The following is an 89,826-nucleotide window of genomic DNA, read 5'->3' on the forward strand; positions in this document are numbered from 1 at the left end:
TGTTCGACAAAACCGGCACCATTACCCGAGGAGAACCCAACGTAACCGATGTGATCTCGCTTGGGACCGCGATGGAAAACGAGGTCTTGATGCTCGCCGCCGCCGTGGAGTCCGGTTCAGAACATCCGCTCGGCGCAGCGATAGTGCGCGCCGCACGGCATCGCGGCATCAGCCTGCCGAAGGCGACCGGCATCAGTGGGATCGCCGGTCACGGCATCGAAGGCAGTATCGACAGTCGCAAAATCTGGCTGGGCAACCGACGTTTGTTCGCCCGCCAAGGCATTTCGACCGAGGCTGCCGAGGAGCACCTCATCGGCCTGGAAGCCGATGGCAAGACCGCGATGCTGGTCGGGGTCGACGACCGCTTGCTCGGGCTAATTGCTGTGGCCGATACCATAAAACCTGAAGCGGCTGAAGCCGTTGCGGCATTGCAGGCCAGCGCCATCAAGGTCGTGCTACTGAGCGGCGACAACCACCGGACTGCCGAAGCGGTCGCGCGGCAGGTCGGCATCGAGCGAGTGATTGCCGAGGTCTTGCCCGACGACAAGGCCGCAATGATCCGTCAATTGCAAAGCGAAGGGCAGGTCGTGGCCATGGTTGGCGACGGTGTCAACGATGCACCTGCCCTGGCCACCGCTGACATCGGCATCGCCATCGGCTCGGGTTCCGATGTCGCCAAGGAAACTGGCGGCATCATCCTGCTCAAGAACGATGTACGCGACGTGGTCACCGCGATCAAGCTGTCGCGCGCAACCATGGTCAAGATTAAACAGAACCTGTTCTGGGCATTCATCTACAACAGTATCGGCATTCCAATTGCGGCCTTTGGCCTGCTTAATCCCATCATCGCTGCCGCCGCTATGGCGCTCAGTTCCTTGTCGGTAATCGCCAACTCCGCGCTGCTGAAACGTGCCCGTATTGGCTTGAGTCAGGAGGTTACATAATGAATCGCGAAGTTCTGATTATCTGCCTCCTGGTGAGTGTTGTGGGCATCGCCACCGTGCTTTACCTGCTGGGGTTGACCGGAAAATCGTTTGTCATAGCAGCGATTTTCCTGCTGTGCCCGGTCGTGGTCGGGGTGCAACTTTTCCGAGGTGTCCGCCAATTCGACAAGGACATGGCCGGGGCCAATCGGCAACTGAAAAGGAAGAATCTGCCTTGATACTTTATGCGACTCACCACCCTGAATTTCCGACGCATTGGACACGTAAACCGATGCTCTGGCTCGCTATGCTCACACCTACGATAGCGCTTCAGCAAAATTGGAAGTGGCCTTGCGTCATGACCCTCTCTCCCGTTCCCTGCAAGGAGTGCCATCATGAATCAACATAACTTGCCCCAGCACCGCGCAAGGGGCACCCACTGGTACTTTTTAGGCTTCCTGGCCATCGCCGGCTATTTCCTGTTTGCCGAGCACAGGGCTCACGTCCTTCCCTATCTGCCATTCCTACTGTTACTGGCCTGTCCACTGATGCATTTTTTCATGCATCGTGGGCATGGCGGACATAAACACGGTGAGAGTAATGAACATGCCAATTGCTGTGGACATCAGCACACCAGCGCTCGCAATGGCCAAGAGGCGCACGATGGTCTACCCGATAATCAGACGAAATATCCCGATCGCCCTGCATGACGATTCAACGTCTGTGCGTAATGCCATGAAGCCAGGTGCGCAGAGCCAGGGCGTCGGCTTGAACGCCTGGTTAGATGCACAATACGAGGCGTGTCCACAGTTCGAAGATCGATTGATGACCAAGCCCGAACGTTTTAGATAACTGCGAGCACCCCACGAAACGCTTCGGCCTCCATCTCCACGAGACTGGAAGATGTACTGCCCTCATGCTCCAGCAGGAATCGTTTGACGAGATGAAATCCAAGAGAATAGCCCAACCATCTTGGGAGGTCAGATGCACCGAAGAACCACGCGTCGTGGCCATAATCCTTGCGACTCCAGTCGCTTGCCGCCATTGCGACATGGCGTCGAATGTCAGACACATCGAGGCGCTCCCATGGTTCAGGTAAACCACCACAGACTTCCTGTGCAAAGGCGCCCGCCAGTCCCTCCGAAACAAGCGCTTCACCTAAAGACGATCCATAACCTGGCCCATCCCATCGGGCGGCATGGTGAAGCTCATGTGCAAACATTCGTTCGAACGACGCTTCCTGGTTGGCTCTGAAAATGTCACTTGCAGGATCTACGGTCAAAAAGATAAGGCCTGGTTCCGGCGCATATCCCAGATGCCCCTTTTCTGGAATGACATGAGTGCCAGCTTTCACGATCACATCAAGTGGGCGCAACGGCATCAACGCACTTGCCTTTGCGTAGGTTGCTAACAGGCGGGTGTGAAGCCAATCACGGTGATCGATAAGCGCGCCGCGCGCGTCGATGAAATGGAAATTTATGGATGTCATTATCATGCCTCCTTGCATAAAGCCTTGGGTAACGCGATAAGTCGTCAACTAGATTGCGCTGATCAGCCCTGTTCCGACCGACCGAGTTGAGTTCGTTTATTGATCAGTACGAAAATGCGTGACCGTTCCAAACATTAACACTTAGCACCCTTCGCTTCTGCCTACGTTTTGCGCCGGAGAAACTTCATGACTATCGACTGGCTCAACTTCACCCCCTGGTCATCCCTCGCGGGCGGCGCTTTGATCGGCTTGGCGGCCAGTCTGTTCGTGGTCGCCAACGGGCGTATTGCAGGCATCAGCGGTCTGATCGGCAGTCTTTTACAGCGTAGATGCGAGGGGGTGAGTGAGAAAGCACTGTTTCTCCTGGGCCTGCTCATCGCGCCGCTGCTATGGGGCTTGTTCGCCACGCTGCCGCGAATTGAGTTTCACAGCGGCTGGTTCGGACTGATTGTTGCCGGTGCATTGGTGGGCATCGGCACACGGTACGGTTCCGGTTGCACCAGTGGCCATGGAGTGTGCGGCATATCGCGCCTGTCGCGGCGATCGATGGTTGCCACTGCGTGCTTCATGTTCAGTGGTTTCGCCACGGTGTATGTCTTGCGTCATCTGCTGGGGGGCTGAACATGATCAAACTGAGCGCATTCATTGCCGGCTTGCTGTTCGGCTTCGGCCTTCTGTTGGCAGGCATGGCCAACCCGGGAAAAGTATTGGCTTTCCTGGATCTGACCGGTGCCTGGGATCCTTCCCTGGCGCTGGTCATGGTTGGCGCGATTGGCGTCGCCGTTGCCCCCCTGACCTGGGCACGCCGACAATCCAGCTCGCTGCTGGGACGGCCAATGCAGCTACCGGTCAAGCGTGAACTGGACCCACGCCTGATTGGCGGCAGCCTGTTATTCGGCATTGGTTGGGGAATCGCCGGGATCTGTCCAGGTCCTGCTGTAGTCATACTGCTGACCGGGCACTGGCAAGCCATCGTATTCATGTTAGCCATGCTGGCTGGCATGCTGTTGTTCACTGCGCTGGAATCCCGGCGCAGCCATTGATCGGTTGGCTGCCATGAACGGGCGGTGGCGCGACCACTGCTGCAGCGTTGGCCGGCGGGAAGATGCGTTCGCCATAGAACCCCTTCGGTATCTGATAAATATCAAGGTTGTTTTTGACAGCCCTGTTAACTAGCGAAGGGTCACAGGCGATCGTCATGCTGAAATCCGTCATGTTGGCGAATGCGGGCTAACGCAAATTCCGCAATCGGTTAACTCAGAATTGGGTTCAGCTCACCCCCACCCAAGGCAGCTAAACATGAAAAATAGCAAACTGGCCGTGCTTTTCTTCGTCACATCCCTAACCCCCGCATGGGCCCTCGCAGCCGAGCCATCTCAACCGACCCAGACGCAGCAACAAACGCCAAATGTTGCCGAGTTCGATAAACAGATGGCTCAGGCGCAAGACACCTTCAAGAAGATGCAGGCACAGATGGAGAAAATCCAGCAAACCCAGGATCCCCAGCAACGGCAAAAGCTCCTTCAGGAGCATTGGGAAACGATGCAACATGGGATGAGCATGATGAATGGCATGTGGGGGCCGGGAATGATGGGCAAAAAACACATGATGGGTGGCGACCACATGATGGGTGCTGGCCACACGATGGGCTGGCACGACTACTCAAACCTGACCCCGGAGCAAAAGAGTCAACGCCAGTACATGATGGAAAGGTACACCGGGATGCAACAGATGATGATGGATCACATGATGTGGCATCAAAACTACATGCAGGGGCAGCCGCCAGCCAAGCCCGGCCAATAAGAACAGCGCAATTACCGCTGTACCGTCGAACCACTGCATCTCGGTTACCTCGGCCCTGAGCGGTTCGACGGCAGCAACCTCTGGGGTTACGACAAAGCGGGCAGGACGACTGGGCGTGAACAGGCAGTTGCCCTTCCCGTCTTTCGCCGGACTGTCGAAAAAGCAACATGAAGTGAATCTAAACGTCGATCAAGCGAGGTGCCTGGTGCGAATCGATGATTGGAATCATGCCAGATGCCTGATTGTCCGCGATCCACTTCCTGGCCAGCTCCACGTCAAAGTGCCAGCCGTGGGCTTTTATCAGCACAAGCGCCGCACCGGTGATTCGATAATGCCCGCACTTCGGACAGGCCCTCTCCAGATAATCTTCATCAGCATCAATTGCCGTTGCAGGCCCGTTGCAAATCAAGCAAGTCATGAGCTTCACCTGTTTGGCTGATTGCTCAAATGTAGCTGAACTCAACACCTGATCCTCACGGCGTCTGTAGTTCATTTTAGGCTACGCCTTGCGTTCAAATGTTCGCCTTGGGGACTGGCTGATGGATGAATGAGTTCCAGGCCTCACAAACATCGCGATGCCTCTGAACGGCCAGATCCCAATCGACTCCCGCCGTGTCTCGTGATGAAACCAGCAGCATCATGCTTGTAGTTGAAGCATCCAACTCAAGCAGCAGCTCCGCTCAACTTGCTCTGGCTCAGCTACAAGGAGCCGTAAATTCAGGCAACCTTTAATGAGTCGACATGCACTCTCCCATAAGCCATCAGCTGAAGATACTCTCGCCATTTTTGGAAGGCTTGCTGCTGCCTGGTGGAGGCCGCGATCCACTCTGCGCCACCGATTAGCTCGACCGAGATGGCCATCATCTGCTCAATAGCAAGATCAAGTTCATTTGCGAGCTCACGCCCATTCGGCAAATCGAGGATTAGCGGTCGCATAAGGAACCTTTCTTTTTTTGGGCTACTTAATCGACTTGCCAATTGGCTGATCGTGCGTGAGCCCTGACGAACGGTTAACTCCCCCCTGTTCAACCCAATGCCGACCGCCGTGCGCGGCGTGGAGCATTCAATGAAAAAGAACTCATTAAGATGGCTCGAGGGCTGTCTCGGAAGAACTTGGCAGGGGTCAGCAGTCGAACTTACGTTTCAAAACTGGAACGGGGTCAAAGAGCCCGACTTGACTTGCCTAGTTCCAGCCAAGCCAGGCCCTTAGGTGGCCGGGATAGCTCCGTGCAGGGTCGCAGCTGTCGGCCAAAAGGGGCCAAAAGTGACCTTTTAAAATCAAGTCGACAAGGCAACCCGCCCTATCCCGGCAAACTCGACTTCCACTTGCACCCCGGCCGATGCCCAGTAAATACCGGTCCAGCTACCACAAGCCACCAGGTCACCGGCTCGCAAAGGGTTGCCCAATGCCGCAGCGTGACGCGCCAACCACGGCAGCGAACTCAGCGGCTCACCGAATGGATGGCTGCCAACGCCGACGAACTCAGGCTTCCCGTCTACCCGCAACACCGCCTGTTGTCTTGACCAATCCGGCATTTCCCCCAGCGTTTGCGGTGCACCGAGTACCAGCGCGCGGTTGAGTTGCTGGTCGGCCAGCCGAAGCAGTGGCGCGGCCTGAGCGCCCTGCAGCCAGCGCGTACCACACAGTTCGATGCCCGGCATCCAGACATCGACCGCCGCACGTGCCATGGCCAGATCCGTGTGCTGGTCGAGGTCGCGCAACAGGCGCACGATCAGCTCTCCCTCGATCCCGAAACCAAAGGCATCGCCCGGCGGAACCTGCCAACCGCAGGGGTGTATCGCCATTGCCGGTACCCCGGCGGCGCTGATCAGCCATCCCGGTGCGCCGCCCAGTTTCCAGGCCGCTGGCGGCCCGTCGGCGAACCAGCCGAGGGCATCCGCGACCTGATGCTGCACGGCATAGGCTTGGGCTTCGTTAGCCAGTTCCATGGTTGGCAACGGTTGCTGGCGCCCCTCACGCCAACCACGAATCAGGGTGGCGGCGACCTGCGCGACCGCACTCACAATGGCAACTCAGTCTTGCGACGGCGCACTTGCGCCGGCGCCGGGCGCTCGCACGGCAGAAACCGGCCCCGACCCGCCTCACCGCGTGGCTCGCCGTCCCAGACCACCTCACCGCGAGACAGGGTCATGGCCGGCCAGGCGCTCAGCGTCATGCCGGCGTAAGGCGTGTAATCGACGTTGTGGTGCAGCATTTCGTTGCACAGGTGCACCGACTCTCCTTCGTTCCAGATCACCAGGTCGGCATCGGCACCGATAGCGATGCTGCCCTTGCGTGGATACAACCCATACATCTTGGCGGCATTAGTGGAGGTCAGCGCAACAAAGCTTTGCGGGGTAATGCGCCCACTGCGCACGCCTTCGGACCAGAGCAATGCCATGCGGGTTTCGACACCGGGAATGCCGTTGGCGATCTGGTCGAACGACACTTCTTCACCGTGAGCCTTCTTGCCATCAGGGCCATCGAAGCGAAAGGGTGCGTGGTCTGACGAGAAAATCTCGAACGAACCGTTCTCCAGGCCATCCCAGATCACCTGCTGGTTGGCGGCATCGCGCGGCGGCGGGCTGCAGACGCACTTGGCACCTTCGAAGCTGTCGTCACACCCCAGCGAGGCGGCGGTCAGGAACAGGTACTGCGGGCAGGTTTCGGCGTACACCTTCAACCCCTGACTCTGGGCCCAGCGAATCTGCTCCACGGCCTCGCGACCCGACACATGCACGATCAGGATCGGCACATCCACCAGCTCGGCAAGGGCGATGGCGCGATGGGTCGCTTCGCGCTCCACCAGCATCGGCCGCGACGCGGCGTGATAGCGCGGCGCAGTCAGCCCGGCCGCCAGTAGCCGCTCGGTCAGCCAGGCGATGCAATCGCTGTTCTCGGCGTGGAGCATCACCATGGCGCCCTCGCGGCGCGCGACCGACAACGTCTCGAGAATCTCCCGGTCGCCCAGTTTCAGCGCATCATAGGTCATGTAGATCTTGAACGATGTATAGCCCTCAGCAATCAAGGCCGGCAGTTCTTCACGCAGCACCTGCGGGGTGGGATCGGTGACGATCAGGTGGAAGGCATAATCGATCACCGGCTTGTTCCCCGCCCGACGATGGTAGTCATCGACGGCAGAACGCAAGCTTTCGCCCTTCTGCTGACAGGCGAACGGGATGACGGTGGTGGTGCCACCGCAGGCCGCCGAGACCGTGCCGCTGAAAAAGTCGTCGGCCATCACCGAGCCGTCGCCGGTCGGCTGGTCGAGGTGCACGTGGCTGTCGATGCCACCGGGGGTGACATGCCGGCCTGCCGCGTCGATTTCCTGGTGACCTGGCGGCAGGTCCAGGCCAAGGGAGACGATGCGCCCATCCCGAATGCCGATATCGCTGGTAAACGTGTCCGCGGCGGTTACCACGCGGGCGTTGCGAATCACCGTATCGAAAAATTGCATATCAGGCCGCCTTGAAATGACTGTGGTTGAGCGAGCGTGATTGACACGCAATCAACCGCGCTCAAGCCAGGCACGGGCGATCTCTTCCCGCGTGGCAAACCAGACACCACCGTGTTGCCTGGCATACTCGATGAATTGCTTGATCGCCCTTACCCGCCCGGGACGGCCTACCATGCGCGGGTGCAGCCCGATCGACATCATCCGTGGCCCTTCAGCGGATTCCTCATACAGGACTTCAAAGCTTTCTTTCATGTACTCGAAAAAGTCCGATGCCTGGGAAAGCCCTGGAGAATTCCAGTAGCGGAAATCGTTCACATCAGCGGTGTAAGGCACCACGAGGTGCCGCTTGCCCTCGACCTCGACGAAGTAGGGAACATCGTCGTTGTAGGCATCGGAATCGTAAAGAAAACCGCCCTCCTCGGCGACCAGGCGCCGTGTGTTGACGCTGGCGCCATAGCGGCAATACCAACCAACAGGACGCTTGCCACAGGTGCGCTCGAAGGACTCGATGGCCAAGCGCATGTGTTCACGTTCCTGCTCTTCAGTCAGGCGAAACACCTCTTCCCAGCGATACCCGTGACTGCAAATTTCGTGACCACCGGCCACTGCAGCGCGAGCAACATCGGGATTCTGCTCAAAGGCGACAGCGCAGGCATGAAACGTTGCTCTTACCGATTGCTGATCGAGAATATCCAGAATCCGCCAGATCCCCACGCGCGAGCCGTACTCATACATGGACTCCATCGCCAGATTGCGTGTGCCGTCGGGTATTGAATAGCTACCCCATTCGGTCATGGACTCCTGGTCCGGGTCGCCCATGGCGAGCGAGCGTTCGGAGCCTTCTTCGTAGTTGATCACCAGGCTGATGGCCAATCGTGCGCCATTCGGCCAGGTGCCTTGCGGGCGTTTTCTACCGTAACCCACTAAATCGCGTGCAGGTGAAACCATCGGGATCGTCTCCTGAAGTGACTGGTTAAAAAGTACGTAGCGAAGGTAGCGACTTAGCAGTCGATCTCTTTCAGTCGGTCATGACTGAAAGTGCTATCCGATTGCCACTCGCTAAAGGCCAGCCCCATGGCCAGGGATTGCGCAATACAGAACGACGCGGTAAGCGAACGAAAGCCCAGCAGTTCAGCGTCGTTAACCTCAATCACGGTATCGGCCATCTGCCCGATGGGGCTCAGAACGCTGTCAGTGATCGCCACCAGCGTCACGCCAGCCTGGCGCGCCTGGCGACAAGCCTCAATGGTGTCATTGGCGTACGGCGGAAAGCTCACAGCTATCAATAAATCATCATCGGCAATGGCGCTGACCTGCTCAGGCAAGGTGCCGCCAGCACCGCTGATGTGCACGGTTCTACGGCCCACACGACTCAATGCGTAGCTCAGATATGCCGCCACCGGAAAGGCGCGACGCATGCCGATAACGAAGGTGGTTCGCGCCACTTGCAGATGAGCGATGGCCGCTTCGATATTCGCCTGCTCCCCCCCTTCAGCCAGGTGTTCCAGGGAAACGATATTGGCCTGACTGAATTCGCGCAAAATCGCGCCGACGTCACTCGGGTCCTCCAGCAACGTCTCACCGCCGTAGTGTCGAATGCGCTCACTGCGTTCGCTTTGGGAGTCGGCAGCCTGTTGCAGCGGTGCACGGAACAGCCGCTGCAAATCCTTGAAACCTGCAAAGCCAAGGGCCTGAGCCAGCCGGATATAAGCGGTGGGCGCGATACTCGAACGCTTACCCAGTTCGGCTACCGTGTTGAGTGCGATCTCATGCGGGTTGTCGATCAGGAATCGGGCAGCATCGCGCAAGCGACCGGTCAGGTGTTCGTGCTGTGCCGCTATACAGTCACGCAGCTCTGCAAGGGTTTCAGGTAAGGCCATGATGAAGGCTCGTCAAATTAGAAGGGTGTAGGCCTGTCAACGCAACGCATCGATTGCTTGATCCAGCGCAGTGATGAGACGGTCGACTTCTTCCAGCGTGTTGTAATGCGCCAACGACACACGCACTACCCCGCCAAACCGATCAAGCCTAAGGGCTTCGATAAGCCGTCGCGCATAGAAGTCACCAAAGCGAATGCCGATCCGGTGCTCATCGACCCTGCGCACAATGGCCTCCGACTGACCCCCCTCAACCACGAAACTGATCGTAGGTACCCGATTGCGGATATGTGCCTTGCCAATAATGCGAACGCCCTCGCGCTGGCGCAAAAACGCTAGCAAGCGCTCGGCAAGCAAATCTTCCTGCACCTCGAAGGCATCGAACGCTGCCTGCATGCACTTGCGCTCGCTGCCTTGGGCGCCAAGACGGGTGCTGATGTCGAGCAGGTAGTCGGTGATACCGATGCAACCGAATGACAACTCGTAGTTGACGTTGCCCGGCTGCAATTTGTAAGGCACCACGTCCTGGCCGATGAAAAAGTGGTTCAGGCTCGGCAGCTCAAGCAACAAATGACGACGCCCCCAGAGCACGGCAAAGTGCGGGCCGAACGTTTTATAGAAGCTGTAGACGTAGAAATCGGCACCGCTGGCCTGCACATCCACCAGTCGGTGTGGCGCATAAGCGACGGCGTCCACGCACAACCTGGCGCCCACTGCATGGACACGCCGCGCCACTTCGGCAACCGGATTGACTGAACCAAGAATATTCGAGGTGTGGGTCATCGCCACATAGCGGGTGTTGTCATTCAACAAAACCTGCAGGTCATCCAGCTCGAGTTCACAACTGTCGGGATTGACTTGCCACACACGCAAGGTCGCGCCACGGCTTTCGCACAACTTGACCCATGGACCGATGTTCGCTTCGTGATCGCAATTGGTGACGATGATTTCATCGCCTGGGACGATTGACGGGGCGATGGCGCGACACAGGATTTGCAACAAGTGGGTGGTCGATCCGCCCATGATCACTTCTTCGGGATGCTCGGCGTTGATCAATTGCATGACCGAGTGACGTGCCTGCATCACTCGCTCGCCAGCGTCGACGGAAGCCTGGTAGGACGCGCCCAATTGCACACTGTTGTTGAGCAGGTAATCGCTGACCCTTTGCGCCACGGAGCTCAGCACCATCGAACCACCGGCGTTATCCATGTAGGCAAAGCCACCGGCCAGACCTGGAAATTGCTTGCGAACGTAATCGATATCGAGAGGATTCACTCTACTTTCTCCAGCCGGATTCAGTGATGCAGGATGGCCTGCAGGAACGCTTGTGTGCGTGTTTCCTTAGGTGCGGTAAAAAACGGTTCAGGGATGTTCTGCTCAACAATGCGTCCGCTTTCCATGAAAATGACTCGATCGGCGACCCGACGGGCAAAGCCCATTTCATGAGTGACCACGACCATCGTGACACCGGAGCGAGCGAGGTTTTGCATGACATCGAGCACCTCGCCAACCATTTCCGGGTCCAGCGCAGAAGTCGGTTCATCGAACAGAATCGCCCGAGGTTCCATAGCCATGGTGCGGGCGATTGCCACACGCTGCTGTTGGCCGCCAGACAATTGGCTAGGGTATTTGTGCGCATGATCGGCCATGCCGACCTTGACCAATAATTCCTTGGCCCGGGCATGAGCATCACGCCGACTCAACCCCCGCACCCGAATCGGCGCCAGCGACACATTGTCGAGAACACTGAGGTGCGGATAGAGGTTGAAACTTTGAAACACCATGCCGACTTCGCTGCGGATGGCGGCCAGTCGGGGTCCGTTTTCGACCCGCTCACCTGCCACACGGATATGGCCTTGCTGATAGTCTTCAAGCAGATTGATGCAGCGGATCAAGGTCGATTTCCCCGAGCCGGACGGGCCAAGAATGACCACCACTTCACCTTCTTCAACCTGCAGGTTGATATCACTCAACGCTTTGAAGCTGCCGTAGTACTTGTCTAGCTTTTCGATGTCGATCAATGTGCTCATGCGGTTTTTCCTCCCGAGGCATTACGGCGCTCAACCCAGCTGACCATTTGCACCAACGGCAACAGCAGCAACAGGTACAGCAAGGCAGCCCCTACCAGCGGTGTCGGGTTGGCAGCCAACGCCTGCGCCTGGGTTGCCTGTTTCAACAAGTCAGGCATTGCGACCACCGAGGCAAGCGCCGTGTCTTTCATGACGTTGATGCAATTGCTCGTCATGGGCGGCATTACGATGCGTATGGCCTGGGGTAAAACGACGTCGCGCATGGTGTTGAAAAAGCTCATGCCTTGAGATGCCGAGGCTTCAAACTGGCCACGGGGAATGGCCTCGATACCCGACCGAAAAATCTCCGCGCTGTAAGCGCAGGACACAAGCGAGAGCGCACTGGCAGCGGCCGCAAAAGACGACAGTCGGATACCCACAAAAGGCAGTGCGTAATAGATCAGTACCAGCAAAACCAGCAATGGAATGGAGCGCATGATATCGATGTAGATACGTGCCAGCGCCCGAACGGGTGCGTAGGAATACAACCTCAACAGCGCCAGCAACAGCCCACCCACGAGGCCCAGGGCAATACTTACCACTCCAAGCAGAATTGTGACGCCCAGACCACGCATCATCAGCGGAAGTGACTCGATGAGCACATTCCAATTAAAAAATGTCTGCAAAAGATCCATGGGATACCTCGGTCAATACAAGTGGCGAACGGGCGTCGCCACTTTCATGCAACAGCAGCAAGGCTTACTTGAGAACAGCGGTCACTTGCAGAGTGCTCGAGTCTTTAGCCGCGTCGGTGCCGAACCATTCTTTGTGGATCTTTCCGAGTGTGCCGTCTTCTTTCATCTTGCTGATGATGTCGTTGACCTGATCGCTCATCGCCCAGCCTTTGGCGTGCATCAGCGAATAGCGCTCACCGGTGGGAATGCGAGCGACGATGGTGTATTGCGGCTTGTCCTTGATGTAATAGAGCACCGCGGGAATGTCGCTGAGGTAGCCATCGATGCGCCCGGAAGCCAAATCAAGCATGGCCGGCGATAGCCCCTCATAACGCGAGACGTCGGCGAACTTGTACTCGTCCATGTGTTGGCCAATCCACATGTCACCGGTCGAACCCGTATCGACGCCAACGACCTTATTGTTCATATCAGCCAGGCTCTTGACCTTGGACGTGGTCAGCGCAGTAAGGGACTGATCGCTGTCGAAATAAGGCTGTGCGAAGGCAACTGACTCGAGGCGTTTAGGGGTGATGGTGATGGAGGAGATAGCGATCTCGACACGCTTGGATTGCACGGCACTGAACAGGCCATTGAATGGAATATTGACGAACTCGACGCTTTTCCCGGCGCGCTTGGCCACCTCTTTTACAACATCGACCTCGAAGCCGACGAACTCCCCTTTGGCGTCCTGGAACTCCCAAGGCACGTTGCCAACGTTAGCTCCTACCGTCCAGTCAGCTGACCAGGCCGGCAGTGCAACGGCGGCGGTCATGAATAATCCCAACATCACTTTCGCTTTCATGTTTGCTCCCGATTGTTTGTTTTTTTAGGTGCTAACAGCGGTTGATCTCGTGCAACGTGGGATCGAGAGTAAATCAGTGGATTATTTATTTCAACAAATCGTTAATGTGAATTTTTTACTCCATCGCTGCCTTCAGTTTTCTCAAGCGTCACGTCCAAAGGGCCAGTTCGGTCAGAACCGACCAAGGTGGCCACGCTCACCAGACCTCGCGGAAGACAGAGGACTCCGGGCTCAGATTTCAACATCTGGCGGCAATCGCCTATCATCCAGCAAGGCCGTGGTCGCAATCACACCTGTACATCTGCTTCATTCCCCGACTAAGCCTGTCCAAGCGAGAGGGGTTGCTGTCGAAATCAACACTTCACGACTAAAAACAGTTGATAACAATTTGCTGAAATTATAGTTATTTCACAAACTAATACTTCCAAGCACAATTACAAAACATTCCAATCTGCGCGACACTCAAACTACAAAACCATTACTTCGAATCGCTATAGAAAATCCAACAATCCTTCACATCCCGCCTATCTACACTTACGCATACCCAAACTCGAAAACACTAAGAGCACCAACTTTACGCCATCAGCGAAAATTCTTGGCGACCCGATACCACCTATCGGTAAACGGGCAAGGGCATCCATTAACACATTGCGTACCAGTGATTTCCATACATAATCATCCAGCGACATGAAACACATCTAATCATGCATTTTCATATCAACCAGAAGGTGATCACATGGCACACTGGAAGCCGAGTGCAGCAAATGATCTGATGGCGTTCGCTGCAAACCATAACTTAAATGCAACTGTTGGAGCCTTTCAACTCACTGTGGATACATGGGCAGACAATCTCCCAGGATTCGCTCACCGCGTGTTTCCTTTCGGTCAATATCGAGCGGAGGTCACCGGGAACGCGGGTCAGGTCGATAAAATTGAATTTGATTTATAATTTTTAGATTTCCGACAACAATCGGTCGATGAACGAAGGATACGAGGTGATCACATGGCACACTGGACCCCCACTGCAGCTAATGATCTGATGGCGTTTGCCGCTAATCACGGCCTGACCCCCCTAGTAGGCGCCTTTCAAAACATGGTGGATAACTGGGCAAACGCGCTTCCCGGACATGCAAATGCCTCATTTCCATTTGGAAACTATCAAGCGGAGGTCGCTGGGGATACCGGGCAAGTACTCAGAATTCAATTTGATATGTAAATTTGTTTCTTCAGGAATGAAGGTTACGATTGATCCAGACGTCCAATCCGTAACCTTTCAAAGAAGACTCACATTACCCTGATTAAAAAATTCCTGCACATAATCGCCGGATGCAATGTCTTCCTCATGGATTTCCAGCAGGCGCAAGCCTCCAAAACTGACCGCTGTAATCTTCCTTTGTATCGCCCATGAAACCAGGGAAGAAAATATCAGGATTATTGTACGTATCCAGAATCTTCAAATCGCCAAGCGTTGCATTTGCAAGACGAAACCAGCCACTTTCATCGGTTTTTAGGCAACGCCACCAATAACTCTTCGCTACCGCCCCACCCGGCCCCTGCATCACGCGTTCCACTTGCGCCTTATTATCGAGTAAGAATATTGCCGGCTGGCCGGTATCGTTTCTTATGCGACTTTCAATACCCCACCAACCTTTTCCATATCGATGAAATCGCCATTGCTGGGACCCTGCTTCGTCATAATTGACCTGATCATTTTGTTGAGCACGGGGTTTCATGATGGTCTTGGCATTGTGTTGCGGGACCGTGGACACCTGCCCTGGACGTTGGGCCGTGAAAACATAGCCTTTGTCGGATAAAAACGAGTTGGTCATCAAGTACCATTTATTTTCATCGAGTGGACAATTTTCATAATAATTCGCCCCGGACAAATAGCTGTCCTGTGCAGGCATATCGGCAAGAAACTGGCGGGCACGCTGAGAGATCTCGTCCCAGGCATTGACGCCGACTTCGAGGTCCAGGTCGTACAATTGAGGAACTCCGGCGGTTCCCGCGGGCAAAGCAACGGTTTTGCGTAGATAAGCCAGATTCGAGGTCAACATATTCCACCGGCCTACCATTGTCCCCATTGCCAACCCCACATCCTCCATTTTGGGACCAATGTTTACCCAGCTTGAATCAGGCGGGTTGTTTTTCCTGTACTGGCCGATGACCGTATCGCTCGCATTTTTGAATGCCATTGACTGTTGATTCACCTGCTGGCTGAGTTCGTTCAAGGTGGTCAACTTTTTGCTCACATTATCGGCTGCCTGATCGAATTCGCTGCGCGCGGCACCGGTGTTACTCGACAGATTGGCAACCGCGGTTTGTAATCGCAACAGAAGCGGTTTCATTTCGCCCGAGGCCAGTTCCGTCGCCAACGCCTGCAACTTCGAAAAGGTCGTCGAGCCCCATACCTGGCAACGGGAACGAAGTTCGTTGTATCCCCCCAGTTGGCTCAGGCGATCATTGAGGGTCGCTTTTACCCCCGGCTCATCCAGGCACACCAGAAATGCAAATTGATTGATGTTCGACCACATTGCCACGGGCAGGGCGAACAGTTGACTGGCTTGCCCCGGGGAAAAATCAACGGCGGCGTTTTCCGCCGCTGCGTGGCGGGACACCTCCGATGCCAACCCCACAGTCACCAAGAGTGACAACATGATTGATCTGAGGGTCGAGTTGCGTCGATGCATGATAATTCTCCCGCTGAACCCGTGAATCGTCCTGGTAAACCAGGCGACTCACAGGCTCATGCCTTTACATGCAAGCCAAAGGATTGGCTGAGTCTTGACTATGTTTGCGGTAACTTCTGTTCTTCAAAATGCGCCACCAGGTACGAACTTTTGCTGACCTCGTAATAGTTCTGCCCATTGTGCGGCTTGGTTTCTCCGTCGATGCACCAGCCCGTATGCACATAGTTGCCATAACGTTCTGGCACGCTGACCCGCATTTTCTGCATGTCCTGGAAAACGCCAACGTAGTTACCAAGCCCACCGGAGCAATCACTCATGTCTTTGAGGTTGGTCGTGATTGGAATGGCCAGCGCTGGCAGGGTGCTCACACAGATGATTTTCTGGCCTTTCGGCACCTCGCCAGCCTCTGACGTAATCTGCAGCCGTATCTCCTCCAGCTCGATTCTGCATTCCGGTGGACTGATTTCGACGGTCAGTTCAAAGTCTGAAAACACACCTGGACGAAACTCCGAGAGCGTAATACCTGCACCGGCCGCATCACTGTTCAGAAACTGTGTCAACAGGTTCTCCTGCCTGTCCAGGGTGGGCTGCCACAAGGCCTTGCCCTGAAGAATGCCGATCTCGTTTGCGATCACCCAACCCTCATCGGCGGTCTGGCCCCCCCTCGTGTTGAAAACCACCCTGGATTGTTGTCCCCGATCCTCTTCACGACCGCCCTCGGGTTCAAAAGCAAACAATTTGCCCTGTGAGCGCACCACCGATTTGCCGCAGTGGCTGACCTTGAACGTGACAGAGTCGGGAAACGCCTTGCCCAGTTTCCTGCATTGGACCTTCACCACCTTGATGTTGCCGATACGTTGTTTCTCGCTGGTCTCATCGATCTGACGCAGCCGCGTCAGCGACAGTGGAATGGTGTTTTCGACAATAGATTCCCTGATTCTGCCGTTTAGCTCATGCAGCTGCTCCCTGGCTAACGTCACGATCTTCGGCGCTTCCTTCAACAGGCGTCCGGAACCTGAAGCTAATTGACTTGCCAGGCGTTTACCCATATCCCGCAAGGGTTTTTCGTACACAATCGTCAGGAGTTCAAAATCGTCCTGCGTCAGCATGCTGTCCTTGAAGGAGACGGGTTTGTTGAGCAGTGCCTGGAGTTTCTTTTGTTCATCCTCGCCGAGATTATCGATCCCGGTAATCTGGTCAGACGGTTCGAGCACATTCTGCAAACTCTCAAAGAGCTTCTGCGCCCCCTCATCCAGCTTGCCCCACGGCTCGACGGTGTAATATTCATAAGCCTTGACGACGTAGTAGAGGAACTGCATGAGGGTTTGATGCGCCTCGTGACTGATCGACTGCACGTAAGCGATCGCCGCGGGGTCCAGGGCATCCCGACTGCCGCCCAGCTGACTGCCGAGAACGTTGATCGCCAGCAGGTTGTTGGATATCTGATTGCTTTGTTGACCAAGACTGGTTTTCAGCGCCAGCAGTTGGGTAGCCAAAGCCGTTTTGCGCAGGTTCAGTACCGCCAATTGATTGGTGACGTCCTGAAACTCCTTGTCGTTGAGCATCAGTTTTGCCAGCGTTTTATCCCAGGCGCTGTTCAACTGTGATCGTGACACCATCAATTCGTTGACGGTTTTACCGATGGATTCCACGCCGGCAGCTATTTTTTTAACTTGTTCAATGCCCTTTTTCACTTTCGCGGCATTGTCCTTTTTCGCCTTCTCAACCAATACCTGCGACTCTTTCAGGGCGATCTCCTTTTTCTTGATGTCGCCCTCGACCCTGGTGACCTCACCGGACTGGCTGTTGTAATCAACCGTGTTTTTATCCAGCTCCTTCTTCTGCTGCTCCTCAAATGACTTGAAGCCTTTCAGAAGCTGCTCCTCTTCCTCCTTCTTGCGCTGTCCACGGCCGTACAACAACAGGTCACGTTTTTTATTCAGCAGCTCTTTTTCCTTTTTCACCAACTCGTCGTGTGCTTTCTTCTTCTCATCGTAGGCACCTTGCAAATCGTCTTTTTTCTTCGACGCAGCGTCGGCCTTGTCCTTCAGTTGATTGATGTCCTTTTTCGCATCCAGCAGGGCGTCATCCATCCCCTTTGCAGACTGCTCCACAAAATTGTCAGAGTTGGATGTCACGAAATCATTGACGCCGCTTTTCAGCTTGCCGAAGGCACTGTCCGTGAAGCCTCCCTCCTTGACGAAATCACCGGCCACATCGAAGACGGTTCCGACCGCGCCTGCAGCCATCTGATAGGGCTCGGGAAGCGGAATCGCTTTAGCCACCGCCGCGAAGATCTTGAAAGACGCCGAGATGATCGCCATCTTTTCGGCCTCACCCGTCAGGTAATCCGCGTCGTCGCGCAATCTTCTTTCTATTTGCTCCAGAGGCTTGAGGAGCTTTTCCTCTATCTCGACATTAAGTTGCCGCAATGCCTGGATGGTCGTGATGACATCCGCCCGAGTGGTGATCAACGCTTTCTGTGTGGTGTCTGTGTTCTTTGTCAGAAGCCCCAGAAGATTCTGCACGGCTGCCTGACGATCCTCCTTGGCCTGCCAGGCCTTTTGCAGGTAGTAGGCGGTGTAAATCTCCCCTATGGAGGACCTCAAGAGGCTCTGATAGATTTTCACCGCACTTTCCAGCGACAACATGGGCACCCAGCCTGGAGGATTGCCAAAGTAGTCGACATTTTGAATCGCCTGCTCCACCAGGCTCGACACTTCATCTTCCAATTGCAAAAAGGCATCGTCTTTGTCTGTTATTGGAAGCGCCTGCAGCACTTCCAGGTAAGGGCTGAGGAATTCGCGAGCCAGATCGGTATTGCCGCTGGCGAGCGCATTTTTGGCAAACTGCACGGCGGTTTTCAGGTTGATGGTCGTCAGCCAGGGACTTACCCGCGCCTGCTCGATCGCCGTGCAGCTACCGGCAGTGCCTGCTGGCTCCCGAGGTTCAGGACCAGCAGGGCCATCCGGGCCTGCTGTTGCCTGATGTTTTTCAATGGTCGGCACAAGCTCGACCTTGCCGTTTACTTCTTTGTTCTCAAAAAGAAACCAGTAGGCCGTGTCCGGAGTTCCTCCCCACCCGCCTTTGGTTGAGGTCATCCGGGTACCGGACATGCCTCCAGACAGATCGGTATAGGACGCCACTTGATCGGGCAGCGTGCTGCAAAGATTACCCCCGGCGCCTCCAGTGCCTGGTCTGCCCGGTATCGGTCCTTTACCGCCCATACCTGGGCCGTCCTTGGAGCCTGCACTGTCAATGAGTCGGCCATCGACTTTCAGCTCTGCGTAGACGATGCCCCGGGACTGATCGAGCGCTGTCGCCGGTTGATAGTCCTTGTATTGACTCCATTGCGGCGCCGCCACCGGCGAACCGCCTACCTTGCGATTGGTATAGCTGAACAGGCCATCCCACTGCTCCTTGGTGATACAAACCAGATGGCGTTGGGTGAAGGAAAACGCCAGATCGCCTTCATCGGGGTCCTGCCCCTTGCCTCCCACCGCACGCAAGTGCCTTGTCGATTCTTCCTCAGTGGTGGCGAAGCGTTGTACGTACAGAAAGATATCGCCGGCCTTGGCGCCATCCAGCCCGTCCTTGGAGAGTGTGCCTCGATACTCGGTCGCGACGGGCTCGGTATCGAGGCAGGCGTCAGCGCCCTCGAAGTAAAGCTCGCGGCAATAGATGAAAACATCGGTCTGGGGGAAATGAACCCTGGTTTTTATCACCAGCGTATCGGCATGAATACACAGCTCCTGAATGTCCTTCTGGCCAGCATAGGTTTTCAGGAACCCGCTGCGGTCCAACTCGTCCAGTTCGATTTCGACACCGGAAAGGGTGACGCGCCGCACCGGACGCGCCCACCCATTCAACGCCTTCACATCGATCGTTTGCGCACCGTGGCGAATGTATTTGATCTCTTGCGGTTTGGGAGGCTGCGTTTTGGTCTTGACGATTTCGTACGAAGGCGCCTGGTTTTTCAGATCAGTTGCGCGCCTGATTTCCTTCATCTTGCGCTGGCGCTCCTGCACCGAGGCCTGCCGATTGAGCAAGCGAGCGTAGGCTTGCGCACATTCCAGTCCCCCAGGGACGACCGCCGCAAGGCTTGCGGCCAGCGCCTTGCTCTCCTGTGCCAGGTCCTGCCACTCGGCGTTCTGCGGGGGCGAGTCCTTTGCACACCGCTGGATGAAATCGAGCATTGCATTGGCTTTCTCGCGCAGCACCGACGCTTGCTCCGGCGTGTATGAAAGGTTCAATGAGGGTGTGACAAGGACGGTGGCCATCTGAAATGCCGAAACGGCCATGAGCCAGAGCGGCGAGCCGTTTTCAAACCATTTACCCAGCAGGGCCGGGGGGACTACAACCTTGGTCTTTTGCGCCGCATGATCGTATTTGATCCAGACCCCGAGCGCCTTCCCAAGGGCAACAGGCACTTGCTCCGGCTTGCCCATCAGCGCCGCGACCTGGAAGTTTCCGGCCACCCGGGTGGCGAACAACAACAGACTTGCACCGAAGGCGCTGTTGAAATCCAGATGCAGCGTGGCCGGCTCAGGGACCTCGACCGTACGCGCCACGATGATCAGCGCTATGTTCTTCAAGGTCATGCTCAGCGTCTTGGGCACGTAGACCGTGTCGGCGAAGATGGAGATGGTCAATGGCTTGTTGTCGGCTGCCGCCAGTCTCTGTGCAACATCCGCTTGCAGGTCGATACACAGGTCCCTGAAGACCCATTTATCCGAGGATGTATTCACCTCCCGCGTGTAGCGGATGTTCTCTCTGCGAGCAGGGAAAATGCCTTTCCATGCGGGTGTGTTGCGCGCGTCATCAAACGCCGTTTGCCATACGTTCATTGCTGCGATTCCTGTCATGAAAACGCGGGAGAGCACGGGCAATCGTCTTAGCTTTGTGCATGACCGCCCTTCACCACAGAGGGGATCTGCTCAAGCCGTTTTTTCTTCCTGTGCGGGAGGGTCGATGAAAGCGTGGGCCTGATAGGAATCGGACTTGAGCTTGCACTCCTGCCACATAGCAATGGCATTCTCCACACCAAGGTCCTTCAGATCAGCTTCCTCCAGGATATCTTGCTTGATGATCTTGCCGATCTTGTTCAGATCACTTCCAATGGCGTTCCACACACCCTTGATTTTCTGAATACTGGGCAGTGCCGCCGCTATCTTGTCCTGGATATCAACCAACCCCTTGAGGGCGACGTTGAGCGTCCCCATCAGGGCTATCGCCCGCTGCTCTTCATCTTTGAGTTGCTTGATCCTGTCTTTCTTGACGTCTATTTCGTGCTTCAACTTGGCGGCCTTGTCGCCATAGATCGACGCGACAATCAGTGCCACCCAAAAAACTATCCAGGCATAAGTCGGTGTTGTCTCGGCCACGATGCACGCGTGTTCGTACTCTTTATTCTGCTGCTCAATCTTGGCAGCAAGGCTGTCCATCTCTTTTTTGTTGGCCGCTATAAGCGCACCGTGCTTGCCATACTTGGCCTCGTATTGCTGGAACAGGTTCTTGAGCAGTATCTCGTCGTCGCTGGTTTGCTGCGCAAACTCGCTAATGTCTTTGTAAACCTCAGTTGCGCGGTCTTCGTTATCCTTCGCTTCCTTGGCAAGCTTGGTACAAAGACTGGCAATCCTGTTTTTCGCAGCTTCATTACCAGGATCCAGGAAAAGTGTGTCAATGGGCGGGATCAACGCGCTGTAGTAAGTTCTTGCGCTAGTTGCATAGTTGGAAATATCCTGCGCCAGTTGGACTGTCCTTGGAAATATATTCTCTTTCCAGTTTTTGACGTGAGGGATGATGCGCTGATAACCCGTAAGCAGATCCTTGAATTCGTCGAACGGGCCAATGTAGGGAATTTTTTCAGCTGGCCCCGTGGCCAGGTCCTTGCGCATTTTTTTCTCATCATCGGGAAGCTGCAGCACACTCATCACATAGCGCTGGATGGCATACCACTCCTGCTGACTGAGGAGAAAGGGCGAGTCTTTTACCGCAGCCAGATCTTGCGGTCCGATGTTGGGTTTCCTATCTTCACTCATCACTGTCACCTTCCAGGTTATTGATGTGTAAGGATCAATCTGTGCGGTCAACTTTTCTTAATTTCAGGCAATAAAACCACAGCCCTATCTTCAAATCGCAACCCTCGAATTGATTCTGTAAATTTGCTGTTACAACGACACAGCCCGGAAGATCAGCCATTAAGCCACGCACGAAGAAGGCGTAGCGAATACGCCGGCAAATCGCGTTCGATCAATGCCACACCGAGTACCAGAGCTTTGGAATTCCACTAAAGGACTGAGTGGAAGCAAATTAATCCTAGACGATTTCAAGCAACGCAATGTCCGAATTGAGCGACAGATGCAACTAAATGGCAATTAGCGTTCGATTTGTTATTAGGTATCCATTCGAAAGCTTAAATACTCGGGCTCGCGATTTTGTGGTATCGCCCCTGAGCAGCTGCGATCAAACGCACCGGGAAGAATTGCAGGAGGCTGAAACTCTTTATGCGACATTGCTGACGCTCTGACTTGAAACCGGGGGAACGGCCTCGCCTCGCGGCTTTTTGAGGCCGTGGAGCCAGTCTTATGGGCTCTGCCTGGAGAGATGTGGCGGATACGTGGACTTTGATACCTGAAGAAGAAAAAGCTCCTCCCTTTAAAAGATGCAATCGTGCACGCCTCGCAACCCGATGCTATTGAACACCTCACCCAGGATTAACCTATGTTAATTCCAATCCCACCCCACCAGTGGATGATCAAAATCCTCAGTGGGGGCAAAAATCAGCTCCGCGAGAAAACGATCAGCCATAAAAAAATCCAGTCACCGCTAAGTGACTGGATTTCTTAAAGAATAAATGGTCGGGACGGAGTGATTCGAACACTCGACCCCTAGCACCCCATGCTGGGGACTGTAGCAACCTAAGCTATTGTTTTAAAAAGAATATGACCCATTTTAGGGGCGGCAAAAAACCCGCTTTTTTGTGGTTTTGCAAACGAAAACACGCGGCCTCCAGAGGAGGTTTTGCGCACACTTCTCCGGCGTTCTGCCGACATGAACTCCCCATCAAATGCGATGCTACGCTGACCTCATAACCGAGGATCCGCGATGCCAAATTCAGACCTGCTCCCTTCCCTGCTGTTCAAGCTCAACGAAAACCAACTCGCGCTCGAGGCCGCGATTATGGAATTGTCAGAGTGGGTCGAGAAACACGGCGGGACAGAGGTTGCCGACAACGTTCGTGGCGCCCTGGTCGCAATCGACCGCAACGAAGAATTCATCAAGATGACGCTCGCCGTGATGATGACGCCCGATTGACTACAATTGGAAAGCCATACAAAGGAAGAACCAAGTGATTACACATCGTTATCTTTTCGTACTTTCTTTCTTTTTCCTCGCGTCCTGCGGACAGGTCGTTGCGCAGTCGACCGCCGAATCTCGAGTGGATAAGCTTGAGGAAACCGTTCGCAGCCTGGAGCGTCGCGTAGCGACACTTGAGGATCAACTGCATCAGCGAAATGCTGCTGCCTCCATTCCACCAGACAAAGTTAATTGGCGAAGGCTTAAAAAGGGTCTATCGGAGGCAGACGTGGAAAGGTTGCTCGGTAGCCCTACAAAGGTAGAAGGCGGCCTCATCACGACTTGGCACTATGGTGAAGGTGATGGGCGCGGCGCGTCGGTGGAATTCTATGATGGCGCTGTCAGCGGCTGGAGCGAACCGTGAAGCACATCGCACGTCGGTAATGCATCAGTACTATCGGGAATGGCTTACACGCCTTCAATCTCGCGGGTATGCATCAGCAATTGTCTAAAACCCTAGCCCGATTTCAGCGCCTTTCGGGCTAATGAATCCGAGCAAGCCCGAGGTAGTTTTAGACAGGCTTCTCACCTTTCTCCCGGCGTTCTGCCGACCTCACACCATCCCCCTACCAATCGCTGGTCGCCTAACCCTCGCGGAAATATCACGCCTCGATTACTGTATATGCAAACAGTATTCAAAAGGCGTGACCGTGGATCCCTACGAAATCGAAGACACCAGTGAGTGGCTCGGCAGCCCGACCAGGCTAGAAACCGTAAAGCATTACGCAAGCATGCTTGAGGAAGACGTTCAGGATCTAAAGCGTCAGCTACAGGCGGCAAAGGAAAATATTTCCACCCTAGTGGAAATGAACGACCAGCTGTCGATCGAGCTTTCAAAGAAGCGGACATGGATGGCGAACCTGGAGGCGGAAACCACCGACCAGCTTTTCAAAATCCGAAGTCTGACGCTGGTCCTGGATCAAAAAGAAAGGGTCATTCTCGAGTTGCAAACTTTCAACCTGAGAGGTTGAGCATGTGCGCAATTAACGCGAGAGACCATCATAGGCCCGTTCACAGGTCACTCCCCTGGCTCTGGCTTGGTCAGCAGTTGCAGCCAGGTCGCCCGCTCTCTGGTCAGCGCGCTTGAGCACGTCGGCAAGCACCATTGCGGCGCGGGCAGTTGCCTTGCTTGCGGCGGCAGTGCAGGAATTGCCGCTGGCTTCACTGGCTGAGAGGCGACCGGCAAGGTCGTCGGCTGCCTCGCGCAGGCCGACAGCAGAAGCGCGAGCAGCGGCAGCATCAGCAATTGCTTGGTCGATCGTGCGTTGACCATCTTGAGTCGCCTTTTCAATTGAGCGTTGGTAGGCCTGTTCCCGTTTTCGGGCCGCAGCTTCATTTTCGGCCTTGGCCTCGGCGTCTCGCGTATCGCGATCGTTCCAGGCGGATTGCCATTCAGCTTCTTTCACCGATAGCCCATGGTGATAGGCGCCGAATAGCGCGCCGGTTACCAGCGCCACCGCTGCTACGTAAGGAAGGAGGCGGACCAGGAGCGGGTTCATGCCAGCACCTTCAGCGCGCGGAGGTAGAAGGCTTGGCGTTCGGCCAGGCCATTGATGCCGCCGTTGATCCGCTTGGTGATGAGAGTGAAGTCGCCCGCATCGGCAAGCGCGTTCAGGTTCCGTGAGTTCCAGAACCACGCCGCCGACTTGGCTGCCCACTCAGCCTGCTCGAGCAACTCAGGTGTGCGCAGCAATTTATCATCGCCGAATAGCGCCCTGCTGCAAGCCAGGTAGTTGTCGTGCCCGGTGATCTGGATCAAACCGCGCCCGCGGTACTTTTGTCCGTCGCCGTCAGCCTCTGGCGAATTGCCGAGACGCTTTGCCAGCGGCCCGGTGTCGTACTTGCTCAGGTACTGATCGCCGCCGAGCTCTTTCACGTAACGGAACTGGCCTGACTCATGACCCACCTGGGCGATGAAAGTAGCCACCCGTAGCCGGCTATTGATCTGGTACCGATCCATAGCCAGGTTGAGGGCAGATGCAAAAACGCCGGCTTGCGTGCCGGCGTTCGGGAGGATCTGCAGCAACTGCTGCGCGGTGATAGGCATGGCTCGCTCCAAACTATCGATAGAAAAGAAGACTGATATTGGATTTAATGGCGCGCTGCCAAACGGAAGCGCTGCCTGAAGGACACTCATGAAAAAATCACTGCCTGCACTCACATCATTGCGCTTCTTCGCAGCAGCAATGATCGTCATCCAGCACTCTGCGGGTTATTTTCATGTTGGTGAGACTTTAACTGCGAATTATAACCTTGCGCAGGGAGTGACATTCTTCTTTGTGTTGTCGGGCTTCATTCTTACTTATGCACACAAAGACCTGAGCGGCATCACCAATTCAATGAGGTTTATATGGGCGCGAATAGCCAGAGTTTGGCCAGCCCACCTATTTACAATGTTCTTGTTTTGGGTCTTGTGGATATATGCATTTAACACAGGACTTCAAACAACACCTATTCAGTTCTGGACGAGTTTCACGCTCACGCAAGCGTGGGCTCTTCTGCCCTCGACCTACTTCGCCTATAACGGCGTCGCCTGGACGTTGTCGGTGGAGATGTTTTTCTACGCCCTCTTCCCGCTCTTGATTCTTAACCTTTCCAAGACCTGGCATATCAAGCTGGTGCTGGCAGTGCTATTGGCTGCGGCATCAATCTACATCTCGATATCTACCGGAACCCCAGTTACTTCAACGGCAGATGAGGTAAGCAGTGCATCGTGGGTCTACATCTGGCCGCCAGCCAGGCTTTTCGAGTTCGTCGTCGGCATGGCTGCGGGTCAGGCGTTCCTGTCATTCGGGCATCGACTGGGGGCTGCCCGCGGACAAAGCACTATAGGCATCGCCGCAATCGCCATTCTGTTGCTTGGAGCGGTAGGCATGCCGGAGCTGTCCTTCAAACTGGAGTCGCTCGGCCTGATCGACGCGACCACAAGAGGCTGGGTCAGAGGTAGCGGTGCTGCGCCGTTCTTCGCGCTGGCATTATTTTTACTGGCTTCAACCGGCGGGCTTGTAACAAATGCTCTGTCGTGGCGACCATTGGTGTTGCTCGGAGAAGTGAGCTTTTCAATTTACCTCGTTCACCAAATCATAATTAGATCGATGATGATTAAACATCAAGTATTCGCAGAAGTACCCGTATGGATTCTGCTACCCATGTATTGGGCAGCAACAATATTGATTTCTTATATTCTTTGGCGAGCAGTGGAGCGACCTTGCCAGAGGCTGATGAACTCGTTTATTAAGCCGAAGCAGAGCAAGTATCAACCCCTAGCAAAGCAAAAGAGTGACACTTACTCATAGCATTGGTTATTGCGGAGCTACAGGCCAAACAGGGTTTTCCTGAGTAACGTCCACGGATTGCAGCGCGAGTGAATAGTGACGCCACGCCATAGCATCGGCGGACTCTTTTTCAGTCGCGTCACCAAGTTGGAGCGCCAAGAGTAACGGCGTCATCGACAAAGACGCCTCATTCAGAAGAACGACTTTCTTGGCTTCATTGTTACCAACCACGTCGACAACTGGCTGTGCCTCAGGAATGAATGAATTCCCATCGTAGGTCCATCGCTGTTCGGGTTGTGGAGAATGATCCGTGATATCTACACACTGAAGCACAAACTCAGTCGGATAGCAGGCTTCGAGCGGGTACTGCTCTCCATTCAAGTCTAGCGTTGGCGTGACAACCTCAGTCACCACACCACTATCAACTTTTGCATAGGTTTTCATTATGCATACTCCTCGATAACGATGATCCCAGCCTTTCCTACACCGCCAGCCAATACACCGCCTGCGGGAACAGTAGCCGCACCAGCCCCGCCCGATCCATAACCGATCCCCGTGTTGCCGACGTTCCCACTCACATTTGGAGGGCCACCAGGTCCAAAGAAAGAAGCTCCACCGCCACCTCCAAACAGAACGGCAGTAGTGAGCCCAAGTGCCAACGTGGCACCCGCGCCTATGGACGAATAGATGTTTCCGCCCGTTGGGGCGGCACTTACAGCCCCGTTGCCGTTGGCATTCGGTACTGCAGCGTTGTTGAACATATTTCCGCCACCGCCGCCAGGCGCCGTGATAAGTGCGCCAAGAGATGTGGTTGCTCCACCGCCGCCGTTCGCACTTACCCCCGCAGTACCGCCAATACCAATGGTCACCGCTTGCGACGCCCCGATTGCCGCTGCCAAAAACTTCCCTCTTGCGAAGGCTCCGGCATTACCACCCGCACCAATACTGGCATTACCAGCTGTCGGCACTGTGGTACCAGCACCGCCACCGCCACCTCCCTGCACAGTGACGATTGCAAACTTCATCCCCGGTGTCGGGGTATAGGTGCCCGAACTGGTGAACACCTGAGTATTGAGAAGCCGCCCCGTCGTGCTGGCTCGAATTGCATCGGCTAGATCGGCGGCGCGCCCTTTTGTCGGGGTCACTCCGCCGGCAAGAAGTACGGCCATGATATTTTCTTGTATGTCATTCATCCAGTCGTCAGTAACAACCGTGGCAGCAACGCCACCCACTGGATCACCTTCTGTGAAAAAGCCGCCTACGGCAGCACCAGGTCCGTCGATTCTATGCATGTCGTTTTTCCTAGGATTGAGTTAAGGCAATGAGGTCGGTATCACTGACGCGCCGCGGGTAATAACGCAGGCTACGCACTACACCGTTAAGCTGGCGTATCGTATTGGATGCCCCAACGGTTAAAACACCGGCACCCAAGGAGGCAACGTCCAGCACTGCCGGCACTGTGCGAACGACGCCGTTCAAGGCCACTGTCACATTTACACCATCAAATGCGACCGCTACTTTCCCTGCCGTTAGGTCGCTGCCGAATACAGACTGGGTAAAAATCCCGCCTGATGCAGTGCGGGTAACGGTCGCAACACCACCGCTTTGCAGATACACGAACAGCTGATCGTTACCGTTGATCAACGAGAGCAAATGCCGTCGGTCATTCGCAGCAGACGTCAATGGCCCCCGTGTTTCAATATCAACTACGAAGGTGCCGGCGCGCAGCCCAAACCACGACTGGGCCACGTTCACTGCGGCCAGATCAATCGCGCGGGTGATAGTCGCAGAGGTGGTCGGAATTGGTGAGCTCGGATAATCATTCGCCTCAAGTTGACCGTGCCAAATCAGAAGGCCCGATAGCCCATCACCTTGATTAGTGAATGACCCTGTCTCATCCATATTTACGATACTTAGCGTACTGCTTGTAGAGGTACCGTTTCGGACAGAAAGGATTGAGCACCTCCACCAACCATTACCTGCATTTTCCACACGCACATCAGCGCCAGCAGTGCCCGCGACTGTGTATTCTCCGCTCAACAAGTTCACTCGAAGCTCCGTTCGTATCGACTGCCCCGCGAAGTTAAGGCTTCGAATGGCAACATTCGTCAGCTCTGCTGCCTTTACATATACCCCCATCCAAAACGTTGTGTTGGGATCGGTTACTTTGGACTGTTGGACGTGGTGTTCAAGCAGCGAATTACTTGAAACCACTTTGAACGCGGAGTTGGTCCCGTCGGGCGCAATCCCGGCCGCGGGGATAACGGTAACATTGACCTTTCCCCAAATGGCGTTGGAGAAGTCACTGGAATAGGTGATCAGGTTTGTAGCAGGGGCCTCGACAACTAACCCTTCGCGAACACCAGTTACACTGGAATGGGTAAGCCTTGGCACATTTAATCCGAGTTGCTCGAAGTTCTTAGCTTGGTTTATGCGGCCACCGGCCGAGGCACGGCTGAAGTTGACGATGCTGGCAAGCAGCACACTCTGTTGCGCTACCAGGTAAGTATCCAGTGCAAAGTTCAGATCGAGAGACGAGTTGGCATAAGCAAAAATCGGGATGGTGTGAGCTGGTGCAAGCTGCCTGATCTTGCATTCAAGTGAACCAGTGCCCCACGAACGTAACGGCTCACCCACGGCCGAGAGCCCTACGCGGAAAGCTAGCAACGTGGTCTCAGGGCCGTTGATCTGCCAGGCGAACTGCCAATCGCCATTGGTCAGGGCATCGCCCACCACTGAGAATCCAACCCTGCAAGGCCTGAACTCCGTAATGGTGACTTCGTATCCAAGCGCTGCAGCGATGCTCACGAAGTAGGCAATCGACTGCCCACCCGTACTGGCAAGCTTGGCCAATAGTGCATTGCGGCGCCCTTGAATCGTTTCCTCCAACACTCCGGAACATCTGTCGGGCAAGCCCACGACCCGCTCCCAATCACCCAACAATTCATTGGACGTCGTGGGATTGGCTTCGAGCGGCAACGTGAAGCCCCGCTCATCGACTCGAGCAAGCTCTACTGACATGCCGTCGAGTAGATCATGGAGTGTGGTGCCTGGGTCGCGCGGGAAGGCTTGACCGGGAGGGAGCAGCTGTTTTAGCTGCTCTCTGTATTCGGCAGCTGTAGGCATTGGGCCCCCTAGAAGCTGGAAAAGGTAAGTGTCCCCAACGTAGCCATGTGCCCAGTTGCATGAGGCACGTCAGCTGTCGGTGTGACGATCGCGTTATCCGCTTCGCCCGCTGCCAGGGATACCGATTCCCGCAGCCGGCTGATCAGGGTCGGCGCTCCCGGTTTTGAGTCGCGAGCGATCAGATCCGCAAGCTCGGCGGTGACGGCTGCGCGGACGGCAGCAGTGTTCGGAAGCAGCTTGATGGTCACATTGAGCGGATCGGCTATAGGAGCGGCCACAAACACTTCGGCGGTGACCGGGCGTCGGGCATTAATGTAGGCCTGGGCCTCCGCCACTTTGGCCGGTGCTGGAATGATGTCTGGAAGGTCATCACAGACGAACAAGACCGTCACGGTACCGGCGCCCATCTGGCGCGGATACACCCACACCCGGGTTACACCGGCCACCTCCAAAGCCCACATCTGGTAATCAAAATCCGCGCCGCCGTGCGGAGGTTGCTGAATACGCGCCAGCAGCCTGGCCAACAGTCGTTGATCCGACTCCGTGTCAACGCCGCCTTCGATTGTGGTCGCCGTCGTCCCTGTCGACTGGACGCCAGCAATCGGGGATAAAAGGAATATCGGCAGTCCTATTCCAAAATTTCCGGCCTCCCCCGCCTCCAAGGCCAGCACGGGTACAGACAACGGACTGGCACCGAACATCGCATCGCCGAGTACCTTGTACTGAATACCATCCTGCCGCTGCACAATAGTGCCATCGACGATGGTTGAACCTGGGACACCGGAGAATGCAGCCTGGCCGCTGGCGAAATCGGCGGTTTTTCGGGTGATCTTCCAGATTGCGGCCCAGCGCTCGTGGTATTCTTTTTCGGCCGTGTCGATGATCGACTGCTTGGCGATCCAATCCAGAAAACCATAGAGCAGATGGACCGCGCCGGCCTCAGACTGGCCAATGATTCCGAGCAGTGAGCGCCGCAGCACCGCGCCGTCGACGCCCGTTACCCGGCTGCTGATGTCGGTAATGACGCGGTCGATCAGCTCGGTCAATGTTGGTCGAGCAAATGGCATCAGGCGGACCTCTTCGCGGCTTGAGCCGCCCATTCATAGTTGAAGCGATAGCGAACCGGAGAACCGGTTGGCCGGAAAATATCGACGAGGATCAACATCCAGCCTTGGGCGACGAACTCCGCAGCCACCTCAACGCGAGTCGCGACCAGGTCCTCCACCATCCAGGCCAGTGCCTCTCGGCAATACTGCTGAGCACGGCCAAGGACTTGTGGAAGTTGCTTTTCACGCGCCAGCAACCAAAGCAGCGATCCGGTCTGGTTAGAAGTCGTTGCATTGCTGATGTCACCCCAGTAGCCACGCAGATCATCCTGCGGTAGCTCAACAGGGATCTGTTCAGCGCTGGCACGGCGATCGGTGAAGAGGCTGATGATGACTGCCGTCTCCAGGCCGTCATCACGCGCCAAATCGAAACCCGACAACACCAACTCTCCGCCGTTTTCGGTCATTACCATTGCGGCATCAGCCATCAGATCGGCACTCCTGAGTTTCCACTGCCGGCAGTAACCCCGCCGTGTTTATGGGTGCTGCCGATGTCCTTGCCATTGTTCGTGACGGTGCCGGTGCTGGTGATGTCTCCGATCACTTCTAGGTTGCCCACCACCTTTATCGTCGGCGCCACCGCTTCAAGGTGCTGAACCGCCGTCACCTTCACCATCTCGCGTAGCAACTCGACCTTGTTGCCCAAGTCGTCGTAGATGGCCACCTCACCGGCAAGCAAGGGAATGCGGTACCGGCGGTCATCGACCACCAGGACAATTCCCTGCTCCCGGTTGCCACCCAGAAAAGCGACCGCAACATCACCGCCTTGCGGGTGACTGGTGAAGCCGTAGTTCTGCATGTGCTCAAGGCCATCGCGCAGTTCGTCCTTGAGCAGCTCAACCTGCACCTGTTGCCTTGGGCCGGAATCATTGACGCCCCGCAGCACGCCACGGGAAAACATCATCATTACGCGGCTGCCAATCTCGCGGAGCGCTTCCTTCATTTCGGTGGATCCTCTTCGCCAATGGCCTCGGCCCAGATATTCCGCTGGCCTTTTTTGCCGGCCTTCGTTTTTTTCGCTTTCTTACCGTCTGGGGGCTCAGGGTCGAAGGCCTGCGGGCTGACGATCTCAAGCTTGGCCGTGGTCCCGCCTTCGCCGCGCTCGTAAGTGACCTGGCGAATCAGCATCCACCCGTCCATGCGTAGCCAGGACGAACGGACATAGACCAGCATGCCGGGCTCCCACAGTGCTCCGCCCGGGCTTTGCCGCCACCCATAGACTGAGACGCTGGCAGCAGCGGATTTGCCAATTCGGCTGTTCGCCTCCCACGTGGCGCGATCCTGCAGGCTTGCTGTTGTGCCGCCGATCTCGGCGACCAGCAGCATTGGTCGATAACGTCTAATGCTGCTGTCGGTAACGCTGCCTTCGATGTGAGCCTCGGTTTCTCCGGTGCTGTCGGGGCTGTAACTTGCCTGACCCTTCACCTGGTAGTTGCTGAACCGCTGGCTGTGATCAATGGTGCCGCTGGCATTGAGGATGTTTTCACCCTGCACAAGCGCAGTTGTGGCGCGCCGAACGCCGGCGCGGGTAATCAACAACCCGCCAGCGCCGTCAGGCATTAACAGCGCCTTGCGCTGCCGGGCGTAGCGCTCGATCGCTTTGAAGGCTGTTTCACCCTGCTGAAGCTTGCAGACCTGAAATGGCTCACCAACGGCTATATCCGCCTTCACCGTCACGCCGAACGGAGCCGCGAGGATCTGCGCAAACTTGAGCAGATCGATGTTTTTCCATTCATCCGGGGCGTGCACGGCACTGCAATCCACCAGGTCGGCAACCTTATCCCGGCCCTGAACATTGATCGTGTGGTCGTTCGCGCTGTAGGACGGTTTGAAAATATCAACGTAGCCGATCACCATCGGAAACCCGGCTAGCCTGACCTCGCACGCATCACCCGGCAGAATCGGCCAGGGCTCCACCTGTGCCGGCGATCTGTTTCCCGCCTCCCATTTTTCCGTGAGCGTTGCCGTGAAGGCCGTGGTTGCCGCATCGATCGCACGGGTGACCCCAAGAGAAGTCCAGCCGGCGTATTTCATACCGTTGACCAGCAGCTCCAAGTCATCCATCTGCGAGTACCTCGAGCTGTTGTCCGCCCGTTAAAAACCCAGGATGTCGCGCTGAATTGCGCGTAGCGATGTCATCGGCGCGGCCGGCGTCGCCGTAGATCTGATAAGCCACCAGCAGGGAAGGCAACGTTTCTCGCGGTACGTATTGAACAATCCGGGCAAGGTTTTGCTCAGGATTTGGCACGGCCTGAACCACACTCGTACGCAAATCAGACAATGCGACGTACACCTCATCGTTCGGAGTGACCTCGCTTTCGGCATCTATACGGTCGACCAAATCCTCACGGACCTTGATTGCTGCCTGGTAGCTGTCGTAAACGGTTGGAACAGGGAGTGTTTGGGTAACACCGGGCGCCGTCTGAGCTGCTCCCGTCGTTGCCGGCGCTGCCCCCGGCGTCGACTGCGTGGTGCTCGTCGTTGTAACCACCGGGGTTTGCGTGACGACCGCCGCCTTGGCCGCCTCGGCTACAGCCACCTGGCGCACCAGTGCATTCATCGCAATTGCATTGGTGGCCTGCTGCTGGCGGCTTGGCGTCGCGGTACTGCCCGTATAGGTTGTCGGCGACCGGTCAAACAAACTGGTCAGCATGCTGAAAGCGTTTGTTCCAAAAGCTGAGCGGACCGAACCTATCAAGCCTGTGATACGGCTGACCATATTCAGTGGCTTCTGGACCAAACTTGAAGCGTCGGATGCAAGTCCGCGCGCTTGCAGGTAAAAGTCAGAGGCTGCCTTCAAGTCGCCGGAGAAGCTCAAGCCCGGCGCCGCCATGTACTCACCCAGGGCTGCCAGCCCGGACGCAGCAGATTCCGCCACGTAGGCGGGAAATCCAGTGGTCAGGAAGTCAGACACAAAGCTTTTTTCCGCTGCTGCGGTAACGGTGCTGCCTTTGGCGCTGATCGAATTGACGCTATCAACGCTTGCCGATGGGTAGGCCGCCTCCCCTGCCTCCAAAAACGTGAGTGCGATCGTGCACTTTCCGCCTTCAGCCGCGGTCTCGCTGATGTTCAGGCCACGACAAACAACGCTCATTTCCCCGCGATATGGGTGAACCAAAGCACCCGGGCCCGCGACCTCGCAGGCCTTGATCAGTTCGTCCCGGTTTAAATGGTAGTCCTTGCCGAGCAGGTAACCGATGACCGAAAACTCGCGGGACTTTCGACCCAGGTCTTCGGTGTACGGAGTGTCGCGCTGCGCAGTTTCGTGCACGGCTTGACGCCGACCGTGGCTGCTGTCCGCACTTTCCACAAAAAAGGCCACGCCGCGAAAAGTCGCGGCGCGGTAGGTGTCTCGCCAAGTCATGGAAAACTCCGGTTAGGGGGCCATCATTGAGTAACCGAGGTCGGTGTCGAACGTCGCACCCTGGCTGCCCTCGGTTTTGACCTTGGTGCCTGGCGGCAGGTTGTTCATGTCGACTTGCACCAGCACTTTCTGCGTTGGCTGTTCGACTGCCTGCGCAGCGGTTTGACCAACCTGAGCTGCGCGCTGGCCCAACTCACTGACAGAACGGCGAGGCCCAAGCGCTGCGTTTGGATCGGCGGCCAAGGCTGCGGCGATGTTGGAGGTTCCGGGATCATCACCCGTCGCGTCACCCATCGAGGCGCCGTCGATACCAAGCAGCTTTCTGGCCCAATCGGGCAGACCATTTTTTATCGCCGCGACGGCATCCGCGATTTTCGAACCGAGGATTGCTCCTAGGTCCCACCCGGTCAGATATTTGATCAGCCCCCCGAAGGACTCCTGCATCAAAGTGACCGGGTTGTTCTCGTTCCAAACCTGAACAATCGCGCTGAACTTTGCCCCAATGATTGCGCGGAGGTCCCAGCCAGTCAGGTATTGGACCAGCCCGTTGAAAGCCTCCATCATCAAGGTGACCGGGTTGTACTCAAGCCAAAGCTTCACAATGCCGTTGATGATGCCGTCACTGAACGCCGCTTTCACGCCAGTCCACTTCTCAGTGAAGAACGAGACGATGCTGTCCCAATTTCGGTAGATGACAAACGCCGCGGCACCGATCGCGACAACTGCGCCGAGGAACCAGCCGACAGGAGTTAGCGCAATTGCTACGCCCAGGCCCTTCAAGGCGAGCGCCAGATTCAGAACACTCATCACCAGCCCGCCGCCGATGTACAAACCGAGCGTCGCGAAGATCAGATTCGCACCACCGAAGACGTCACTCAGATCGCCCACGAGATTGATCAGTGGCCTAACCCCATCGTACAAATCACCAATAAAACCCGTGACTTTTTCGATATTGCCGGGGAGATTCTTCGCAAAACTGGTGGCAAACGCTTCGATTTGTGGCCGATACTTCACGATGGTTTCAATCAGCATCTTGGACATTTTGTCCAGCTGCGGAACGATGGCCGAAGCAATGGTGTTGCCCACACCTTTGAAGGCAAATTTCAATGTATCGAGCGTGTCCCCGAAGTCCTCGCCAGCCCCAACAGCCTCATCAGAAAGCACGATACCGAGCCGCCGAGCTTCGGTTGCCATCTGATCAAGACCATCTTTCCCGCCGCGAATCAGTGGCAACAGTTCTGTAGCGCTTTTGCCAAAAATCTTGATTGCGGCTTGGGCCTGAAGCGCCGGGTTCTTGATCTTGGAAATTCGGTCAACAAACATATCGAACTGCTCATCAGTACTTTTCAGGTTGCCAGATGAGTCCTTCAGTTTGATGCCGAGTCCCGAAAACATATCCTTGAACTCTTTCGACCCCTTGCTGGCATTACCCACCGCGAGATTCATTTTCGCCAACGCGCCAGCCAGCCCTTCTGCCGATGAACCGCTGAGCTGCGCAGCCAAACCAAGCTCTTGGAATCGCTTCCGGCTGATGCCTGTCCTGTTGGCAGTGTCACCAATGAACCCGGTGGCATCTACGTAACTATTCACGAAAACTCCGAACGCCGCCCCGGTGACGCCCAGGGCAGCCCCTAGTCCAAGAAGTTTGGACGTGCTTTGACCGACCGCACTGCCGACCCCGCCTATCGCCCCGCCAACATTTTTCAAGCTATTGGCGAAAACCGGCAGACCGGTACGATCAAGCGCCCCAGACACGCCCGCGCTGGCGGCACGAACCTTGGAGAATATGCCGCGCAATGGCGCAGTGAGCTTGTCGACGGCCTTGATGACGACGTCTAGGGAGTATCCGTTGTTTGCCATCCGACCCATTCCTCAGTGCGCTCAAGCCACCAGTCCAGCTGTTCGAAATCCATTTCCATGACTTCCGTGGGCTGAACGCCCATCACCTTGACGACGACAGTCACTCCTGACTCCCACCCCCGAGGTGCTTCAGTAAAAAATCTCGGGCTTCTTGAATCAGGATCGCCTGATCATCCTCGCTGAGTTCTTCGATCATGGCGGGTGGCTGGCCAACCATCTTGGCCGCCAGGTCAATCAGGGTGGCAAAGTCCATGTCGACGCCACCGCTGCCCTTGCCGTCCGAAGTAATGCGCAGCGCGTGGCCACGCAGGTACTTCAACTTCCGGGTGACGGTGACCTCGGTGAAGGATTGCTTGCCAAATTCGGCCGGCTCGACCAACTGGATAACTTTTTCCTTTGCCATTAGCGAACCTCCTCAGCCGACATGCCTTCGAGACGAAGAGCAATGTTGCCCTCTTCGGTGTTGCCGGTGCCCTCGCCGGCGTACCAGGCTTCACGGAGCATGATGACCTTGCCGTTCGCCAGTTCCAGCGTGGCAGTAGCGTCATCAAGGGTGACCAGGTCTTCCAGATTCAACTCATTGCGGTCGGTGATCTCGCCCTCAATGAAAGGCACCTGCGGCACTTCCTTGTAGCCGTGGACGCGATCGCTACCGACCACACCCTCCTTCTTCGGCTTGCCGAGGTTGTAGGTGAAGTTGCCCTTGGCGAAGTACATGTCGCCGTTGACCTTCAAGGCGATGATCCCGCCGATGCGGTTTTTGCCTGCCATGTTCTATTTCTCCTGGCTGCCGCCGTTACAGGCGGAACTGAATTTTGTTGGCGACGATCCGCAGTTGATTGACCAGGTCCGGCGGCAAGAGCACATCCATTCGGTTCGGATCACTGGCATTGCGCTCGGCAATGAGGTTGGCCTTGAAGTCGTCGATGTTCTCGACCAGACCCAAATCCTCCCACTCGCGGAACTTGGCGATGGCTTCCGCCTTCATCACGACCGGGGTGACTACTGCCTGTCCGATGCCGTAACGGGTTCCGTCGTCGGCGAGTTTGTGCCGCGGGTACTTGCGCAGGACGTAGTCGCGCCAGTCGTGGCGGATGTACATCAGGGTGAACAGCGTTTCGCTGTCCAGATAACTGATATCCGATGCGCCAGCTGCGTTGGTTTTGTAGGTGGTGATCAAGCGCTCGACGAGCATCACACCATCGGAGCTCACCTTCGTGGTCGCAATGCCGTCGAACAACAGCAGGTTTCGCTCCTGGTTGGTCAGCCGATTGGCGGCTGCCGGTGGCAGGCACCACACGTAAGGCAGGTTCTGAATCGGGCGAGCTGGATCAATGGCCGCGTAGTACGCAGCGATCGCCATCGTTTCAGCGGCCTTTTCGTAAGCCGGCATCGGCTCGTCGTTGGCCATCGCGATGACCAGGTGTTCATTGTTGTGGGTTCGCCCCAGAGCACTGAGCGTACCCTGCGTACCGCGTGCGGCCGTAAACGCATGCGCTTCAATTTCACGACCCCAGGCAAAGCGACTATCCAGCTCTACTTTGAGCTCGGCCAACGTAGCGGCATCGGAATACGCGACGCCCCAGGCGTGGAACCACTCATCACCGATAGCAGCCAGTGCCGTGGCCAGCGAAGGGTTACTGGTGCCACCGGCAAGCCCGGTAATGACAAGCGTCACCCCCGCAGGTAGAGCCTGGCCGGCGTAGTAGTTCACGCGGGCGTTGATGCTGTTGCCAGCCTCGCCTTTATGGCGACTGGTGAGCGTGACCGTGCTGGTAGCGGCCGCCGCAGTGACTGGCATGTCGGAGACGGCTGCAATCGCCGCGGCGACCGCAGTGGCAATGATCGCGGCGGTGTTGCCACTGATAACGCCAACGGAAACCCGGCGGCCGGCGATCATCAGCTCGATGGTGCCCGACGCTGTGGCGGTACCGGTGAACGCGAGGGTACCGGTCGCCGCGACGCCAGCGGCATTATCGGCCAACGGCATGACCTGCAGCTCGGTGTAGCTGTCCACAGCCAAAGCCGCACGGACCATGCCGGCCAGCATCGAACCCGCTCCGAACTGGGTGTCGGCTTGTGCAGCGCTGGTGATACGGATCAACGCGCCCGCAGGCGCGAGGCCGGCGACGAGCTTTTGCCCGATCAGCAGACGACGATAAGTCACGACCTGGGGGCCACTCACCGCCTGGCTGTTATCGATTTCGCTGTACACGCCAGGCTTGCGCAGGGCGCCAGGGCCCGGGATTGTGTTAAATCCGACGCTCATTGTTTGTCACCCTTGGTTTTCAGGTCCTGCGTGGCAGGCTCGACGATTTCAATGTCACCGGCCGCTGCTTTGCGCACCCAGTAACTGTTCATTTCAACCAGCTTGCCTTCCACCGGCAGGGCCTCATAAGTCACCGGGTCGCGCACCAGGCAGCCGACGGCGGGTTTAACGTGCTGTTGCGTTGTCATGGGTTCAGGTCCTCGATGATCGTTTTGGCACGATCCACCGGATTGGGTTGTGCGTTGTTCAGGCTGTACTCGGTCGTGACCGTGTTCAGGTCAGGCAGACTTTGGTTGAACAGGTCATCAGGGTGACGATCGAAGTATTTGGCCTCGAAGATCAGGCGGCAGGCGCCGGTGAGTTGCTCCGACTGATCGAGCAGCACCAAGCGCGAGCGCACGTATTGCAGATCATTTGCCGTGCCGCCGAGGGTGTCGTCCATGAGCAGGAGACGTTCGACCTGCCGAGCCAGCGTATCCAGGGTGTCGTCCAGCGCTGCATTGCCTTCAGCGTGGATTTCCACCACCAGCTCGACCTTGCGCAGGTACTCGCGCGGAGCCTGGTTAAAGATCTCTCCCGCTTCGTCCATCGTGTAAACGATGATTGCGGGGAGTTCGCTCTGCCATCCGTTGGAAATGAGCGGCCTCACACGGCTGGCATAAACGCTGGCCCCGGCATTGGTAGCGCCCAGCAGCACCGCAACGGCCTGCTTGCGGATCAATTCTCTTGGGTGCGCCATGGTCATACCTTCCGAAGAGTGATCGTCACGCCGGCCACGCCATCGAACTGCGGCTCATTGATCATGTACAACACACCGCGAGCTCGAACCCGGTCACGGTTAGTTGGGTTGTTTGGTAAATCGACCAGGCGAATGCCAAGGATTGGGTTCTGGCTCGACACCGGCGCACCTGTCTCCGGGTCAATGGAGATGTGTGCGGTATCGAACACGGCTTGGGCCAGAGGCACACCGGGCTCTACCCCACCAGTCAGCCAGTACACAGCGCCCTCAGGATCGAGGGTCGCTGATGGTTCGCTGAAGGTGCGGATCGAAACGCCGAGCATGCGCTGGGCCATTGAGGCCCAGCCCATTTACACAGGCGCCGGAGCAGATACGCCGTTGAGTCGGCAGGCACCGGTCGCGCTCGGGTTGGCCGCGATCTCGGTGGCCATGCCGACCAGCACCAGGCCGGTGGCAGACACGTTGGTCAGCACTCGGGTGGTGGTGTTCATGAACAGCAGGTCGCCCACTGCCCAGGCTTGGGCGCTGGTTTTGTTCAGGCCAAAAACACCGTCGAGCTTGAGCACCACAGGCGCGCCTGCAACTTCGGTGGTGGCTGCCACGCCGATCAAACCACCAACTTTGTACAGCTCGCCCGAGGTGGTGCCGCCGGCCGGTGCAGGAACGGTGATGCAGTCACCGTTCTGGATGAAAGTCTTCATGCAAGGTCCCCTTCAGAGACTGAAACTGGAAAACGAAAAAGGCGCCACGCGGCGCCCTTTGGGGTTCAGGTCGAACTGGAGAGTTACGCGCCCGGGTTTTTGTATGCGCCGCGGTAATCGATGTTGGCCGCGCCAAAGACCAGACGGGCCTTGATTTCCATCCCGTCGACCTCGAAGCCTTCGCGAGTTTCAGTGAACACGCCCTGCTCGCCTTCGAGGTAGGCGTATTCGAAGGTATCGACTGCGCCGGGAGCGGCGTACAGGTACCACTGGTTGCCGGTGATGCGAGCATCCACGATCACGTTTAACGAGGCGTTGCGGACATCGTTGATGTCGGCGTTCTTCGCGGGCACGTATACCGAGCTGGTGAACTGGTAGGCCTCCAGCTCTTTATCCGGACCGACAACCAGATACTCTGGCGCCAGGTTGAGGAACTCGCCTGCCTTGCTCTTCTGCTTGCGCATCGCGGCGCGGGCGGCAGCCAGGGTGGTAGTGTTGATCGCGCCGCCAGACGCAGCCAGGTTGCCGTGGTCAGCGTGGAAAAATGGAGTGCCATCGGTGAAGTTGGGGTTGCCGAGCAGAAGCGCCCAAACCACGTTGGACTCGGTCGCCGCAGCGGCATTACCAAGGGCTGCCGGGATGCGGGTGAGCGCACCGAGGTCATCGTTCACAATGGTTTCCCAAGTGAGGGCGATGATCTTACCGAACTTGGCGACCTTGATCGGTGCACCGTCTTCGGACAGCGTGCCGTACTTGTATTCGCCATGCTCCTTGACCTGTTCCAGCGCAGCGATGTCGCCCAGCGCGGCGCGGGTCACGGCGCGGAAGTCCGGCACGGTGGTCTGGCGGCCCAGCGGACGCCAGGTTTGCGGAGCGTTGGTGTAGGCATCACGCAGGGTGCGGTTGACGGTGCTGCCCAGAAGCAGCGGGAAGTCGCTGGTGCTGTGCATGCCAGCAGCCCGGACGGCCTGGCGATCGCAACCCAGAGCCGCACGGGCCAGTTCCTGTGGAGTCATGCCGCGGGCATTACCACCGGCCATCTCGACGAACTCGCGAGCCATGTCCACCAGGCGCATGCCTCGGAATTCGCGGCCAGCATCTTCCAACTTGATGCTGACATCGCAACGGTGTAGCAAAGCATTTTGCATAGCAGAGCGCTTGGCAGTCAGTACGGCAACGTCTTGGCCGCCCGTCACAATAGTCGGTTGGCTGCTGCGGGTATTTGGCTGATCCTTAGTCTGTTTCTCGGCGACCTTGTCGATCAGCGCGATGCTGGCATCGTTAACGGAAACGCCGCGCTCAATCAGGTCCTCGACAAAGGCTTCGTCGTCCAGCTGCACTTTGCGCGCCATGGTGCGGATGTTCAGACTTCGTTTGCGTTCAGCTTCCGCGGATTCGCGGCGCAGGGTTTCATCGGCCGCGCGTTTCGCCTCTTCCGCCGCACGCTTCTCTTCTTCGGTCATTGCATCTTCCTCTTGGGTCGTAGGCACGGCGGCCGTTGTTCCGGTTGGCTGATTTGCCTCCCGAACTTCAAAAATGGTGTTAAAGCGCTGCCCTTTGTATTCGTCGGCAGTCTTGGCGCTGCGGAACTTGCCGCCGTCGTCGAAGCCGATCGGAACCAGTGAAAGCTCCATGGGCTCCCAATCGACGGCGCGATAGGTCGGCAGCTTGTCGTCGGCGTTTTCGGTCACCTCGTATCGGTGCACCGCATAGCCGACGCTGATGTTGCGAAGGATCCCGTCCTGGACGTCGCTGAAGATTTTCTCGACGTCGTCGCGCTTACTGAATCGGACCAGGGCACGACCCTCTGCCCCATCGATCCAGGCCTTCTCGACGACGCCAATCACGTCGTCGAGTTCGTAGGAGTTATGAGCGTTCAGGAATGGGGCGCCGTTGTTGAGGCGATCCAACCGGACCGCGTCCTCGCTGACCTCCAGCTCTTCCATGTAACTGCCGACATCCCAGGACCAACGGCGCCCCTTTGCGCCAGTGGTCCAGGTCAGTTCGACAGTCCGCGCGTCAACGTCTACCGATCCCGCACGCACGGCGGCGCGCAGGCTGAGCATTGGTGTTTCATGCGTCTTGTTCGTCGTCGCCTGATTCGGAGTTGGCATCGTCTGGTTTCTCTTCTGTGGCTGGTGGCTGGCTCGGAGAACCGGCGGCCGCAACTCGGCGCGGGTCGCAATCCAGCACCAACCCGTACTCGTCGATCATTTCGTTTGCTTTCTGGATTTGCTCGGCGTGGCGTTTTGGGTCCGTGATGCCGAGCTCCCGCAAAGCGTCGGGCCAGGTGGTCAAACCGTTGCGCACGCGGGTGATAACGTTTTCCGTTTCTGCTTTTGGGTCGACCATGTCGCGGCGCGGCGGTACCCAATAGGCCTTGACGTCGTCAGTCACACCACCAGGGAGGAGTACTTGAGCTTCAATGAACCAGCGCCAGACCTGATCGCACAGTTGGGGAATCAACATCCGCCACTGCCAAACGTCCACCCGGCGGGCGAAGTTCAGCCAACCCATTCGCCCGCTCGAAAAGTTGACGCCCTTGAGGTCGCCAGTAAGTAATTCGTATGGAACGCCCAAGCCGACTGCCATCGCGTGCAGCTGTTGCCAGGAGTAGGTCGTGTAGCCGTTGAATGTCGGCGGTGTGCCGAAGCTGACGCTTTCGCCAAAGCCGAGCTCCTGAACGATTCCAGGCTCAACACGATCAATAAGCGCCGGCTTTTTACCGCCCGGCGTACCGCTGTTTTCGTCCTTGGTGACGAACGCTGCGAAGCAAGAGGCAATCTTGGCCTGCTCCATCACCGCATCTTCCATTTCATCGAAGTTGCGCATGCGCTGGATGACTGGTGCCAGCCAGCTGTAACCGCGCGCCTGCCCCGGACGTTTGCGCAGGAAGACGTGAATCACATCTTCGGCCGGGACCCTCCGCGATTGCAGAGAACCCCAGACGGCATTCGCGCCCGGGTGCTCATCGAACAACCAATACGCAACCCGACGACCAAGAGCGTCGAACTCAACGCCCTGAATGATCCGGTTGAGCCCGACGATGTCCGCCTTCGACTCGTCGAGGAAGTCGGCCTCCAGAACCTGGAGCTGTACAGGAACGGCTAAACCATCGGAGCTGAAGCGACGGCGCCGGCGAACCAGGCACTCACCGCTCTCGGCGACTGCCTCCATGATCATGTGCTGCAGGCCGTAGAAATTATCCAGGCCGTCGGCATCACAATCAGTTGTCTCTGCCCAGGCCTTCCACAGATCCATCAACCTCAATCCATCACGATCGCGTTTCGCCAACGGCAGTGGAACGATGCCGGCCCCGACAGCGTTGTCGGCAATCCCGGTGATGCCACGCTCACCGAACGGATTGTTGCGGCGCTGATCGCGGGCCCGGTTGCGAAGCTTGGCCAATGCCGGAGCGTTCTCAACGTTGGCGTCAGCACCGGTCGCACGCCAACCATCATTACGGCGACCACCAGCGGCGCCCTCAAAACGGCGCTTGATCATGTCCAGCGCTAACTCGGTACGCGCTTTCTTCAACCGCTGTTCTGAACGCTTGGCAGCGAAACCGGGGAAAAGATCATCAATCATCCCCATGTCAGTGCCCCTTGGAGAACGAGGCGTACCGACGGCCGCCGTCGTTGCAGGCGTTCAGTCCAAGCTCGGTGGCCATCAGCTTAAGGATCCGCATCATCTCGTCGAGTGAGCGGTAGGTGACGCTCTTATCGGCATAGCGGACCGACAACGCCCCTTCGGCGATGGCCGCCTGCAGGGCGTTGTATTGCTCGATCGTGTAGGCCATCAGTTTTTATTCCAGTGAGAGGATTTCTTCCGCGGCCGTTCTTCAGCGTCCGGCTCATTGCCGCCAGTGACAGCAGCAACCAGCAGATCGAGATCAAGACCGAACCGCTGCTGGCAGATGCGCAGCGCGGCGAGCGCGTACACGAAGCAGTCGAGCGCCTCGTTTCGGCGGCCACCGCTGTCCCAGCGCATCACACGCTTGCCTTTGGATATGGCTGCTTTTTTCTTTTCTGAGGTGAGTTGCTTCACCTCCGATTCGTCGCAGATCGCGTCGTTGGCTGGAAGGTGAACCACCCCAGGCTGAGACACGCCCGCCTGTGACGCAGCCGTATCGACGGGCAGCCCCATCCGGCTGTAGAGCAGCTCTTTGGCGTTGTCGGTACCGACCTCGGTGAGGAAGACCTTGTGCACCTTGTTCTTTGTGCGCGGGAAGTTCGCGATCGGCTTGCCGTAGACAGTCGCGCCACGGATTGGAACAACCCAGTGCACGCCGTGCTTGCGGCTCTCTGCATAGACCTCGTCGGCATAGTGGCCGCCGGCGTCCCATGTCCAGCGCTCCACCTTCATGATGGTGCCGTCCACGCGGGTGAACTGCCGGTGCAACTCAAGCCCCACCTTGCGGCGTAGTTCTTCGCTGGCTGGGTCGCCCATCAAGATAAAACGATGGACCAACCAGGCTTCCTCGCCGGGGCCGAACGCCCATACGCGACCCTCAAAACGGTCGTCCTGCGTATCGATACCACCGACCAGGACCAGACCGAGGGCCGGTACCTGTGGGAAAACTTCGCGGCGGCCGTACAGAACTTCCGAGTCAAGTTTCTCGCCCTGGTCGTCGTCCCATGTTTCGCCGCGGGTCGTGTTGATGAAGGTGATCAGCTTCGACACATCGCCTTTGATCTTCAGCCATTCCTCGGCCAGGCTGAGCCAGGTACTCCAGGTGCTGTAGATCGCCCAGATACTGAAGCTGACCGAGCGTGGCGTGCGGATGATTTCGTCATCCGCGCCAAACCAGTCCATGCCGTCGCGGGTCCAGATACCGGTGTGCTCGCAGATCCACCGGCCCGTCTTGGACGCCTCGACCATTTCGTTGTGCCAGATGATGCAAGCCGCGTGTTCGCACACGTACCAGGCTTTCTCGGCCTCACCCAGCACGTTCTTTTCCCACTTCAGGCCAAACTCGCAATCCTTGCCGCCCCACTTGAGCGTCTGCTCTTGCCGGCAGTGCGGGCAGTCAATATGAAATTTGAGCAGGTACGGTGACTCTTCGACGGCCTTGGTGATCTGGCAGGAGCCGACACGTTTTGGCGTAGAGCCACGAATCGACTTCGGGTAGATCGCACCGTTGAGTCGCTTGTCACCCAGCGTGATCGGTGCGCCCTCGCCTTCGACGCTTTCGTCAAAGTTCGAGAGCTCGTCGTAGATCACCTCGTCAGCGGATTTCTCACGGTAGTTGCGCGAAGCCTTGCCCCCCCGAATCCAGAGGGTTCGCCGGTTGGCGAATATCTTCTGGTCTAGGGTGTTGTCGCTGTGCTTGCGGCCGAACCAAGGAGCCAAGTCGCCCAGCACAGGAACGTCACGGATCATGCCGTTGACGTGGCTTTTGCTGATGTCCTCGGCGTCCGGGTCGGTCGGGCTCCACATCATGACGTTGCGGCGCTTGTGCTGGATCTTGTAGCCGATGTTCGCCATCAACAGCTTGGTGTAACCGATCCGCGCCGACTTGATGAAGTTGACGACGTTGATCAGATCGTTTCCCATGCTGTTCAGGATTGCAACCTGAAACGGCTCGGTCGTCCACTTACCCTCGTTGTAGGAGGACTCGGCAGACATATAGAAATTTGCATCCGCCCACTCGACGGCGGTTTGCGGTGGTTCTTTGTAGAGCGCCTGGAGTCCTAGCTTGATCGACTTACGCAGATCATTCAGCCATGGACTCAACGTACTCATCTAATAATTCCGGAAGTTGCTCGCCAAAGCTGGCAGCAATATTTCGAGCAAGCGCGATCTCCCGCTCGACCGACTCGATGATTCGAGGGTCAACCTCTGGGTGACGTCGAGTGACGGTCTTGCCGACGGTGTCCAGTTTCGAGCCGATCTGAGCGGCGATTTTGGCAAGGGCAAATGTGGCGAATGGGACGGGCACCAGCTGCTTGTCCAGTACCTGGTTCTTCTTCTCCTGGGCAATCCGTTGGGCGGCGGTGAGACCGCGGCGCTCCTCGAGCAGCTTGTACTCGATCATCGGATCAACGCCTTCGCTTCCCTCCCCCGCCGGTTGTTGTTTCCGCTGCGCGTGTTCAACGCGGTTTTCGACCACGTTTTGCACGGTGTAGAACGCCTCTCGACCGATGCGCTCGATGGGCGCAACTCCCCATTTGTCAAAGGCTTGCGGGGAAATCCCCAGGCTCGAAGCCATCTCGGATTTGTTCAGCCACCCGCGCTGTTTGGTTGTTTCTTTTTTAGCCATGATTAAACAACAACCAACCGTGTGGAAAAGGTCATACATATTTGGCGCGCGGGGCCCGAATTACCCGCAAGGGGCTGGGGGCCTGTGAAGGACCCAAAGGGGGGTACCCCCTCCCCTGACCGTCAGCCCCGGGCTGTGGACAGTGCCTGATCCATCGCGCTTGCGAACTCCTTCGCTCGGTTCGCCTTCACGATGTTGTCTGCGATCTTGTAGAACGGGACGATCACCCGATAGCCAGGCTCGCTCTCACTGAAGATGAAGACAGGGCGAACGGCATCACCGAAAGCGGACTTCTTCCTTTCCCAGATGCCCTGCGTACCATCGACATCACCAGCGAAATACCTGTCAGCGTTACCTTTGCGCTTACTGCGCTTGCTGTTCGTGGCATTGGCCTGCACACCACTGACCGTCTCGGCCGCACTCAGCCCCGACAGAATCTTCATGATCGTGCCGCGAGGTACGTTACCGAACTGATTGAGAGCAGATCCTGCCGGGATCGCGTACTGCCCCGGCTTCATGATGCCGCGAGCAATAAGGGCTTTCTCGAACCGCTTATGCGGTCGGCGGCCACCCTTCACCGGTTGCTGAAGATACGTATCGGCGGGAACGCCTGATGTCCACGCATCCTTGAAGAAGGCACGCGCCTCAGGGTTGCCCTTCTTGGCGGCCTTCACATAGAGGCTATTCATTGTGGTCGCGGTCGGTCTATCTAACCGCTCCCGCATCACCGCAAGCTCGCCTTGCTTCACCAGCATGGCCAATCGTGTTGCCGTGAGCGCCAATGCGAAAGGAAGCTGTTTGCTACCCAGGGTGCGCAAGGCCTTCGAAAGCTCTTCCACATTGGTACTGGCGTCGATCCTGACCATGTCACACCTCAACCATCAGCTTTTATGGCGCTTATCAGGCGCGTGGCCCTTACTGCAATCCAGGCAGTGTTCGCAGTTGAGTGTCCGGCATAGCCAGGCTTTGACCCGCTGCCACCAGATGACTATGAATACGTGCCGAACCCCCGCCAATGCCAGCGATACATGTAGCGTCAAACCAGCAGTGGTCGGCCCAATGAAAATGTTCTGGCTGCGCGTCATCACAACGAAACCACTGATAGCGATCGCGGAGTAGATCAGCTTCCCAACGATGCCATCCCTAACCTTGCCGCTCAGCACGCACCAGGTTGCCCACAGCGCTATCAGTCCGCAGGCGATGGAACCGATCAATTCGTAGTTCATGGTGGATTACCCCCTCCGAACCTCTGACGGATGATCGCCCAGAGGTCCGCGGCCTTGATGGCGCGGTTGATCGCTGCCAGGAGGGAGCCGCCGAAGGTGCCTAGTAGAAAACCGATGCCGGCGACGATGCTCGGCTCAGTCACACCGAGGTATGCGCTGACCATGCCTGTCAGATACAGAGAACAAGCCACTCCAGTGACCAGGAAGATTGCCCACGCTCGCCAATCAATGAGGTCGTCCTTGTGCCACCAACTGGCGACGATGGCACCAATCAAGCCCGCGATTAGCCATTCAGCTTTGTCGAACAGGCGATGCAGAAGATCCATGCGTTCGACTCCACCTGTGCATGACTGTATTTGAATCAGCCCCAGCAGCACTCCCAGCTCGGAGCAATGGGTGTGGTGGAGCCGAAAACGAAAAAGCCCCGGCGAATGCCGAGGCCCTGAGAACGATAGAAAGCAAAAAGCCCAACTCTAAGGTCGGGCTTTGCTCGCGGAAAAACCGCAAAGTAATACAAAACATATTGCTCTAAATCGATTCTGTCAAGCTTCACTCGATATCAATGCAGCCTAGCACGGCCAGAATTGCTCCTTAAGGCAATCGTTAGCTGTTGCAGCTTGCTTATTTTTTGTGCCACCAAATGCAAAAAACCCAGCGTTGGGCTGGGTTTTGATCATTTTACGACAGTCCAATCTTCGTTGGCTGGATCTCTGGAGTATGCCGACCTCTCCCTTTCAGTAAGATCGGCCAACGAGCGCATAAAAATCGGATCGGCCATATGCGAGTGGCCCGGATCAAGAAGGGTTAGAAGCAAGAACGGCTGCAGATGAAAATCGCCGAGCATTGTATACACAAGGATACGATCTGAGGTGAAGCGATCTTGGTCAGCTTCTCGCTCAGCAAGCTTTCCCCACTGCCGTGTTACGAGATCGGTTTCCAAATGCACATGCCACAGCTTTTGCTCCACCACCTGCTTTGGTTTAATAAACGGAACATCCTTTCCGAAAAACTCACCAAGGTAGGTTTGCCCCGCCTTGTACAGCTGGAACTCTGTGGCCAACTGTAACGAAGCTTCCTTGCCAATATCTATTTTCAAGGATGCAGAAACTACAACAGGCTTCATTCCTTGCCTGACTTACGCCCCATGGCTACCAGTCGTGCATGGCCGCGCTCAGCAGCAAGTGTCAGCACTGCATCATTTAGCAGAGCCGGGCGTGGTCTTCGCTCACTACGTGGGCGTACTTTCATTTGTCTTTCCACCAAATTCGAGAGACGAATTCTAAGGCCCTTAGCAGGCTACGGGATCGCTCGTATCACGAGCCAGTGAGATTTCGACGTAAGCACATGACGCAGAAACCAATCACTGATGTCAATTAAACCCCATTCAGTGTCGAATGTCAGTACCAAATGACAGAAATAGCTTGCCGCCAATGCCCGTCGAGGGCGCTTTGTAGCACAAATCCCTCCACAATATTAGCCAGAATTATGCAGCTTCGCGACGTAGATCGAGCGCACCATCAATCCACGCAATACCTGCCTTCCATAGTCCCTGAGTCTTGCCATATCCGAATCCGAGCCGCTTGCCAACCGTCATCAGATCGATGTCCCGCGATTTGTAGTAGGTGATGATCACCTCGCCAGCCTCCGGATATCGGCGGCGCAACCTTCCAACCAGGCTATCCATCATTAGTGCATCGTCGTCGGTGATCATGGGTGTATGTACGTCGTTTTCTCTGGATGCACAGCAGGACACGCCCGAACCCAGTATCACCCAGCGCCCCCAATGCTCCAGCAGATCCTCGACGGTACGATCGGTAAAGCGAATTGTTCTGGCCATAGTTTAATCCCCTGTGTAGTTGGTGCCGCCGGCGCCGCGGCGGTTGTTGTGTTCGTACAGCGCAGCCGGTCCAGACAGCAGTGGCTCGCGCGACAATAATTCAACCTGGTGTTCGGCAGCCTGGAGCCGGATGCTCAGTTGCGTCACCAGCACCTTAAGCGGCACAGCATCGCCGGTGTCGGCCGACACCCAGCCGGAGGACTGGCACTGGATGCAGGCCAGTTCGTGGAACACGCCCTTCACAACCGCATTGCCTCGGCAGATAGGGCACTTGGCCAAGTCCAATTGGGCAACCCGAAAGGCAGGTCCATGGCTCTTTTTCATGTTTTTAAACCTCGCCTTTTATGGATTCGTGATTTGTCTAGAGGCCGCGCCATTCAAGGCCTCGGCGGCATTCTGCGAATTTCCGTTTCTAGTCATGGTCGAGCGGTGAATCAGGTCGAAGCCCTTCCCGTCTAACCATTCGTGCCACTTGTTCAACGCTTCGCGCTTGAGCTGTTCGGCGGAAGTGTGGATGTAGGTCTGCACGTTGCGGGTCATCGTGTGGTTCACCAGCATCTCGCCAATCAGGAAGTCGACGCCGAGGTCTGTCCACCCGGTACGGGCCACCTTGCGCAGGTCGTGACTGGTCCACTCGCCCTTGCCCAACCGAGTGAACACGGCACACGCCTGGCTGTCGCTGATTGAGCCACGGTTGCGGGCCGGGAACAGGTAGGCGCCCTTGTAGCCTTTGGCCGACTGCCAATCCCGGTACCGCTCGAGCAGCGCGCAGACCTGGTGCGTGAGCGGCAATCGATGCTCGCAACGGGTCTTGGTGTTCTCGGCCGGGATGAACCACTCGCCCTGCTCACCCAAGGTCAGGTGAGACCAACGGGCCATGCGAGTTTCCCCGACCCGTGTGCCATGGCAGAGCATCATCAGGGCCAGCATGCAGTCCTGCGGTTGCTGGTCGAAGTCGGCGGCCAACTGCTCGATGACCTCCTCCAGCTGCACGGCGCGCAGGCGGGACGGCTTCGGCAAGATGCGGGCCTTGGTGAAATCGGTGAACTTGAACCCGGCGATGGGGTTCTTGGCGATCAGGCGCAGCTTCTCGGCCTGGCGGAAAGCGACCACCAGCACGCCCCACATCAGCCGGACATAGGACAGTGACATTTCGGCTTGCATCGGCCACATCACCTGCTTGTCCAGGGATGACCGGTCGACTTCGTCTACCAGCAGATCACTGAGGCGGGGCTTGAGATGGCAGGTGATGATCGAGGTGTTGGTGGCCCGGCGCTTGGCCGACAGGCTCCGCTCAGTCGATTGACGGACCATGAACCAGTCCAGCAGCTGGCCGACCGTCTGCAATGTGCCGACGGCAGCAGAGGCTTTCGGATCGGCCGCCAGGCGCTCACGAATCTTCGGCAGAGCACTGATCAGTCCTTTCGCCGGCAGCTCCGGGAAGCCGGCGATCTTCTCCCATTTTTTGCCGACTACAAGGTGCCACGACCCGCGCTGGCGGTTCTGGTGAAACCGGAAATACACGCCCGGGTACCGCGCATCGCGCATGTCCCGTACGTGCAGGTTATCGGCCTGCCGGCGGATCTCGGCATCCGAAAAGGTGGTCAGCATCGTCTCGCTCATGCGGCCACCACGGTCGGCGCCAGGCGCAGGTAGGCGCGGATCTGCTCCATCGTGTCGAAGTGCCCGCGGCACACCACCGCAAGATACCCCTGGGCATTGAGCTTGCGAATACGCTCGTGCTGACTGTCGGAGATCGCAGCGTCGTACGGCGGCGTGGCTTTGAATTCGATGTACAGACCGAAGAACCCGCCACGAGCCATTGGCAGGACCAAGTCAGGGATGCCGGCCTTCACGCCCTGGGCTTTCAACTTCGCCGCGACGGCCTTCACGCGATGCCCGCCATTTGGGACGTGAAAGATCAGATCAGCGACTTCAGGCATGCGGGCACGCAGCTCGGCCATAAGCGCCGACTGCTCCAGCCCCTCACGGTCGACAGGCTTGGCGCGGGTGGTCAGTGGCTTGAACAGCTTCATGGCTACCGGCTTCATTTACGGTCACCACGCGCTTTCCGGTACCGGTCATTGAGGCGGCGGCACACTTCGTACAGCGCCCAACTGGCAAGGATCATCAGGACAAGCAAAGTCATTGGATCGATCATGCAGCCCCCTTCACAGAGAGTATTCCGGCCCGAATCAAGGCCTCATGTGTTTCGGCAATCGCGCGCGGCATGTCCTGCCAATCAACATCGCCGGCCCCGCGGCCGTCGATAACGTCGTGACAGGCGCTGCATGCGTACACCGCGACGGTGTCGAAGCCCTTCATGCCCATGCCCTTTTGCCCGCACGGCAAATGCGCAAGAACAGTCGTGGCTGGGTTGAAGTTGCAGGTGCCCGGCAGGCGGACGGTGCATTCCTGGCCGTTGGCCGAGGCGCGGAGTTTCTTCGAGATCACCTTCATTCCGGATCCCTCGCCTTCTGCTCAAGCTCGATCAGCAGCTCAAGGAAGTGCTTGGCTTTCTCCAGATCAGCGATGCCGCCCTTGTCGCGCCAGCGGGTGACGTACTTGATGACGCTCCCTTCCGCAAAGGGGATGCCATTGGCATGGATGTATTCGATCGGCTGGATTTTGAGCGATTTGTAATGGCCGCCCGAAACCTGTTTTGCGAGTGCACTCATTGGGTTGCTCCGGCGCGCCGGGCGCGCAATTCGGCCAAGGCCTTGTTTCCGACTTCAGGTGTACGGCGTCCTTCCGCTCGAGCGGGAAGCGCCAAGGGCATTTTTTGTAGAGGCAGGCCATCGACCAGGCGGCGCACCGTGATCATGTAATTCCGCTCGAACAGCTTCTTGGCCAGAGAGGTTCCGAGACGGTTCAGATTCTCGAACCCGGACTCTCTCGCAGCGTGCCAAACCGCATCGTGCGACCATGTAGATTGGCCTGCCATCGAGGGGTGGACGTTGCGGCACGCTTCGCGGAATGCGGCGTCGAGTGGCGGGATGCCGAGCATTTCCGGGGTTGGCTGGCACAGGGTTATGAACCTGCCCACGCTGGGCGCGAAATCAGAGCCGACCTTCCGGCACTGCTCGATGCCATAACGGATCTGCTCGATCTTCGTGATTCGCTCAGCCATGAAGGCCTTGGTCCACGTCGCCTTCGCCGAGTTAATTGCCTCTTGATCAGGCCAGGCTTGTTTCCATGCCGGGAAGATCGACATCAGCTCGCGGAACAGGGCGTTGATCACCTGCACGGTGCCCGCATCGGCTTTCAGCGGAACGACTTCTGCGCTCGCCACATTGGGCAGTGTTTGCAGCACGCTTGAAACAGATTTCATCACAGACCTCCCAGGTCATTGCCCCAGCTGGTGTCATCGAAATCGAGCTCCTTCCCTTGGCCTGCCGCCTGTACACGCTCGCGCTTCACCCACTGCACCAACCGGAAGCACCAGCCAGCAGCCGAGTCGACGGTGGTGGATTTGGCCACGAAGAATCCCTTGAACGCACGGACGGCTGCGTCAGGCACTGCGTCAGCAGGCAGGCCAGCAATCGCGATCTGGTCGGACAGGGATTTGGCATTCGGCTCCCAGGCGGCGAACATGGCAAAGCGTTGGCGATCATCCGGCGCATCGACGGCGGCCCGGTCCTGTCGACAAATCTCATCAGCCAACTCGCGCTGCTGCTCTTCGGTTACCTGATGGTTAAGTGATGGATTGGGTGCAGATTCTGCACCCCGTTCTGTTCCAGGCTGCACCCCGGTCTGTTGTGAGTTGCACCCCGTTGCGTCATCTGCACCCCGCTTTGTACGGGGTGCAGGATTTGCACCCCGCGATAGTTGGAGGTCGTAAACGACTGGGCGACGGTCATGACGATCAATGTGCACGGCGGCGATGGCTTGGTTGCCCTTCTGGATCAGGCCGACCTTCTCTAGATCGTCCAGCTTGTACCGCACGGTGCGTTCAGAGAGTCCGGTGTCCTGCGCAAGGGTTGAGGCCGACGGAAAGGCACCAGCACCATTCGCGCCGGCGTAGTTGGCCAAGCACAGCAGTACGTGACGCGCGCTGGAGTCTTTCAGGGTTTCAGTGGGCAGAGAGAGCGCCCAGGACATTGCTTGAACACTCACAGCGAGGCTCCGATATTCTTTTCAGCCAGGTAGGCCAGGCCTTTGGGTGTCACAAGGGGTTGAAAGGCAGCACGGTTCTCACCGGTCTCTGGATCGCTCTTCAGCGCGGTGACCTTGTGGACGAGATAGCCGGCGGTGATTCGAGGTTGGTAGGCGGTCCAGCGCTTGGAGCCGCCGCGATGGAAGATCCACCGATTCTTCTCCAGCCACTGAAAAAGCTTGGATGGTGGAACCTGCAGCTGTTTTGCGGCATCGCTGATGCAGATTGCGCCGGCGGCGGACGCCAGTCGCTTGATGGCAGCTACCTTCGGCGCCTGGTCGAGGATCACCAAACGAAGCGATTGGTTTTCCTTCGCTTGATCAGCAGCCGCTTGCAGCGCTTCGGCATAGGTAGCCGGAATCTGGAACTGATCCGCCCTCGCCTCCAGCTCTTGCCACCGATCGATGATCCGGGCGCGCAACTCAACGCTGTAGCCTGAAACCACCACCAGAGTGTCGCGCTGGGAAAGCAGGAACTCACGGTAGACCTGACCATTTTGCGGGTGGACGTAGGGGGTGTCGTTTGAAGAAACGACACCCTTGGCAACGTAGGCGCGGATGGTTTTCAGCACATTGTCATGCGTGCTGCCGGTCAGTTCGGCAATCTCGCGAGAGGACATCGTGTGACGCGACACGTTTTGCGATTGACCGAAAAGTGTCGCGACATGGCGGGTATTGCTTGGAGCGGTATTGATGTTCATAATGGCCCCTCAAGTGTTTGCGTTGTGAAGAAGCCGGTCTAGCCACCGGCTTTTTTGTGCGTGTAATTTGAGTACTGGTTAAATTCACAGCTAATCCGGTGTTCTGCCGCTGCCGCCCTATTCCCGCGATACTTGCTTCAACAGCTTGATCAGGGCCGAACCCATGACCATTTCTTCTTCCAGTCCCGAAACAGGGACCAGCGCCAATCTTGAAATCTGTAACCGGTCCACCTTCCGCACCGTGCGGTCCCTAATGAGGGCCGGTACTCATCGCTTGGGAGTGAAGGCAACCACGTTGCTGTCGATTGGGACGTTGTCGCTTGCTGCCTTTTTCAGCCCCGGCATGGCCAGTCGCAAAATCTGCGAGGCCAATGCATCCGGGGTGATCCCGATCTCCGACGCCCACCGCGCCAGGTCTTCCGTGTCGCCCTTTCGTAAGTCAACCAATGCACTGGGCATGAATCCCCCTCTGTCGCCTTATCAGGCGCGTCGTTTCTCTAGTTCAAACGGCAGCTCTCCGAGCGTTCGCTTGACCTCTAGCGCGGCCTCGATGATTTCTCGGCTAAGCACGCTGTGTTGCAGCTTCATGTCGCGAGCAACGTCCTTCAGCTCCTGAAAGACTTCGTCATCAAGGCGCACCTTCACCTGGTGCTCGTGCCGGTGGGCTTTATCGTCGTAGGCCATAGGTTCACTTCCGCATTCGGTGACAGGGCTGGGTTAGGCGGCTGATTTCTGCGATGGAAACGGGCGCTGCTCTTTGGCCTGAAAGCTGCCGTCGGGGAGCTCAAGGACACGGATGTCCCGTTTAGCGCTAAGTGCTTTGTGGATTGCCGGAGCGGTCACACGAAGGAGCCTTGCGGCCTCGGACTGCCCTTTTTCAGCAACAAACTTGTCGAGGGGGGTCTCGTTCATGATCAAGCCTCGGGTTGTATATGAGGCCGATATTAACCATCTGTTAATTTTTAATCAATACCGATGGTTTCTTCTTATTTTTAACCGTTGGTATACATTCGCGCGATGACAAAGAAACGAATATTGCCTCCAGACCGAATGGCGGAGTGCGAGGCCGCGCATGCTCTGTTCCTCTCAAAAAAGAACGAGCTAAAGCTCAGCCAAAAGAAGATCGCTGATGCAGCTGGCATGACACCGGCAGCTGTGAACCTGTATTTCAAAGGCATAAACCCGCTAAACGCCCAATTTGCGGCGGTATTGGCGCGCTTAATTCAAGAGCCAGTGGAGGCCTTCAGTCCTCGCTTGGCCGAAGAAATTCGAAACCTGACCGGGGCCCCGGTCACCAAGGCCCCCAGTGTTGGCGATACCTCCGGCGCGACAGCGGCTGACGTAATCCGGGACATGCTGAGTCGGAGCGGGAAAAACCTTTCTGAAGACGCTCGCAGACGCTTAATTGCCGTCGCCGAGGCTGAAGAAGGCGGTGGCGCAATCGAGATCGATTACTACCGCCCCGGCGCAATGGGTGATGAAGTGTGGATCGCGCATTACGATGTCCGCGCCGCAATGGGTGGCGGTCAAATTCCGCACGACTATCCGGAGATGCTCCAGGATGTGAGGGTAAGCCCTCAACATCTCCGTGAGATGGGAGTTGAGTTCAAGGAACACTTCCACCTCAAGATGGTGACGGGGTGGGGTCAGTCGATGGCGCCAACGATCAAGCACCGCGACCCGCTGCTAGTCGATATCAGTATCCGTGAATTCACTGGTGATGGGATCTACATGTTCTCTTGGGAAGGCCATCTCTACATCAAGCGCCTGCAATGGCTCGGCGACGATCAGATCAGCATGATTTCCGATAATACGAGACACCCGCCGCAAACGATCAGGGCGGATGAAACCTACATTCAGGCGCGTGTACTCCTGGTGTGGAATGCTCACTTGGTTTAGAGCGACTGTTATACGTCTAGCTGTTTAAGGAATTATTGAGATGACGGAAAAACCGAAGAACACAATTGGTCGTGATTTTTTTCCAACATCTACAGAAGATTTCATTCGTTTTTTAGAGGCGAAGACGAAATCTACCTGCCCGGCATGTGAGCATGCGAATTGGAGCGTTCTCTGCGAACCGGGAGACGACCAGACCTATCGTTACGGCTTCCAAGTGCGAAATGTAGATCGCCGACCACACATATCGGTCTTCAACGCGTTTTGCCTGAATTGTGGATTTATGCGGTCACATCTTTCAAGAATCGTTCACGAATGGGTGCAAAAAAATCCAGAAGAACAAATCGAATTAGACCTAGGAGATAACGCTGACGCAGAAGAATCTTCTGATGAGTAATTACACTCAGTCATGCGACGAGCTACGGGGCAAATTTGAGAAACACACTCCAGTAGGCCGCACTTACACAAAAAGAGCTCCAGCACTCGAAGACCTAGCAGCTATGGCCGACCGGTTGAAAGGGTCATACGTCGATATGTCCCTTGGTACTCTAGATGAAAGCGAAAAATCGAACGGTTTAGGCGATGACAAGACTTCGAAACGCACTGATACTGAGCAGATGAACGATATCACTCGCGAAGAATTGAGCCTGACCCTATCCGCTATTGAAAGCCGGATGGACAAGCGCATCGACAGAATGGAGTCAACCGAGGAAAAAAGGTCTGAGTCCTACCGTCGGGAACAAGAAGCAAGGGACAAGCTTTACACCGAGCGGTTTGAGGCAATGCACAAACGACTTGAAGATCGAGATTCGATTATCGACTCCAAGCTCGATACGATGAATTCATCGGTGCGCCTAATGACCCAAACCGTCGACGGTTTTGAAGCGCGCCTGGATAAAAAGCTGGACGAAGTGAAAAGCTCGAACCGAAATGCGCGCTGGGCGACCCTTGGTATCGCTGCAGCAACAGTTGTAGGAATCTGGGGGGTCAACTCAACGATTGTAGGTAGCGTGACGGGCTTTTTCGATGCCGGTCAGTCCACCCTAGAAAAGCAACAGTCCACGGAGAAATTGATTCTAGACGCAAAGCTTCAGAGCGAGGCTACATACAAGCTTTTACTAGAAATGCAAAATCGCGAACAATCTAGGCTCCAACAGCGCGACCCCAAGCCTCAATAAGGAGCCCGGCCGAAGCCGGGCTTTTTTACGCCCGTCAGAAAGGTGCCGCCTCTTCTTCTGGTTCGTACACCTCAACCGGCCGGTCTTCTTCGGCACTAGCTTCCCACTTAAGAGTCACCGACTCATCGTCGTTGAACGTCATGTCTATGCCATCCGTCTCGGACAACAAGCCCATCACCTCCTCCCACTCTCGGTCTCCATCCGTGTCTAGACGATGGATCGTCACCCATCGCTGGGTCTGCGCCACAGGGTGGTTGATCATCGACGACACACGCAATCCAAGCCTTTCAATTCCGCTGATTTCACGACGCTCTACTGGTTGAGATTGCTTTTTCGGCTTCGCCATTCCTGCCTCCTATTGCTGTATGCATATCCAGTTGTTGCGGAGCATATCCTACGCCATTCAAAAATAAATTAACCATCGGTATTGACGTATAAATATACCGATGGTTAACTACATCTATCGCAGCCAAGTACCCAACCAGGGACCGGAAGCGAAGGGTTCAAGTGACCCGCCGCTCTTTAACAGACAGCGCAACAAACAACAGACCGCATTGCCTCTACCGGCGACCGGCGAGCAGACAGGCCCGAAAGCCTGCCAACGACAGGAACAACCTGGACGGCTGCTCGATGGCGAAACGCCAGAGCCGTGTAAGCCCAGTAGGCAAGAAAGACCCGGCAAGCAATGCGCCCCGCCCCTCCGGCGGCAATAGGACGGAAATTTTCACTGATGCACCTGGTTGGCCGGGTGCATTGGGAAAACAACCGGGAGTCACGACTATGGAAACAGAAATCGTAAATGGCGCATGGAAGGGTCACCTCGGTCGTGGCCTGGCACCGCGAGAATTGCAGTTCCTGCTTTGGGTTGCCCTTGGGCTGACCGCAAAGGAAATCGCCCGGGAGGCCGGTATCTCGCCGGCCACCGTGGCGAAACGTCTTACCAACGCAATGTTCAAGCTCGGCGTCACCCGCCGTGCAGCTCTGGTCGCAGAAGCGATGCGCCGGCAGATCATCTCCCCGATGTGCTTTGTCCTGGCCACGCTGATAGCCATGAATGCAGTAACCACCGTCCAATCAGTCGAACCAGCCCGCCGCGATCGCCGGCCACCGTCGGTACGGATCGCCCAGATACGAATCACCCGCCGCGCTGAAACGCTGGTGCGCGCGGCGTAACTCACCTCAAGGAAAAATCATGATCGAGCTTGGACAGAAAGCAGAAGACAAGGTCACCGCCTTCTACGGCGTGGTCGTTGCTCGGGCTGAACACCTTCACGGACCTGACAAGTACCTCCTCCAGCCTCCTTGCTCACCAGGCTCGAACGTAATCATCAACCCTGAGTGGTTCGAAGCGGACCGGGTTCGAATTCTGAAAGACCGTACTCGCGGGTAATCGGAAAGCATCACTTCTGCCCATTCACTGAGTGGGCAGTGGGATGTAGGCCTACATCAAGCGAAGGGCTCAACAGAGCACAGGTGACCTCAAATGAAATAAGGAATCGACAATGACTGTAGATATCAGCAATTTCATCATCGCCACCCCGCTTCCAATTTCCGACACAAACCCTATCTCCCTGGACTTGATCGGTTGGCGAGCGTTGATCGAATGCCCAAGTGTCATCTCGATGCTTCCCGACGGATCGCTGCAGATGACAGCGCCAACCCTGGGCGCTTCCAGTAAAAGCGTCCATCGGACTCGCTGTGAATGGAAAGAACCTGGCTATTGGCTGTTTGCCAGTGCCGCAGACCATTGGTGCCGTCAAGAAATGCGGCTGACGAAGGTCAATTCGTTGCAGAAGGTCGTGATCGGCCAAATTCATGTACAGGGTTCTGAACGCCCACCGGTAAAGGTGTTCTGGAACAAAGGCAAAATCACCATGGGGTTCCGGTCGAGCTACCTGCAAGACGATCCGGTCAACTCTACGGTATTGGAAAACGTGCCGCTCGGCGCACTCTTCAAGATCAACATTCACGCGAACTCAAGCGGTGCTGTATCGGTATCTGCCAGCTGCAACGGCGCCAAATCCACCTCCGCAATCATGCGCCTCGACAACACCTGGGACACGAAAACTCTCGCCTTCCACGGAGGCGTGTACAACCAGATCGACTACTCCGAATCAACCGATCCTGAGGACGGTTCGATTTGCGTGATCACTGATCTATCCATCACTCACGGGTAAGACCCGGAGCCACGTCAGCCTGCTGATACCTGCTGGATGCGGATGATTCTGCACTGCGCAATGCGGCCCCCTGCATCCGGCGGAACCGGAAACCAATTGCACCTAACCGGAATAGTTTTTCCACTTCACTCCCACAGAGGGTGACCGCCATGAAATAGACCAAAGCCAGAACATCGCTGCATCTGTGAAAGGCCCGAACGTCCAACGGGCCTTTCTTTTACCCCGCTTTTATCCGTCAGCATTCTCCCCTGCGCCCAACGGCAACCAGCAGGATGCTCGAGTGCTGACGAATACATGCAACCAACCGAGGAAGAAGCAATGCACCCATCAATGCAGCAGCGCGCCGACGGGGTTGCCGCAATGCACGCCCGTCGCCACTTGGAAATGACCGCCGTTTACGCCGCATGCGGCATGGAGTTGCCCGTGCAAAAGGTACGCTTCCAGGTGATCAGCGTCAGCGAACATATCTACCGGATTGTTGAGCGCTCCACCGGCAAGGTGAAAGGCATCCGTTTCAGCTGGAAGGCCGCGATCAATTGCGCGCAGATCCTCGAGGCTCAGGCCGATGGAAAAAAGGTGAACATCGAGGGTTGGGACAAATGATCGGCGTACCCATGCCTAACCCCCGGGACTCGATCATCGAGGACCTGAACCGCAAGCTGGAGCAATTCTTCGGCGCCGGCAAATCGGTGCAGGAAATCGCCAGCGGCGTCAGTGCCGAGGTGTCGATGTTCGGCACGTCACACAGCAACCGGCTGCGCGCCGAGCGGGACAAGATCGCGCCCAGACTTAAGGAGTTGGCCGACGCCGGTGTTCTACTCAACAAGGCCGCCAGCGATGTTGGCATCGACCACAAACGCGCCCGCCTCATCGCTCGCGAGAACGGCTTCAAGTTCAAATCATGAAGCGCCTCAGCAACCAGGTGCACCAGCGCCGACGACAGGCATGGCTGGATCTACCAGCCCACGGAATTGAAGAGGCAGGCCATGACCGAGGAACAGCAGGCGCCGACAGCGGAAGCCATCAAGCAGCGCAGGAAGCGCGAGAAATCAGCTGCGAAGGATGCCGCGCTCGGCATTGGGAGGTTTCAGATCGAAGTGGCCGGGGTGTTCAAGCCTGCCCTGCAGCGAGTAATGAAGGCCCACGGCATCAACAACCAGCAGGACATTCACCAGCGGCTGCTGATCAACTTGATCGCTGCCGACTTCGATACGCAGGCCAATATGCTCCGCTGTGTCACGACACCTTTTGTTGTTAGCGAAAAGGTGTCGCTTGCAATCAGGGCGGCAGGATTTAGGTCGCTCGCAGACGACCCTCCGGAGCCTGACGACGATTTCGAAATCCCTGAATAATTAGCTCTCACCAATTGAGTTGGTTGCTTTTATTCAACAAAAAATACGTGCCCCTTACCTGCATGCGCTACATCGACGATGGTTTGTTTTGACCACGTTGAGACACCGGTAATCGTGAGTTGTGAACCGCCTTGCTTGGCATTGTGCGCCAGTTGTAGCCAGTCATTATGGCTTCTAACTCCTGCGTTAATGCTGAATGAACCACCATTCCACAGGATGTCAATCAGATCGTTCGTTGGGCGATTTTCAAAACTCATTACTTCTCCTTGATCCGGCTCCATGCCGGGTCGAACACAAATACCCCACTTCAACGAATCACGCAATCCGGAGAGGCAAACGGCTGTCTCGAGTAGTTACGAACCCACTCCTAATGATGGTCCGGCCCAGAGTGGCATTACCGGTGGTCACACCGGCTGCCACATGACCCAGATGCGTTATTCATATCTATCTGTTTTTCCGCTTAGGCAAGGCACGTTCTTGAAATCCTTCCCAATCAAAACTGATAAGTGCCGACTGTGATTTCAGGGTTTCGTATAAAGCCAACGTTAATTCTTGTTTTGGCTCAACTCCCGCATACCTCTCAACTTCATAACAAAATTTATGAATACTACCGACTATACCGCTGTAATAAACCACCAGCTTGTAGTCGGAAAGCTCGTGAGCAGGAATGGCTCGCGCTGCCTCCAACGAAGTCCTAAGCATTTCTCTCAAGTATTTGTTCCAAACCTCTCGAAACTCAAAGTCAGCCACTTTCTCTTCCGCCAATCGCGCAACCGACATGCAGGTTTCAACAGAGTTTTTAAGCACGGAGTAATATGCTTCGAATCGATCAGCAGCATCTTCTTTTTTAAGCCTTTCATGGCGTCTGTTCTGCGAATAGCTGATTGCAAAGGCACCGATTATCGCGCCAATGGACCCAACAGCTTGCACCCATGACGCAAGGCCTGGATGGCTCTCGATCCAGCAAGAAACAACTTCCCAACTCATAACCCACTCCCCTGTAAATCCCGGAACTATACCGGCGAGGATCCCTTATGTCCGCACAACAGAAGAAACACCCCTTCGATTTCAAAACACAATACGGACTTGGCTTCAGCACTCAGGACGATGAGATCGTTGTCGACTTCTTCTGCGGTGGTGGCGGTGCAGGTACCGGCTTGGAGATGGGCCTGGGCCGAGCGGTGAATGTTGCGAAGAACCACAGTCCCCAGGCAATCAGCATGCACACCGTAAATCACCCGGGCGCAGTGCACTACACCACCGACGTGTTCGAGGGCGATCCGGACATCGAGTGCGACGGCAAGGCCGTGGGCTGGTTCCATATGTCGCCAGACTGCACGCATCACAGCCAGGCCGCCGGCGGCCAGCCCCGCAAGCGCGAGATTCGCAACCTGTCCTGGATCGGCTTGAAGTGGGCTGGAAAAAAGAAGCCCCGCGTCATCAGCCTGGAGAATGTGAAGCAGATCCTTCAGTGGGGCCCACTGATCGCCAAGCGTGACAAGTCGACCGGCCGGGTGGTGAAGCTGGGCGGTGGCGTGGCTGAGCCGGGCGAGGTGGTTCCGGTCCACCAGCAATTTCTGGTGCCCGACCCGAAGCGCCGCGGGCAGACTTGGGCTGTGTTCGTTGCTGAGCTACAGCACCTGGGTTACGACGTAGAGTGGCGGGTGTTGAAAGCCTGCGACTTTGGCGCACCGACCAGCCGGGAACGCCTGTTCATGATCGCCCGCTGCGACGGCCAGCCGATCGTGTGGCCTGAGCCGACCCACGCTAAGCACCCAATTAAGGGCCAGAAGAAGTGGCGCACCGCAGCCGAGTGCATCGACTGGACGATCCCAAGCAAGAGCATATTCGACCGGCCGAAGCCGCTGGCACCGGCCACCCTGCGCCGGATCGCCAAGGGCATGAAGAAGTTCGTCATCGATGCTGCTGACCCGTTCATTGTGCCGATCGCGAACTGGTCCGGCGAAAGTGTGCAGTCAGCGCACGATCCGCTGCGCACGGTGACCTCCTGGCCGCGGGGCGGTTCGTTCGCCATGGCCAGCCCGATTATCGCGCCAGCTACACACCAGGGCAGTGACCGCGTCAACGATCCACACGCACCCCTGCCGACGGTGACCTGTGCCAATCGCGGCGAGCTGACGCTCATCAGTCCAACCCTGATTCAAACCGGTTACGGCGAGCGCACCGGACAAGAACCACGGGTGCCGGGGCTGGATCAGCCGCTCGGTACGGTGGTCGCCGGTGGCGTGAAGCATGCTCTCGCATCTGCGCACCTGGTGAAATTCCGGTTTTCGGACGAGGGCAAGGCGCTCGACGAGCCGTTGCCGACCATCACCAGCGGGGGTAACTATCAGCGCCCGGCCGGCGCCGCCCACGCCATGGGCATTTCTACGGTGTTCATGGCCCAGATGAATGGCGGGTTCAACACCACGGCCGCCAAGAGCATCGAAGACCCGATGACCACGGTAACCAACACCGGCAGCCAGCAGCAGCTCGTGACCGCCAACCTGGTGCACCTGCGCGGCAACTGCGATGCGCGAGACACTGTCGACCCGCTGCACACTATCAGCGCCGGCGGCACCCACCACGGACTGGTCACCGCATTCATGGAGCGCCAGTTCGGCGCCAGCGTTGGCCAGGCGGTTGATGAGCCAGCACCAACCATCACCGCATGTGGTGGCGGAAAGAGCTCGTTGGTTGAGTTCCAGCTTTCGCCGGAGGTTGAAGCCGGTGCACTGCGTGTCGCGGCATTCCTGATCAGCTACTACGGCACCGAGAACATGAGCGCCGCCGACGCACCAGCTCCAACGATCACTACCAAGGATCGACTCGGCTTGGTCACCGTCACCATCAAGGGCATTCCGTACGTGATCGTCGACATCTGCCTGCGGATGCTGCAACCGGCCGAGCTGTACAAGGCTCAGGGCTTCCCCGCCGACTACATCATCAGCCACGGCGCCGACGGCAAGCCGTTCACGAAGACTCAGCAAGTCCACATGTGCGGCAACAGCGTCAGCCCCCCGCCGATGGCGGCGCTGGCACGGGCAAATGATCCATGGAGAGTCGTCGAACAGCAGGCAGCCGCCCGACTCACGCGAACCACACCTGCCATGGAAAGGTGTTCAGCCATTCGATTAATCGGGAAAGACAACTGGCGCTCTGATCAGCTAACAACTGAAAAAACAGTTCTTCAATTAGTCGAATTATCACGGGGCAACACCTCACTTAGAAGGCAGAAAGCCTTCGGTGATGCCCATGATAATTAGAAACCCATGCTTGAAAAGCAAGAAACGCGATTAGTTGCGTTTAACCGTTCGTCGCCCACCACCCTCCACCGCCCGGGCATGACCCAGCCTGGGGCTCGGTAGAACGCTCAGACGCCTGCTGATCTCCATTGGCTAACAGGTGTTTACTTGTAAGACCATAAGCCACCAGCCTCAAGCGCGGAGGAATGAAACGCCCCTCCTACACCCGGCCGATGACCAGATTCCAATTATTACCTTGAAACATGCGAAAGATGGAGAGCCATACCACTAAAGCTCTCCACACACAATTAACAAAAAATTAAAATCTCATTAAATATTCAGTAAACTCTGCACTACCCATCAACCCCATAGTTTCAACATAAAGATTTATCATGTCTTCACTTTTACTTTTAGCAGCAAGAACCTGAAACAGATAAAATATGCATATGCCAGCACCAAGAACGAAATGAGTTTCGTCACTCCCCGCCCTAACATCGTGCGCTCTTCGCAATATTTCGGCGCGATTAGCTTGCAGCATCGTTTCCAACTGATCTAATGTACCAACGCCAAACAATTTAAATACATCAAATTCTTGAGGAAGGAAATTAGGCTCAACGACATCAGCATTAAGTATCTCGGCAACCTTCTCATCCAAATCAAGTACTAACTCATTGGAAATTGCAAAACTATCCAGAGAGGTTTTATCTATTGAGATTTTTTCAAGTTCTTGGCCAACGGCATTTTTGACACTTTCAGCGTAAGCATCAACCTTATCACGTATATCCATAAACTCTTCGTCTGCGAGCTCTAACAGCCCCGACAACCTTGAAAACTTTCTTTTAATGTCATTGGGAACCTCGTCGCTTGCTTTATAACCTATATCATGCTCAATCTCAGCCCAAGCATGCTGGAGAATAGATCGCACTTGTATTTCGACTTTGACACCATGGAATTTTGAGTACTCCGAAAGCTTCAGGCGCTCAGAGCTTAGCGAAACAACATAATGTAAAGAAGTATACCCGAACCTATCCGGCTCTTGAGCCTGTCGTTTATCAATGGAATTTTGGAAATCCACATTGAATTCTCGCTCAACAATTCTTGCAACTCGATCAACATCACTTGCAAAGTGGGTGATTACTCGAACTCCTGCCAGATCCGTAACAGACTTGAGGTCAACGTATTCTGAGCCTTTATCTAATTTTTTTTGTGCTTTGATCTCAAGACTGTCAAGTGTTTTGGCTCGGGAAGAAACGGAATGCACCACCACACATTCTGATTCAAGAAACCCCTCCAGCAACTCTTTTATTTTCTCAGAGAAAGAAACATAAGTTCCGCGAACAACTTCAAACTCCAACCTAAGCTCTTTCCCTTGCATACAAACCCACCCCAATGGAATCCATTTAAACTGAAAACAATTTCGTGAAGCAAATTCTAAAAAAACCGACAATCAATAACTATTTATAGCTTCCGAGGAAGTAAACGCCATCACTGCACGCACTCTAATATCCAGCAGCAAAAAACTACCACAGTGAGCCGCAGCAGTATAAGCCTTTTTCAGTACTTTCGCGAAACCTACACTGGCGAATCCAGTGTTGCGACATTCAAATCAATGCCGCCCCAACATCCGTTAAGGAATCTATAAATCAATTTAAAGATCACCATCTTACTTTTAACTGCCGTCGTCGGCGGCATGGAGCTTCCTATGAAAAAAGAACTGATCAAGATCAGCGAGTTTCAGCGCCGGCGCTGGGGCGGAGGTGGTACTCCGCTCTGCTCGCAGGCTATCCGCAACCACATCCGGAACGGAATGGTCCCCGGCGAGCAGATTGGCAAACTCTGGTACGTTGACTGGACCGCATTCAGCCTCTCGAACGGCAATGACCTAGTGGCGATGGTATTGAAAGGAGCAGCATGATGGTCCCTCGGCCGCGCAATACTGCGAACAAGAACCTCCCGCAGAACCTCTACTTCGATGCGCGGCGCTCGACCTATCGCTACCGTCGGCCCACGGATGGGAAGTGGTTCCAGTTCGGGACCGACCGAATCAAAGCGATCGACGCTGCGAAACAGTTGAACCTGGAGTTTATGCGTGGCGCTGACCTCGTCGGCGCTGTGCTGAACAACGCCTCTGAAACGTTCGCCGGCTTCCTCGACACATACGAGCGCGATGTCCTGCCACCTCGCGAGTTGGCCAAGGGCACTTTGGGTTTATACGCCGTGCACTTCCGACGCTTTCGCAAGCAGTTCGAGGGCAAGGCCGTGGACCAGATCACGATCCGCATGATTGCGGAAATGCTGGACGCCCTCACCCCGCGCACTGCAAACCAATGTCGGGCCCTGCTAGTCGACATATTCAACCATGCGGCGGCCAAGGGCCTATGCCCGGACAATCCGGCCGCCAGCACCATCAATCGCATCGAGAAGAAACAGCGCAAGCGCCACACCGTGGAGGGCTTGAAAGCCATCAGGGAGAAAGCGCCAGCCTGGCTGCAGAACGCAATCGACCTGGCCCTGATTACCGCACAGCGCCGCACCGACATCCTCGATATGCGCTTTGATGGCGTTCGGGAGGGGTTTCTCTATCTGGTGCAGAAGAAGACGGCGAAAGCTAGTGACGCGGCGTGGATCCGCTTTCGCGTGACGCCCGAGTTGCAAGCGGTGATCAGCCGCTGCCGTGACGACACCGCTTCACCTTACCTGGTACACCGGAAGCCCGATCGCCTGAAACAGAAACAAGCGCAGACCAAGGACCACTGGACGAAGGTTGAGGAACGGTATTTAACCCGAGCGTTCAAGGAAGCCAGGGAGGCGGCGAACTGTTACGCAGGATGGAAGGAAGAAGAGATGCCGGGCTTCCACGAAGTGAGAGCGCTGTCGCTGCACCTGTACAAGAAAGCCGGAAAGGACGGACAGAAAATTGCAGGCCATGCGAGCGAGGGCATGACCAAAAACTACCAACGCGACCACGAGGAAGTCATCTGGTCCGAGGCAATTCCGGACCTGAATATCAGCGAAATCACCGGGTAGTTTTGCGCCAGTTTTGCGCGGGTTTTGCGCAGACACAAAAAAGCCGATCTAGATTATCGGCTTAAGTATCTGATTTTATTCAGGAATAATGGTCGGGACGGAGTGATTCGAACACTCGACCCCTAGCACCCCATGCTAGTGCGCTACCGGACTGCGCTACGCCCCGACTAGGCGTGTAACCTGTTCCTCACCTCGAGGAACGCTCAAGAATATATCGCAAGCTTTTGAAAACTGGAAGTATTTAAAAGCAGAAATTTATTTCTTGAGGACAACCAGCACATCTTCGAGCTCTGCAATCATCTGCCGGATCATCTGTTTGTACTGGGTGGTGTCGTCTTTGGCTTCATCGCCGGACAGGCGCAGGCGTGCGCCGCCGATGGTGAAACCCTGATCGTACAGCAGCGCGCGGATCTGCCGGATCATCAGCACGTCCTGGCGCTGATAATACCGGCGGTTTCCGCGGCGTTTGACGGGGTTGAGCTGAGGAAACTCCTGCTCCCAGTAGCGCAGCACGTGTGGTTTTACCGCACACAGCTCGCTGACTTCACCAATGGTGAAGTAGCGTTTGCCTGGGATGACGGGAAGTTCGTCGTTATGACTTGGTTCCAGCATAAGCCTCAACTCGGGCCTTCAACTTCTGCCCTGGACGAAAGGTGACCACACGGCGAGCCGTGATCGGGATTTCTTCCCCCGTTTTCGGGTTGCGGCCAGGCCGCTGGCGTTTGTCCCGAAGGTCGAAATTGCCGAAACCGGACAATTTGACCTGCTCGTTGTCTTCAAGAGCGTGCCTGATTTCCTCGAAAAACAGCTCTACCAATTCCTTGGCTTCCCGCTTGTTCAGGCCCAGCTCTTCATACAGACGTTCCGCCATCTCAGCTTTCGTCAAAGCCCCCATACGTCACTTCCTTAACGTGGCGTCCAACCTTTGTTCGAGCGAGGTGAGGATGTTTTGCGTCGTAGAATTCACCTCATCGTCATTAAGAGTGCGCGATGGATGCTGCCAGGTCAAGCCAACTGCGAGGCTTTTTCTATCAGGATCAATGCCTTTACCCTGATACACGTCAAATAGCCTGAGGTCTGTCAGCCATTCGCCTGCATTTTCACGGATTACGTCGAGTACTGCCGCGGCAGCGACGTCTTTGTGCGCAATCAGTGCAAGGTCACGACGCACTTCAGGAAAGCGCGACAACTCTTGGAATTTAGGCATTTTGCCCGAGGCCACTTCCGCCAGGACCAGCTCGAAAACGAAGACTGGACGATCCAGGCCCAAGGTTTTCGACAACTCTGGGTGGATGGCGCCAACGAAACCGACCAGACGACCTTCGCGCTCGATGCGCGCGGTTTGACCCGGGTGCAACGCAGGGTGTTTACCCGGCACGAAACTGAAGGCATCCAGAGCACCGGCAAAGCCCAACACCGCTTCCACGTCAGCCTTGACGTCGAAGAAGTCGACCGTATCGCGACCCTGCGCCCAGCCTTCCGGCAGACGGCTGCCGCACACGACACCGGCGAGCATCGGCTCTTGCTTGAGCCCTTCGAGCTGGCCGACGAAACGCAGGCCGCTCTCGAACAGACGAACGCGATCCTGCTGGCGGTTCAGGTTGTGCGACAGCGCCTTGACCAGGCCTGGCCACAAGGACGAGCGCATGGCGGCCATGTCGTTCGAGATCGGGTTGGCCAGTAGCAGCGGCTCGACACCTGGATTGAACAGCTCGAACTGTTTCGGATCGATGAAGCTGTAGGTGATCGCTTCCTGGTAACCACGGGCGACCAGCAGACGGCGCAGCTCAGGCAGGTCACTACGGGCTTCGGCCTTGGCTTGCGGTGCCAGGCGCGCTTGCGGGTAACGAACCGGCAGGCGGTTGTAGCCGTACAGGCGAGCCAGCTCTTCGATCAGGTCGACTTCCAGGCTGATATCGAAACGATGGCTTGGCACTTCTACGCGCCACTGCCCTGCCCCTTCGGCAGTAACGGTCAGGCCCAAGGCGTTGAGCAGACGCTCGACTTCGGCCGAATCCATTTCCATGCCCAGCATCTGGGTGATGCGCTGGGCACGCAGGGTGACCGGGGCAATCTTCGGCAGGTGCTGCTCGCTGACGGTCTCGATGATCGGGCCGGCTTCGCCACCGGTGATTTCCAGCAGCAGGCCAGTGGCGCGCTCCATGGCTTCACGGGCAAGCTGCCAGTCCACACCGCGTTCGTAACGGTGCGATGCGTCGGTGTGCAGGCCATAGGAACGGGCCTTGCCAGCGACAGCGATCTGATCGAAGAACGCGCTTTCCAGGAAGATATCGCGAGTGGTCGCGGTGTTCACGCCACTGTGCTCGCCACCCATGACGCCGGCGATTGCCAGGGCACGGGTATGGTCGGCGATCACCAGCGTATCGCTACGCAGGCTGACTTCCTGGCCGTCGAGCAGAACCAGTTTCTCGCCTTCCTCGGCCATGCGCACGCGGATGCCGCCATTGATTTCGGCGAGATCGAAGGCGTGCAGCGGTTGACCCAGCTCCAGCATCACGTAGTTGGTGATATCGACGGCGGCGTCGATGCTGCGCACGTCGGCACGGCGCAGGCGCTCGACCATCCATAGCGGAGTTGCCTTGGACAGGTCGACGTTACGGATCACGCGACCCAGGTAACGCGGGCAGGCGGCAGGGGCCAGCACTTCCACCGAACGCACTTCATCGTGCACAGCCGCGACAGTGGCGACTACCGGACGAGTGACCGGCGCGGCATACAGCGCGCCGACTTCGCGGGCCAGGCCGGCCAGGGACAGGCAGTCACCACGGTTCGGCGTCAGGTCGACTTCGATGCTGGCATCGTCCAGGCCCAGGTATTCACGAATGTCCTGGCCTACCGGCGCATCGGCCGGCAGTTCCATCAGGCCGTCGTTGCCCTCGCCCACTTGCAGCTCGGCTTGCGAGCACAGCATGCCGTTGGATTCGACGCCACGCAGCTTGGCTTTCTTGATTTTGAAGTCGCCCGGCAGTTCGGCACCGAGGGTGGCGAACGGGATCTTCAGGCCCGGGCGCACGTTTGGCGCGCCGCAAACCACCTGGAAGGTCTGCGAGCCATTGCTGACCTGGCAAACGCGCAGCTTGTCGGCGTCCGGGTGCTGCTCGGTGCTCAGCACCTCGCCAACGATCACACCGGTGAATTCGCCGGCGGCCGGCGTCACGCTATCGACCTCAAGACCGGCCATCGACAGACGGGCAACCAGCTCGTCGCGACTTACCTGCGGGCTTACCCAGCCACGCAGCCATTGTTCACTGAATTTCATCCTGCTCTCCTAAGAATTCGTTACGACTAGCGAAATTGCGCGAGGAACCGCAAGTCGTTGTCGAAGAACAGACGCAAGTCGTTCACGCCGTAACGCAGCATGGCCAGACGCTCGACGCCCATGCCGAAGGCGAAGCCCGAAAACTCTTCCGGGTCGATCCCGGACATGCGCAGCACGTTCGGGTGAACCATGCCGCAGCCCATCACTTCCAGCCAGCCGGTCTGCTTGCAGACGCGGCAACCTTTACCGCTGCACATCACGCATTCCATGTCGACTTCGGCCGACGGCTCGGTGAACGGGAAGTAGGAAGGACGGAAACGCACGGCCAGTTCTTTCTCGAAGAACACCCGCAGGAATTCTTCGATGGTGCCTTTGAGGTCGGCGAAATTGATGTCGCGATCGACCAGCAGGCCTTCGACCTGGTGGAACATCGGCGAGTGGGTGATATCCGAGTCGCTACGGTACACACGGCCTGGGCAGACGATGCGGATCGGTGGCTGTTTCGACTCCATGGTGCGGACCTGTACCGGCGAGGTATGGGTGCGCAGCAACATGTTGGCATTGAAATAGAAGGTGTCATGCATCGACCGGGCCGGGTGATGGCCAGGGATGTTGAGCGCTTCGAAGTTGTGGTAGTCGTCTTCGACCTCAGGGCCCTCGGCAATGCCGTAGCCAATATGGGTGAAGAACTGTTCGATACGTTCCAGAGTGCGAGTAACCGGATGCAGACCACCCGAGGCCTGGCCACGGCCAGGCAGGGTCACGTCAATGGACTCGGCAGACAGTTTGGCGGCCATGTCGGCCTCTTCAAACAGTGCCTTGCGGGCATTGAGGACCTCTGTGACACGCTCCTTGGCAACGTTGATCAGGGCGCCGACTTGCGGACGCTCTTCTGCCGGCAAATTCCCCAGGGTCTTCATCACCTGAGTCAACTCGCCCTTCTTGCCAAGGTAGTGAACCCGGATTTGCTCCAGGGCATTGATATCTTCAGCGCTTTGCACAGCCTCTAGTGCTTGAGAGACGAGCGCATCCAGGTTTTCCATGTACAGACTCCAGATACAAAATAGGGGAAGAGCTTGAAGGCTCTTCCCCTATTTATGACGTTTAACACCTGGCCCCACAGAGGTGAGGCCCGGTGACTGTCGGGGGTACTTAAGCCAAGGTGGCTTTAGCTTTCTCGACAATCGCAGCAAACGCCGCTTTTTCGTTCACTGCCAGATCAGCCAGAACCTTACGGTCGATCTCGATGGACGCTTTTTTCAGGCCGGCGATGAAACGGCTGTAGGACAGACCGTTGATACGAGCACCAGCGTTGATACGAGCGATCCACAGAGCGCGGAACTGACGTTTTTTCTGACGACGGTCACGGTAGGCGTATTGGCCTGCCTTGATTACCGCTTGCTTGGCAACACGGAATACGCGGGAGCGTGCGCCGTAGTAGCCTTTAGCAAGTTTCAGAATTTTTTTGTGACGCTTACGGGCAATGACGCCACGCTTTACACGAGCCATGAGTTACTTCCTCTATTCTTGACTAAAATTAACGAAGGCGCAGCATGCGCTCGACTTTTGCCACGTCAGACGGATGCAGCAAGCTGCTACCGCGCAGTTGACGCTTACGCTTGGTCGACATTTTGGTCAGGATGTGGCTCTTGAAAGCGTGCTTGTGCTTGATACCGTTAGCAGTTTTCAGAAACCGCTTAGCAGCACCACTTTTGGTCTTCATTTTTGGCATGTTCGGATACTCCGCATTCAGTTGATAAACATAATCAGAAGGCCTGCCGTGCCCTGTTGATTACTTCTTCTTTTTCGGGGCGATGACCATGATCAGCTGGCGTCCTTCCATCTTAGGATGCTGTTCGACCGAACCGTACTCCAGCAAGTCACCTTCAACTCGCTTGAGCAGTTCCATCCCCAGCTCCTGGTGGGCCATCTCACGGCCGCGGAATCGCAAGGATACCTTGGCCCTGTCCCCATCACTCAGGAAACGTACCAGGTTGCGCAGTTTTACCTGGTAATCCCCTTCCTCCGTCCCTGGACGAAACTTGATTTCTTTAACCTGAATCTGCTTCTGGTTTTTCTTGGCCGCAGCAATCTGCTTCTTCTTCTCGAAGATCGATTTGCCGTAGTCCATCAGTTTGCAAACAGGTGGTACTGCATCGGCGGAAATCTCCACCAGATCCAGCTTGGCCTCTTCAGCCTTAAGAAGCGCGTCTTCAATTGACACAATCCCGAGCTGTTCACCTTCAGCCCCAATTAACCGAACCTCGCGTGCCGAGATATTCTCGTTGATCGGGGCTTTCGGTGCAGTTCGTTTATCTTGTCTCATTTCACGCTTAATAATAATTACTCCGAATCTTGGCGACCACGCCGGGAAACCGCTTGCGCGAGGAACTCAGCGAACTGGGCGACGGGCATAGAGCCCAGGTCAGCACCTTCACGAGTACGCACAGCGACAGTCTGCATCTCGACTTCCCGATCTCCGATAACCAAGAGATAGGGAACCTTGAGCAAGGTATGCTCGCGGATTTTAAAGCCGATCTTTTCATTTCTCAAGTCAGACTTGGCACGAAACCCGCTTTCGTTGAGAGTTTTTTCCACTTCAGCGGCAAAATCTGCCTGCTTATCAGTGATATTCATGATCACTGCCTGGGTCGGAGCAAGCCACGCAGGGAATGCTCCCTCGTAGTGCTCGATCAGGATTCCAACGAAACGTTCGAACGAGCCCAGGATCGCCCGATGCAACATCACCGGATGCTTGCGGCTGTTGTCTTCGGAGACGAATTCGGCACCCAGACGCACAGGCAGGTTAAAATCGAGCTGCAGAGTACCACACTGCCAGACACGGCCAAGGCAATCTTTTAGCGAGAATTCGATCTTCGGACCGTAGAACGCTCCCTCACCCGGCTGCAGATCATACGGCAGGCCAGCACTATCAAGGGCTGCAGCCAAGGCCGCTTCGGCGCGATCCCACAGCTCGTCGGAACCCACGCGTTTTTCCGGACGAGTGGACAGCTTCATCTCGACATCTTTAAAGCCGAAATCGGCGTAGACATCCATGGTCAGCTTGATGAACGCAGCGGATTCAGCCTGCATCTGCTCTTCGGTGCAGAAGATGTGGGCGTCGTCCTGGGTGAATGCGCGCACGCGCATGATGCCGTGCAGCGCACCCGATGGCTCGTTACGGTGGCAGGCACCGAATTCGGCCAGGCGCATCGGCAGCTCGCGGTAGCTTTTCAGGCCCTGGTTGAACACTTGCACGTGGCAAGGGCAGTTCATCGGCTTGATGGCGTAGTCGCGGTTTTCCGACTGGGTGGTGAACATGTTGTCGGCGTAGTTGGCCCAGTGCCCGGATTTCTCCCACAGGCTGCGGTCAACGACCTGGGGCGTCTTGATCTCCAGGTAGCCGTTGTCGCGCTGCACCTTGCGCATGTACTGCTCGAGCACCTGGTACAAGGTCCAGCCGTTCGGGTGCCAGAACACCATGCCCGGCGACTCTTCCTGGGTGTGGAACAGGCCCAGGCGCTTGCCGATCTTGCGGTGATCGCGCTTTTCAGCTTCTTCGATGCGCTGGATGTAGGCGGCCAACTGCTTCTTGTCGGCCCACGCGGTGCCGTAGACGCGCTGCAATTGCTCGTTCTTGGCATCGCCACGCCAGTAGGCGCCGGACAACTTGGTCAGTTTGAAGGATTTCAGGAAACGCGTGTTCGGCACGTGCGGACCGCGGCACATGTCGACGTATTCTTCGTGATAGTACAGGCCCATGGCCTGCTCGTTCGGCATGTCCTCGACCAGGCGCAGCTTGTAGTCTTCGCCGCGAGCCTTGAACACTTCGATCACTTCGGCGCGCGGAGTGACTTTCTTGATCACGTCGTAATCTTTTTCGATCAGCTGCTGCATGCGCTGTTCGATGGCGGCCAGGTCGTCCGGGGTGAAAGGACGCTCGAAGGCAATGTCGTAATAGAAGCCTTCGTCGATAACCGGACCAATGACCATCTTGGCCGTCGGGTACAGTTGCTTGACCGCATGACCGACCAGGTGGGCGCAAGAGTGGCGAATGATCTCCAGCCCCTCTTCATCCTTTGGCGTGATGATTTGCAGCGTGGCGTCGCTGCTGATGATGTCGCTGGCGTCGACCAGCTTGCCATCGACCTTGCCCGCTACCGTGGCCTTGGCCAGGCCGGCACCAATGGATGCGGCGACCTCGGCTACGGAAACCGGGTGATCGAATGAACGTTGACTGCCGTCGGGAAGAGTAATAGTTGGCATGGCGCCTCCTCTCCTAGTGGTGACCCCTACCAAAGGTCACGTGGGTTGGGATGAGCCAGTACAAGATCCGATCCAGGCCATTCAATGACGAACGCCTGCCTTACAGCGGCAGGAGCCTTGCGGCCAACCGGAAAATCGAACCAGAGTGACTGGGATTCAAATCAGGGTTATTCGGGCATCTGCCGCGGCCGGGACTGAAGGTCGACCGGCGCCTGCGAACGCCCGAGCGAGGCATGCTAGCACAGATGAACGGTCATGGCGGCGTCGAGGCCTTGCGTCGAGGCGAAACTGCGGTTTTTGTGCCAGAGTGCTGAACTTGAACCGCGTTTTACCCCTCAGATAACAAGACATTCCCCCATAAGGAGCATCCCGGCATGCGTCTGAATCGTTTATTCGCTGTAGTCGCACCCATCGTCCTGCTGCTTCCGCTGGCCGCCCACGCCGACTGGCCGAAGGGTGAGCGCGAGAAGTACATGGCCCAGTGCACCCAGGCCGCCACGCCACAGATCGGCGCCGCAGCGGCAAAATCCCACTGCGCCTGCGGCGCCGACGCTATCAAGTCGTACCCGGCCAAGGACCTGCAGGCACTGATGGACAACCAGGCCAGCGACACACTGAAACAAGAGGCCTTGGGCAAGATAGCCAAGTGCAAGGCCGCCCCTGCGGCGAAAAAATAAGCCTGAAAACGTGCTGTAAAAGCGTTTTCTGCCGGTGAAAACCCTCGGGGAAACGCTTTTTCCTACAAATTGTGCAGGTTTTACAGGTTTTTTTCTCACCTTTACTTTGGGCTAAAAGCCTTTAAATACGGGGCTTTCAGCCCAATCAGCGAACAAAGAATGTGCGACTGTAGGGCAAACAACCGCTGTGGGGGGCTCCCAAAGCGAACATTTCGACTATGATACTCGGGTGTGCCCAGTTGGCCTGAGCAGCACAGTACTACTGAAAATATATGTTTCTTGGAGATACACCATGTCTAATCGCCAAACCGGCACCGTTAAATGGTTCAACGATGAAAAAGGCTTCGGCTTCATCACTCCTCAAGGTGGCGGTGACGACCTGTTCGTACACTTCAAAGCTATCGAAAGCGACGGTTTCAAAAGCCTGAAAGAAGGCCAGACTGTTTCCTTCGTGGCTGAGAAAGGCCAAAAGGGTATGCAAGCTGCTCAAGTTCGCCCAGAGTAATTTCCAGGCGCACTAAAAAAACCCCGTCCATGTGACGGGGTTTTTTGTGGGCGCTATAAAGCGTGTTCGATCAGCCGCAGTTGACGCGGGTGACGACACGATTGGCATCGGTGTTGAGGTTCAGGCGGTCCGAGCGGTACTCCAGCGTCACCATGTCGTTTGGCTGCAGGAATCGCGCATTCTGCGCGCCTGCACGGGTGCGCGCCTGCTCCAGCAACTGGGGCGACGCCTGCTTACCGATGGCGAATTCGGCCGCCTTGGCCTCGCAGCGGCTATGACCAGACTCAGTGGTAGTGGCCGGGTCAGTCGGCTCGGTGGTTCCCGTGCTGCAACCGACCAGCATGGCAGCAGCCAGCACAGTACCCAATGACGCGAGCTTCCAAGGCATGACGCCTCCTTATTCGATGATTTAGCTGAATTCTTGCGACCGCCATTTCGGCGTTTGGTTTCACGGGGAGCCAGGCACCCCGCCCTTCACAACGGACAAACGGCAAGTTTGCCTGAGCAACGCCCTGCCCTTCATCATTCAATCGTGACTGAATATGAACGGCACTCAATAAACGTCAATGTAGTCAAAGGCCGGTTTTGGCCAGTTATCCTTCAACGCATTGTAGATTTGCATGACCCAGACTTCGTCACTGGCCGCCACCCGCCCGACATAGCCAGACCCTTTCGCCCAGGTTTCCAGGCGAAACAGCAAGCCGTCGATATCGCTGCCACCCACGACACCCGAAGAAATATAGGCGATGCCGCCCTTGGTCACGCGCAATTGCGTGTGCTCATCGTCGCTGGCTGCGGCTAACATCTGGCGCACCGCTTCGAGGGTCAAGCCATCGGGAGTGTTCAAATCGATCTGCACAGCACAATCCTGGATTAGCCATCAAAGACCAAGTGTCGCATAGCCCTGCGCCCATGCCTAAGTCGCAGTGCCAAAAGCATCGCAAAGTGATTAACTCGACACTCACCATTCCCCCTGACTCCCGAGCCCTGTCATGACCACCGTGAGCATCGAAGCCGACATCAAGATCAAATGGCCAGACGGCCATATTTCCTACAGCCCGGGTAGCCCGGAAGAGCTGGCCATTATCGGCATCGACCTGCTGGTCAAGGATCTGGGCACCGAAGCGGCACGCTCTTTCATCGACCAGATCTTCGAAAAACACTCGCGCACCGGGCATTCGCAGTGAGAGAAAGCCTTTGGGCGTTTTCGCGGATGCACTCGCTACCCTGTAGGAGCGAGCATGCTCGCGATGGTCGTCAACGATAACGTTGGCTGCCTGGATGAGCGCGTTGTCTGGACGTTCATCGCGAGCATGCTCGCTCCTACAGGCGCGCCAGGCGCTCGGTCAACAGATCGAAGAAGCCTTGGGCGTCACCGCTGTCAACCCAGAAGGCGTTCTTCGGCGCGTTGAGACTGTCATACCAGTCGACGATGGTCTGGCCAAACGTCGGACCTTCGCGGCTGTCGGCCACCACGTTGACCGAACGGCCACTGAACAGCGCCGGCTTAAGCAGGTAGGCGATGACCGTGGCGTCATGCACCGGGCCACCGGGAATGCCATAGCGCGCCATATCACCGCCAATACACGCTTGCAGGATATCGCCCACCAGCTTGCCGGCCTTGTTGTTCAACGCCGCTATCTGCTCGAGGCGCGCTTCACTGGTAAGAATCTTGTGGGTCACGTCCAGCGGCAGGTAGACCAGGTCTGCGCCACTCTTGAGCACCACCTCGGCCGCGTGCGGATCGGCAAACAGGTTGAATTCGGCCACCGGCGAGATGTTACCGCCGTTGAAGTGCGCACCGCCCATGACCACCACCTGCTTGATGCCCTGGACAATCTGCGGCTCGCGCAGCAGCGCCAGGGCAAGGTTGGTCTGCGGCCCCAGCATGGCGATGGTCATGCTATGGGGCCTGGCGGTCAGTAACGTGTCGATCAGGAAGTCGATCGCATTGCCCTCGGCCAGCCCCCTCTTCGGCTCATGGACCGCAACACCCGGCAAACCTTCCTCGCCGTGGACGTGCTCGGCATAGACAGGCTTGCGCACCAGCGGCTTGGATGCCCCGGCATACACCGGCACGTGCTCACACCCGGCCCACTCGAGGGCAAGCCGTGCATTGCGCGAGGTTTTGTCCAGGCGTACGTTGCCGGCGACGGTGGTCAATGCGCGCACGTTCAGCTCTTGCGGCGACGCCAGGGCAAACAGCAAGGCAATCACGTCGTCGGCACCGGGATCGGTATCGATAATCAAGTCGATCGGTTGTGCCGACTGGGAGCCGGTGGTGTTACTCATCAGAACGTTACCCCGGCCACCAGCACGATATTGCAGTAAGGCTGGCATTCTCCGGTGCGCACAATCGCCCGCGCCTGTTGAGTGAGAGCCTTGAATCGCTCATGGCTGAGCAGTTCGCGCCGTCCCAGCGCACCCTCGACCTCCAGTGCGTCCAGGGTCGCCAGTGCCGACGGCCGTTTCTCGAGGATTTCTTGCGCCAGCACATGGCTTTCGACCTGCATTTCGCTGAGCACGACTTTCAGGGTAGTGACGAAATCCGGAATGCCCTGGGTCAAGGCCAGGTCGATCAGTTCGACGCCTGGCGGTACGGGCAGACCCGCATCGCCGATCACCACCTTGTCGCCATGGCCCAGGGAAGCTATAAGCCGCGACAGCGCGACATTGAGTAGAGGGGTCTTTTTCATGGTGTTTTAAACGCCTGCACATCGGCCAGGGTGGGAATCGAGGGTTGCGCGCCAGCCCGGGTGACCGACAATGCGGCGGCGACCTGGCCGAAACGTATCGCTTGCGCTTCGCTCATCCCGGCCACCAACGCCGCGGCGAAGCCACCAACGAAGGTATCGCCGGCCGCCGTGGTGTCGAGCGCCTTCACGCTCGGCGCCGGGAAATGTTCGAAGCCTTTGCCATCGGCAAACAACGACCCCTGGGCGCCGAGGGTGATGATGACCTTGCCGGCGCCCATGTCGATCAGTCGAGTAGCCGCGATCTGCGCCGTTTGCAGAGAGTCCACCGGCAAGCCGCTGAGCGCTGCTGCTTCACTCTCGTTGGGAATCAGGTAGTCGATGGACGCATACCACTCCTGCGGCAGCGGTCGACTGGCCGGCGCAGGGTTGAGGATAACGGTCTTGCCCAGCTCACGACCGCGCTTGAGCGCATGGCCAACCGTTGCGTCCGGTATTTCCAGCTGACAGATGATCACATCCGCCTCCTGCAGCGCCGCATCGAAACAGCCGAGCACCGCTGGCGTCAGCGCGCCGTTGGCCCCGGCGACAATCACGATGGCGTTCTGGCTGTTGTCGTCGACCACGATCAAGGCCACGCCACTGGTACCTTCCACGGCGCTGACCGCCCGACAATCGATGCCCTCGTCCAGCAACGCCTGTCGCAATACCTGGCCGTAGGCATCGGTGCCCACGCAGCCCACCATCGACACCTGCGCACCGAGGCGCGCAGCCGCCACGGCCTGGTTCGCCCCCTTGCCGCCACAGACCGTCGCAAACGACTGGCCGATCAGTGTTTCTCCACCACGGGGCAAGCGCGACGCCCGAGTCACCAGGTCCATGTTCAAGCTGCCGACTACCACTACTTTTGCTGACATACATTACTACTCATCAAGACTGTTCCAGCGCTGCTCGGGATTTAGCGATGCTTTTCATTTAACGATACTGTGCGAACACCCCGGCCAACGGCGCGGTCGATTCGCGCAAGACGATGCTGGGGGTCACGATGCGTTGTTGGGTTGCCAGGTCCGGCTTGGCAATCCGGCGCAGCAGCACCCCGGCCGCCATTTCGCCCAGTTGCAGGATCGACTGGCCCACGGTGGTCAGTGCCGGATAGACATAGCGGCTCATCTGGATGTCGTCGAAGCCGATGACGGAAAGGTCCGTCGGCACGCGGATATTGCGCTCGGCGGCGGCACGCAGCACACCGATACCGATCATGTCGTTGGCGGCAAAGATCGCGCTGGGCGGATTGTTTTCCAGAAGCACAGCGGCGGCGCTGTAGCCACCGGTGCTGGTGAAATCGCTTTCGAGCATGCGCCCGCGCGCAACACGGATACCCGCCTCTTCAAGGGCCCGGCAAAAGCCGGCCAAGCGCATCTGCGCCACGCTGGTGGTTGCAGGGCCGCTGATGGTGGCGATATCCCGATGCCCCAACTCCAGCAGATGCCGCGTGGCCAGGTAGGCGCCGTACTCGTGATCGATGCGCACAAGGTCCGCGTCGACGCCTTCGAGCCCTCGGTCGACGATCACCATCGGCGTGCGCACGGCCGCCAGGCCCTGGGCCAACCCGCCGTCACCACCGGCCGAGGCGACGATCAGGCCGTCGATGCGTTTCTCCAGCAATACTCGCAGGTAACTACGCTGCTTGTCCGGGTTATCGTCCGAATTGCACAGGATCACACAGTAGCCATTACGCTCACAGTAGTCCTCGATACCCCTCGCCAGCTCGGCGAAATACGGGTTGAGGCTGTTGGGCACCAGCAGGCCGATGGTTGCCGTGGTCTTGGCCTTGAGGGACCGGGCGACGGCGCTGGGCACATAATCGAGGGTCTTGATTGCGGCCTCGACCTTGACCCGTACTTCTTCACTCACCGGCCGGGTCTTGTTCACCACATGGGAAACCGTGGTGTAGGAAATCCCCGCCAGTGCTGCTACATCCTTGATCGTTGCCATGACTCAGGTCCGCCGGCTTGCGCGCTGACTGCGATAAGTATCCAGCACTACCGCCACCACGATCACGGCGCCAGTGATGATGCGTTTGGTCGGCTCGGTGGCGCCGATCTGCGCCAGGCCGGCCGCCAATACCGAAATGATCAGCACGCCGAAGAAGGTGCTGATGACCGAGCCGCGCCCACCCATCAGACTGGTGCCGCCAATCACCACGGCAGCGATCACTTGCAACTCCAACCCGGAGCCGGCATTGGGGTCCGCCGCTTCCAGGCGAGAAATCTGGAACAGCGCGGCAATACCGGCCAGCAACCCCATCAGGCTGAACACCAGGATCTTGTAGGGCTTGGGGTTGATCCCCGCCAGGCGCACCGCCTCTTCGTTGGTGCCGATGCCGATCAGGTAGCGCCCGAATACGGTACGGGTCAACACGGCCTGGGCGATGAAAATGATCAGCAAGGCGATGATGAACGAGGGCGAAATTCCGAAGGCGATCGGATTGGACAGCCAGGCAAAGGCGTCGCCGATGTAGGCCGTGCGCGAACCGGTCATCTGGTACGCCACGCCGCGGGCCATTTCCAGCACACCCAGGGACACGATGAACGAGGGAATGCGCCAGGCCACGGTGATCGAACCGGTGACGGTCCCCGCCAGCGCGGCAGCCGCCATCCCGAGCAAAGCCGCTGGCAGCACGCTCCAGCCCCAACCGAGAATCGCCACGCTGACCGTCGACGCGGCCAGCGCCAGCACCGAACCCACCGACAGGTCGATACCGCCGATGATCAGCACGAAGGTCATACCGACCGCCAGGACCATCAAGTCCGGAATCTGGTTGGCCAGGGTGCTGAAAGTGTTGTAGGAGAGGAAATGGCTGCTCAGGACCGAGAACAGCACGACCATGGCCAGCAAGGCGCCGGCCAGCCCCAGGTAAGTGCCCAGCCCATAGAAATTGCCGCTGCGTGGGCCGGCCGAAGATACGGTTTTCATTGAAGATCCCTAGGCGCCGCTTCGTTGAGCAGCGCATCACGTTTTTGGTAGCCGGCGAACGCGGCGGCAAGCAAATCATCCTGGGTCCAGCTGTCGCGCTCGAAGGTGTCGATCAGACGCCCCGCCGAGAGCACGCCGATGCGGTCGCAGATCAACATCAATTCGCGCAGGTCGCTGGACACCACCACCAACGCCTTGCCTTGACGGGTCAACTCACCGAGCAGCGCATAAATGTCGAACTTGGCGCCGACATCGATGCCCCGGGTCGGCTCGTCAAACAGCAGCACCGAGCAATCACGCTCCAGCCAGCGACCGATGACTACCTTCTGCTGGTTGCCACCGGACAACTCGGACACCAACTGCGCCGGTCCGGAACTGCGAATGCGCATGGCGTCGATCTGCCGTTGGGCCAGCCCCGCTTCAGCGCCAGGATTGACCAGGCCACCGCTGGAAATAACCGGCATGTTACCCAGCGCAATGTTCGCGCCGATCGATTGCGTCAGCAGCAGGCCCTCGCCCTTGCGGTCTTCGGTGATCAGGGCAATGCCATGCCCGACCGCGTCCACCGGCGAGCGGATACTCACGACTCGGGCGGGTGAGCCTAGCGCCACCGTGCCGCTGTCCGCGGTATCAGCCCCGAAAATCAAGCGCAGCAACTCGGTGCGCCCTGCCCCGATCAATCCGGAAATGCCGAAGATCTCGCCAGCCCGCACCTCGAAGGACACGTCACGCACCTTGTCGGCACGACTCAGGCCCTTGACCGTCAAAGCCGCAGCGCCGATGTCACGCGGCCCCATGTCGATGTGTTCGCCCAGTTCGCGCCCGACCATCAGCGTGACCAGTTGCTCACTGTTGTAGTTGGCCATCGGCTCGACACACACCAGGTGGCCGTCACGCAGGACCGCAATGCGCTGGGCCACCCGCGCAAGCTCTTCGAGGCGATGGGAGATATAGATGATCGACACGCCACGGGCCTGCAGGCGCGTGATCTGCTCGAAGAGCATTTCGACTTCACGGGCGGTGAGCATCGCGGTCGGCTCATCGAGGATCAGCACGTGGCAATCACCGATCAGGTTGCGCGCGATCTCGACCATCTGCTGATGACCAATGCCCAGCTCGCCCACCGGGGTGTCCGGGTCGATAGCGTCGAGCCCGACCTGAGCCATGGCCTCGATCGCAGCCAGGCGCAGTTGCTTGCGATTGATCCAGCCAGCAGTGCTGGGCAGCTTGTGCAGAAACAGGTTTTCCGCCACCGACAGGGTCGGCAACAGATTGAGCTCCTGCATGACCATGCGGATCCCCAGCTCTTCGGCCTGGGTGCGGCTGCCCGGGCGGTAATCGCGCCCCTGAAACTGCATCTGGCCAGTAGTCGGCGTGACCAGCCCGCCGATAATCTTCGACAGCGTACTTTTGCCGGCGCCATTCTCACCGGTCAGTGCCAGCACCTCGCCGCGCATGAGCGTGAGGTTGATGCCGGCCAGGACCGGCTGCGCGTAAGTCTTGCCAATGTCGCTGACCGAGAGGACAGCGTGCGGGGCGCTAACAGACATAAGACTCTCCATGCGCTCGCAGGGATGGCGAGCGCCATTGCGTCGCCGGAAATTTACTGTGTAACCAGCTCTACCGGAGTTTCGATCACGCCGTTGGCGCCGCTGTCGACTTTCTCGCCCTTGATGATCTTCAACGCGGTCTCGATGCCGAACACCGCCTGCTTGGCGGCAAACTGATCGGCGGTGGCCAGGACGCGGCCATCCTTGAGCATCGGCTTGATGGCATTGATGTTGTCGTAACCGACCACCTGGACCTGGCCAGCCTTGCCCGCGGCACGCACGGCAGACACCACGCCCACCGCCATGCTGTCGTTGCCGGCGAGCAGGGCCTTGATGTTCGGGTATTCGCTGAGCATCGAGGACGCCACCTGGTTGCCCTTGTTGATTTCCCAGTCGCCCGATTGCACGGACACGACCTTGATCTGCGCCGCCTCCATCGCATCCTTGAAGCCTGCGGTGCGGGCCTGGGCATTGGTGGTGGTGGACACCCCCTCGATGATGCCTACTTCGTCACCGGCCTTGAGCTTCTTGGCCAGGTACTCACCCACCAGGCGCGCGCCCTTTCGGTTATCCGGGCCTACGAACGGCACACTGATGTTCTTGCTCTTGACCACGGCCGGGTCGAGCTGGTTGTCGATGTTGATCACGGTAATGCCGGCGTCGACGGCTTTTTTGATCACCGGCACCATGGCCTTGGAATCAGCGGGCGCGATCACCAGCGCATTGACCCTCGACACGATCATTTGCTCGACGATGCGGATCTGGTTGGCCGTATCCGTTTCGTCCTTGATGCCGTTGGAGATGAGCTCGAACTCGTCGGAGTGATCTTTCTGATACGCCTTGGCGCCGTCTTCCATGGTCAGGAAGAATTCGTTGGCCAGGGACTTCATCACCAGCGCGACTTTTGGCTTTTCAGGCGTTTGGGCGAACGCCGAAGAAACAGGCAGCGTGGCGGTTGCGCCAGCCAGTATTGCGACAGCAAGAAGACGTCCAGCGAATGGCAGCTTCATGGGTTCACTCCGATCTTATGATTATTGTGAGCAACGTCGGGGCGGCATATAGAGATGTCGCAAACGTTTGCGAACCCTGACTATGCGAATCTTGCCGGAATTTGTCAACGGCCGTCATACCCCGTCCGCAGGTTGCGCGTATAGCCACCAGCACACAAGGTCACGCCGTAGTGCTGACCATACTGCCGGAACCAGTCAACTCTTTTGCCAGGCTGGCGGCCACCTGCATCAATGCCGACAACGTATCAGCAATCTGTGACTGGAGCGCCATCACGGCCACGGCCTTGGCCTCTTCAGACTGAAAAGACGCGGCCTGGGCAGCCGCCAGTTGTTGCTGTTGCTCACGCAGTTGCTCTTGCAGTTCCTGCATGCGCTTGAGCAGCAATTGCGCCGCAACGCTTTGCTGGCTGCCAGCGCCTTCGGCGTTTTCACCTGCCTGCGCGCCCTGCTCCATTCGGACAGGCTTTTCATCCTGCACGGGCTCACCGGACTGCTGCACCGATGCCGTGTCACTCAAGGTGTCGACGGCAGCCGCTGATTTCCCGCCGATATTAACAACCGCTGAATGTGGCAAACCGACCGTCAACGACATGTGAACTCCCTGTAGATGATTCTTCACTGAAGCATCGACCTGCCGGCCGGTTTCTTTAACGCCGATATTTAAATGGGGGGCGAAATCCTTTTCGGAAAGCCGAATGAAAAATCCACGAACAGTCGGAAAGCCGGACAACACAGGAAGGTCGCCGCTCAACAACTCGTTTAAATTGATTAACAAATCAATAGGTTAGGAATTTTTTTTGATTCCAGTTGTAACTGGTACGGGACGTGCTCTTTCTTCAGCACCCCACGGGCTCAGATCCGTTTGGGGCGCATCTAGATGAACCTGCATCAGCACCGTCACTACAAGAGAGAAAAATAATGACATCTGCTTTGAAAAACCTTATTCCGGGCACATTGGCCCTCTTGCTGCTCGTGCCCGCCGCCCTTCAGGCAAAAGAAGTCGAAACCCAACAGAAACTGGCGAATGTCGTGGTCCTGGCGACCGGCGGCACCATCGCCGGTGCAGGCGCCAGCGCCGCCAACAGCGCCACCTATCAAGCAGCGAAAGTCGGCATCGAGCAATTGATTGCCGCGGTACCGCAGCTCAGCGAACTGGCCAATGTCCGCGGCGAACAGGTCATGCAGATCGCCTCCGAAAGCATCACCAACGACAACCTGTTGCAACTGGGCCGTCGTGTTGCCGAATTGGCGGACAGCAAGGACGTCGATGGCATCGTGATCACCCACGGCACCGACACCCTGGAAGAAACCGCCTATTTCCTCAACCTGGTGGAAAAAACCGACAAGCCCATCATTGTCGTGGGCTCCATGCGCCCGGGTACCGCAATGTCCGCCGACGGCATGCTGAACCTGTACAACGCCGTCGCCGTGGCCAGCAGCAAGGACGCGCGTGGCAAGGGCGTGCTGGTGACCATGAACGACGAAATCCAGTCGGGTCGCGATGTCAGCAAAATGATCAACATCAAGACCGAAGCGTTTAAAAGCGCCTGGGGCCCCCTCGGGATGGTGGTCGAAGGCAAATCCTACTGGTTCCGCCTTCCGTCCAAGCGCCACACCATGGACTCGGAATTCGACATCAAGAACATTCAGAGCTTGCCTGACGTCGAAATTGCCTACTCCTACGGTAACGTCGGCGACACCGCCTACAAGGCACTGGCCCAGTCGGGTGCCAAGGCCATCATCCATGCCGGCACCGGCAATGGCTCGGTCTCTTCCCGGGTCGTGCCTGCCTTGCAAGCCCTGCGCAAGGACGGCGTGCAGATCATCCGCTCTTCCCACGTCAATGCCGGTGGTTTTGTCCTGCGTAACGCCGAACAGCCTGACGACAAATATGACTGGGTGGTGGCGCATGACCTGAACCCGCAGAAAGCCCGGATCCTGGCGATGGTCGCGCTGACCAAGACCAATGACAGCAAAGAGCTGCAGCGGATGTTCTGGGAATATTGATTCGCCCCTCGCCCGACCGACTCCGGTCGGGCATCTCTCATCACTCCCGCCTGACAAAAAAACTCTTTTACTCCTACACCAATCGGCAAAAAACACTGTCAGAGGATTCTCTTGAATTTTAAGCAGTTGCGAAAATGCCTACAGTTAAATACTGTATGCACGTACAGCTTAATAAGGATAATCCTGTGGACACCACCTCCGCCTCACCAGACACCTATGTACGCATGGGCCTGCGCGTTCAGAAAATCATCAACGGCCCAACCGCTCAAAAAGCCAGGGCAGCCCTGATCTTCCGCCTTCCAGACGAGCCCGTGGATGAATGGGAACGCCTGCTCGAAGAAATCGACGAGAACGACAACGTCACCCTCGCCCACCGCGACGATGGTGGTGTGCAGATTTTCTGGGTAGTGCCGAAGGAAGACTGAGTCGATGAGTGTCCGTTGTTTTGCCCTGCTGCTCCTGTTGTTCGCGATGGGGGCCCAGGCTGATGCGCCACGCACGTTCAGCGAGGCCAAGAAAGTCGCCTGGAAGCTGTATGCACCGCAATCCACCGAGTTTTATTGCGGCTGCAAATACACCGGTAACAAAGTGAACCTCGCGGCGTGCGGGTATGTGCCACGCAAAAACGCCAAGCGTGCCGCCCGCATCGAGTGGGAACACATTGTTCCGGCGTGGCAAATCGGACATCAGCGCCAGTGCTGGCAGGAGGGCGGGCGTAAAAACTGTACGCGATACGACCCGACCTACCAGAAAGCCGAAGCCGACCTGCACAACCTGGTGCCCAGCATTGGCGAGGTTAATGGTGACCGTAGCAATTTCAGTTTCGGCTGGCTACCGGAGCAATCCGGCCAATACGGTTCGTGCCTGACCCAGGTCGACTTCAAGGCGAAGAAAGTCATGCCCCGCCCGTCCATTCGCGGCATGATCGCCCGAACCTATTTCTACATGAGCAAGCAATATGGTTTGCGCCTGTCGAAACAGGACCAGCAGTTGTACCAGGCGTGGGACAAGACCTACCCGGTGCAAGCCTGGGAACGCCAGCGCAACCAGAGCGTGGCGTGTGTCATGGGGCGCGGCAACGAGTTCGTCGGCCCGATCGACATGAAAGCCTGCGGCTGAGCGCCAGCGGTAAAAAAAGGCCTGGGGGTTGAACACCCCAGGCCTTTTTTTAGCCGCCCGGCTGGGCCCTTACTGAGCCGTCGGGCGCTCCAGCACCAGCACTTCGATGTTCTGTTTCTTCGCCTTGATGAGCGCGGCATTTACCTGCGCCTGCTTGGCATCGGCTTCTGCCCTGGAGTTGTAAGGCCCCATCAGGATGCGAGTCTTGCCATTTTCCCTGACCACGTTGGACATGAAGCTGTGCTCGATCAGCCAGCCGCTGAGATCGCTGACGGCCTGGGGCGTTTCGCCCCGTACTTCGAGATCCCACTGTGGCCCCGCCACCTGCGCCGACGTTGCCGCCGCCGCAGGCTGCGGCTTTGGAGCCTCCTCGCGCTTGCCATCACCGCATCCCGCCAGAGCCAATACCGCGATTGCCAAGACCATTTTGCGCACAGCGTTTCCCTCTGAATGCTTAAAGCGGGGGATTTTAGCATTCATGAATACTTCGCGAGTGCCGTAAAAATGGGCGCAAAACAACGAGAATGATAGTGGCGGCCTCTGTATAGTTACACCTTGGGAATTAATGCTGTATCTGCGCGTCAGAAAGAGGCACCCAAACCGTGAGACTTCGCACTAATCTATACATAACACCGACCTCTGCACTGTCCGAATCAGGTGCCCCACGAAGCAATCAAGGAGAAGACCATGCTGATACTCACCCGCAAAGTCGGTGAAAGCATAAACATTGGTGATGACATTACGATCACCATCCTGGGCGTAAGCGGCCAGCAAGTCCGGATTGGCATCAATGCCCCCAAAGACGTCGCAGTGCATCGCGAAGAAATTTACCAGCGCATTCAGGCCGGCCTGACCGCCCCGGAAAAGCCACAAACCTGAATCCTGTCGTAGTCAGTAGCCAGCCCGTTCGCCCCGCAACGACGGCTGGCTAAAGATTCCAGCGCAACACGCCTGCGCTTTCCCTTCACTTTCTGTCAGCCGAATGTGAAACCCCGCGCCATCCCGCTCGCCACCACCATCATCAGCAACACCAGCACCGCCTCGATATGACTGACTCGTGCAAATAGCGTTGCACGCCAGGTATCGATAGCCGCGCCACGCGACCGCGCAACCCGCCATTTGATCAACGTCACCATGGGCGCAATTTCCAGTAGCAGGATAACCACCAACAACGTCATCTTGAGATGGAACAACGGCTGGCTCAGGTAGTAATCCGTGCCTTTCTCGAAACCGCCAAAGGCCCGCATGCCGCCGGTAACCAGCAAGACAAGGGCAGAAATGCCCCACATGTTGTCTGCCATCAATACATCGCGAGCCTCGCCTGCGCCGACAGCCAGGCGCCGAAAAGCCGTGCCACGCGCCAGGACAGCCCAGAATCCAAGCGCAAACGCCAAAAGATGAATCGCTGCAAGCAACCAGTGAGCCAGCATCGGGAAACTCCTGTAGAGACGTAGTCGAATCAGCCTGTCAGTAGTAGTTCATGAAACGACTGTTTGCACCCGACAGACCATTTGCTTTTCGCCGCCAACGACTCGGCTGCCCCCGCTGGAGGCCGCGTAAAATATAACGTTACAGACCTACTAGACTCCAAGACTCCAGTGCCGAAGCTCTTCAGGCACAATCCCCGACAGCAGTCACTCCTCCTAATTGACCTGAGTACACAACATCATGTGCGAATCATGTGATTCAACCTCTGCAGCAAAGATCAATGAGCGTCGTCGCTTCCTTCGCCTTGCTGGATTGGGAGTGGGAGCCTTGCTAATGGCCGGCGCAATGCCGAGTCGAATAATCCAGGCAGCCGAGAAAACCACCGCGCCGCCAAAACCCAAAAACGTCATCAGCCCGGATGAAGCCCTGAAAAGGTTGATGGCGGGCAACGAACGCTATGTCAGCGGTAATTCCGAAACGCACGACTTCAAGGATGAACGAGAAGCATTGGTTTCCGGTCAGAACCCTTTCGTGGCGGTGCTGAGTTGCTCTGACTCGCGCATCGCCCCGGAATACGCATTCGATACCGCTCGGGGCGATCTTTTCGCTGTACGCCTGGCCGGCAACTTCGTCACCGACGAAGGCCTTGCAAGCCTCGAATACGGCGTGGCCGTGCTCGGCGCACCGCTGATCCTGGTATTGGGCCATGAGCGCTGCGGCGCCATCGAGGCTGGCGTTAAAGCCGTCAAGGAGCACACGGTGTTCCCCGGGAAGATCCCTGCACTGACGGATGCACTCAAATCCTCTGTCGAGCAGGTCAAAGGTCGTCCAGGTGACCTGGTGGAAAACGCGACCGTGCAAAACATCAAGAACTCGATCGAACGCCTCAAGCAAGCCACGCCCCTGCTGACTGATGCGCTCAGCAAGGGCCAGCTGAAAATAGTGGGGGGCATTTATCGCCTGGCGACAGGTAAAGTCGAACTGGTTGCCTGAATCGTCCAGCCATGATTGCCATGTAGCCGATGTGAAGAGCCCAGCGCGAAGGCTGGGCTCAGGTTATTTCCTGCATTCAATCATCTTGTCCGCGAGCGCCTTGGCCCTTTCAATCAACAGATTCTGCCGGTCTTCATGCGTGACCGCGCCGACAACGGGCGCCGTTAGATGGCTTTCGGCAATCAACGCGGCGCAGAAATATTGATCCCACACAGCCTTGTGATCGGACGCCTGCCTGTTCATTTGGTCGGAGATCATATGCGACTCCTTCAGATGAGATAACACTGCCTATATTACGCCTGAATTGCAGTAGCAAGGGACGGCCGTCACTTGCAGATGGGCCACTACAAAATCAACCGCAGCAGCACGTGGCTGGCTATCCAGGAGGACGCTTCGACCATCGTCCATTGCAGCAAGAGGCAAATGGACAGGTAAGCCGCAAAGAACTTGATCATTGCCCGCCTCCCCATCATTACCCTCCCGCCTCAGTGAACCCACGAATAGTCCGGTTGCCTGTCCTGCTTTGATGCAATTGGTTGCAGGCAGTTCAATGCGAGACGAATTGGTTTTCATTTGGGCTTGGCGGGGCTGAAGCAGTTCAGTAATGCCTGGGGCTTTGGCGCTTTGGGTGCGAGTTTTGAAACCACAGCTCAAATCCCGGACAATCGGCATAGGGGACGGC

111 protein-coding genes and 1 tRNA gene are annotated in these 89,826 nt (G+C 57.1%); 32 read left to right on the forward strand and 80 right to left on the reverse strand.

Features of this window, described 5'->3' with window-relative positions; all coding sequences use genetic code 11:
* The 3 genes from PG5_RS20285 to PG5_RS33720 form a co-directional block, all read left to right on the forward strand.
* Positions 1-944, forward strand: a 944-nt coding sequence (locus PG5_RS20285; protein WP_042955571.1) for an HAD-IC family P-type ATPase, incomplete at its 5' end; no start/stop codon positions are given.
* On the forward strand, positions 944-1,162 hold the full coding sequence (locus PG5_RS20290; RefSeq protein ID WP_020798990.1) for a hypothetical protein: 219 nt from the start codon (positions 944-946) through the stop codon (positions 1,160-1,162). The genes PG5_RS20285 and PG5_RS20290, both read left to right, overlap by 1 nt.
* A 156-nt stretch (positions 1,163-1,318) precedes the next feature.
* Positions 1,319-1,633 (forward strand): DUF2933 domain-containing protein, encoded by a 315-nt coding sequence (locus PG5_RS33720; protein WP_080725277.1) that lies wholly within the window; start codon positions 1,319-1,321, stop codon positions 1,631-1,633.
* Positions 1,634-1,767: 134 nt separating this feature from the next.
* Here PG5_RS33720 and PG5_RS20300 read toward each other — a convergent pair whose 3' ends face one another.
* Complete coding sequence (locus PG5_RS20300) at positions 1,768-2,412, reverse strand: DUF2268 domain-containing putative Zn-dependent protease (protein ID WP_020798992.1); 645 nt, start codon at positions 2,410-2,412, stop codon at positions 1,768-1,770.
* Between the two features lie 186 nt (positions 2,413-2,598).
* Between PG5_RS20300 and PG5_RS20305 the strand changes: the two genes are divergently transcribed.
* A complete protein-coding gene (locus tag PG5_RS20305) occupies positions 2,599-3,033 on the forward strand; it encodes a YeeE/YedE family protein (protein ID WP_020798993.1) in 435 nt (144 codons plus the stop codon).
* A gap of 2 nt (positions 3,034-3,035) precedes the next feature.
* A complete protein-coding gene (locus tag PG5_RS20310) occupies positions 3,036-3,455 on the forward strand; it encodes a DUF6691 family protein (RefSeq protein ID WP_020798994.1) in 420 nt (139 codons plus the stop codon).
* On the opposite strand, the gene PG5_RS34255 is transcribed toward PG5_RS20310, so the two are convergent.
* Complete coding sequence (locus PG5_RS34255) at positions 3,424-3,612, reverse strand: hypothetical protein (protein WP_020798995.1); 189 nt, start codon at positions 3,610-3,612, stop codon at positions 3,424-3,426. The genes PG5_RS20310 and PG5_RS34255 overlap by 32 nt on opposite strands.
* A 99-nt stretch (positions 3,613-3,711) precedes the next feature.
* On the opposite strand from PG5_RS34255, the gene PG5_RS20315 reads away from it, so the two are divergent.
* The gene (locus PG5_RS20315) at positions 3,712-4,215 is read left to right on the forward strand and encodes a hypothetical protein (protein ID WP_020798996.1); all 504 of its coding nucleotides are present in this window, start codon (positions 3,712-3,714) and stop codon (positions 4,213-4,215) included.
* 178 nt (positions 4,216-4,393) lie between these two features.
* On the opposite strand, the gene PG5_RS20320 is transcribed toward PG5_RS20315, so the two are convergent.
* The 10 genes from PG5_RS20320 to PG5_RS20365 form a co-directional block, all read right to left on the reverse strand.
* Positions 4,394-4,708: a hypothetical protein gene (locus tag PG5_RS20320; protein WP_020798997.1), complete on the reverse strand. Its 315-nt coding sequence runs from the start codon at positions 4,706-4,708 to the stop codon at positions 4,394-4,396.
* A gap of 224 nt (positions 4,709-4,932) precedes the next feature.
* On the reverse strand, positions 4,933-5,151 hold the full coding sequence (locus PG5_RS20325; RefSeq protein ID WP_020798998.1) for a hypothetical protein: 219 nt from the start codon (positions 5,149-5,151) through the stop codon (positions 4,933-4,935).
* Positions 5,152-5,493: 342 nt separating this feature from the next.
* Complete coding sequence (locus tag PG5_RS20330) at positions 5,494-6,240, reverse strand: fumarylacetoacetate hydrolase family protein (RefSeq protein WP_020798999.1); 747 nt, start codon at positions 6,238-6,240, stop codon at positions 5,494-5,496.
* Positions 6,237-7,673: a dihydropyrimidinase gene (gene hydA, locus PG5_RS20335; protein ID WP_020799000.1), complete on the reverse strand. Its 1,437-nt coding sequence runs from the start codon at positions 7,671-7,673 to the stop codon at positions 6,237-6,239. Before hydA ends, PG5_RS20330 begins: the two co-directional genes overlap by 4 nt.
* Positions 7,674-7,724: 51 nt before the next feature.
* Positions 7,725-8,621, reverse strand: a complete 897-nt coding sequence (locus PG5_RS20340; RefSeq protein WP_020799001.1) for an allantoinase PuuE — start codon at positions 8,619-8,621, stop codon at positions 7,725-7,727.
* A gap of 53 nt (positions 8,622-8,674) precedes the next feature.
* On the reverse strand, positions 8,675-9,553 hold the full coding sequence (locus PG5_RS20345; RefSeq protein WP_020799002.1) for a MurR/RpiR family transcriptional regulator: 879 nt from the start codon (positions 9,551-9,553) through the stop codon (positions 8,675-8,677).
* 36 nt (positions 9,554-9,589) lie between these two features.
* Positions 9,590-10,825: a cysteine desulfurase-like protein gene (locus PG5_RS20350; RefSeq protein ID WP_020799003.1), complete on the reverse strand. Its 1,236-nt coding sequence runs from the start codon at positions 10,823-10,825 to the stop codon at positions 9,590-9,592.
* A gap of 20 nt (positions 10,826-10,845) precedes the next feature.
* Positions 10,846-11,580 (reverse strand): amino acid ABC transporter ATP-binding protein, encoded by a 735-nt coding sequence (locus tag PG5_RS20355; RefSeq protein WP_020799004.1) that lies wholly within the window; start codon positions 11,578-11,580, stop codon positions 10,846-10,848.
* Positions 11,577-12,254, reverse strand: coding sequence for an amino acid ABC transporter permease (locus tag PG5_RS20360; RefSeq protein ID WP_020799005.1), 678 nt, complete (start codon positions 12,252-12,254; stop codon positions 11,577-11,579). Before PG5_RS20360 ends, PG5_RS20355 begins: the two co-directional genes overlap by 4 nt.
* 64 nt (positions 12,255-12,318) lie before the next feature.
* Entirely contained in the window at positions 12,319-13,095 is a 777-nt protein-coding gene (locus PG5_RS20365) for a transporter substrate-binding domain-containing protein (protein WP_020799006.1), read from the reverse strand.
* Between the two features lie 736 nt (positions 13,096-13,831).
* Between PG5_RS20365 and PG5_RS20370 the strand changes: the two genes are divergently transcribed.
* Together PG5_RS20370 and PG5_RS20375 are read left to right on the forward strand one after the other, a co-directional pair.
* A complete protein-coding gene (locus PG5_RS20370) occupies positions 13,832-14,044 on the forward strand; it encodes a hypothetical protein (RefSeq protein ID WP_033040881.1) in 213 nt (70 codons plus the stop codon).
* Positions 14,045-14,098: 54 nt separating this feature from the next.
* Positions 14,099-14,311, forward strand: coding sequence for a hypothetical protein (locus tag PG5_RS20375; protein WP_033045751.1), 213 nt, complete (start codon positions 14,099-14,101; stop codon positions 14,309-14,311).
* Between the two features lie 124 nt (positions 14,312-14,435).
* Here the strand turns inward: PG5_RS20375 and PG5_RS20380 are convergent, their stop codons facing one another.
* The 3 genes from PG5_RS20380 to PG5_RS20390 form a co-directional block, all read right to left on the reverse strand.
* Positions 14,436-15,785 (reverse strand): hypothetical protein, encoded by a 1,350-nt coding sequence (locus PG5_RS20380; RefSeq protein ID WP_020799007.1) that lies wholly within the window; start codon positions 15,783-15,785, stop codon positions 14,436-14,438.
* Between the two features lie 98 nt (positions 15,786-15,883).
* A complete protein-coding gene (locus PG5_RS20385) occupies positions 15,884-20,632 on the reverse strand; it encodes a hypothetical protein (RefSeq protein WP_020799008.1) in 4,749 nt (1,582 codons plus the stop codon).
* Between the two features lie 90 nt (positions 20,633-20,722).
* Entirely contained in the window at positions 20,723-21,826 is a 1,104-nt protein-coding gene (locus PG5_RS20390; protein WP_020799009.1) for an alpha-xenorhabdolysin family binary toxin subunit A, read from the reverse strand.
* A gap of 1,066 nt (positions 21,827-22,892) precedes the next feature.
* On the opposite strand from PG5_RS20390, the gene PG5_RS20395 reads away from it, so the two are divergent.
* From PG5_RS20395 to PG5_RS20405, 3 genes are all read left to right on the forward strand, one after another.
* Positions 22,893-23,102, forward strand: a complete 210-nt coding sequence (locus tag PG5_RS20395) for a hypothetical protein (RefSeq protein ID WP_020799011.1) — start codon at positions 22,893-22,895, stop codon at positions 23,100-23,102.
* Positions 23,103-23,136: 34 nt separating this feature from the next.
* Positions 23,137-23,508, forward strand: a complete 372-nt coding sequence (locus tag PG5_RS20400) for a hypothetical protein (protein WP_020799012.1) — start codon at positions 23,137-23,139, stop codon at positions 23,506-23,508.
* A gap of 286 nt (positions 23,509-23,794) precedes the next feature.
* A complete protein-coding gene (locus PG5_RS20405; RefSeq protein ID WP_020799013.1) occupies positions 23,795-24,115 on the forward strand; it encodes a hypothetical protein in 321 nt (106 codons plus the stop codon).
* Between the two features lie 12 nt (positions 24,116-24,127).
* On the opposite strand, the gene PG5_RS20410 is transcribed toward PG5_RS20405, so the two are convergent.
* A complete protein-coding gene (locus tag PG5_RS20410; protein ID WP_020799014.1) occupies positions 24,128-24,643 on the reverse strand; it encodes a DUF2514 family protein in 516 nt (171 codons plus the stop codon).
* Complete coding sequence (locus PG5_RS20415) at positions 24,640-25,191, reverse strand: glycoside hydrolase family 19 protein (protein WP_020799015.1); 552 nt, start codon at positions 25,189-25,191, stop codon at positions 24,640-24,642. The genes PG5_RS20410 and PG5_RS20415 overlap by 4 nt, the downstream gene beginning before the upstream one ends.
* A gap of 88 nt (positions 25,192-25,279) precedes the next feature.
* Here PG5_RS20415 and PG5_RS20420 point away from each other — a divergent pair, with 88 nt between their 5' ends.
* A complete protein-coding gene (locus PG5_RS20420) occupies positions 25,280-26,440 on the forward strand; it encodes an acyltransferase (protein ID WP_020799016.1) in 1,161 nt (386 codons plus the stop codon).
* A gap of 6 nt (positions 26,441-26,446) precedes the next feature.
* Here PG5_RS20420 and PG5_RS32940 read toward each other — a convergent pair whose 3' ends face one another.
* From PG5_RS32940 to PG5_RS20605, 37 genes are all read right to left on the reverse strand, one after another.
* On the reverse strand, positions 26,447-26,863 hold the full coding sequence (locus PG5_RS32940; RefSeq protein ID WP_052024707.1) for a tail fiber assembly protein: 417 nt from the start codon (positions 26,861-26,863) through the stop codon (positions 26,447-26,449).
* Positions 26,863-27,711, reverse strand: coding sequence for a hypothetical protein (locus PG5_RS20430; RefSeq protein WP_052024708.1), 849 nt, complete (start codon positions 27,709-27,711; stop codon positions 26,863-26,865). The genes PG5_RS32940 and PG5_RS20430 overlap by 1 nt, the downstream gene beginning before the upstream one ends.
* A 10-nt stretch (positions 27,712-27,721) precedes the next feature.
* The gene (locus PG5_RS32945; RefSeq protein WP_020799018.1) at positions 27,722-29,545 is read right to left on the reverse strand and encodes a putative phage tail protein; all 1,824 of its coding nucleotides are present in this window, start codon (positions 29,543-29,545) and stop codon (positions 27,722-27,724) included.
* Between the two features lie 8 nt (positions 29,546-29,553).
* Complete coding sequence (locus tag PG5_RS20440) at positions 29,554-30,612, reverse strand: baseplate J/gp47 family protein (RefSeq protein WP_020799019.1); 1,059 nt, start codon at positions 30,610-30,612, stop codon at positions 29,554-29,556.
* Positions 30,612-31,079: a phage GP46 family protein gene (locus PG5_RS20445; RefSeq protein WP_020799020.1), complete on the reverse strand. Its 468-nt coding sequence runs from the start codon at positions 31,077-31,079 to the stop codon at positions 30,612-30,614. Before PG5_RS20445 ends, PG5_RS20440 begins: the two co-directional genes overlap by 1 nt.
* Positions 31,079-31,594, reverse strand: coding sequence for a phage baseplate assembly protein (locus PG5_RS32950; RefSeq protein WP_020799021.1), 516 nt, complete (start codon positions 31,592-31,594; stop codon positions 31,079-31,081). Before PG5_RS32950 ends, PG5_RS20445 begins: the two co-directional genes overlap by 1 nt.
* Complete coding sequence (locus tag PG5_RS20455) at positions 31,591-32,715, reverse strand: phage baseplate assembly protein (RefSeq protein ID WP_020799022.1); 1,125 nt, start codon at positions 32,713-32,715, stop codon at positions 31,591-31,593. Before PG5_RS20455 ends, PG5_RS32950 begins: the two co-directional genes overlap by 4 nt.
* Positions 32,708-34,015 (reverse strand): DNA circularization protein, encoded by a 1,308-nt coding sequence (locus tag PG5_RS32955; RefSeq protein WP_020799023.1) that lies wholly within the window; start codon positions 34,013-34,015, stop codon positions 32,708-32,710. The genes PG5_RS20455 and PG5_RS32955 overlap by 8 nt, the downstream gene beginning before the upstream one ends.
* A 12-nt stretch (positions 34,016-34,027) precedes the next feature.
* The gene (locus PG5_RS20465) at positions 34,028-35,875 is read right to left on the reverse strand and encodes a phage tail tape measure protein (protein WP_020799024.1); all 1,848 of its coding nucleotides are present in this window, start codon (positions 35,873-35,875) and stop codon (positions 34,028-34,030) included.
* Between the two features lie 100 nt (positions 35,876-35,975).
* Positions 35,976-36,278, reverse strand: a complete 303-nt coding sequence (locus tag PG5_RS20470) for a phage tail assembly protein (protein ID WP_020799026.1) — start codon at positions 36,276-36,278, stop codon at positions 35,976-35,978.
* Positions 36,278-36,646, reverse strand: coding sequence for a phage tail tube protein (locus PG5_RS20475; protein WP_020799027.1), 369 nt, complete (start codon positions 36,644-36,646; stop codon positions 36,278-36,280). The genes PG5_RS20470 and PG5_RS20475 overlap by 1 nt, the downstream gene beginning before the upstream one ends.
* 25 nt (positions 36,647-36,671) lie before the next feature.
* Positions 36,672-38,144: a phage tail sheath subtilisin-like domain-containing protein gene (locus PG5_RS20480; RefSeq protein WP_020799028.1), complete on the reverse strand. Its 1,473-nt coding sequence runs from the start codon at positions 38,142-38,144 to the stop codon at positions 36,672-36,674.
* Positions 38,141-38,332: a DUF2635 domain-containing protein gene (locus PG5_RS20485; protein WP_020799029.1), complete on the reverse strand. Its 192-nt coding sequence runs from the start codon at positions 38,330-38,332 to the stop codon at positions 38,141-38,143. The genes PG5_RS20480 and PG5_RS20485 overlap by 4 nt, the downstream gene beginning before the upstream one ends.
* The gene (locus PG5_RS20490) at positions 38,329-38,889 is read right to left on the reverse strand and encodes a hypothetical protein (protein ID WP_155943731.1); all 561 of its coding nucleotides are present in this window, start codon (positions 38,887-38,889) and stop codon (positions 38,329-38,331) included. Before PG5_RS20490 ends, PG5_RS20485 begins: the two co-directional genes overlap by 4 nt.
* Positions 38,886-39,233, reverse strand: coding sequence for a hypothetical protein (locus tag PG5_RS32960; protein WP_020799031.1), 348 nt, complete (start codon positions 39,231-39,233; stop codon positions 38,886-38,888). The genes PG5_RS20490 and PG5_RS32960 overlap by 4 nt, the downstream gene beginning before the upstream one ends.
* Entirely contained in the window at positions 39,234-39,584 is a 351-nt protein-coding gene (locus PG5_RS20500) for a DUF2190 family protein (RefSeq protein WP_020799032.1), read from the reverse strand.
* An 83-nt stretch (positions 39,585-39,667) separates the two neighbouring features.
* A complete protein-coding gene (locus PG5_RS20505) occupies positions 39,668-41,650 on the reverse strand; it encodes a prohead protease/major capsid protein fusion protein (RefSeq protein ID WP_020799033.1) in 1,983 nt (660 codons plus the stop codon).
* Between the two features lie 7 nt (positions 41,651-41,657).
* The gene (locus PG5_RS20510; protein ID WP_020799034.1) at positions 41,658-43,178 is read right to left on the reverse strand and encodes a phage portal protein; all 1,521 of its coding nucleotides are present in this window, start codon (positions 43,176-43,178) and stop codon (positions 41,658-41,660) included.
* 1 nt (position 43,179) lies between these two features.
* A complete protein-coding gene (locus tag PG5_RS20515; protein ID WP_020799035.1) occupies positions 43,180-43,383 on the reverse strand; it encodes a phage head-tail joining protein in 204 nt (67 codons plus the stop codon).
* Complete coding sequence (locus PG5_RS20520) at positions 43,383-45,329, reverse strand: phage terminase large subunit family protein (RefSeq protein ID WP_042955573.1); 1,947 nt, start codon at positions 45,327-45,329, stop codon at positions 43,383-43,385. Before PG5_RS20520 ends, PG5_RS20515 begins: the two co-directional genes overlap by 1 nt.
* Positions 45,301-45,846 (reverse strand): terminase small subunit, encoded by a 546-nt coding sequence (locus PG5_RS20525; protein ID WP_020799037.1) that lies wholly within the window; start codon positions 45,844-45,846, stop codon positions 45,301-45,303. The genes PG5_RS20520 and PG5_RS20525 overlap by 29 nt, the downstream gene beginning before the upstream one ends.
* Before the next feature lie 122 nt (positions 45,847-45,968).
* Positions 45,969-46,712: a hypothetical protein gene (locus tag PG5_RS20530; protein WP_020799038.1), complete on the reverse strand. Its 744-nt coding sequence runs from the start codon at positions 46,710-46,712 to the stop codon at positions 45,969-45,971.
* 15 nt (positions 46,713-46,727) lie between these two features.
* Positions 46,728-47,072, reverse strand: coding sequence for a hypothetical protein (locus PG5_RS20535; protein WP_020799039.1), 345 nt, complete (start codon positions 47,070-47,072; stop codon positions 46,728-46,730).
* Positions 47,069-47,398, reverse strand: a complete 330-nt coding sequence (locus tag PG5_RS20540; RefSeq protein WP_020799040.1) for a hypothetical protein — start codon at positions 47,396-47,398, stop codon at positions 47,069-47,071. Before PG5_RS20540 ends, PG5_RS20535 begins: the two co-directional genes overlap by 4 nt.
* Positions 47,399-47,745: 347 nt before the next feature.
* Positions 47,746-48,195 carry a type II toxin-antitoxin system YafO family toxin gene (locus PG5_RS20545; protein WP_052024709.1) on the reverse strand — a complete coding sequence of 150 codons (450 nt, stop codon included), beginning with the start codon at positions 48,193-48,195 and terminating at the stop codon, positions 47,746-47,748.
* 360 nt (positions 48,196-48,555) lie between these two features.
* A complete protein-coding gene (locus PG5_RS20550) occupies positions 48,556-48,909 on the reverse strand; it encodes an antiterminator Q family protein (protein ID WP_020799041.1) in 354 nt (117 codons plus the stop codon).
* Positions 48,910-48,912: 3 nt separating this feature from the next.
* Positions 48,913-49,233, reverse strand: a complete 321-nt coding sequence (locus PG5_RS20555; RefSeq protein WP_042955574.1) for a hypothetical protein — start codon at positions 49,231-49,233, stop codon at positions 48,913-48,915.
* Positions 49,234-49,251: 18 nt separating this feature from the next.
* Complete coding sequence (locus PG5_RS20560; RefSeq protein WP_042955575.1) at positions 49,252-50,532, reverse strand: site-specific integrase; 1,281 nt, start codon at positions 50,530-50,532, stop codon at positions 49,252-49,254.
* Complete coding sequence (locus PG5_RS20565; protein ID WP_020799044.1) at positions 50,529-50,960, reverse strand: VRR-NUC domain-containing protein; 432 nt, start codon at positions 50,958-50,960, stop codon at positions 50,529-50,531. The genes PG5_RS20560 and PG5_RS20565 overlap by 4 nt, the downstream gene beginning before the upstream one ends.
* Positions 50,961-51,066: 106 nt before the next feature.
* Positions 51,067-51,369 (reverse strand): nuclease domain-containing protein, encoded by a 303-nt coding sequence (locus PG5_RS20570; RefSeq protein ID WP_020799045.1) that lies wholly within the window; start codon positions 51,367-51,369, stop codon positions 51,067-51,069.
* Entirely contained in the window at positions 51,366-51,587 is a 222-nt protein-coding gene (locus tag PG5_RS20575; protein ID WP_020799046.1) for a DUF3310 domain-containing protein, read from the reverse strand. Before PG5_RS20575 ends, PG5_RS20570 begins: the two co-directional genes overlap by 4 nt.
* Positions 51,584-52,240, reverse strand: a complete 657-nt coding sequence (locus tag PG5_RS20580) for a replication protein P (RefSeq protein WP_020799047.1) — start codon at positions 52,238-52,240, stop codon at positions 51,584-51,586. The genes PG5_RS20575 and PG5_RS20580 overlap by 4 nt, the downstream gene beginning before the upstream one ends.
* The gene (locus PG5_RS20585) at positions 52,240-53,010 is read right to left on the reverse strand and encodes a helix-turn-helix domain-containing protein (RefSeq protein ID WP_020799048.1); all 771 of its coding nucleotides are present in this window, start codon (positions 53,008-53,010) and stop codon (positions 52,240-52,242) included. The genes PG5_RS20580 and PG5_RS20585 overlap by 1 nt, the downstream gene beginning before the upstream one ends.
* An 11-nt stretch (positions 53,011-53,021) precedes the next feature.
* Positions 53,022-53,765, reverse strand: a complete 744-nt coding sequence (locus PG5_RS20590; RefSeq protein ID WP_020799049.1) for a phage regulatory protein/antirepressor Ant — start codon at positions 53,763-53,765, stop codon at positions 53,022-53,024.
* Positions 53,766-54,032: 267 nt separating this feature from the next.
* On the reverse strand, positions 54,033-54,224 hold the full coding sequence (locus tag PG5_RS20595) for a hypothetical protein (RefSeq protein WP_042955576.1): 192 nt from the start codon (positions 54,222-54,224) through the stop codon (positions 54,033-54,035).
* A gap of 21 nt (positions 54,225-54,245) precedes the next feature.
* Complete coding sequence (locus PG5_RS20600; RefSeq protein WP_020799051.1) at positions 54,246-54,449, reverse strand: hypothetical protein; 204 nt, start codon at positions 54,447-54,449, stop codon at positions 54,246-54,248.
* 33 nt (positions 54,450-54,482) lie between these two features.
* Positions 54,483-54,677, reverse strand: a complete 195-nt coding sequence (locus PG5_RS20605; RefSeq protein WP_042955577.1) for a Cro/CI family transcriptional regulator — start codon at positions 54,675-54,677, stop codon at positions 54,483-54,485.
* A gap of 105 nt (positions 54,678-54,782) precedes the next feature.
* Here PG5_RS20605 and PG5_RS20610 point away from each other — a divergent pair, with 105 nt between their 5' ends.
* Genes PG5_RS20610 through PG5_RS20615 form a run of 3 tightly spaced genes read left to right on the forward strand, consistent with a single transcriptional unit; the run spans position 54,783 to position 56,839 of the window.
* On the forward strand, positions 54,783-55,664 hold the full coding sequence (locus PG5_RS20610) for a LexA family transcriptional regulator (protein WP_042955578.1): 882 nt from the start codon (positions 54,783-54,785) through the stop codon (positions 55,662-55,664).
* 40 nt (positions 55,665-55,704) lie between these two features.
* The gene (locus PG5_RS34260; protein ID WP_155943732.1) at positions 55,705-56,058 is read left to right on the forward strand and encodes a hypothetical protein; all 354 of its coding nucleotides are present in this window, start codon (positions 55,705-55,707) and stop codon (positions 56,056-56,058) included.
* Positions 56,051-56,839 carry a hypothetical protein gene (locus PG5_RS20615; RefSeq protein WP_256228487.1) on the forward strand — a complete coding sequence of 263 codons (789 nt, stop codon included), beginning with the start codon at positions 56,051-56,053 and terminating at the stop codon, positions 56,837-56,839. Before PG5_RS34260 ends, PG5_RS20615 begins: the two co-directional genes overlap by 8 nt.
* A gap of 34 nt (positions 56,840-56,873) precedes the next feature.
* Here the strand turns inward: PG5_RS20615 and PG5_RS20620 are convergent, their stop codons facing one another.
* Complete coding sequence (locus PG5_RS20620) at positions 56,874-57,185, reverse strand: DUF1654 domain-containing protein (protein WP_042955579.1); 312 nt, start codon at positions 57,183-57,185, stop codon at positions 56,874-56,876.
* Between the two features lie 434 nt (positions 57,186-57,619).
* Between PG5_RS20620 and PG5_RS20625 the strand changes: the two genes are divergently transcribed.
* The 6 genes from PG5_RS20625 to PG5_RS20650 all read left to right on the forward strand — a co-directional run bounded on the left by PG5_RS20625 (position 57,620) and on the right by PG5_RS20650 (position 60,368).
* Positions 57,620-58,012: a response regulator transcription factor gene (locus PG5_RS20625; RefSeq protein WP_020799055.1), complete on the forward strand. Its 393-nt coding sequence runs from the start codon at positions 57,620-57,622 to the stop codon at positions 58,010-58,012.
* Positions 58,013-58,031: 19 nt separating this feature from the next.
* Positions 58,032-58,229 (forward strand): hypothetical protein, encoded by a 198-nt coding sequence (locus PG5_RS20630; protein ID WP_020799056.1) that lies wholly within the window; start codon positions 58,032-58,034, stop codon positions 58,227-58,229.
* A gap of 112 nt (positions 58,230-58,341) precedes the next feature.
* On the forward strand, positions 58,342-59,016 hold the full coding sequence (locus tag PG5_RS20635) for a polysaccharide lyase family 7 protein (protein ID WP_020799057.1): 675 nt from the start codon (positions 58,342-58,344) through the stop codon (positions 59,014-59,016).
* Between the two features lie 318 nt (positions 59,017-59,334).
* The gene (locus PG5_RS20640) at positions 59,335-59,619 is read left to right on the forward strand and encodes a hypothetical protein (RefSeq protein ID WP_020799058.1); all 285 of its coding nucleotides are present in this window, start codon (positions 59,335-59,337) and stop codon (positions 59,617-59,619) included.
* Between the two features lie 11 nt (positions 59,620-59,630).
* Complete coding sequence (locus PG5_RS20645; protein WP_256228490.1) at positions 59,631-59,921, forward strand: hypothetical protein; 291 nt, start codon at positions 59,631-59,633, stop codon at positions 59,919-59,921.
* 81 nt (positions 59,922-60,002) lie between these two features.
* Positions 60,003-60,368: a hypothetical protein gene (locus tag PG5_RS20650; protein ID WP_020799060.1), complete on the forward strand. Its 366-nt coding sequence runs from the start codon at positions 60,003-60,005 to the stop codon at positions 60,366-60,368.
* A gap of 29 nt (positions 60,369-60,397) precedes the next feature.
* Here PG5_RS20650 and PG5_RS20655 read toward each other — a convergent pair whose 3' ends face one another.
* Positions 60,398-60,625 (reverse strand): hypothetical protein, encoded by a 228-nt coding sequence (locus tag PG5_RS20655; RefSeq protein WP_020799061.1) that lies wholly within the window; start codon positions 60,623-60,625, stop codon positions 60,398-60,400.
* A 187-nt stretch (positions 60,626-60,812) separates the two neighbouring features.
* A complete protein-coding gene (locus PG5_RS20660; RefSeq protein WP_042955580.1) occupies positions 60,813-61,355 on the reverse strand; it encodes a hypothetical protein in 543 nt (180 codons plus the stop codon).
* A gap of 47 nt (positions 61,356-61,402) precedes the next feature.
* On the opposite strand from PG5_RS20660, the gene PG5_RS20665 reads away from it, so the two are divergent.
* Positions 61,403-63,634, forward strand: a complete 2,232-nt coding sequence (locus tag PG5_RS20665; protein WP_020799062.1) for a DNA cytosine methyltransferase — start codon at positions 61,403-61,405, stop codon at positions 63,632-63,634.
* A 298-nt stretch (positions 63,635-63,932) separates the two neighbouring features.
* Here the strand turns inward: PG5_RS20665 and PG5_RS20670 are convergent, their stop codons facing one another.
* Entirely contained in the window at positions 63,933-64,988 is a 1,056-nt protein-coding gene (locus tag PG5_RS20670) for a GTP pyrophosphokinase family protein (RefSeq protein ID WP_020799063.1), read from the reverse strand.
* A 327-nt stretch (positions 64,989-65,315) separates the two neighbouring features.
* Here PG5_RS20670 and PG5_RS20675 point away from each other — a divergent pair, with 327 nt between their 5' ends.
* Together PG5_RS20675 and PG5_RS20680 are read left to right on the forward strand one after the other, a co-directional pair.
* Entirely contained in the window at positions 65,316-65,528 is a 213-nt protein-coding gene (locus PG5_RS20675) for a hypothetical protein (RefSeq protein WP_020799064.1), read from the forward strand.
* Positions 65,528-66,640: a phage integrase Arm DNA-binding domain-containing protein gene (locus PG5_RS20680; RefSeq protein WP_042955581.1), complete on the forward strand. Its 1,113-nt coding sequence runs from the start codon at positions 65,528-65,530 to the stop codon at positions 66,638-66,640. The genes PG5_RS20675 and PG5_RS20680 overlap by 1 nt, the downstream gene beginning before the upstream one ends.
* 89 nt (positions 66,641-66,729) lie before the next feature.
* Here PG5_RS20680 and PG5_RS20685 read toward each other — a convergent pair.
* The 9 genes from PG5_RS20685 to thrS form a co-directional block, all read right to left on the reverse strand.
* Positions 66,730-66,806, reverse strand: a tRNA-Pro gene (locus PG5_RS20685).
* An 89-nt stretch (positions 66,807-66,895) separates the two neighbouring features.
* Positions 66,896-67,252 carry a MerR family transcriptional regulator gene (locus PG5_RS20690; protein ID WP_003179985.1) on the reverse strand — a complete coding sequence of 119 codons (357 nt, stop codon included), beginning with the start codon at positions 67,250-67,252 and terminating at the stop codon, positions 66,896-66,898.
* Positions 67,233-67,535 carry an integration host factor subunit alpha gene (ihfA, locus tag PG5_RS20695; protein ID WP_002553164.1) on the reverse strand — a complete coding sequence of 101 codons (303 nt, stop codon included), beginning with the start codon at positions 67,533-67,535 and terminating at the stop codon, positions 67,233-67,235. Before ihfA ends, PG5_RS20690 begins: the two co-directional genes overlap by 20 nt.
* Positions 67,536-67,538: 3 nt before the next feature.
* Positions 67,539-69,920, reverse strand: coding sequence for a phenylalanine--tRNA ligase subunit beta (pheT, locus tag PG5_RS20700; RefSeq protein ID WP_020799066.1), 2,382 nt, complete (start codon positions 69,918-69,920; stop codon positions 67,539-67,541).
* A 26-nt stretch (positions 69,921-69,946) separates the two neighbouring features.
* Entirely contained in the window at positions 69,947-70,963 is a 1,017-nt protein-coding gene (pheS, locus tag PG5_RS20705; RefSeq protein ID WP_020799067.1) for a phenylalanine--tRNA ligase subunit alpha, read from the reverse strand.
* A 109-nt stretch (positions 70,964-71,072) separates the two neighbouring features.
* Entirely contained in the window at positions 71,073-71,429 is a 357-nt protein-coding gene (gene rplT / locus PG5_RS20710; RefSeq protein ID WP_007905879.1) for a 50S ribosomal protein L20, read from the reverse strand.
* Positions 71,430-71,457: 28 nt separating this feature from the next.
* The gene (gene rpmI, locus PG5_RS20715; RefSeq protein WP_002553160.1) at positions 71,458-71,652 is read right to left on the reverse strand and encodes a 50S ribosomal protein L35; all 195 of its coding nucleotides are present in this window, start codon (positions 71,650-71,652) and stop codon (positions 71,458-71,460) included.
* Between the two features lie 60 nt (positions 71,653-71,712).
* Positions 71,713-72,264: a translation initiation factor IF-3 gene (infC, locus tag PG5_RS20720; protein WP_172435703.1), complete on the reverse strand. Its 552-nt coding sequence runs from the start codon at positions 72,262-72,264 to the stop codon at positions 71,713-71,715.
* The gene (gene thrS / locus PG5_RS20725) at positions 72,264-74,186 is read right to left on the reverse strand and encodes a threonine--tRNA ligase (protein WP_008066670.1); all 1,923 of its coding nucleotides are present in this window, start codon (positions 74,184-74,186) and stop codon (positions 72,264-72,266) included. Before thrS ends, infC begins: the two co-directional genes overlap by 1 nt.
* A 374-nt stretch (positions 74,187-74,560) precedes the next feature.
* On the opposite strand from thrS, the gene PG5_RS20730 reads away from it, so the two are divergent.
* Positions 74,561-74,863 (forward strand): hypothetical protein, encoded by a 303-nt coding sequence (locus PG5_RS20730; protein ID WP_020799069.1) that lies wholly within the window; start codon positions 74,561-74,563, stop codon positions 74,861-74,863.
* A gap of 292 nt (positions 74,864-75,155) precedes the next feature.
* Entirely contained in the window at positions 75,156-75,368 is a 213-nt protein-coding gene (locus PG5_RS20735) for a cold-shock protein (protein WP_003179963.1), read from the forward strand.
* Between the two features lie 70 nt (positions 75,369-75,438).
* Here PG5_RS20735 and PG5_RS20740 read toward each other — a convergent pair whose 3' ends face one another.
* Both PG5_RS20740 and PG5_RS20745 read right to left on the reverse strand, forming a co-directional pair.
* A complete protein-coding gene (locus PG5_RS20740) occupies positions 75,439-75,756 on the reverse strand; it encodes an I78 family peptidase inhibitor (RefSeq protein WP_020799070.1) in 318 nt (105 codons plus the stop codon).
* Between the two features lie 165 nt (positions 75,757-75,921).
* Positions 75,922-76,227 carry a hypothetical protein gene (locus tag PG5_RS20745; RefSeq protein WP_020799071.1) on the reverse strand — a complete coding sequence of 102 codons (306 nt, stop codon included), beginning with the start codon at positions 76,225-76,227 and terminating at the stop codon, positions 75,922-75,924.
* A gap of 133 nt (positions 76,228-76,360) precedes the next feature.
* On the opposite strand from PG5_RS20745, the gene PG5_RS20750 reads away from it, so the two are divergent.
* Positions 76,361-76,555 carry a hypothetical protein gene (locus PG5_RS20750; protein WP_020799072.1) on the forward strand — a complete coding sequence of 65 codons (195 nt, stop codon included), beginning with the start codon at positions 76,361-76,363 and terminating at the stop codon, positions 76,553-76,555.
* Between the two features lie 136 nt (positions 76,556-76,691).
* Here the strand turns inward: PG5_RS20750 and PG5_RS20755 are convergent, their stop codons facing one another.
* The 8 genes from PG5_RS20755 to PG5_RS20790 form a co-directional block, all read right to left on the reverse strand.
* The gene (locus PG5_RS20755; protein WP_020799073.1) at positions 76,692-77,660 is read right to left on the reverse strand and encodes a nucleoside hydrolase; all 969 of its coding nucleotides are present in this window, start codon (positions 77,658-77,660) and stop codon (positions 76,692-76,694) included.
* Positions 77,660-78,064 (reverse strand): D-ribose pyranase, encoded by a 405-nt coding sequence (gene rbsD, locus PG5_RS20760; protein ID WP_020799074.1) that lies wholly within the window; start codon positions 78,062-78,064, stop codon positions 77,660-77,662. The genes PG5_RS20755 and rbsD overlap by 1 nt, the downstream gene beginning before the upstream one ends.
* Entirely contained in the window at positions 78,061-78,978 is a 918-nt protein-coding gene (gene rbsK, locus PG5_RS20765) for a ribokinase (protein WP_020799075.1), read from the reverse strand. The genes rbsD and rbsK overlap by 4 nt, the downstream gene beginning before the upstream one ends.
* Before the next feature lie 58 nt (positions 78,979-79,036).
* Complete coding sequence (locus PG5_RS20770) at positions 79,037-80,056, reverse strand: LacI family DNA-binding transcriptional regulator (RefSeq protein ID WP_020799076.1); 1,020 nt, start codon at positions 80,054-80,056, stop codon at positions 79,037-79,039.
* Between the two features lie 3 nt (positions 80,057-80,059).
* Positions 80,060-81,037, reverse strand: a complete 978-nt coding sequence (locus PG5_RS20775) for an ABC transporter permease (RefSeq protein WP_020799077.1) — start codon at positions 81,035-81,037, stop codon at positions 80,060-80,062.
* Positions 81,034-82,587, reverse strand: a complete 1,554-nt coding sequence (locus PG5_RS20780) for a sugar ABC transporter ATP-binding protein (protein ID WP_020799078.1) — start codon at positions 82,585-82,587, stop codon at positions 81,034-81,036. Before PG5_RS20780 ends, PG5_RS20775 begins: the two co-directional genes overlap by 4 nt.
* Positions 82,588-82,640: 53 nt before the next feature.
* Positions 82,641-83,597 (reverse strand): sugar ABC transporter substrate-binding protein, encoded by a 957-nt coding sequence (locus PG5_RS20785; protein ID WP_020799079.1) that lies wholly within the window; start codon positions 83,595-83,597, stop codon positions 82,641-82,643.
* Between the two features lie 160 nt (positions 83,598-83,757).
* The gene (locus tag PG5_RS20790) at positions 83,758-84,189 is read right to left on the reverse strand and encodes a hypothetical protein (protein WP_020799080.1); all 432 of its coding nucleotides are present in this window, start codon (positions 84,187-84,189) and stop codon (positions 83,758-83,760) included.
* A gap of 326 nt (positions 84,190-84,515) precedes the next feature.
* Here PG5_RS20790 and PG5_RS20795 point away from each other — a divergent pair, with 326 nt between their 5' ends.
* The 3 genes from PG5_RS20795 (at position 84,516) to PG5_RS20805 (ending at position 86,723) form a co-directional block, all read left to right on the forward strand.
* Entirely contained in the window at positions 84,516-85,604 is a 1,089-nt protein-coding gene (locus PG5_RS20795; protein WP_020799081.1) for an asparaginase, read from the forward strand.
* Between the two features lie 134 nt (positions 85,605-85,738).
* The gene (locus PG5_RS20800) at positions 85,739-86,029 is read left to right on the forward strand and encodes a DUF1654 domain-containing protein (RefSeq protein ID WP_033041211.1); all 291 of its coding nucleotides are present in this window, start codon (positions 85,739-85,741) and stop codon (positions 86,027-86,029) included.
* A 4-nt stretch (positions 86,030-86,033) separates the two neighbouring features.
* Positions 86,034-86,723 (forward strand): endonuclease, encoded by a 690-nt coding sequence (locus PG5_RS20805; RefSeq protein WP_020799083.1) that lies wholly within the window; start codon positions 86,034-86,036, stop codon positions 86,721-86,723.
* Between the two features lie 69 nt (positions 86,724-86,792).
* Here PG5_RS20805 and PG5_RS20810 read toward each other — a convergent pair whose 3' ends face one another.
* Positions 86,793-87,158: a hypothetical protein gene (locus PG5_RS20810; protein ID WP_020799084.1), complete on the reverse strand. Its 366-nt coding sequence runs from the start codon at positions 87,156-87,158 to the stop codon at positions 86,793-86,795.
* A 252-nt stretch (positions 87,159-87,410) separates the two neighbouring features.
* On the opposite strand from PG5_RS20810, the gene csrA reads away from it, so the two are divergent.
* Entirely contained in the window at positions 87,411-87,602 is a 192-nt protein-coding gene (gene csrA, locus PG5_RS20815) for a carbon storage regulator CsrA (RefSeq protein ID WP_008057174.1), read from the forward strand.
* A 95-nt stretch (positions 87,603-87,697) separates the two neighbouring features.
* Here the strand turns inward: csrA and PG5_RS20820 are convergent, their stop codons facing one another.
* Positions 87,698-88,153: a DUF2214 family protein gene (locus PG5_RS20820; protein ID WP_020799085.1), complete on the reverse strand. Its 456-nt coding sequence runs from the start codon at positions 88,151-88,153 to the stop codon at positions 87,698-87,700.
* A 238-nt stretch (positions 88,154-88,391) separates the two neighbouring features.
* Here PG5_RS20820 and PG5_RS20825 point away from each other — a divergent pair, with 238 nt between their 5' ends.
* On the forward strand, positions 88,392-89,144 hold the full coding sequence (locus PG5_RS20825; protein WP_033041205.1) for a carbonic anhydrase: 753 nt from the start codon (positions 88,392-88,394) through the stop codon (positions 89,142-89,144).
* Positions 89,145-89,207: 63 nt separating this feature from the next.
* Here PG5_RS20825 and PG5_RS20830 read toward each other — a convergent pair whose 3' ends face one another.
* Positions 89,208-89,402 (reverse strand): hypothetical protein, encoded by a 195-nt coding sequence (locus tag PG5_RS20830; protein ID WP_020799087.1) that lies wholly within the window; start codon positions 89,400-89,402, stop codon positions 89,208-89,210.
* Positions 89,403-89,826: the final 424 nt, after the last annotated feature.

The organism is Pseudomonas sp. G5(2012) (assembly GCF_000408945.1).
Classification (GTDB): Bacteria; Pseudomonadota; Gammaproteobacteria; order Pseudomonadales; family Pseudomonadaceae; genus Aquipseudomonas; species Aquipseudomonas umsongensis.

Excerpts from the sequence above, each read along its gene's own strand:
- PG5_RS20480 (WP_020799028.1), bottom strand. The coding sequence starts at position 38,144 with ATGAGCGTCGGATTTAACACAATCCCGGGCCCTGGCGCCCTGCGCAAG.
- PG5_RS20310 (WP_020798994.1), top strand. The coding sequence starts at position 3,036 with ATGATCAAACTGAGCGCATTCATTGCCGGCTTGCTGTTCGGCTTCGGC.
- PG5_RS20770 (WP_020799076.1), bottom strand. The coding sequence starts at position 80,056 with ATGGCAACGATCAAGGATGTAGCAGCACTGGCGGGGATTTCCTACACC.
- PG5_RS20485 (WP_020799029.1), bottom strand. The coding sequence starts at position 38,332 with ATGACAACGCAACAGCACGTTAAACCCGCCGTCGGCTGCCTGGTGCGC.
- PG5_RS20465 (WP_020799024.1), bottom strand. The coding sequence starts at position 35,875 with ATGGCAAACAACGGATACTCCCTAGACGTCGTCATCAAGGCCGTCGAC.
- PG5_RS20430 (WP_052024708.1), bottom strand. The coding sequence starts at position 27,711 with ATGCATAGAATCGACGGACCTGGTGCTGCCGTAGGCGGCTTTTTCACA.
- PG5_RS20775 (WP_020799077.1), bottom strand. The coding sequence starts at position 81,037 with ATGAAAACCGTATCTTCGGCCGGCCCACGCAGCGGCAATTTCTATGGG.
- PG5_RS20615 (WP_256228487.1), top strand. The coding sequence starts at position 56,051 with ATGAGTAATTACACTCAGTCATGCGACGAGCTACGGGGCAAATTTGAG.
- PG5_RS20825 (WP_033041205.1), top strand. The coding sequence starts at position 88,392 with ATGTGCGAATCATGTGATTCAACCTCTGCAGCAAAGATCAATGAGCGT.
- PG5_RS20555 (WP_042955574.1), bottom strand. The coding sequence starts at position 49,233 with ATGAAAAAGAGCCATGGACCTGCCTTTCGGGTTGCCCAATTGGACTTG.
- PG5_RS20735 (WP_003179963.1), top strand. The coding sequence starts at position 75,156 with ATGTCTAATCGCCAAACCGGCACCGTTAAATGGTTCAACGATGAAAAA.
- PG5_RS20475 (WP_020799027.1), bottom strand. The coding sequence starts at position 36,646 with ATGGCAGGCAAAAACCGCATCGGCGGGATCATCGCCTTGAAGGTCAAC.
- PG5_RS20570 (WP_020799045.1), bottom strand. The coding sequence starts at position 51,369 with ATGAAGGTGATCTCGAAGAAACTCCGCGCCTCGGCCAACGGCCAGGAA.
- PG5_RS20395 (WP_020799011.1), top strand. The coding sequence starts at position 22,893 with ATGCCAAATTCAGACCTGCTCCCTTCCCTGCTGTTCAAGCTCAACGAA.
- PG5_RS20790 (WP_020799080.1), bottom strand. The coding sequence starts at position 84,189 with ATGTCGTTGACGGTCGGTTTGCCACATTCAGCGGTTGTTAATATCGGC.
- PG5_RS32940 (WP_052024707.1), bottom strand. The coding sequence starts at position 26,863 with ATGAAAACCTATGCAAAAGTTGATAGTGGTGTGGTGACTGAGGTTGTC.
- PG5_RS20325 (WP_020798998.1), bottom strand. The coding sequence starts at position 5,151 with ATGCGACCGCTAATCCTCGATTTGCCGAATGGGCGTGAGCTCGCAAAT.
- PG5_RS20385 (WP_020799008.1), bottom strand. The coding sequence starts at position 20,632 with ATGAACGTATGGCAAACGGCGTTTGATGACGCGCGCAACACACCCGCA.
- hydA (WP_020799000.1), bottom strand. The coding sequence starts at position 7,673 with ATGCAATTTTTCGATACGGTGATTCGCAACGCCCGCGTGGTAACCGCC.
- PG5_RS20360 (WP_020799005.1), bottom strand. The coding sequence starts at position 12,254 with ATGGATCTTTTGCAGACATTTTTTAATTGGAATGTGCTCATCGAGTCA.
- PG5_RS20730 (WP_020799069.1), top strand. The coding sequence starts at position 74,561 with ATGCGTCTGAATCGTTTATTCGCTGTAGTCGCACCCATCGTCCTGCTG.
- PG5_RS33720 (WP_080725277.1), top strand. The coding sequence starts at position 1,319 with ATGAATCAACATAACTTGCCCCAGCACCGCGCAAGGGGCACCCACTGG.
- PG5_RS20820 (WP_020799085.1), bottom strand. The coding sequence starts at position 88,153 with ATGCTGGCTCACTGGTTGCTTGCAGCGATTCATCTTTTGGCGTTTGCG.
- PG5_RS20420 (WP_020799016.1), top strand. The coding sequence starts at position 25,280 with ATGAAAAAATCACTGCCTGCACTCACATCATTGCGCTTCTTCGCAGCA.
- PG5_RS20470 (WP_020799026.1), bottom strand. The coding sequence starts at position 36,278 with ATGGCAAAGGAAAAAGTTATCCAGTTGGTCGAGCCGGCCGAATTTGGC.
- PG5_RS20505 (WP_020799033.1), bottom strand. The coding sequence starts at position 41,650 with ATGCTCAGCCTGCGCGCCGCCGTGCGTGCGGGATCGGTAGACGTTGAC.
- pheS (WP_020799067.1), bottom strand. The coding sequence starts at position 70,963 with ATGGAAAACCTGGATGCGCTCGTCTCTCAAGCACTAGAGGCTGTGCAA.
- PG5_RS20340 (WP_020799001.1), bottom strand. The coding sequence starts at position 8,621 with ATGGTTTCACCTGCACGCGATTTAGTGGGTTACGGTAGAAAACGCCCG.
- PG5_RS32945 (WP_020799018.1), bottom strand. The coding sequence starts at position 29,545 with ATGCCTACAGCTGCCGAATACAGAGAGCAGCTAAAACAGCTGCTCCCT.
- PG5_RS20345 (WP_020799002.1), bottom strand. The coding sequence starts at position 9,553 with ATGGCCTTACCTGAAACCCTTGCAGAGCTGCGTGACTGTATAGCGGCA.
- PG5_RS32950 (WP_020799021.1), bottom strand. The coding sequence starts at position 31,594 with ATGAAGGAAGCGCTCCGCGAGATTGGCAGCCGCGTAATGATGATGTTT.
- PG5_RS20785 (WP_020799079.1), bottom strand. The coding sequence starts at position 83,597 with ATGAAGCTGCCATTCGCTGGACGTCTTCTTGCTGTCGCAATACTGGCT.
- PG5_RS20740 (WP_020799070.1), bottom strand. The coding sequence starts at position 75,756 with ATGCCTTGGAAGCTCGCGTCATTGGGTACTGTGCTGGCTGCTGCCATG.
- PG5_RS20315 (WP_020798996.1), top strand. The coding sequence starts at position 3,712 with ATGAAAAATAGCAAACTGGCCGTGCTTTTCTTCGTCACATCCCTAACC.
- PG5_RS20600 (WP_020799051.1), bottom strand. The coding sequence starts at position 54,449 with ATGGCCTACGACGATAAAGCCCACCGGCACGAGCACCAGGTGAAGGTG.
- PG5_RS20515 (WP_020799035.1), bottom strand. The coding sequence starts at position 43,383 with ATGGCCTACACGATCGAGCAATACAACGCCCTGCAGGCGGCCATCGCC.
- PG5_RS20665 (WP_020799062.1), top strand. The coding sequence starts at position 61,403 with ATGTCCGCACAACAGAAGAAACACCCCTTCGATTTCAAAACACAATAC.
- rplT (WP_007905879.1), bottom strand. The coding sequence starts at position 71,429 with ATGGCTCGTGTAAAGCGTGGCGTCATTGCCCGTAAGCGTCACAAAAAA.
- PG5_RS20305 (WP_020798993.1), top strand. The coding sequence starts at position 2,599 with ATGACTATCGACTGGCTCAACTTCACCCCCTGGTCATCCCTCGCGGGC.
- PG5_RS20780 (WP_020799078.1), bottom strand. The coding sequence starts at position 82,587 with ATGTCTGTTAGCGCCCCGCACGCTGTCCTCTCGGTCAGCGACATTGGC.
- PG5_RS20795 (WP_020799081.1), top strand. The coding sequence starts at position 84,516 with ATGACATCTGCTTTGAAAAACCTTATTCCGGGCACATTGGCCCTCTTG.
- pheT (WP_020799066.1), bottom strand. The coding sequence starts at position 69,920 with ATGAAATTCAGTGAACAATGGCTGCGTGGCTGGGTAAGCCCGCAGGTA.
- PG5_RS20625 (WP_020799055.1), top strand. The coding sequence starts at position 57,620 with ATGGAAACAGAAATCGTAAATGGCGCATGGAAGGGTCACCTCGGTCGT.
- thrS (WP_008066670.1), bottom strand. The coding sequence starts at position 74,186 with ATGCCAACTATTACTCTTCCCGACGGCAGTCAACGTTCATTCGATCAC.
- rbsK (WP_020799075.1), bottom strand. The coding sequence starts at position 78,978 with ATGTCAGCAAAAGTAGTGGTAGTCGGCAGCTTGAACATGGACCTGGTG.
- PG5_RS20565 (WP_020799044.1), bottom strand. The coding sequence starts at position 50,960 with ATGAAGCCGGTAGCCATGAAGCTGTTCAAGCCACTGACCACCCGCGCC.
- PG5_RS20750 (WP_020799072.1), top strand. The coding sequence starts at position 76,361 with ATGACCACCGTGAGCATCGAAGCCGACATCAAGATCAAATGGCCAGAC.
- PG5_RS20500 (WP_020799032.1), bottom strand. The coding sequence starts at position 39,584 with ATGAAGACTTTCATCCAGAACGGTGACTGCATCACCGTTCCTGCACCG.
- PG5_RS20300 (WP_020798992.1), bottom strand. The coding sequence starts at position 2,412 with ATGACATCCATAAATTTCCATTTCATCGACGCGCGCGGCGCGCTTATC.
- rbsD (WP_020799074.1), bottom strand. The coding sequence starts at position 78,064 with ATGAAAAAGACCCCTCTACTCAATGTCGCGCTGTCGCGGCTTATAGCT.
- PG5_RS20410 (WP_020799014.1), bottom strand. The coding sequence starts at position 24,643 with ATGAACCCGCTCCTGGTCCGCCTCCTTCCTTACGTAGCAGCGGTGGCG.
- PG5_RS20630 (WP_020799056.1), top strand. The coding sequence starts at position 58,032 with ATGATCGAGCTTGGACAGAAAGCAGAAGACAAGGTCACCGCCTTCTAC.
- PG5_RS20530 (WP_020799038.1), bottom strand. The coding sequence starts at position 46,712 with ATGGTCAGGATCGACGCCAGTACCAATGTGGAAGAGCTTTCGAAGGCC.
- PG5_RS20520 (WP_042955573.1), bottom strand. The coding sequence starts at position 45,329 with ATGAGTACGTTGAGTCCATGGCTGAATGATCTGCGTAAGTCGATCAAG.
- PG5_RS20605 (WP_042955577.1), bottom strand. The coding sequence starts at position 54,677 with ATGAACGAGACCCCCCTCGACAAGTTTGTTGCTGAAAAAGGGCAGTCC.
- PG5_RS20585 (WP_020799048.1), bottom strand. The coding sequence starts at position 53,010 with ATGTCCTGGGCGCTCTCTCTGCCCACTGAAACCCTGAAAGACTCCAGC.
- PG5_RS20375 (WP_033045751.1), top strand. The coding sequence starts at position 14,099 with ATGGCACACTGGACCCCCACTGCAGCTAATGATCTGATGGCGTTTGCC.
- PG5_RS20645 (WP_256228490.1), top strand. The coding sequence starts at position 59,631 with ATGCCTAACCCCCGGGACTCGATCATCGAGGACCTGAACCGCAAGCTG.
- PG5_RS32955 (WP_020799023.1), bottom strand. The coding sequence starts at position 34,015 with ATGACTTGGCGAGACACCTACCGCGCCGCGACTTTTCGCGGCGTGGCC.
- PG5_RS20830 (WP_020799087.1), bottom strand. The coding sequence starts at position 89,402 with ATGATCTCCGACCAAATGAACAGGCAGGCGTCCGATCACAAGGCTGTG.
- PG5_RS20690 (WP_003179985.1), bottom strand. The coding sequence starts at position 67,252 with ATGCTGGAACCAAGTCATAACGACGAACTTCCCGTCATCCCAGGCAAA.
- rpmI (WP_002553160.1), bottom strand. The coding sequence starts at position 71,652 with ATGCCAAAAATGAAGACCAAAAGTGGTGCTGCTAAGCGGTTTCTGAAA.
- ihfA (WP_002553164.1), bottom strand. The coding sequence starts at position 67,535 with ATGGGGGCTTTGACGAAAGCTGAGATGGCGGAACGTCTGTATGAAGAG.
- PG5_RS20595 (WP_042955576.1), bottom strand. The coding sequence starts at position 54,224 with ATGCCCAGTGCATTGGTTGACTTACGAAAGGGCGACACGGAAGACCTG.
- PG5_RS20290 (WP_020798990.1), top strand. The coding sequence starts at position 944 with ATGAATCGCGAAGTTCTGATTATCTGCCTCCTGGTGAGTGTTGTGGGC.
- PG5_RS20635 (WP_020799057.1), top strand. The coding sequence starts at position 58,342 with ATGACTGTAGATATCAGCAATTTCATCATCGCCACCCCGCTTCCAATT.
- PG5_RS20755 (WP_020799073.1), bottom strand. The coding sequence starts at position 77,660 with ATGAGTAACACCACCGGCTCCCAGTCGGCACAACCGATCGACTTGATT.
- csrA (WP_008057174.1), top strand. The coding sequence starts at position 87,411 with ATGCTGATACTCACCCGCAAAGTCGGTGAAAGCATAAACATTGGTGAT.
- PG5_RS20390 (WP_020799009.1), bottom strand. The coding sequence starts at position 21,826 with ATGAGTGAAGATAGGAAACCCAACATCGGACCGCAAGATCTGGCTGCG.
- PG5_RS20610 (WP_042955578.1), top strand. The coding sequence starts at position 54,783 with ATGACAAAGAAACGAATATTGCCTCCAGACCGAATGGCGGAGTGCGAG.
- PG5_RS20580 (WP_020799047.1), bottom strand. The coding sequence starts at position 52,240 with ATGAAATCTGTTTCAAGCGTGCTGCAAACACTGCCCAATGTGGCGAGC.
- PG5_RS20575 (WP_020799046.1), bottom strand. The coding sequence starts at position 51,587 with ATGAGTGCACTCGCAAAACAGGTTTCGGGCGGCCATTACAAATCGCTC.
- PG5_RS34260 (WP_155943732.1), top strand. The coding sequence starts at position 55,705 with ATGACGGAAAAACCGAAGAACACAATTGGTCGTGATTTTTTTCCAACA.
- PG5_RS20365 (WP_020799006.1), bottom strand. The coding sequence starts at position 13,095 with ATGAAAGCGAAAGTGATGTTGGGATTATTCATGACCGCCGCCGTTGCA.
- PG5_RS20680 (WP_042955581.1), top strand. The coding sequence starts at position 65,528 with ATGGTCCCTCGGCCGCGCAATACTGCGAACAAGAACCTCCCGCAGAAC.
- PG5_RS20670 (WP_020799063.1), bottom strand. The coding sequence starts at position 64,988 with ATGCAAGGGAAAGAGCTTAGGTTGGAGTTTGAAGTTGTTCGCGGAACT.
- PG5_RS20640 (WP_020799058.1), top strand. The coding sequence starts at position 59,335 with ATGCACCCATCAATGCAGCAGCGCGCCGACGGGGTTGCCGCAATGCAC.
- PG5_RS20445 (WP_020799020.1), bottom strand. The coding sequence starts at position 31,079 with ATGGCTGATGCCGCAATGGTAATGACCGAAAACGGCGGAGAGTTGGTG.
- PG5_RS20650 (WP_020799060.1), top strand. The coding sequence starts at position 60,003 with ATGACCGAGGAACAGCAGGCGCCGACAGCGGAAGCCATCAAGCAGCGC.
- PG5_RS20805 (WP_020799083.1), top strand. The coding sequence starts at position 86,034 with ATGAGTGTCCGTTGTTTTGCCCTGCTGCTCCTGTTGTTCGCGATGGGG.
- PG5_RS20370 (WP_033040881.1), top strand. The coding sequence starts at position 13,832 with ATGGCACACTGGAAGCCGAGTGCAGCAAATGATCTGATGGCGTTCGCT.
- PG5_RS20560 (WP_042955575.1), bottom strand. The coding sequence starts at position 50,532 with ATGAGCGAGACGATGCTGACCACCTTTTCGGATGCCGAGATCCGCCGG.
- PG5_RS20590 (WP_020799049.1), bottom strand. The coding sequence starts at position 53,765 with ATGAACATCAATACCGCTCCAAGCAATACCCGCCATGTCGCGACACTT.
- PG5_RS20540 (WP_020799040.1), bottom strand. The coding sequence starts at position 47,398 with ATGGATCTTCTGCATCGCCTGTTCGACAAAGCTGAATGGCTAATCGCG.
- PG5_RS20655 (WP_020799061.1), bottom strand. The coding sequence starts at position 60,625 with ATGAGTTTTGAAAATCGCCCAACGAACGATCTGATTGACATCCTGTGG.
- PG5_RS20320 (WP_020798997.1), bottom strand. The coding sequence starts at position 4,708 with ATGAACTACAGACGCCGTGAGGATCAGGTGTTGAGTTCAGCTACATTT.
- PG5_RS20535 (WP_020799039.1), bottom strand. The coding sequence starts at position 47,072 with ATGAACTACGAATTGATCGGTTCCATCGCCTGCGGACTGATAGCGCTG.
- PG5_RS20490 (WP_155943731.1), bottom strand. The coding sequence starts at position 38,889 with ATGACCATGGCGCACCCAAGAGAATTGATCCGCAAGCAGGCCGTTGCG.
- PG5_RS20355 (WP_020799004.1), bottom strand. The coding sequence starts at position 11,580 with ATGAGCACATTGATCGACATCGAAAAGCTAGACAAGTACTACGGCAGC.
- PG5_RS20510 (WP_020799034.1), bottom strand. The coding sequence starts at position 43,178 with ATGGGGATGATTGATGATCTTTTCCCCGGTTTCGCTGCCAAGCGTTCA.
- PG5_RS32960 (WP_020799031.1), bottom strand. The coding sequence starts at position 39,233 with ATGGGCTGGGCCTCAATGGCCCAGCGCATGCTCGGCGTTTCGATCCGC.
- PG5_RS20675 (WP_020799064.1), top strand. The coding sequence starts at position 65,316 with ATGAAAAAAGAACTGATCAAGATCAGCGAGTTTCAGCGCCGGCGCTGG.
- PG5_RS20550 (WP_020799041.1), bottom strand. The coding sequence starts at position 48,909 with ATGGCCAGAACAATTCGCTTTACCGATCGTACCGTCGAGGATCTGCTG.
- PG5_RS20620 (WP_042955579.1), bottom strand. The coding sequence starts at position 57,185 with ATGGCGAAGCCGAAAAAGCAATCTCAACCAGTAGAGCGTCGTGAAATC.
- PG5_RS34255 (WP_020798995.1), bottom strand. The coding sequence starts at position 3,612 with ATGACGATCGCCTGTGACCCTTCGCTAGTTAACAGGGCTGTCAAAAAC.
- PG5_RS20660 (WP_042955580.1), bottom strand. The coding sequence starts at position 61,355 with ATGAGTTGGGAAGTTGTTTCTTGCTGGATCGAGAGCCATCCAGGCCTT.
- PG5_RS20440 (WP_020799019.1), bottom strand. The coding sequence starts at position 30,612 with ATGCCATTTGCTCGACCAACATTGACCGAGCTGATCGACCGCGTCATT.
- PG5_RS20545 (WP_052024709.1), bottom strand. The coding sequence starts at position 48,195 with ATGAAGCCTGTTGTAGTTTCTGCATCCTTGAAAATAGATATTGGCAAG.
- PG5_RS20380 (WP_020799007.1), bottom strand. The coding sequence starts at position 15,785 with ATGCATCGACGCAACTCGACCCTCAGATCAATCATGTTGTCACTCTTG.
- PG5_RS20415 (WP_020799015.1), bottom strand. The coding sequence starts at position 25,191 with ATGCCTATCACCGCGCAGCAGTTGCTGCAGATCCTCCCGAACGCCGGC.
- PG5_RS20525 (WP_020799037.1), bottom strand. The coding sequence starts at position 45,846 with ATGGCTAAAAAAGAAACAACCAAACAGCGCGGGTGGCTGAACAAATCC.
- PG5_RS20455 (WP_020799022.1), bottom strand. The coding sequence starts at position 32,715 with ATGGATGACTTGGAGCTGCTGGTCAACGGTATGAAATACGCCGGCTGG.
- PG5_RS20800 (WP_033041211.1), top strand. The coding sequence starts at position 85,739 with ATGCCTACAGTTAAATACTGTATGCACGTACAGCTTAATAAGGATAAT.